The organism is Flavobacterium cutihirudinis (assembly GCF_003385895.1).
Taxonomy (GTDB): Bacteria; Bacteroidota; Bacteroidia; order Flavobacteriales; family Flavobacteriaceae; genus Flavobacterium; species Flavobacterium cutihirudinis.
Window position 1 is genome coordinate 922,744 of sequence record NZ_QRDQ01000007.1, and the last position, 115,343, is coordinate 1,038,086.

The following is a 115,343-nucleotide window of genomic DNA, read 5'->3' on the forward strand; positions in this document are numbered from 1 at the left end:
GACTTTTGAGGGCGTTTTCAGATATTTCGGTGACATTTTTGCCCGTTTTAGAACTATAAACAGCAATAAAATGACGAGTAAGTAAACCAATATCTTCTTTTCGTTCTCGTAATGGTGGCAACTGAATAGGGAAAACATTCAGTCTGTAATATAAATCAAGTCTAAAACGGCCGTCGGCAACTTCTTTTTCCAAATTGCAGTTTGTTGCGGCAATAATTCGGACATTTACTTTTATAGGAAGATTTCCTCCAACGCGTTCAATCTCTTTTTCCTGAATTGCCCGAAGCAGTTTTGCTTGCATTTCAAGTGGCATGTCGCCAATTTCATCCAAAAATAAAGTGCCATTATGCGCTTGCTCAAATTTGCCAATTCTTCTTTCAGCGGCACCTGTAAAAGCACCTTTTTCATGTCCAAATAATTCCGATTCGATAAGACTTGGTGGAAGGGCAGAACAGTTGATTTTTACAAAAGGCTCTTCTTTTCTGTTAGAAAGTTGCTGAATACTGTGGGCAATACTTTCTTTTCCTGTACCGCTTTCTCCTGTAATTAAAACTGTCGTATCAGCAGGAGCAACTTGTAGAATATGATCAAATAATTTTAGCAGAATCGGACTTTTTCCAACAATCGATTCAAAGCCTGATATTTTTGTATTTTTAGAAGAATTCTGATTTGCCGATGAATTATTTTTTTTATCAACTTTTTGATCATGGCGAATTAAATTTTCAATCGCATAAATTAAAGGTTCCTGAAGTCTATCACATAACGTTAAGTGATTTTTATTGTAATTATTGGCTTGTCTGCTAAAAAAAGACAAATACAATCCACCGTTTTCATGAAGTGATAAAGGAACCGGAAGCATAAGATTCGACTTCATATTCATTGAATTCGCAATCATTTTTTTGATTGGAGTTTTATCGCATATTTTTATAAAATCCTGATCATTATAAAAAGTTGCTTCAGTCTCCACTTTGCTTTTGTTTCGTAAATCATTTATTTCAGATTCTTTTAAAGCGGTAATATTTTGCAATTCTTCAATTCCTATTTTTTGATATTCATGCAAACCTGTTCTTGCATATCCTAAAACCCTGTTAGATAATTTACTATCCATATAAAATATAGCCATTACAAGATCAAAAGAAATAAGAGATTGCAAGGCTGTAACAATAGTAAGAACTCTGTCGTCCCACGTTCCGTTTTTTGTTACTATTGTTTTTAATTGCTTCTGAAATAAAAGTTCTTTTCGGATGGAAGATTCAATGCCATGTTCCTGATGATATTCGGCAATTTCAATGGTAATCAATAAATCTTTTTCTCTGAAAGGTTTTACCAAAAAACCATATGGATGTGTCAATTTTGCTTTGCTGAGTACATCTTGGTTTGAATTGGCAGAAAGATAAATAAACGGAATATTGTCGTCTTTCAAAACTTCTGCAAGATCAATACCGGTTTCTTTTCCCGAAAGGAAAATATCCAAAAGAACCAGTTCAGGTCGCTGTTGCGCAATATAATATTTGGCATCAGCAACAGAGCGCGCCATCCCAATTATGGAATGTCCCGCTTTTTTGAGCATTAATCGTAAGTGATTTGCTTCAACAAACTGATCTTCAACTATTAGTATTTTTAGTGGTTTTGCCATTTTGCCAATAAATTAATGAGAATTATTTTCGTTGAAAATAAATTCCAAAGTTATTTTTGTGCCATTTGCATTCGTAATAAGAAACTTTCCATCAATATCTGCAGAAAGTCCGTGCATTAATTTTATTCCTAATGAAGGATTATTATAAGGATCAAAATCGGGTGGAAGCCCAATGCCGTTGTCGCGAATAATCAATATATACTTATTGTTTTCTTCGGCTTTAAGCGAAATAGTAATAATTCCGTTTTTTTGATCTGGGAAAGCATATTTTATTGCATTTGTAACAGCTTCGTTAAAAATAAGTCCAATTGGAATCGAATGTGACAAAGGCAAATTAAAACTGTCGATATCTAAAATAAACCGGATGGTGTTTCTAATTTCAAATGAATCTTTCAAATATTCCGTTAATTCGAATATATAAGAAGGCATATCAATGATCGATAAATTCTCTGATTGATACAATTTCTGATGAATCAACGACATCGCCTGAATCCTGTTCTGACTGTTATTAATGGCCTGAACGGCTTCTTCATTTTTTAAAAATTCAACCTGGCTTGCCAATAAACCAACAACCATATGCAGATTGTTTTTTACTCTGTGATGAATTTCGCGCAACAGCCATTCTTTCTCGACTACTAGATTTTCAAGTGTAGTGTTTTTTTTATTGATTTCATCTTGCTGTGTTTCGAGTACCTTATTTGTTTTTTTCTTGAACCTGTAACTTTTGTAAAGCAGCCCAAGAATTATAAGTAAAAGCAAAACAAAAGTGATCATTGAATTACGCAAAAACACCTCATTTTCAAGTTTACTTTGCTGTAAAAGGGTTTTGTTTTTTAGTTTAATAATATCCCTATTTCTTTTTTCGGCTTCATAAATAATATTCAGTCGAGAAGAAATAGGATAAATATCGCTTTCTTTAAGATGTGCTGCTTTATAAAAAAATATTGCTTTTTTTAAAAAGTGTAAAGAGTGATTAAAATCGGAGATTGAAAAATACAATTCACTAATTTCTCTGTAGCAGTCACCACTTCTTTTATTATTTCCTGCTTTTTCGAATAGTTCAGCAGCTTTAAAAATTGGAGGAAATCGCTCTGCCATTGGTGCAAGGGTACGCATTTTTGCTGACCAAATCATTACCCAGGACTCTGCCAGATCATTAGTTTGATTTGTTTTTGCTAATGCTTCAATTGCTTTTTTCGCATTGAATTCTAGCATTAAATTGTTATTTCTCAACTCTTGCACCATGGAAAGTTGTAGATAACATTTGCCCACATAAATATTAGAATTCAGGGACTGGCTTATTCTGAGCGCATATTCCGCATATTGAAATGCCTTTTCTAATGTGTTAGGACTGTTGTATGAAGCTTCGTACCAATCGCTTACTTTTAGTAGAACTTTTATTTTGTCTATGTTTTCGGGTAATCTGCTGAGTAATTTCTCTGCAATTTTAACCTGTAGTTCACTATAAGCAGCTTCCTGATCTAGATTATTCCCTAGAACCGACACGTTTTTTTCTGCCAATTCTGTTTGGTTTTCATTTTTTAAAAATGTCAACGCATTTGCATCTCCAATTGTAAACCATAATACAAGGAGAAACAGAACTATTCTGTACTGATTAGAGCGCATTTTCTTTAGGATTAAACTGGCTCTACGAAGGTATTGATTATTATGTATTTAAATTTAAAATATTATAAAATTGAAGGCCAACGATATATCGTTGTGTCGTGGATGTTTTTATTGATTCACCATCAATTTACATTGAAGCAAATAGTTTTTAAATATTTGATAATAAATAATTTATTTTCTGAAAGGAACCAAATTGAATTAGCGACTACTTTCTGATAATTTGCATCTACCAATTCGATTTGTTGATGAAAACTAATTGCGTATATTTGATACATGCACAAACAGACATCTTTTTCGGTATGTGGAGAATCATTGTCGGCTCCAATGCACATTTGCGGTTTTTTCGATTCGAGAGAACAGCAATACGAGGTAATTATTCCTTATATTTTGGAAGGTTTGGAAGTCAATGACAAAGTCATAAACATTCTTGAAGGCAATCGCCATAGTGAACATTGCCGCTGTTTGGCTGATAATGGAATCTCTATTGCTGAAAAACTGTCAAGCGGACAATTGGAAGTGTTAGCTTCTGAAAACACTTATATCAATGGCGGCAAATTTGCTGCAGACAAAATGTATGCAACGCTCGAACAAACTTTATTGTCGGCATCAAGATCGGGTTATGATAGTGTAAGGGCTTGCGGAGATATGGTATGGGCACTCAAAAACTTACCTGGAACTGACGAACTTTTAGAGTATGAGGCGAGACTGAATCTGCTAACTCCACAACACTCCGTTTCACTAATTTGTATGTACGACATTAGTAGTTTCAGCCAAAATACACTTACAGATATATTGCTTACGCATCCTTACGTGATAAAGGATGGGAAAATCAGCAAAAATCCACATTACGTAGAACCTTTAGAGTTGCTTTCTAGCATTTCTTCCCGATCTGGTAACCTTAAATCTTAAGTTTGCGTCTATTTTTGCATTTTAAATGGGCGTAACCGTGCTAAGAATTACCGTTTAAAAATAAGTCGATTCTAGATAAGGGTCGTATATATCTGCATCCCACAGATTGTCATTGTATTCGTCTGCAGCATCTTCTTCAGATTCTAGATCAATTCTATTTTCGCTGTAATCATGATTAATGCCTTGTAAAAATTCGCAGTCAAAATCTGGCTCATCTTCAGGCTTGTGATATAAATTGATTAATTGAGTTGCAGATTGTTTTTCAGAATGAAATTCTGCGTCTGAAAAATTTATATCAGTGAAAATAGCTAAAGATTTAAAGGAATTAAAATTCTGGTAAGGAGATGTTGATAGTTTCATAATTTAATTAGTTACTGGATTTGTGTTTATAATCTTAATCCAAAAGTATAATGCTTAACAAGCTTTTTAATTATAGAATTCGGTCAGAGGTTTACATAATTTAAGAGTAATATTTTATTGAAATGTTTTGATCAAGATGATAACATGTTCAATTTTACATTAAAAAAAAAAGAAAAGAACTTTTTGTTAGAAATGAGATTTAAAACTTGTAGCGTTTTAATTCACAATTGCAATCATTTTACCAGAGATTGTCAGTTTAAGTATAAATAAACTAAAAATCCTACTAAAACATACTTAAATGTAATATAAAGAAGAATTTTTTTCTTATAAAATAAACAAGCTGATTATCAATAAATAGTATTTTAATTGTTAAAGAAAAAGGGGAGTTTAGGGATAATAAAATAAAGTTAAAAGCATTCTTTATTTTAAAGTGGCACAATTCATGCCTGCAAAAAATCATAATAATCAGAGTACTTAATCGGTGTTCTAAAAAATTAAAATAAATGAAAAGATTGAAATGTATGTATGTTTTTGTAGTAGTGTTATTGTCAACATTCTCATACGGTCAGGAAAGTTTAAAAATGTTTGTAAAAGAAAGTAAAGTGCCATGTACGGGTGTTGGCCCTATGGAATGTCTGCAGGTAAAATATGATAATGACAAAGAATGGCAGTTATTTTATGATCATATTGAAGGTTTTAATTTTGAAAAAGGAAATCGATATGAGTTACTGGTAACAAGAACAAAAAGACCAGAACCTATTCCTGCTGATGCTTCTTCGTATCAGTATAAACTAAAAAGTATTGTTTCGAAAACGCCGGTAAGCAAGGAAAAAGGAATCTATAATACAAAAATGGTTTTAACCCAGTTAAACGGGAAAAAGATAAACAGCGGAAAAGCATTTATTACAATTAATGATGAAACTGGCACAATAAGCGGTAAAAACGGCTGTAATAATTTCAACGTAAAATACATGAAGCTTTCTTCAAAAAATCAAATTAAGACCAATTCTCCTATGGGAACTTTAATGGCTTGTGACGATGAAAGCATGAAATTAGAACAAGAATTTAGCGCTGCAATAACCAATAAAAAATTCAAAATTGTAAAGAAAAACAATAAAGTGCAGTTTAAAAATACTAAGAATAAAGTGGTTATGGAATTTTCTATACCAACTCAAAATGAACTGTGGAGTTTTATTGGAAAAAACAATTGGAAACTAATTGCACTTGAAAATGTTGGGCAAGATTACGGAAAGGCTTCTATTAAATTTAATCCGGCAGAAAAGAAAGTGAGTGGAAATTCAGGTTGCAACAACTTCGCAGGAACTTATGAAACGAATGGCGATCATATATCTTTTAAAAATGTAGCGTCAACAAGAATGGCATGTATGGGTGAAGAAGCTAATAAAACAGAGCAAAAAGTATTGTCTTATTTAAACAATAAAGATCTTCATTTTGATGTAGCAGATCAAACGCTTAATTTTTATCTTAATGATAAATTGGTAATGATGTTTGGTATTACAAAATAAATTCGGTTCTAGAAGTTATCTTAATGATTTATAAAATAATTGCAAAACCAGTGAAGTTAGTTCACTGGTTTTTTTATTGGTAAATCATAAGTTTTAGATTATATATTTGTAAATTGACGCAAGTTCAGTCCCGAAAGTTTTCCAGATTGCAGCGCTTATGAATTACACTTTGAGGAGTAGGAGATAAAGAAAATCTTTTTGCATTTAATCTGTTTTTACAGAAAATTATTATGTTTGAAAGAAAATTAATAACTTTTATAGAAAACTACTCAATGGGAAAAATTACTTTAAAACTAAATCAGAAATATAGATCTTTTCCTGAAAATTTCGAAACTGAATTGGAAGGAAATTTAATTATTTTATCTGGAGTTAATGGCTCAGGAAAATCACAATTAATTAAAATTTTAAGTGGTAAAATAGAAATTAGTAATCAAAATTCACAAAAAATTGAATTATCAAGAGATTTAGAAATCGATGGGGTTAGTATTAATAACAATGAGATAGAGATCAGATCTTTCAAGGATAATATTTCAATTCCTGAAATTGTCAAGGCTACATCGGCAATTGTTAATAGTTCAGGTGATCAAGTTTATCAACTATACATAACGAATCAATTATCTGTCGGCTATCAGAATGGTTATTTTAGTAATTGTATAGAGAGGGCGCAAAAAATTTTAAAACCTCTTATAGATACTCTTGGAGATAGAATTCCAGAAAAACAATTAAGAGATAAACTTAGAGAAGAAAAATTTTTATGGAAACAAAATGATTTATTTACTGATTTAATAGGCCAAATGTTTTATTATCATGCTTCTGAAATAGCAAATGGACAACAAAAAGCTGGTAAAGTAGATGGACCTGCATTTGAACCGTCTACCTTGGGGTTGGCTCCATGGACAGAATTGAATCAATTATTTAAGTTATTAAAACTAGACTATCGTTTCAAAGATAATTATGAGATTGAGCGTGCCGAACTTACTGAAGCTCCAAAACTTTTTCTTATTGATTTAAAAGGTGATATTATTGAAGATGAATTTCGAGAGCTTGTAGATTTATCAGATGGAGAGAAAACAATAATTTCATTATGTTTTAATTCTTTGTATAAAGATGGTAATTTTGAACAAAAATTATTATTGTTAGATGAGTTTGACGCTGTATTAAACCCCTCTTTAATTGAATCATTTTTCTTAGTTCTTGAAGAGTATTACATTTCTAGAGGAATACAAGTAGTAATAACTACTCACTCTCCAGCAACAATTTCTTTGGCTCCAAATTATACTACATATTACGAAGTGTTTAAGGATAATATTTCTTCAAAGCGTATTATAAAAATTGATCGAGACGACTATTTAGAGTTGCAAAAAGTAAACAAGAAGTTTTACGATAAAATTTCTGATCAACAAATGCGAATTAAAGTTTTAGAAGAAACTATAAAAACGGATAAACCTATTATTATAATTACCGAAGGAAAAACAGATTGGAAACATATTTTAAAAGCTTTGGAATACTTTCATAATAATGAAGAATTTACAGAAATAAATGAAGATTATTTCTATCGATACGGAAGTAAGGATGATGTTGAAAATAATGTATGCGGAACTAATATAGTTGCTGATTTAGGAGATGTTGAACTTAACAACTATTTGACTGCGGAAATAAGAAATAGAAATGGTAAACCAGACTTACGAAAAAATATTATGATAGGTATTTTTGATTCTGATAATGAGAAGCTAATGCCGAAAAATAAGAACGAATTTGGAATATATTCATTTAAAATTTCTCCTGATGGAATATCTACAGAGTTTCTATTTGACGAAGAAAAATATAAAACGAAAATAAAAGGTCTTAGATTATTTAATGGACTGGAATTTGAAGAAAGATCAGCTTTAAATATAGCAGAATCAGTTTATCTTGGGAAATTAATCAGTAAAAAATCAGGTATAAATGTAATTATCGATACGGATGTTTATGATTTTGCAGGAGAAAATAAAGCACTTTCAAAAGAAAAATTTGCACAGGCAATATTTAATGGAGAAATAGAGATTACTCCAGAAAACTGGGAAAAATTTAGACATATTTTTGAGAATATTGCTAATATTATAAAAACAGAAAATTCCAAATATGAATCCCATCCATAATACGGGTTTAATTGGTATTAAATATTTTGGTTTCGAAATGAATTATGAGAAGTATTGCGTGTATTTTTTTATTGTCTTTAATTAAGAAATCTAAACAATAATGCCTAAGTACACTCTATTCAAACCTTTTCATTGTGAAGTTTTACAGGGAGCTCTATAAATGTATCTCGACTCTGCACTCAAAATATTTCAAAACAAAAAAGAGAGACTTTTAAAGTCTCTCTTTTTTGAAAAAAATGTATCTCAGATTAATTATTTCCCAATCAATTTCTCAAACCTAATCACTATTTCGTCTCTCTCTTTCAACATGCGCTTGTATAATGCAGTTTTTTCTTGATGAAGTTTAATTAATTTTTCAATTGGATGAATGTTAATTGTTCTGTGATTAAAGGAATTACTAAAAAGGTGTTCTCCAAAAGGATTTGAAATAGAATTTATAGCTTGTTCTTTATCAAATTCTGAAAAGCTTCAGCAGGAATTTTTAGTACCGCTAATATTTGTTTCAGCCGATTTTCTTCAATTACATCTTTTGCTCAAGCATAGGAACAGAATTATTATGAACTAGATTGGAAAGCATTTTCTTAAGGTAAACAGATTCTAAGAGGGTATTAATAATAGTTTATTTTCACTTTCTACTATTGAAGCGTTCAAATAAACACTCAAAAATAAAACTAACCTATCAAATAAAATATTATCTTTAACTATCTAGTATATTGAGTAATATGTTTTCTTTCAGTAATGCTTTTAAACATTAGATCAATTAAAATTTCAATTTTTACGAACGTTACATTTTCATTTTTAAAAGAGTTTCAAATTATTTGAAACAATAAGTTTTTATCCCTTTCTATTATATCCTGTTGTTTTTAATCGAACAACAAAAGAAGTCGCTAGTTAAAAGTAATTTCAATAAACAAGAGTATTTATAGATGCACATAAAACTAAAATTATTACAGCCCTTTATACTGTTTTGTTTATTCCTGAATTCTTCTGGAATCAAAGCACAAACAACTTCTCTTGGAGAGTGTTTTTCTATAGCACAGCAAAATAATATTACTATTAAACAGGCAAAATCTGCATTGAAGACAGGCGAATATAATCTTCAGGCCGAAAAGAAAGGTTATCTTCCTAAAGTAGACCTTTTATCGAGTTATTCTTATTTAAGCAGTCCGCTTACTATAAACTTGCAGACGGTTAAAGACGGAGTCGTTGAAGGTTCATCACAGCAAAGTGTGAATACGGCAAACGAAATTTACCACGAAATTACGGGAAACAATTTATCACAGGCAGCACAGGATCGTATTTATAATGCCTCAAAAACGGTAATTGGCGGTATTTATCCCGATTATAATCCTAGTTTAAGTAAACAGTCTTATTTTGTTGCAGGAGTGGGAGTTCGTCAGCCTATTTTTCTTGGAAACAAAATAAACTCGAGTATAGATTTGGCACAATCCGTTGCAAATTCGGCAGGAATTGGTGTTGAAATTGCAGGCAAAGAAGTTGATTTTTTAATTGCGGTGCAATACCTCAGAATATTATACCTCAACTCTTTAATTAAAAAACAAGAACAAATTGTAAATGCTTTAGATAAAAATAAAAATTACGCCCAAGAACTTGTCAAAAACAAAATATTGCCTCCGTATCAACAAAACTGGACAAATGTGGTTTTAATTCAGGCGCAAAGTCAATACAACAATATTAAGATGGAAAAACAAAACGCCCATCTTGAACTGAATAAACTGATGGGAGTTGACCTTGATACCACAATTGTGATTTCGGATACTTTAAGATATGCCGAAATCAATCTGGAGAAACCTATGAAAGATTATTGGCTCACAAATCCGGTTTATCGAATTGCAAACAATAAAATCAGCTATGCAGAAACTGCTGAAAAAATCAGTAAATCAATGGCTTTGCCCAACGTTTTTGCCATTGGAAATTACAATTTATATCAGAAAGATTTGCCGGTTTCGATTCCCGATTGGTTTGTAGGACTGGAACTGCAATGGACTTTGTATAACGGACAGACCAATAAAAAGACTTTAGCGGCAAAACAGCTTATTGAAGAAGCCAGGTTGGGAGAGGAAAATTCCAGTTTAATGCTTCAGGTACAATCGAGAGTGGCAAAAAATAAAATGAGCTCGCTCCAAAACGATGTTATGGCTATGGACGCAGCGAGAAAAGAAGCCAATACAACTAGCAGTTTAATTACTAAAAGGATGAACAATCAATTGTCATCACCAAAAGATGTTAACGATGCTTTGTTGGTAGAAACAGAAATAGAAAAAGGGTATTATACCGCTGTTTTAGGATACTATTTAGCATTAGCTGAATATTTTAATAGTTTAGGAAATCCAAGTCAAATAACGCAATTTATTAAATAGATGAAAGATATATTTAAAAATTACTGGGCGCTGATCATTCCAATCTTTGTAGTACTAACCGGACTGATTTTTTTCTTAAAGGACAATAATAAAGAAGACGACAATTTTATAGGAATGGTCGATGCAACAAGCGTAGATGTAGCAGCAGAATTCCCAGGCAGATTGGATTCCTTACTCGTAAAACTGGGCGATACCGTAAAAACAGGACAATTATTAGCCGTTCTTCGATCTAATGAAATAAACGCCATAAAAGCACAGGCATTATCGGCTATTGATGCGGCAAAAGGACAGCAAGAACTTCTTACACAAGGAGCAAGACCAGAATTGATAGAAGCGACTTCTAAACTGTATCAAATCAGTCAGGAACAATATAAATTGTTTAGCAATACTTACGATCGTATGGAGCGATTGTATAATGAAGATGTAATATCGGGACAAGAAAAAGATGTTTTCTATTTTAAGTTTCAAGCGGCTAAAAAGGAAATGGAAACCGCACAGTTAAATCTTCAGATGCTCAAAAACGGTACACGACCTGAATTGCTTAAAACTGCAAATGCCATCGTAAAACAAGCCGAACAAGCCTATGAACTGACCAAAGCACTTGGAGATAATACGAGAGTTTATGCTCCTGCAGATGGCGTAATTTCTAACTTGGTTACACATCAGGGCGAAATCATTTCTATTGGATATCCAATTATGACCATCGAGAAGAAAAATTCGACTATAATTAAGTTTAATATCCGACAGGATAAATCAAATCTGCTTAAAGTAGGGAGCAAAACAACAGTCAAAGTTCCGGGTTGCGAACCTGAAACATTTGATGTCGTTGTGCATTCGATTGCGCCTACATTAGAATTTGCCAATTGGGTTCCGTCAAAAGATAAAGGAGAATTTGAACTTAGAACTTTTACAATAGAAGTGAAACCTGAGAATCTTGCAGAGATTAAAGGACTTCGTTCTGGTATGACCGCTTCTTTAATTCTTCCTCAATGATTTTTATGCTGAACATTGTTATTAGGGAATGGAAGCGCATTCTGAGTTTAAAGGTTTTTTACTTGGTAATGTTTGGTGTTCCTGTCGCTTTGTTTTTCTTTTATGCTTTTATTTACCAAAAACAAGATGCCAAGAATTTAGCATTTGCGATTTGGGATGAAGATCAAAGCGCGATAAGCCGAGAGCTGATTTTTTTATTGGAACAAAAAGAAACGTTGCAAATTACGAGGAGAGTAAGCAGCGAAGCCGAAGTTAAAAAACTGATTCAAGAGGGAAAAATAATGGGCGCGGTACATTTTCCTGCCAATCTGCAGAAGAATATCTACAGCCGTCATCCGAGTAATGTGACGTTGTACACCAATGCGGCCTCGCTTGTTCCTTCTAAGTTAGTTTATAAGGCTGTCGCCGAAGTTATAATTACAGGAAGTACGGGTGTAACTTTACAGAAATTGGTAAAAACCGGAATGAAATCGGATCAGGCAATGGCGATCGCAAATCCGATTAGTCTGAGAACCTATCAGCTTTATAATCCGACTTACAATTATCAGGAATACTTAGTTCCAGGATTGATTACGGTGGGAATGCAGATGATTCTGATTATCAGTTCTATGCTGGCTTTAAATTATGAATGGATTACAGGAACGATGCACGAGCTTTACGATTCATCAAAAGGTTCTGTTGTCGCCGTAATTATTGGGAAAACATTGGCGCATCTCGCTATCAGCTGGATTAATTTTATCATTATTACAGGAATTATTTTTACTTTTTTCGATATTGGAGTTCCTGCAGCCACCGGAAAGTTTTTTGTGCTATATACTATGCTTTCTTTGGCATGTATTGGCATCGGAATGTTTATATCGGCTTTGTTTAAAGATGTGATGCTTTCAGGAGATGTTGCCCTTTTCTATACTTCACCCGCTTTTGTATTCAGCGGATTTACTTTTCCGAGATGGGCAATGCCTTGGTACGATCAGTATTATGCGCTTATCATGCCTTACACTTCGTTTTTAGACGGATTTTTTAAGGTGTATTATATGAATTTGCCTTTAAAATATGCACATGGAGAAGTAACAAAACTCTTGTTGTTTTGTGTTGTAATGTATCCGACAGCAATGTTGTTGTTCAAACGTCAATTTAGTTCGATTAAAGATGAAAAAGAAACCGCAACAATCGCTGATTAGTCTCTTTTTGAGGGAAGCTTCGCAAGTAGTAAAGGATCATAGTTTGCTGCTTACGCTTCTTATTGCTCCTTTGCTTTACGCTTTTTTTTACGGAAGTATTTACATCAACAAAGAAGAATTTGATGTAAAATTGGCAGTTGTTGATGATGATGGCTCCAGATTATCACGTTTATTACAGCAAAATATTGACGATTCTCCGATAGTAGAATTAATTCATTTTTCGAATCTCGAACAGGCAAAAGAGCAGATGTATCAAGGCAATTGCCAAGGATATTTTTATATTCCAGAAGGAACAGAAGCCAATTTACTGAGTTTAAAACAAAGCAATGTAGTATTAGCAATAAACGCCGCAAGGTTTCTGCCGTCGAGTGATTTGTTGTTAAATGTACAGCAAATATGTTTGACAATTGGAGCAGGAGTTAGACTTCAGTATTATCAGAAAAAAGAAGGAATGAGTACAACAATTGCTATGGAAAATGTAATGCCGGTAAATTTAGATTATCGTCCTTTATTTAATGAAAGATCAAGTTATGGCGCATTTTTATTGCCAGGATTGTTAGCCCTGATTTTACAGCAAACATTATTAATTGGTTTGTGCGAAAGTGTCGCCGGCGAGCGTCAGCGTTCTCGTTTGGGCGAATGGCTAGGCTCTGGGATTTCTAACGGAATTTGGGGTAAAGGATTATTCTATTTGATACTTTTTTCTTCGTACGCCTTTTTCTTTTTAAATGTAAATTACAAACTGCTTAATTTACCCATGAGAGGCAGCGGATTCGAATTGAGCATATTGCTGCTTTTGTTTATCGTTACTTTAATTCCGATGGCGCAGTTTATAGGTTCTTTGTTTAAATCGCAATTGCTTTGTTTGCAGATGATGGCATTCTCCACTTATCCAATTTTCTTAATTACAGGATACAGCTGGCCTTTTGAATCGCTTCCGCTAATATTGCAGTGGTTGTCAAATCTTTTGCCTACAACGCCATTTATTGTTTTGTATACTGGCATTGTGCAGTCAGGTGCAAGTTTATGGGATAATCCGTCAGCTTTATTGCATCTTATATTGCTTTTTGCTTTGTACAGTATAATCTGTTTTGTTCGTTTAAAGGTTTTATGGAGTAAAGTGCCCGGCTCAATCTCTGCGGAAACAGAATAAAGTATTGTTGGGAATCATAATGATAACAGTTTATTTTTAATTTGAAAATCTACTGGTTGATTTTGTTGGATCGTAGAGGTGAGATGTTAAAATTCGTAAATAAGACAAAATTATAATCGCCATTAGAATGCTTTATGAATTATTTATAGCAGTAAATTTTTGTTCATAAAAAAATTAAATTATTGGCAGTAAACTAAATAAGATTAATAAACTTTCGTTATCATTTCATCTATAGGCAAACGAACTTTTTTCGTAGCTGCCATATAGTCTTTTTCAGAATCGCGATATCCTAAAGCGAGGATAACTGTAGAATGCAACCCTTTTTCTTTCAAGCCCAAAACGGCATCAATAGTGGCGGCATTAAATCCTTCGATAGGAGTGGCGTCCACTTTCAATTCTGCCGCAGCAATAAGTGCAGTTCCTAGTGCAATATAAGCTTGTTTGGCCGCCCAAAGGGCTTTTTGTTCTTCGTTAATAGCGCTAAAATAAGAATGCAATCCATTTCTAAATCCTGATAAGGCGCCAGCATCAAGACCTCTTTGTTTTTCTGTCATTGCCATGTAATCGTCAATGTAAGTCGAAGTCATGTCATTGAATGCAGCAAAAACCAACAAATGAGAGCAAGAGCTAATCTGTCCATTATATGAATCAGCACCTAATTTTTTTTGGATTTCTGGATTGCTAACAACAAAAACGCGGTAAGATTGCAGACCACAAGAAGATGCTGAAAGATTTATAGCCTCTAAGATCTGATCGATCTTCTCTTCTGTTACTTTAATGTTATTGTAAGCTTTTGTGGCGTAACGCCATTTCAAATTTTCTATCAAATTCATTGCTATGTCTATCTTAAATTTAGGCAAATATAAATGATATTGTTTTCTTTTTCGAGGCTTCAATGGCTATGGCGAACTTCAAATCGGTCATTTCCTAGTTCTCTAAAGAATAATTATCTGTTTTTCCTTACTATTATGTTTGTAAAAAGATTTTTAATCTTTAAAATAATATCAAAAAAGAATAATTATCTGAATTTATGACTTTTTAAAAATATTAAATCTTTTATTGTCAATTTTGCAGGGTAAAAAAACTAAAAGTTGTCATCAAATGAAAGCGAACATACAAGGAGATTTAAGAATAAATGAAAAACAGGATATTGAAAACATCGAGAATATTATCAAGAATGATTTTGTGTTCACGCTAAAAAGCACTTGTTTAGATGAAAATTACCACCCCTCAAGTCAAACGCGTTTGACAACCAATTTTGCCAACTTGGCCAGAGGAGCTAATCGCGAGCAAAACTTACGCAATGCTTTAAATATGATTAACAATCGATTCAATGCATTGGCTCATTTGGATAATCCAAAAGCGGATCGTTACCATGTGGAACTTGAAATCCTTACAGTAACAATGAGTATTGATGATAAGAATGGTAGTAACGATCTACCGATGATTGAAGTTTTAAAAACGAATATTATTGATCGTAAGACTGGCCAGCAAATCGAAGGAGTTGCCGGGAATAATTATTCCTCTTATGTTCGGGATTATGATTTCAGTATTTTATTGATTGAGTACAATAAAAACAAATCTAATTTTTCTATTCCTGAAAATTTTGGTGATTTACACGGAAAACTTTATAAGTGTTTTGTGAGTTCAGCCACTTATAAAGAGCACTTTAAGATGTCGCCGATCATTTGTCTAAGTGTTTCGAGCAACAAAATATATACTCGCACTGAGTATCAGCATCCGGTTCTGGGTTTTGAATATTTGCAGGATCAGTATTCTATCACTGATGAATATTTCTCTAAAATGGGCTTAAAAGTTTGTTTTTTCATGCCTCCGAATAGTGTGGCACCGATGGCTTTTTATCATTCCGGAGATCTACTTGCTGATTATACTGATCTTGGATTAATCAGCTCAATTAGTACAATGGAGACTTTCCAGAAGATTTATCGCCCTGAAATTTACAATGCAAATTCAGTGGCCGGGAAAATCTATCAACCTAGTCTTAAACACGAAGATTATTCACTGACTCGCGTGGATTATGATCGCGAAGAGCGTAGCCGATTGGCTGTTGAACAGGGTAAATATGCAGAAGAGCATTTCATTAAGCCATACAAAAGCATCCTGGAACAATGGTCTGCTAATTTTATTCTTTAATTGATTACAACGCATAAAAATTATACTATTATGAAGAAATTATTATTGCCTACCTCTATTGTTGGAAGTTTACCCAAACCTGCCTGGCTTGCACCACCCGAAAAACTTTGGTCACCATGGAAATTAGAAGGCGATCAGCTATTGGAAGGGAAGCAAGATGCTTTGCGTATTTCTCTGCAGGAACAACAATTGGCAGATCTGGATATCATTTGCGACGGCGAGCAGACACGTCAGCATTTTGTAACGACTTTTATCGAGCATTTAAGCGGTGTAGATTTTGAAAATCGTAAAACAGTAAAAATTCGTAACCGTTATGACGCGAGTGTTCCAGTAGTAGTAGGTGAAGTTACACGTCAAAAAGCAGTTTTTGTTGAAGATGCTAAATTTTTACGTAAACAGACTAATAAGCCTATAAAATGGGCATTGCCTGGTCCGTTAACTATGGTAGACACCTTGTGCGACGACCATTATAAAAGCCGAGAAAAATTGGCGTGGGAATTTGCAAAAGCACTCAATGAAGAAGCAAGAGAACTTCAAGACGCAGGGGTAGATATTATCCAGTTTGATGAACCTGCATTTAATGTGTTCTTTGATGAAGTAAACGATTGGGGAATGGCAGCATTAGAAAGAGCCATTGAAGGTTTACATTGTCAGACTGCGGTTCATATTTGTTATGGTTATGGAATACAGGCAAATACTGATTGGAAAAAGACATTAGGTTCAGAGTGGCGACAATACGAAGAAATTTTCCCGAAAATTCAAAAATCTAAAATTGATGTCGTCTCTTTAGAATGTCACAATTCCAATGTCCCTTTAGATTTAATGGAACTTGTTCGCGGTAAAAAAGTAATGGTCGGTGCCATTGATGTGGCAACCAACACTATCGAAACACCAGAAGAAGTAGCTAATACCCTGCGTAAAGCTCTAGAGTTTGTAGATGCCGAAAATCTTTATCCTTCTACAAACTGCGGTATGGCTCCGCTATCTCGAAACATAGCCAGAGGCAAGTTAAATGCTTTAAGCGCAGGAGCAGAAATTATACGCAAAGAACTTGGGATTTAGTCTCGATATATTAATAATGGAGTCCGTGCCTCCACGGAGGAATAATATTTAAAACACATTGAAGAAATTATTAGAAGTATTAAAAAAAGCAGGTTTCGACGGTTTCCTGTTAATGATAGCCACCATGATTCTGATGGCTTATTTTTTGCCAAAGCCGGGCATGGTCAAAGAACCTGTTTCGTTGGAGGAGATTGCCAATGCTGGCGTTTCCTTGATTTTCTTGTTTTATGGTATGCGATTAAGTGTTGAGAAATTAAAAGCCGGACTATCCAACTGGAAAATGCACATTGTCGTCCAGTTGACCACCTTTTTATTTTTTCCGCTCATTGTTTTGGCATTTCGTCCGTTGTTTGTCAGTAACGGCTTCGAGCTGCTTTGGCTGGGTGTATTTTTTCTGGCAGCTTTACCGTCTACAGTATCCTCTTCCGTGGTCATGGTTTCCATCGCCAAGGGAAACATTCCCGCAGCCATTTTCAATGCGAGTATTTCCAGTTTGATCGGAGTAGTGGTCACGCCGCTCTGGGTTGGGCTGTTTATAGCTTCTGCAACAGGCGATTTTGATGTCACTCAAATCGTCATAAAGTTGATTCTGCAAGTCTTGATGCCTGTCATCATTGGCATAACCCTTAATTCCCGTTTCGGTTCCATTGCCGAAAAATACAAGAAACAACTCAAATATTTCGATCAGGCAGTTATTCTGACGATTATTTACACGTCGTTTTGCAAGTCATTTTCTGAACATCTTTTTGAAGGCTTCACCGCCGTTGAACTTGCCGGACTAGCTGCAGGCATGATGGCGTTATTTTTTGCCGTATTCTTTTGTGTCGGGCTATTCAGTCGCCTGCTTGGTTTTTCAGATGAAGATCGTATTACTGTTCTATTCTGTGGATCTAAAAAGTCATTAGTACACGGCACCGTTATGTCAAAAGTACTTTTTCAGCACAGTACTATTACAGGTATTGTATTGCTACCGCTCATGCTTTACCATGCTTTGCAATTGATTGCTGCCAGCATCATTGCTCAGGGTATGGCTCGACGAAAAGAAGTATAAAATATTGCCTAGTAGATTTTTATACTGTGAAGATGAATGCTGCAGTATGTTATGTTTTAATGTGTGTAAAACAAGATTTTTGTATTGCTTTTCGTTATATTTGAAGAATTTTATTCTGTCTTAAAAATAAATCAAACCAAAATAATCTATGGAACAGATAGACGATATTGATCTTCAGTTATTAAATATACTTCACGATAATTCTAAATACACTGTAAAAGAGCTTGCCAAAATGGTAAATCTTTCAGCATCGCCAGTTTTTGAGCGTATTAAAAGATTGGAAAACAATGGTTATATTAAGAAGTATATAGCACTCCTTGATGCAGAAAAATTAAATAGAGGCTTCATCGTTTTTTGTAATATCAAACTTAAACAGCACGATCGTAATATTGGGAATCAGTTTGTTAGTGATATTATGAAAATAGAAGAAGTTGTGGAGTGCTATAATATTTCAGGTGATTACGATTTTCTAATGAAAGTTTCAGCCAAAGACATGAAGCATTATCAGGATTTTGTGTTTAATAAATTGGGATCAGTTGAAAGTATAGGGAGTACCCAAAGCACCTTTGTTATGTCGGAGATAAAAAATCTTTATGGATAGTGTCGCGATAGCTTATTTATTTGAAATTCGCCATAGCTTTTGTAACAGAAAATGTATTAAGTCCATTAAAGGTTCTTGAAACATTTATTTTTTGTTCCGATGCTTTCCACAAGAAATACTCGAACTGACGTTTGTAATAATTACACCAAACGGGTTCACTTAAACTTTTTCAATTAGTTTGTGATTAATTTGAATTTTACAGGTTGAAAAAATATATTTGAATTTTTCTCAAAGTAAATTCCATTTTCTTTTTTATCTAATTTTACTTGGTAATTATGAATTATGGTGGTTTGTGCAATCACATTTAGCTGGTAAGTATCTCCAGTTTTATTTGCTTTGGATATATCCTGAACAATACCATTAATCACAACCGATTTAGGAACAACAACAGTGTCATTTAATTTAAAACTAACTATATATCCTTTTTCACTATTACTGTTGTAACTTTTATACGTTTGATTTTTAATATCTATAAGTTGTCTGGAACAGGAAAAAAGAAAAAAAAGCCCGAAAGAAAATAATAAAAAGACGGCTTTTGGAGTACTATTTTTCATACTTTTATCGTTATATATCCACAAATTTAACTTAAATCAAACGATTCAAAAAATAATGAAATTAAAATATATTGTTAAGATATTAATTATAGGATTGGTTTTTACAGCTTGCAGCAAGGATTCTGATTCTGACAGTAAAGAACCATCAACTACTAAGCCAGACGAGATTAATAATTTTGTTTGGAAAGCTATGAATTCTTGGTACTACTGGCAGCCCAACGTTGCCAATTTGTCCGACAGTAAAATCACTTCTACCGAAGGATATAACAATTTAATAAACGGAAAAACTCCCGACGCGCTTTTTTATTCACTCTTATACCAAAGAGGAACTGTCGATAGATTTTCCTGGATTGAAAACAGTAATGAGATAGTGCGTGTTTCAAAAATTGCAGAAGTCGAAAAAACAGGCGGTTTTAATTACGCAATCTACCCTAAAGATGCATCCAATTTTAATATGGTAGCCTTAATTAACTACATTGTGCCAGGTTCACCAGCAGCTTTGGCAGGATTGAAAAGAGGCGACGTTATTACAAAAATAAATGGAAGCCAACTTACTACACGTAATTATGACCAACTAGAAAACACACAATTCACAATTACTTTGGCAGCAAGCGTGCAGTTTACAAGCAGTAGTTTAGTAACCACAGATAAACCAGAAACTGTGACTGTATCAAAAGCCGAAATTGATGAAAACCCAGTTGCTTATTACGAAAAGAAAGTATATGGAGCAAAGAATATAGGTTATCTGGTTTTTAATGGTTTCAAATCCGATTACAATGATGAACTCAATTTGGCTTTCGCTAAAATGAAATCGGATGGAATTAACGAATTGGTTTTAGACTTAAGATACAATGGAGGCGGTTCAGTAGAAACTGCAGTTGCTTTAGCACAAATGATTAATGGCAGTTTTACCAATAAACCATATATTTATTTAGACTTTAATGATAAACACAATAGTGAAGACGGTTATGAAAATCTTTCTGAAAAAGTAAACATTTTTAACTTGGTTGATAACGAACCAACTTTTCAGAGAGAAGAAAGTATAAACAGCCTTGCTTTGACAAAAATATATGTGCTGATAAGTTTTCAAACCGCTTCTGCCAGCGAGCTCACGATACAATGTCTAAAAAAATACATTAACGTTACCACGATAGGAGAAGAAACTGTTGGCAAATTTGTTGGCTCAATCACTTTATACGATTCTCCTGCAAATGATTATACGTCCTATGCCAATCGAAGCACTAAACACAAATGGCAATTGCAACCTATTACTTTTTCATATTACAATAAAGACAAAGAGACAAATCCAGCGAGAATTGTACCTGATTACGAAATCAATCCTTATAGTACTTTCTCAAATTTGGTTGAATTTGGAAACGTAAAAGATCCTTATTTGAATAAAGCTCTCGAATTAATTACTGGCCAAACTATACGAACTACAGCAAAAACCGCCAATCCTTCTTCTTTATTAAAAATTGATAATCTTGCTGCGTTCAACCCTACTAATACAGCCAAAGGTTTATATATAGAGGATTTTAAAAGGTTGAAAAAATAATAAATTGTAACGAAATTAAATTTTGAAATAAAAAACATCAATCTTAATTAAGGCTATTTCAATAATAATCCTCAAAAAAAAAGGTTAGATTTTTGAATGCTTTCCGAGTAAAAAGCTTTAGAGAAATCTGGAGCTTTTTTTATTTTTATTCATTAGATTTATAAAATAAAATGCAGGTGCAAATAGCTTTTGTGACAGAAAATATATGAAGTCCACTTTTCTTTCCATAGAAATGCCCCCAAACTATGTCTAAAATTTGGAGGCAGTTTTTTATGTTTTAAATCATGAAGAAGTGCTAAATTTTAAATTTAATTCCGCCATTCACAACAAATCCATCTAACGGAGCATAAATATCTTTGAAAACAGGATTTGAAATTGGTCCTGTATATATGCTTCCAAATTTAGTCTGTCTGGTATCCGTAAAATTTTCAAAATTGGCATAAACTGAAAAATTCTCCCAAAGTTTTTCGACCATAAAACCAAAAATCCAGTAATCTCTTCCTGTTGTGCCGTCACTTAGTTTTTGGGGACTGTAATAATAAGCTTCTAAGCCCGCTTTCCATTTGTCTTCAACTTCATACATCAAAACATTGTTCAATCTGTGTTTTGCGGTTAAAGGGTTTTGAGATTTTATTCCATTGGTATCTATTGAGGCATCTGTATAAGTGTAACCCAGAAATAGCTTAAAGTCTTTATAGCCTAATTTTATATTTGTTTCGGTTCCTTTAGTGTCTAAATATCCGTTTACATTAATAAACTGGTAAACATCATTTGGAAGAGAATTCAAAATTAAAGGATTGTCTACATTGGTGTAGAAAAATAACTGATTCCAAGATAAGGAAAGATCTTCTGTGATTTTAGTTTTATAATTTACATCGAAGTTAAAGCCGTAGCTTCTTTCTAGTTTATTGAAATCGCTGTTAATCGGCAGAACATTTCGATACTGGATACGCTCGCTTTCTTCAGTAAAAATAGTTGGTGTTTTGTAACCTAAACCGCCGCCAATTCTAGATGTAAATTTAGAATTAATTTTAAACAAAGCAGAAACTCTTGGAAGAAACGAAAAACCATAATCAATAACATAATCACCTCTCAGACCGGTTTCTATTTCCAGCCATTCTTTTGCTTTTACTGTATTTTGAAGAAAAGCACCATAAGTTATCTGGTTATAGTTTCTTAAAGGAAAAGCGGTTTGGCTGTTTTCGGTAAAATTGTCGGTATATAAGTTTGCACCAGCAACCCATTCTGCTTTTTTACCGTTTTTAGAATAACTGATTTCAGAAAAGGTACTATTCTGTAAACCATCAAATACATAATCAGGAATCGTGATGACACGACTGAAATTATTAAAACTGTTTTTAATTGTAACCGATTCCTGCTCATTAAATTTATGTGTCAGGGAAAATTGCGTGCTTATTCTCTGTGTTTTATTTTTTTCGAAATAACTATCAGGATATTTACTTTGATCTTTGATGTAATCAATATTTCCACCTAAACGGTTTTCAAAAACAGTATTGACACCAAAATTAAGTTTGGTGTTCTCATTAAAATTGACAAAAAGTTTAGGGTTAAAATTAAAACGCTCAAACTTTGGTATAGCTGTAAGTTGTATATCTGCGGGATCGTAAGGAGCGTTGCGATCGTGAGAAGCAAAAACGGTTACACCAATTTTGTTAAACTGCTGAGAGTAAAATCCATTTATATCCAGTCCAAGAGCAGAAGTTCCATTGATTAAAAATCGCAATTCTCTTTCTTCGGTAGGGGTTTTAGAAACAAGATTTACTAATCCGGCGATTGCTCCTCCGCCGTAAAGGGTAGAGGCAGAACCTTTAATTATTTCAACCTGCTTTAAATCTAATGGAGGAGTCTGCAATAATCCCAGTCCGCTTGACGCACCGGAGTATAGAGGAAAACCGTCTTTTAGAATTTGCGTATATCGACCGTCTAATCCCTGAATCCTAATAGAAGAATTTCCTGAAGTTGCAGAAGTCTGTTGAGTCTGAATTCCGGTACTTTCGTTAAGCATCATACGAATATCACCTGGTTTCATATTGGCTTTTTCTTCCAGTTCTTCTCCAGCGATAAATTCTACTCTGGTCGGAATATTACTGATCGTTCTGGTTCCTCTAGTTGACGTAACGATTATTTCTTCCATTTCTTCAGCCTCTTCGTCCTCGTTCTGCAATTCAATATCAATAAAATCGACAGTTGAAGGTACTTTAAAAAGCGTTTTGTTTGGCGCATAACCTTCTATAGTGATAGACAATGTATAATCTCCATCTTTAAGATTTTCAATAATAATGTTGCCATCAATATCAGATGTAAAAATGGAATTTGTTTCTTCAATTTTTGCAGAGGCTCCTTTTACAGGTTCATTAGTTTCAGCATTCTTGAGGTGAAATTTGATAGTATTCTGTGCTTGTGTAGTGCCAATAAATGCTATTGCCACAATCAATAAAATATATTTAAACATTTATGATTTCTTAATATTAATAATAAATAGACCCGCATAATGATATTAATGCAGGGGAATAAACTTTTATATTAAGAAATTTTAGGAGGTTGCCAGATTTTGCAGATAAAGGATGAATCTACAATTTTGTTGTAAGATGGTGTCTGAGAAACCTCATCTAAAGTAAATTCTAATTTTTCATTGATAATTACTGAATTAAAATTTAGTGTAAATCCTATACAGGTTCCGCAGGAATAAAATGGCGAACATTTTCCGTTACATTCGTTACCACAGTCATGTGAATCATTCTCACAATTTTTCTTTACATCACATTCTGAGTGATTTGCAAATGCAGAGCATGGAACTGTAGAAAGAAACAGCACGATGAATGATAATATTGTTACGAAAGATTTCACACTTCAAATTTATAAATAATTAGTATTCCTGCCAATTTGTTTACTTTATGATTCACATGTTTTTCACAGCTGGCACAAGTCATTCCGCTAATTGTAAATTCTACATTTTGACTACTGGATTTGTTTTAAACGAAGATTTTCTTTTCTGTATTTTGATAGAAAATATTTGAACAGTAAGGGAACGAAAGCATAAGCATAAGGGTGCAAATCTAAGGGAGTACATTAAATTGGAGTTTTATTGTTTATACTACACAGATCACGAGATCCTACATGTTAAAGGTTGTCTTTTTTATTTTTTAAAGAATTGTTCTGCATTTTTGTAGAATATTTTTTCTTTTTGTTCTGAAGATAAAAAGTCAAGTTTATTTACCGATTCAATTGCTTGCTTAATGTCACCATTATCAGATCCAAACATTAACCTATTTTCTAAACCGGCATCGATTAATCTTTTCATAGTAGCGTAAAAATCTTTATGAGGAACAATATATGGGTTTGAAACAGCAGAAATATCGGTGTATACATTTCGATAAACGCTCATAATACCTATTGTTTCTTCTAAAAAAGGGCTGCCTGCATGCATGATCCAAATTTTCAATTTCGGAAATTTAAGTATTAAATCTTCTATCAGGATTGGACTTCCTAAGCTAACTTTAAAATTTGGACAGCCGTGATTTGGGCCAGCTAATCCCGTATGAATACCAACTGGAAGGTTATATTTCTCAGCTAACTCGTAATACGGATATAATAATTTATCTGATGGCGAAATCCCATAATATTGACTTAGTATTTCTCCAATGAAATCAATTCTTCCATTATTAATTTGCTGCTCTACCCATTTAATATCTGGCAATTCTTTTCCATCTGAGAAACAAAGCCGGTTACCATAAGGTACTTTTCCATTTGGGCATGGGAGCATTAATCCGTAAAGTAATTCAATTTTATATTTATCTCGATAAGTATTTTGCAAATCCCAAGAAGTGCTGATGGCTGCTTTATAGACACCAGAATTTTCTAACTGCTTCATTTGCATGTTTGGGTCTGCTTCACCATGAATATGGGTATCTAATACTTTCTGAGAATAAGAATTAAAAAAGCCAAAAAGTAATGAGATTAGGATTATTTTTTTCATTTTTCGACATTTTAAATTTTATATTGAAATATTGAATCCTCCTAATTTTTGGTGGGATTACTGTTAATATCACTCTGTAAATAAAAAACAAAAGAAAAACTATAGTTTAGTTTCTAATAAAAGTATAAAAATACTGATTTTGAAATTAATATTCTTATTATTAATAAGTTACAATAAATAAAAAGAGGAAAAAATCCTATATCCTTAACGGGATTTCGAATCATCGTTCAACTTAGATTAAATAACTAATAAAGCCGCTTTTAAGATTGCTTATTTCAAACAGACTAAAAAAATCTTTTGGAAAAATCGAACCACAGATATTAGGCTGTGAAGGTTTGAAAAATCTAGAAATTTGTGTATAAAAAAAGAGACAACTATATAATAGTTGTCTCTTGAAGTGAGGTTACTGAACAATTTACAAATCATTTTATGAATGATTTAAAGAAACTGGCTTATTTTTCGATTGATTTGTAAGATAATTGGTTTATTTTTTTGTTTTGAAGCGGTTTGTATGTTTCGTAGGGGTTTAATGTTAAAAAACGTTAAAAAATGTGATTTCGTTAATTCAATAAATGGAGCTATTAATATACTTGTAAAATGAAACTACATAACTTAGCATTTAAATGGATAACTTAAATAAGTTTTTAGCAAAATTAAATAATAGTTTTGAGATTATTTAGGTCAAAATTTGATGATTATTTCTGCCGATTTTGATGAAAATAATAAATATTTTTCCACTTATTTATTGTTCTTCCGCGGAAGCTAAAAATTGATTTATTTCCTTTTGGCCCCAGTAAAAAAAGGTTTTTAATTTGTTTAGAATTAATATTGTTATTAATGTTTTTAATGCCAAATTAGAAATGCTCTGTTTGGTTTTTCAAATTATTGATATTTGGTATTTTAGTGCAGTTATTTGGTTTGCCATCTTGACGGTGAAAATCCAATTGTTATACCACCCCAAGTATGAAAAGATTTTCCTCCGCTGTACTCTTGACTCCTGCCATAGAAGCTATATTTGGCATAGAAGAAATCTCCTAAAAGTAAATTGGCACCGGCATTAATTTCAAACAAAAATCTGTTGACCTGAGAATGCTCAATTTTGTATATGCTTTGGTCATTAAACATTAATCCTTCCAATGTTGCATTATATGCTGCAAGTCTTACGCTGGGTTCAGCAAAAAGGTTAAAACGAATAGCCCTTTTTTTAGGTGCTTCTTCAACAAAAGTTGGAAGGCCTGGTATGTAATCCTGCAGTAAACCGGAATTAAAGTTTAAAAAATTTAATTTAATGCCTCCTTGCAGATTCATCATATAATTTCCTATATCCGCTTTTGCTACCCAGTAAGGAGTCATCCACTGGAAATTCGATTTTGATTTTCCAAGGAGAATTAGTTTTTCCAGCCGGATATTATAGTTAATAACCAACGATCCATTAAATCCGATTTGATTGTCCCATCCTTGAGGCTCAGGTCGGTCTGAACCAAACCAGTGATTTTTGTGAATATAGCTTTGAACATTCCCAGGACCTGGGGAGCCTACCGAACCAATTATTAAGTCAGATTGAAGAATAAGATTTTTAGTAGTATTGTAACACACATTGCCAAAACTAAAGAAAGTTAAAGAGGCATAAGGACGATCTCCAATCACGACCTCGGAGGATGCAATGTCTTGTGGAGTATAAGCAGTCCCTCCAAATCCAAAACGTTGAACATTGAGTACAGTTGGATCTTGTCTAAATTTGAAAAAAGGGAGCCATTTCCATTTTATTTCGGGGGTCAGCAATTCTACCTTGGCAGCTCCTGTATAGTTTTCATCCTTATTGTCGATACCTAAAAAATCATTTTCAGTGGTAAATAATATTTGGAAACCCGATCTTCCCTGTGATAAGGCATTGCAGGAATAAAGAAAAGTCAGAATTATTAAAAACTTTTTCATAAGATATTATTTTTAATTATTAGGATGTTTTCAAAAAGTTTATTTTCTTTTTTTATTATAGATTGTAAACAAAGGAATATCGAATAGGATTGAAAAGCTTACGCGAGAAACATTCTGCCCGGTCTCAACAATATCTGAGACCCCGTCATTATATGTTATTGTCCTTAGATTGCTGATGTAGTTATAACGTCCGCCAATGGTAAGAGGGGTATTTTTAAAGTTGTAAAAAATACCTGCTCCAGGTGAAAGAAATTGTTCAAAACGAAGATCATCGTAGGTGGTTTCGTCATTTTTAAAACGAACATTAACTAGTGAGCCCAGATCAAGAACTTCAAGAAAAATGGACCACGAACCTACGGATGATGGAAGGAACGAGACAGATATTCCTATAGGGGCTGTCACACCACCATACCAGGAATCTTTGGCATTTGGGTCTTCAATAGTTTCATAGCCTAAATTAATTCCGGCGTAACTGTTCAAACTGATATTACAGGGAGAGATCCGTTTTAATGCAGAAGTTCCTATTGGATCCACAGAATCTTTTAGAATAGCTTTGATTTTCGAACCATCTGTGTCTGCCGCAATTTCAGCTGCAACGATGATGAGTTCGTTATTTGATTGTTCAGCATGCAGATAGCTCTTAAATTCGGAAACGATAAGCAGCATTGCATTTGGGTACTCTTTTTTCAAGAGAGATTTAAATATTTTCAAATAATTTTCAGGGATTTTAATGATTTTTTCATTCAGTCCTAACTCTGGAATTTTTGATAAAACAGACATGACCTGGTAGATGCTTTTATTGATTTTTTCTGCATATGACAATTGATCCTCAAGAGTGAGAAGCTTAAAATCTTTGCTTTTAAGAAAAGTGTAAGCGTCTTCAAGTTTATTTACAAAAATGAGAAGATTTTGGATCTTAAGGGCTTGTTCCAGATTGGTCGAGCCTGAATCCATATATGTCTTGATGAAAGAAAAGCGGCTTAACTGACAGTACAGCAGTCTGTAGATTTGTCTGATTTTTGCACCTTCAGCATTTTGCAAGTCTATTTTATAAGGAGATAGTAAAAGAACAGGATCTATCCATAAACCTTCACCTTCTCCGCTTTCTGCTCTCAAACTATTGGAGATGACAGCGATGGCACCGGTTAGCTGCCTCACTTCATTGGTAATATAAGGTTTTAGCGAAATCCTGTTGATAATATCAGGAAGATCTGTGCCTATTGAGCTAGACTGAATTACTTCACTGCTTATAGAAAGGAAATCTCTTGCGAGAGGATAGTTGTTTATTTTTGGCAGCAGGATTTCCGGCTTTTCAGCAAATAAGTTTGGAACTTCGTTAATGTCATTTTTTATATGCATTTGCAGAGTAGCAATATTCAATCCAGTATATGGATTTCCTGAATAATAAATTTCTTTGATGAAAGCTGTTGTTTCCGGGAACAAGGCATAAAATGTGGTGGCGTAGTTTATTTTGTCCTGATCTGCAGGAGGTTCCACGATGTTTTTAAACAATCTATTAAGGGCCAGGTTAAAGGCTTCTTTCTCAAATTGTTCAGCAACTATTACTGATATTGTATTGATTATATCTGATTGCCAGTTGAATGCGTTTGGAAGATGTTCCTGTTCTGCAACTAATTTCAGGCCAGATGAATTTTCAGATTCTGAAATTTTATTTTCTACCAAATTTAAAAAGGGGCCACAGTCTGGAAATGCTTGCGAATCTTCTGGAATGCTATCATTAAGCTGCAAGACCCCAAGGAACAGATTTAATCTTTCTGTTTTAAATTCTTCAATATCTTTTGGTTTGGTAGCCGGTTTCTGATACTGCAAATAAAATTGTCTCATTGCTTCTATCTGATCTGCTGAAAAGAAATCGCGGTTCTCATTATATCCCATGAAATTGGTTGCCATTACGATTCTGCTTTCATTGCTGCATTTGACATCAGCATCTGTTGATTTATAAGCTCTATTGATTTTTTTTTGGGCCGGGGTGTCCTTGATGCCGTCATTATCATTGCACTCTCCTTCGAAGATGTGCAGCAGTCCCAGCCAGTGTCCAACCTCATGGGTTAAGGTATGTTCTTTTTTTACATTTCCTATCATGTCATAATCGATCACCACGCCATGATTAGCTGTTTCAGTGGGTGTATACGCATTTGTGCCTTTATTTACGTTACAGATATAAATATTGAGATAGTGGTAGGGATCAATCAACGGGCTTTCCGCAAAGGCTTTCCTTTTTCTGTAACTGAATACCCGTGTACTTGTTTTTCTTTTTATGATTCCTGTAGTCAATGTTCCATCAGGCAATATTTTTGCTTTTTCAAATACAATTTTTGAATTTTTGCGTTTGTATCCAGCTGGTCGATCGCCAGCTTTATCTGCAGGGACAGCGGCATTTTTTCCTTTGAAATCAGAAGCTAATGAATCAATCATTGCATCAATTTGATCATCAGATAAGATTTTGTCACCATTTTTGTGCAAAACATGTACAATGACCGGAATTTTTATCGTATTTCCTGGATCAGCAATATGCTGGCTTGGCGGCATTTGTACTTCTTTATAGCCAGAACAACTTTGTATTGTTAAAACAATAACAAACAAGATTAGTAATTTTATCTTCATATATGAGTGTTTTAATTACCGGTATGTGGAAAACTGAGTTTTTAGAAGCTTTACTAACATTCAATAAAGTTTCACATTAATAGTTAATTTATTTTAAATGTAATTTATTGATAAATAGTGTAGTGTGTGTTTTTTAATGCCAATTTATTGTTTCTGAAATTGGCATACAAGAGTAAAAATACTTGATTGTAAAGTTGCGTTGTGCAGGTCGTATTAAAACAAATTGTAAAATAGAGATAGCATGGTTTATTCTTTAGCTTTTTTTATCACCTGATGGACCAAAGAGGGATGATGGAGCATGCGCTGAAGCTCGGAGTCAACCACTTCTGCAATATCCTGTTTTATCTGCAGGTAATTCCGTTTAACCATTATATTTGTAATAGTCCGTACAGGCTCAATGTCCTGATAGGATTCCTGTTCTTTTTTAAGCGATTCATGATTGTTTATTATATCGCAATGAAAAGCCTTTAGCTGGATTCTGCAGTCAGGATCATCTGCTATCGTGCCAACAAATTCCCCTGAACTTAAGGCGGATATTTTAGAGGCGGGAACTGCAGATTCAAGCTATCTGGACCTGCTTATGGAGGTATCCGAGCTGTTAATGGACAGGCTTTCGCGATTCTGCATTATTTTGCCGAATCGTTCAGAGAGCTGCTTGGCTGTATCTCCCGTTACCTACCCAGAGATAAGGTTTCCGGTGATGTTCATTATAACATCTGCCTGCTCACGTCCGTAGTCCTTGCGCAACTGGCTGAAATCCTGAATCCCCAAGCAGGTACTTACCTTATTGCTCCTCGCCGTTGCAATAAGGCTGTCTATGCCACTGAGATAAATAGTGGGAAACTCGTCGAATATGAGGCTGCTTTTAAGCTTTCCTTTTTGGTTGACCTGCTTGATCAGGCGGGTTACATATAAAGAGATTACAGCTCCATAGGTATGGATCTTCTGGGGATTGTTGCCTATGCTGATTATTTTGGGTTCTTGGGGATTATTAATATCAAGTGTAAAATCGCTACCAGTAAGCACAAAATAGAGTTGGGGGGAGGAGAGCTTTGACATGGCTATTTTAGCGGATGCAACCTGGCCTTCAAGCTGTTCCATTGCATCGTTTAGATAAGCTGTGTGGTTTAACAACATGAAAAAGAAGTAGTTTTTAGTGGTCAATTTGAACCGAAACTATGTGGTCAGTTTAAATTGAAAAGTGGTGGTCAGTTTAATCCGAAAGCGGTGGTCACTTTATGCTGAAAAAGCGTGGTCAATTTGACCGTTTTTTCCAGCCTTACTAGTTAAAGGGATTGACAATTTAATTAAAATTAATGAAGCATACTTAGACATGGATTTGTCAGAAGCTCGAAGCTTAATTGGTTTGGTTTATCCTGAAAATTTCACGATTAGAGAAAATAAAGTACAAACCGCTAGGGTGAACAAAATTGTAGAGTGTATATATTTAATTAACAGGGAGTTAGTGAATAAAAAAAACGGAACAAAAGATGATTTTTATCTTTTGTCCCGTAGAGTGACCTCGACTGGGTCGTAACTTTACCTCTTATTTCCTTTATTTATAGGGCTTCAACGTGGACTATAATCTACAGGGGTAGCGGGAGGGATAATTATTTGTAATTAATTAAACAAATCAGCAATCATATCATGGTAACTTGTAACATTCAAATTTATTCCTTCTACGCATCTTTGGAAATTTCCTTTGTTTCTACTTTTAGAGTCAATTTCGATAACAATTCTAAAGGCTAAATCATCATTTATTTCCTTATTAGACATTTTTACTACGTGGCGCATTACATACCATCTATTATGTGATTTTGCTAGTTCAGCAGAAGTAACTGCTGCTTTTGCTTTAACTTCCAAATCAGATGTTTTATTGTATATATCAAGTATGTATCCAATTATTACATCACAGTAATCAAATTGATAGTTTGTTTGGCAAACCCATTCAAAGTACATTAAACAAAATTCATCAAATAGCTCTTTGTCTATTTTAAAAAGATTATCTATAACTTCTAAGTTTATTTCGTAAAAAAAAGAATAATGTAAAGCATTATTCCTCTTTAAGAAAAATACAAAACTTTCAAATTTATCTACATCCCAAAATTGGGTATTTTTAAAATCTTCAAACCATTGATTATCTACAGTAGATTTTAAAATGGGCTGTTTAGATAATACATATAGAAGTTTATTTCTTAATGTAGCAATATTAATGAAACGGTCTTCTTTTTTATGTTTAGTACATTTTTCGATTATTACACCAATTTCACCATTAGCGGTAAGTTGTGAATATGGAACACGATTCCCATCGGTAAAAATATCATGTAAAATTGCTCCAAAAGAATAGATATCCGCTAAGGGAGTTACTCTTCTAAATTCTGTTGTTTGTTCGGGGGCACAGTAATGAACAGTTCCATAAGCATTATTACTAGTGGTAATAGTTTGGGATAAAATTTCCTTGTCTTGGGAAATTAATCCAAAATCAGCTAATTTCCAAATTCCTTCGTGCTTTAAAATATTTTGGGGTTTTAAATCTCGATGTACAAGACCTTTACTGTGGATAAATTCTAGAGAGTTTAAAATATCTCCCAATCCTTCAGGATTTCTATTTTCAGCTTTGGAATTAATTATCTCATTACTGTAAACATCTTCGGCTATAGGCATTAAAAACCAAGGATTATCGCTCTCTAAATCTTCGTAAATAATTGGTATAAAATACTCTTTAGGTAAAAGTTTTTGTGTTTTTACTTCCCTTATAAATCTTGCTTTTAGTTTATCGCAAAGTTGTTTATCGCTTAAAAATTGTGAGGAAGGACAAAAAGTTTTGCGTGCATATTCATTTCCATCATCACAAATTACTTTTTCAATAATTCCAAAACCTCCTTGATTAATTACTTCTATTACTTTTAAAATTCTCATCTAATAAAGTTATATTTATAATTTTCTAATTCAAGTATACAGATACTCCCGTACTCTTCTCTTTTTAAAAAGCTTCCATTATCAATGCATATAATTTTATTTTTATTTTCTATACTAGAAACTATAACGTTTTGTGCAGTAGGACTATGCCCGTGTATTAGTATTCTGTTTTTTATCCAGTTCTCATTATAATATTTAAATGGTTCTCTTTCCCATAAAATAGTTTCAATATCTGTGAATGGATTTTCTATTGTCATGTTTAAAGATGCATGTACAAAAACAAAATTTTCATTTTCGTAGTAATAAGCAAAAGATTTAATTAAATCAATGTACTTAGACGGTATTTTGTTTATAGAGCTTGTTAAAAAACTTAGTAAAGTTTTTTCGCCCCCATTCTTAATCCAACTATTCAAATTGTTAACATTATCGAAAGCGTCTAAAAGCATTTGTTCATGATTACCTTTCAAGCAAACCAGATCAAAATTATGCTCTTTTAACAATAAAATTGTATCTAAGACACCCTTGCTATCTTCCCCACGGTCAATAAAGTCTCCTAAAATAATTAGGCGGTCAGTTTTTTTTAATTTAACATGTTTTAGTGCTTTTCTAAAAGCAACGTTGTTTCCATGTATATCTGATATAACAAAAGTTCTCATAAGTGTTAGTAAAAATAAATAAAGTTCTTATTTTTTTCTAGAAAAACATCATTTTAAAGCATTAAAAAAAATATAGATTAATTATTTATCTCGAAAGTATCGAAGTAGTTTTACATTGCTTAAATAACTTGTGTAAAAGCTGGATTTCTAATATCCAAAACAAAACTCCCTTTTGCATTTCCTTTTGTATCATCTATTCGTTGTTGATAAAGATGCTCTGGAGCAACCTTTAACAATTCAATTAAATCAATAAATTTTATAGTCCAAACTCCATCTAAAAATTCTACCTCTTTGGTTGTATTGCCCATTACAAATTTTACAGAATGCCATTCTACCCAAAAATATATTATTATTTCTTTGTAGTGTTTCCAATACCTTTCGGCATCTTTACGGTTAAATACAACTGCATAGGTCGGGTCTATTCCATATAAATCCCCAGCTTTAAAGAAAGGAGTGTTTTGGGTTTTTAGGTCTGCAATTAAGCTGTTATCTTTTAATAAGTCAGGAGCATAAGCGTTTACCGTTTTTTCGGGATTAATTATTAATCCTAGTTCAGTTCCAAATTTATTTACAAAAGCTTGTTCTATTTGTTCACCATCCTTACACCAAAGAGTTTTATTTTGCAAATCTTGCGGAGTAATTTCGATGCCGTCTTTATTATATTGTTGATAAGCCATATTCAAAATTTAATAGGTTCATCATTTACATAAATACATTTAGGATTTTTTTCAATTGTAGATTTTACAAAACTTCTAAAATCTTCTTCCGAAATATTTTTTGCACCAGTTAATTCGATTAGCTCCTCCCAAGAAAATTTATTATTTTGTGTAGATTTTCGTCTAGACCACTTTTTTATTTCAGTACCATTTCTTACCCTGCTTGATGAGCTATTTTCAGAATTATCACTATTTTTAATTTGTAATAGTTCTCCTTTAGAATTACAGAAATCAACTGCATCTATGGAACTTCCCCAGCAACAAACCCAACCATAATCGCTTAGTTTTATAGACAAATATTCTTCGAGTAAATCCCCAATAATATTTTCTATAGACATTTGTAAGCTATGTCCATCAACAATTTTTTTTAACTCAGCTTCAGAGGTATTCGCTACTCTTAAAGAAAAAATTAAGCCAACAATAGGGTCAGAATGTGTTTTGGAAGAGTTTCCGATTCGTAGAGAAGGTCTATTACTATAACCTTTATTATACGCATCAATAAATTTATGTAAATATTCTTTTAAAGGAACTGGTTGCTCAACTTTATCAATTTTTTTGGGATATCTAAGTTTCGGAAGATTTCTAATATCATTAAAGGCACACTTCAAGACAATTTCTAAATCCCCCGAATAACTTTCTTTACAATACTCTTTTGCATATTTAATTGCAATATCGGAATCAATTGGTTCATCAAATTTTGTATCTATTTTCATCAGTAAAATTTTTTACCAATGATATGAATTATTTTACAAAATCAATCAAACAAGGAGTAGCTATTTTCCAATAAAAATAATTTTTCTATTTTATGCATAAATTCGTCATAGCTAGTGCTAAGGTATCTCGAATGCTTAAATTTTACATAATCTTCTGTACTTAAATTATATAAGTGGCTTTTTATTTCTCGACCAATAGCTCGACCCAAACCAACTGGTACGGCGTTTCCAATTTGTTTATATTTATCAGTAGTATTTCCTGCTAATTTCCAATCCAAAGGAAATTCTTGGATTACTTTGTATTCTTCAACACTTATAGGTCGGATTTCACTAGGATGACATAAATCAGTTGCCGGCATAGCTGGATTAGTAACTACGGTAGGGGAAGGTCTTTCCCAATTTAGTCTTCTCATAAAGCCAGTTTTACCTCCTCCTAGAAAGAAAGCTTTTCCCAAAGCTTCCATTTGTAAGTCGACAGGTAAATCTCTCCAATTTTGCCCGCTTTTTAAGTTTTTGTATAAATTTGCTCTTTTTTCAGAATAGAAAATAGATTCGTGTTTTTCTACATCTTTTAAAACTTTAAAAGCTTCTTTTAAAGTTTTCCATTTCGGCAAGTCATATTGTCCATTTTCTGAATGGGTAGGAGTAAGTCTGTTTACTTTAACAGAATCCTTAGTTCCGATTATTACAACTCTTTCACGAATTTGTGGTGTTCCAAAATTAGCAGAATTATACAAGTCAAAATTAATGTTGTATCCAGCACTTTCTAATCTCTTTATAACATAATATAAAGAAGAGCCTTTTTCCTTTAAAATAGATAATGGAATTTGGTCGATAATATCATCTTTCTCGTCTATTTGTAATATAGAAGACATAAGTCCTCTAACATTTTCTATTACAAAATATTTAGGAGATATTTCTTCAATTATTTCTAGATACTTTAGGAAAACGTTTCCTCTCGAGTCAGCAAATCCTAATCTTTTTCCAGCAGTACTAAAAGCTTGACAAGGTGGTCCTCCAACAATAACATCTACTTGGTTCTTATTTTTTAACCCAGAAAATTTTAATATATCTTCAACAGAATAGTTTCTAACATCCCCAATCAATCCAATATTTGGTTTATTTAAAGTAATTGTATTTCTACAGGCTTTATCAAACTCACAAGCCAGTACAACGTTAAATCCTTCTTTTTCTAATCCTATATCTAATCCAAGTGCACCCGAGAAAAAAGAAAGGGTTGTAAGTTCTTTTTCTTTAATTTTTACTTTGGATATTTTGTCTTCAATTACTTCTTTATTCATTTCGTAAAGGTATAAAAAATTAGTTTTTTTTAATTTTAAAATAACAGTTTCATTTAGGCAAGTTAAAAGCTTAAAACAATTTAATCCAGTATACTTTGTCTTAAAAAGAAAATCAATGTCTAAAATCACTTAAAAATGCTTATTAGCAAATATAATAGAACAAAGAAGCGGATTAAATAATCTCAACTTGTATTACTTATCTCTGCTTTATTTTATTTATTAAAGTTACTTGGCTTTAAAGTTTGTTCTACTTATACTAGCTTATAAGGTAATTATTAGTTTATAAGTTATTATATATTACTCTTGTTATATAATCTATCTAGTTTCTTCGCTAATGCAGTAGATAACTTACGTTTTAAATCTAATTCATTGGTAACATTACTTCTGTAGATATTAATAAAATCCTCTAGTTTTTTCTTTTTATTACTTGTGTTTACGAATTTATTAAACAAATTTATACTTTCTATTACACCATATTTCTTTATTCCCATGTATGCAATATGATTTATAAAGTCCGGATAGTCTTTGATATCAGTTTCTTTTTCTTTGGAAATTACATCAACAAAAACAATATCATCTATATATTTCTCTAGCATGGGAGGTAATTGATTCCAGTTGTTTCTTAGTTTTTCGAGAGTATTAAATTTACTTTTTAATATTGTTCCTGATACCTTTTTAGCATTTACCTCAAATCGGAAAAGATAGAACTTATTAAACACATTCCTTTTTTTTTGGGGGCGAATATCGTTATTATTTATTTCCAAATATTTGTCGTAGAAAATTAGATTATAGTTTTTAAAATGGAAATACAAAGAAGTTTTTTTAACTATTTTTCTTTCAGCATTTCGATACTTAACAAAGCAATCAATTAAATTTCTCATTTCGGATTTTAGTAAAAGAGTTACACCAACTTCCAGTTGTGTTATTTTGCCCTTTAAAAGTGTTTTTAACTCGGTGTTTAATTCCTCAGCAATAAACTTTAAACACTTATCAAATTCATTGGAATTTAAGTCCTTTCTAGAATTTTCTTGATAGTACCATTTTCGGATACTTCCACGAATGTTTAACGAGAAGATATTATTTTTTTCATTAGCTGTTAATAATAATTTCAAAGGGAATTTTTTTGTAGCAAACTTGCTATTGTAAAGTTTAGCTTTATAAAAATATTTTTCGGGTGGACAGTTTTTTACTTCTTTACTCTTCCAATTTATATTATCGTTAGGTGAATAATCATTTAGACTAATTTTAATTTTATCGATCATGTCTATCTTTTTTTAAAAAATCCTCTAAATTTTTTCTAACAATCCATACAGGAGATTTTGGGGAAGTCTGGGAATACTTTAAGCCTTTTGCTCTCATTCGATCGATTGTTTTTCTGCTAAAGTTGTAATCTTTAATTACATCATCAATTCTTAATATATCCGTATCTAGTTTTGGTATATAGGTTGTTTTTATATTTTCCAAATTTTTTAGTTTTTCTATTTCCAATTCTCTTTTTAAACTGGCTACTTTAAGGATTGTTCTCTTAATTAATTTTTGGTTTAACGCCCCTTTGTTTACTGTATTTTCCATATTAATCGAATTTTACATTTCTCATTGCGTTAGATAAAATTTCTTCGTCAGAATTAACATATCGTTCAGTCATTCTAATATCCTTATGTCCCATTAGTTTCATTATGTAAAAGGGTTGGGTATTGGATTTAGCCAACATAGAGCCAAAAGAATGTCGTCCAACGTGAAAAGTAAGGTCTTTTTTAATTTTGGCTATTTTGGCTATTATTTTTAAATCTCTGTTTACAGATACATTACTTCTCTTTCGAAAAACAAAATCTTTTTCAGATTTGCTTTTTACACGATGTTTTTTTAATATTTCCATTGCCAAATCGTGTAATGGAATTTCTACATTATCTTTAGTTTTTACCATTTCGAGAACTATCTTTTTAGAATCGATTATATTTTCATTTTTTAAGTTTGCTACGTCCGAATATCTCAGTCCGCAGTAGCAACTAAATAAGAAGAGATTACGAGTTAAATTAAGCCCATCTGTAAGATTTCCCATTTTTAAATCTGCATTAATTATATTTCCAATTTCTTTAGAGGTTAAGAAAACAGTCTTAACTTTTTCCTTTTGTACTTTCACATATTTACAAGGATTTTCTTTTATTATTTTGTCTACAACGAATTTATTTAATACAGCGGAAAAGGTTTTTCTTCGGGTTGCAATTCCACTTATCCCAACCTTTTTTTCGACGGACAAATAATATAGAAAGTTTTCAATAAATTTTACATCAATTTCTTCAAGCTCAATAGTTGATTTATACTCCTTTAATTGCTTTTTAAATAAAATATAATGTGATTGTGTTCCTGTTGTAATAAGTCTAAATTTCTTTTTACAATATTCATCAAAGTAGTGATAGAAGTCTTTTTTTGCGATATTACCACTACATTTTTCTTTTATTAAATCTTTTGTTAGAGGTTTTCCAGATAATTCTAGTTCAATAAGATTATTGTAAATAAATTTTTCTTCTTGTTGGAGTTTCTTTTTTAATATCGAATTGCCAACTCCTTTTGGGCAATTTTTATCGAAATCCCATTCATTAAGAGTAAGGTAATGCTTGGCAGACAATTTTAGATTATTAGAATTAAAAATTATCAAATAATTTAAAGGATAGGTGTCATCACTTCTTTTTTTATCCTTTCTTAGAATCGTTTTTACGGAATAGTTATTTTTCATTTTTATTAATTTTATCTTGTTTGTATTTTCCATAACTCCCTGAGAAATTTAAAAAAGCCCATTTTTTACACTTTAACAAAAAATTAACCATTATTCTTAATAAAGTGTTAATTTTTTTAATAAGGATATGAAAAAAGCGACCTTGTTATAAGTCGCTTTTTTATGGGGGTTGTATGTTATATTCTTAATTCAAGTGCTTTTATTTTTACAAGTCTTTCGAAGCGTATTTTGTCGCCTGTATCGTTTAGTAAATGTGTATCATTTGGGTCGGAAGTGTAGTAATAGATAGTTTTGTTCTCTCGTGCGATTAATTTTTGTAATTCTACATCAGAAATTTCGGCACACCAAAAAATAGAAAATGGAGTAAATAATTTGTAGCTTTTTTTTGCTTTAATAGTAAATGTACTAACAGTGGCGATACAACCATTTTCGGGCGATTGTATGATTGTAAACTCGTCAGCACCATCTTTGTCTAGGTCGCCTTCGTTTATTAGTTTAAACCAACAGCAATTAACTTTTATAGGTTTTAAAGTTTTGTCACTAAATTCAATTTCGTAATTATCTGGGATTCCATCTTCTACAGGATTTCCACGTCCTTTTGTAGTTTGTACTCTAAAAGCGTATTCTAGTTTTCCATCTCCATTAAAATCTCCTTGGATTTGATCTCCAACTTTATTTTTATTTGTTTGTGCAAAAGAGTTGTTTACAAAACAGATAATTGCAAGGAAGATAAGTAGTAGTTTGTTTTTCATATTTTTCTGTAGTAGTCGTTTAGTGATTTGCCTGGATTAGCTTGTAACCAATTTTTTATTTCATTTGTGGAGTTTGTAGCTACAGGTTCTCTGTATTGATTTCGTAGTTTTTCTTCTTCAATAATACGCTCTCTTCTTTTCTCGTCGGTTTCTCCCAAAACAGCTAAGAGTAACATTGCTAGAAATGGAGAAAAAAACAAACAAAAGATAAACCAACCAAAACCACTTCGCCCTCTTTTATTTGCCATTTTTACAGGAATACTAATTAATAATATTACTAGAGTAAGAATCGTTAACGCTAAAATTGTAAAAAGTAACATTTTCCATTCGATTGTAATTTGCGGTTCATTCATTTCGGTAGTATAAGATTTTACAAGATTTAATTTTTAGCTAAAATAGTAAAATGTATAATATATGCGGTAAATTTTATGCGGTATTATTTACAATTTTCCTGCTATGGAAGATTCAGAAAAAAATATCGAATTAAAAATCAATCAAATTTCCCAAAAGTTAAAAGAAATCAGATTGTCAAAGGGTTACACTAGCTACGAAACATTTGCTTTCGAAAACGAATTAAATAGAGTGCAATATTGGCGAATAGAATCCGGTAAAAACATTACTTTAAAGACTTTGCTAAAAGTTTTAGAAATACATCAAATATCACTGGAAGATTTCTTTAGAAATTTGTAAAAAAGCGCACTTTATAAGAGATCTTAAATTGTATTTTAGACTTTATGCTATGTTTGCTTTGCGTATTTTAGAAAGTTATTAGCAAAAAAGAAAGATTTGTTTATTTAATTACCAAAATATTCATGACCACAAAAGAAGAATTTACTAAGTATTTAACATCAACAGAGAAATATGCTCCTTCAACTATCTACACTTATGGGCAATCGATAGAGTTAATTTCGCAAGATATTAGCAATAATCTTGAGATCGGATTTAAATCCTTATTTAATATTACGGATGTAAATATTTTACAAGATTATTTCCATAGACTTTATTTGATTCCAGCAGTAATGGAAATGGAGGAGACCCAAAGAAAAAGAAAAAATAATGCATTTAAGCGTTACATAGAATTTTGCGGAACTATCGATACAAATAATTTTAATGTAAATCAGCCAGATTTAAAAGATATTTTCGAGTCAAGAACAGAAGGGGGACAGAAAATAGTAATTTCTTTGGTAGCAGAAAGAGATTCTTCACTACGTGCTTCAGCAATTAAAATACATGGGACAACTTGTTTTGGATGTAATTTTAATTTTAAAAGTAAATATGGCGAAATTGGAGAAGGATTTATCGAGATTCATCATGTTAAGCCGTTAAGTAGTTTTCTTAATTCAAAAGTGGTAGATCCTTATACTGACTTAATTCCACTTTGTTCAAATTGTCATAGAATTGTTCATAGGAAAAAAGATTATGTTCTCTCGTTAATAGAATTAAAGGAAATTATAAATAACCCTAACTAAAAATAAGTTGTTTTGGTTTTTTAGTTTTCTATAATTAAAAACAGGGGTAATCGAGGGGGGAATAAAAGTGACCAAAGATGTCCAATAAAGACGAATATTGTCCAATAAAAAACCCGCTAATAGCGGGTTTCAGTGTTTTTAGAATCTTGTTATTCTATAGAGTAGTGACGTTTAGTTCACAATTTACAAATCATTTTATGAACGATTTAAAGAAATTAGCTTATTTTCAAGTGAATTTGTAAGATAATTATATGAAATATTACTTTTGAGGCGGATTGTATGTATCGTAAGGGTTAAATGTTAAAAAATGTTAATTCATTCCCGTGATTTATAGTAAGAAACAAATTTTGAATCACCTGTTATTTTAAATCTAAAGATTAAAGACTGTCTCACAACATGTGAGGCAGAGCCTCTTTTTCTTTTATTATTTTCGGATTGCTTTATTGGGCAACGATATCAAAAGAACAATTTTGAAAGGCTTGCTATTTTTTTTAAATTACCATTATCATAACTGTAAAATTTTTAATGCTCCTCTTGCGACTATGAAAAATACACAAACTCCAATAATAAGATCGGGTACCATTGAATTAGTAAAGTATACTAATATGCCAGCAATTATGACTCCCATATTAATTACAACATCATTTGAGGTAAAAATCATACTTGCTTCCATATGTGCCTCTTTGCTTTTAGATTTTTGAAGCAGGTAAAGGCATAACGAATTGCCTACAAGGGCAAATAATGAAACTACTATCATAGTTCCGTATGCAGGAATATGGTCAAACTCTACAAATCTTCTTATAACTTCAATAAGTCCTAAAATTGCAAGACCAATCTGAAAATAACCACTTATCTTTGCTACACTTCCTTTTCTTGTTGTTGTACTACCGACAGCGAACAGAGCTAAGCCATATACAATACTATCGGCGAACATATCCAAACTGTCTGCAACCAATCCCATCGAATTGGATATAAAACCTGTAATAACTTCAATTATAAAGAATGAAAAGTTTACAATGAGAACCTGCCATAATAACTTACTTTGCTGAGAGTCATTATTTTGCTCTACATAATCAGATGTATGTTCTGTTGCCATCAGAGTGCTATCCAGATTAAGAGTATTAATTGCATTTGTAATAAGAGTGTTGTCGTCCGTATGATAGACGTTTAGTTTTCTGCCTGCAATGTCAAAATCAAGCTGTTTAATTTGTTCTAAACCTGTGAGTTTCATTCTTATTAATTGTTCCTCACTAGGACAATCCATCTTTTTTATATTATAAATACTTTTTTTCATATCACTGTATTTTAATCTTAAAACCCGCATTTACAACAAATCCATCTAATGGAGCATATATATCTTTGAAAACGGGATTTGAAATAGTTCCTGTGTATATGCTTCCAAATTTTGTCTGTCTGGTATCTGTAAAATTTTCAAAATTAGCGTAAACCGAAAAGTTCTCCCAAAGCCTCTCTACCATAAAACCAAAAATCCAGTAGTCTTTTCCAGTTGTACCATCACTTAATTTTTGCGGACTGTAATAATATGCTTCTAAACCTGCTTTCCATTTTTCTTCAACTTCATACATCAAAACATTGTTTAATCGGTGTTTTGCCGTTAAAGGATTTTCAGATTTTATTCCGTTAGTATCTATGGAAGCATCCGTATAGGTATAACCCAGAAATAACTTAAAATCTTTGTATCCTAATTTCACATTTGTTTCAGTTCCTTTTGTGTCCAAATATCCGTTGACGTTTACAAACTGATAAATATTATCTGGAAGGGAATTTAATATCAGCGGATTATCAATATTGGTATAGAAAAATAACTGATTCCACGATAAAGAAAGATCTTCTGTAATTTTAGTTTTATAATTTAAATCAAAGTTAAAACCGTAACTTTTTTCAAGTTTATTGAAATCGCTGCTAATTGGCAGTACATTTCGATACTGGATACGCTCGCTTTCTTCAGTAAAAATAGTCGGCGTTTTATAGCCAAGACCTCCACCGATTCGGGATGTTAGTTTAGGATTAATTTTAAATAGAGCGGAAACTCTTGGTAGCAGAGAAAAACCATAGTCAACAACATAATCGCCTCTCAGACCAGTTTCTATCTGTAGCCATTCTTTGGCTTTAACTGTGTTTTGAAGAAAAGCTCCATAAGTAATCTGATTATAGTTTCTTAATGGGAAAGATGTATGGCTGTTTTCAGTAAAATTGTCGGTATATAAGTTTGCACCGGCAACCCATTCTGCAATTTCGCCGTTTTTAGAATAGCTTATTTCAGAAAAAGTACTGTTCTGCAAACCGTCAAAAATATAATCAGGAATTGTGATAACACGACTGAAATTATTAAAACTGTTTTTAACCGTTATCGATTCCTGCTCATTAAATTTATGCGTGAGAGCGAATTGAGTATTTATTCTCTGAGTTTTATTTTTTTCGAAATAACTATCAGGATATTTACTTTGATCTTTGATATAATCAATATTTCCACCTAAGCGGTTTTCAAAAACGGTATTGACGCCAAAATTAAGTTTGGTGTTTTCATTAAAATTGACAAAAAGTTTAGGATTAAAATTAAAACGCTCAAATTTTGGTATAGCTGTAAGCTTTATATCTGCTGGATCATAAGGAGCGTTACGATCGTGAGAAGCAAAAACAGTTACACCAATTTTGTTAAACTGTTGGGAATAAAATCCATTTATATCCAATCCAAGAGCCGAAGTTCCATTAATTAAAAATCGCAACTCCTTTTCTTTGGTTGGGATTTTAGAAACAAGATTTACTAATCCGGCTATTGCTCCTCCGCCGTAAAGGGTAGAGGCAGAACCTTTGATTATTTCAACCTGCTTTAAATCTAATGGAGGGGTCTGCAGTAATCCAAGCCCGCTTGACGCGCCAGAATATAAAGGAAAACCGTCTTTTAGAATCTGGGTATATCTTCCGTCCAACCCTTGAATCCTAATAGAAGAATTTCCTGAAGTTGCAGAAGTCTGCTGGGTCTGGATTCCTGTACTTTCGTTAAGCATCATGCGAATGTCACCCGGTTTCATATTAGCTTTTTCTTCAAGTTCTTCTCCGGCAATAAATTCTACCCTGGTTGGAATATTGCTGATCGTTCTGGTGCCTCTGGTGGAAGTAACAATTATTTCTTCCATTTCTTCAGCTTCGTGATCTTCGCTCTGCAATGCAATTTCTATAAAATTTAAGCTGGAAGGCACTTTAAAAACTGTTTTATTTGGAGTGTAGCCTTCATCAGAAATTGATAAGGTATAATTTCCATCTTTTAGATTTTCTACACTGATATTTCCATCATTATCTGATTTGAAAACCGAATTTGTTTCTTCAATTTTTGCAGAAACTCCTTTTACAGGTTCGTTAGTTTCAGCATTCTTGAGACGAAATTTGATAGTATTCTGTGCTTGTGCAGTGCCAATAAATGCCATTGTCACAATCAATAAAATATATTTAAACATTTATGATTTCTTAATATTAATAATAAATAATAGACCCGCATAATGAGATGAATGCAGGGATAAACTTTTTATATTAAGAAATTTTAGGAGGCTGCCAGATTTTGCAGATGAATGAAGAGTTGACAAATTTGTTGTATGATGGTGTTTGTGAGACTTCATCAAGGTTAAATTCTAATTTTTCATTTAGAATTATTGAATCAAAGTTTATCGTAAAGCCTATACAGATTCCACAGGAGTAGAATGGAGAACATTTTCCGTTACATTCATTACCGCAGTCATGTGAATCATTTTCACAATTTTTCTCTACACCGCATTCTGAGTGTTTAGCAAATGCGGAGCATGGAACTGTAGAAAGAAACAGTACGATGAATGAAAGTATAGTTACGAAAGTTTTCACATCGCAAATTTATCCTTTATTTATTAATAAGCCTTATAGGGGTACAAGTTTTATTTTGTAATACTGGTATATGCAGGGTTATTATAGCTGTCAAAATATTTAAAAGTAAGTTGAAATTCCTAAGTTAAACCCGTCAGTAATAGTAGGTGGGTTGGAAAAAATATCCCGTTGTTTCAAATATCGATAATTAAGGCGGATCACTGTTTGGGAGGTCGGCCTAAAACTAACAGCAGGCATTATGCTCCATAAATCTTCCCCAATATTACCACCGGTTTCTTTAAAGCTTCCAACATTCCAATCTACATATTCCAATCTACATGCAACATTTATCGCAGCTTTCTGCCAGCCTAAAATTGTTTTTGTCAATATAGGTTGCACAATATCTATAAATCCCCCTTTCTGTTTTTTGCCAAATTGTTGCGAATAAGTATCAGGTACATCAACATAAACCCATGCAAATTCAGAAGTGATAAAAGTTTTTATTCTTGGAAGCGTTGTATTAAAATCTAAAGCAAAAACAGATACACGTCTCTTCTTATCTATTGTAATGCCATCATCCTCAAATTTATTATAGATACCGCCCATATAAGAAATTCCAAGTTCTCCGACTTTAGTATTCCGCAGAGCAATTTTTCCCGTAAACAAGGGTTCTCCACTATTAATTTCTTCAAATCTTTCAGGGTTTTCTTTTGCCGCGGGTAAGAAAGTTTTGTTTTCTGTATTTTCAATTATTGAGTTATCAAAATTTCCGGAGAGATAGGCCTCATAACCAAACATCCATTTCTCAGAGTATTTTTTTCCAAAAATGCCAACCCCGGCGTTACTGAAAGTTGCTGGCAACATTTGAGTGGAAGAAATAGGTCTATCTGTAAAATCCCATTTTGGGCCATCATGATTTTGATTGAAAGACCCAATAGGATTTAAAATGATACCTGCGCGAAGATTTATCAACGGGTCAAACTCTACATCGACGGAAGCGAATTCAATAGAGATTTCTTTGCCACCGTCTTCAAACTCAATCTCGCTCAAAAATTTAATTTTTCTGCTAATGGAAGATGATATAAAAATAGATAGTCTTCTAGCTTGAAATTGATTGCCTTCGGAAATTCCGTCAGTTGTCATTTTTTGCCAGTTCATTTCAAGATAACCTCCTATTGATATGGGAGTCTTATTTATCTTCAAAGCCGGTCTGTTGTAAAGAGCATCCATGTTTAAGATATTTTTTACAGTATCTTTAGGTACTCTTTTTAATAAACTAGGATCGATCTGTGAATAGCAATATGTAGAAAAGAGTAAAATTAACAATGCGGGTATTACTTTTATTTTCAATCTCATTTTAAAGATATTTTTAAAATATTGTTTTCTATTGTGACCGGGAATTTTCTTAAGTCTGTATCTGCGGGACCGGTCTCGATGTTCCCGCGATTGCTGAATTCGCTTCCATGAGCCGGGCATTGAAGTTTATCTCCAAAAACTTGTAATTCAGCACCCTGATGCGTACATAACATAAACATGGCACAATAATCACTCTCACTAAATCTAAATACACATATTGGGGCTTTTAATATGTCATTTTGAATTACTATATACTTTTTAAATGCAGATTTTGTCCCTTTTTGAATTATAAAATCAGAAATTGGGACTAAGAGATCAGATTCCTTTATTTCTCTTGAAATTTGGGAAGAAGAGCAGCCTTGCAGTATTGTCGTTCCTGATATTGCAGCAAGACAGCCGAAACCGCATGCTTTTAGAAATTGTTTTCTGTCCATACTATAATGATTTTATAAATTTCAGCAAAGCCTGTTTATCTTCTTTAGAAAGCTTTTCAAATGCATATTTACTTTTCTGTCCCTCGCCGCCATGCATTAGTATCGCCTGCTCTATGCTTTTTGCACGGCCATCATGCATTAAAAACAAATTACCTCCCTGCGAGTTCTCGGAAAGGCCAATGCCCCAGAGGGGAGGGGTTCTCCACTCAGAAGTTTTTGCGCTGCCTTCTGTATAGCCATCATCCAATCCTGGACCCATATCGTGTAGGAGCAGATCAGTATAAGGTGCAAAAGTTTTATTTGAAAGCGAGTTAATTGGAGAATAACTTGTTTTTAATTCTGATCTGTGGCAGCCTGTACAACTTATTTGATTAAAAATAACTTTGCCTCGGATAACGGCAGGATCGTTTTGGCTTCTTTGGATGGGAGCCTTTAATGTTTTCAGATAAAACACAACATCATTTACTTTTGAAGTAGCGATTTCAGGGTCAATTTCTAAAGCAGAGTAGTGGTCAATAGGATTAAATATAGAAGTAATGCCCATATCTTGGTTGTATGCATTAACTGTTTGATGAAGTAGATCGAATGCTGAAGCTTTCTTGCCATATCTTCCAATATATTTGCCATTTTTTGATATGGCATTAGAACTTACAATAGCATAATCAGGTATGTTAATCCAGTTTACATTCCCTGAAATTCCGTCATCATCAACATCTTCAGGGTCAGTCATTGCAATTAGATCGGCATCTGAGACATACTGTAATAATCCTAATCCTGTGATAGATGGAGGCATAAAGGTGGAGAATGATGTGCCTGAAGGGATTTCTTCTGGAATAAAACCAGGTAGTGCACGGTTTTGAAGCTGCGGTCCTCCTAGTTTAATGAAATGATTGCCTGTTTCGTCAATTTGTCCAAAGCGAACTAAGCTGGTAAAAGGATGCCCTTTTCCGTCTCCTGCATGGCAGCTGATACAACTGGTACTTACAAAGGTTGGACCAAGGCCGGATGCCCTGTTAAAAACTTCATTAACTGCCTGGTCGCCTTTTAAAAATTGAGTTGATTCAGAAGCCGATAACCCTTCGATTGAGCCGTCTAAAAGTTTATCATCTTGCGGTAAATCTACAAAGCTGGTTTCACAGGAAACAAGCCCTATGTTTAAGACTACTAGTATGAAAGATGTCTTTAAAAATATATTTATATTTGCCATTATTTATTTTTTAGACAAAGCTAAAAATATTTTTAAAACAATTATGATTTATATTTGAATATTTTTTTTAATATTTCGATACTCTATGGCAGATGCTACTGCGTAAATAATAATTAATTTGAGTAAATTAGGTTTACCAATAGAAATTCAGAATCAATACAAAATTGTAAGTTTCCTTTGCATTAGCAGACGATATATAAAAACATACAATTATTTAAAACAATATTTTTTAATAAATGATTAAGTTTAAAATACCAGTGATCAATCAAATCAGGGTTTAGTTTTAACCGTTTAAAAATAATTTATAAATTTATATAAATGTAAAATATTGTTTTTTAGGTGTTTAGGTTGATTAAAGTAAATTTGCAATCCAATTGCAGAAACTATTTTGTAAATTTGTCTTAATATGAGATGGAAAACAACAATATTATTAGTATACATTCTTGGACTGCTTGCAGTTCCATGCAGTGACGTCTATAATACATGTCTTGAAGCGAAGTCTCAGAAGAAAGAACTGGCTCATAATCACAATCAGGATCACGATGACCATTGTACACCTTTCTGTCAATGTTCATGCTGCAGTGTTTCGGCTGTAAAATTTAATTTTAAGATGCCGGAATTTAATTTTCCCCAAAATATAATCAATGTTAAACATGCGGTTATAAAAGACTGTCAGGTAATTTCCAGCTATTTTGGAAGCATATGGCAGCCTCCCAAATTTTTCGTTTAAGTTTTTTGAATTGTGCAATTGATGCATAGTAATTATTGGTATTCAATAATGGCTTGCGAGACGCTACGTTTTCGATTCCTGAATGTTTTCAGTGATTGATCTTGCACATTCTAATTTTTCTCCAGTATTTGCTGGCGATCACATTATTTTCTAAACGTTAAAATTAATTACATTGTGTTAGATAGTATAATTAAATTCAGTATTAAAAACAAAATCATTATTGGTTTAATGACTTTGGTCCTAATAATATGGGGCGCCTGGAGCGCAACTAAACTGCCCATAGATGCCGTACCTGACATCACCAACAATCAGGTTCAGATTATAACAGCATGTCCAACTCTTGCCGGTCAGGAAGTGGAGCAGTTGGTTACCTTTCCAATTGAACAGAGCATTGCCACTGTTCCGAAAATCGAGGAAATCAGAAGTATTTCCCGCTTTGGGCTTTCGGTTATTACTGTGGTTTTTGACGATGAGACCGATATTTACTTTGCCAGACAGCTTATAAGCGAGAGGCTGAAAGAAGCGGTAGACAGAATACCGCAGGGAATCGGAACACCGGAAATGGCTCCTGTGAGCACGGGTCTAGGGGAGGTTTACCAATATATCATCCATCCTAAAAAAGGAAGCAAAAATAAATATAATGCCAAAGATCTGCGTACCATGCAAGATTGGATTGTGGCTAGACAATTATACGGAACCCCTGGAATTGCGGAGGTAAACAGCTTTGGAGGGGAGCTGAAGCAGTATGAGGTCGCGGTAAATCCCGATAGGCTCCGCGCAATGGGAGTAAGCATACCGGATATTTTTACGGCGCTGGAGAAAAACAACCAAAATACCGGCGGCGCATATATCGATAAAAAGCCAAATGCATATTTTATAAGGGGCATTGGTCTGGTAACTTCTCTTGACGATGTCAAAAAGATCGTGGTTAAAAATACTGGCGCAGCTCCTGTTTATGTAAGCGATGTAGCCGAAGTGAGATTTGGCAATGCAGTGAGATACGGTGCCTTGACATTCAATGGAGAAGTTGATGCAGTGGGCGGTGTCGTGATGATGCTTAAAGGAGAGAACAGCAACGAGGTTGTCAAACGCATTAAGGAAAAACTGCCAACTATCCAGAAATCGCTGCCTGACGATATTGTTATTGAGCCATACCTTGACCGTACAGACCTTGTGGGCCGTGCTATCAGCACCGTTGAAAAGAACCTTGTTGAAGGTGCATTGATCGTAATATTTGTACTGGTATTATTCTTAGGGAATTTCCGTGCAGGACTTATAGTTGCCTCTGCTATTCCTTTGGCTATGCTTTTTGCCCTTGGACTTATGAACGTTTTTGGGGTAAGTGCCAATCTAATGTCACTTGGAGCCATTGATTTCGGTTTAATTGTTGATGGAGCGGTAATTGTGGTTGAGGCTACGCTTCATCATCTGGCTATGCGCAAGTCGCTCAAAAATCTTACCCAGGATGAAATGGATGATGAAGTTTTCGAGTCTGCTTCTAAGATCCGTACCAGTGCTGCCTTTGGAGAAATTATCATTTTAATTGTATATATCCCGATCCTGACCCTTGTCGGCGTTGAAGGAAAAATGTTTCGCCCGATGGCGCAGACAGTGGGGTTTGCAATATTTGGAGCATTAATATTATCTCTTACCTATATCCCGATGATGTGTGCTTTGTTTTTATCTAAAAAGCCGCAGCACAAAGAAACATTCAGCGATAAGATGATGAATAGAATCCAGAGCGTATATCAGCCTCTTCTCCAGAAGGTGATTGACTTTAAATATGCTGTGGTGGGTGCTACCGTTTTAATTTTCTTTGCGGCTGTCTTTTTCTTCACAAGAATGGGAGGGGAATTTATTCCGCAGCTGCAGGAAGGGGATTTTGCGTTCCACTGCATCCTTCCGCAGGGAAGTTCGCTGAACCAGAGCATTGAGACTTCGATGCAGGCATCCAGAATAATCAAAAAGTTTGATGAGGTCAAGATGGTCGTTGGTAAAACAGGTGCGGCAGAAGTTCCAACTGATCCGATGCTTCCTGAGGCCAGTGATTTGATGGTGGTGCTGAAACCGCAGAAAGAATGGAAATCAGGAAGAACCTATGATGAACTTGCTGAAGCTATCAGTGAGGAGCTCGAAGTGATACCCGGCGTTTTTTTTGAAAAGAACCAGCCGATCCAGATGCGTTTCAATGAGCTTATGACCGGTATCAGACAGGACGTTGCCGTTAAGATATTTGGCGAGAACCTGGATACTCTTTCACAGTACGCCAAAGAAGTGGGTGCAGTGATCCAGAGCATTCCGGGGGCTACTTCGCCGCAGATTGAAAGAGTGAGCGGCCTTCCACAGATCAATATTGAATATGACAGGACCAGAATTGCCAACTACGGACTTACGATCGAAGATGTGAATGGCGTTGTCAGCACTGCATTTGCGGGAAAAAGCACAGGACAGGTATATGAAAACGAACGACGTTTTGACCTTGTTGTGCGTCTTGACAGCGTCCACAGAACCAGCATAGACGATGTGAGCAACCTGATGATCCCTACCAATACAGGAATACAGGTGCCTTTATCTCAGGTAGCTAAAATCGACTATAAATTAGGTCCGGCACAGATCAGCAGGGAAGCGGGCAAAAGAAGAATTGTAATTGGATTTAATGTGGCTGGCCGTGATGTACAGAGTGTGGTGCAGGACATCCAGAAAAAGCTGGCTGAAAAAGTGAAGCTTCCTCCAGGATATTATTTCACTTATGGTGGACAGTTCGAAAACCTGCAGGCGGCAAGTGCAAGACTTATGATTGCAGTGCCGGTTTCGCTTCTTTTGATCTTCGGGCTGCTTTATTTCACATTCCGTTCTTTCAAACAGGCTATGCTTATCTTTACCGCTATACCAATGAGCGCCATTGGGGGAATTTTTGCCCTTATGCTTAGAGGGATGCCTTTCAGCATCAGTGCCGGAATTGGATTCATTGCATTATTTGGAGTAGCGGTGCTGAATGGTATCGTGCTTATCGGAACTTTCAACCAGCTTGAAAAGGAAGATATGGATAACATTTTTGAGAGAGTCAAAGAGGGGACAATCACAAGGCTTCGCCCCGTTCTTATGACGGCAATGGTGGCATCACTGGGATTCCTGCCGATGGCGATGAGCAGCAGCGCAGGTGCGGAGGTTCAGAAACCGCTTGCAACAGTTGTAATCGGAGGTCTTGTTACAGCGACATTCCTTACATTGTTTGTGCTCCCATTACTCTATATAATCTTTAACACTAAATTTGATTTTAAAGAACGATTTAAAATGAGAAATGCAACAGCCGTACTTATACTGCTGCTTGCAGGTCTAGGATCTGCAAATGCGCAGCAGAGGATTCCAATTGACAAAGCTGTTGAAACCGCCTTACAAAGCAATCAGCAGCTGGATATTAATAAAACTGAAATCCAAGCAGCTGGACTGAATGTAAAAACTGCCGTTGACATGCCTAAAACAGGTATCTTTGCAGAGAATGAAGATTTAAGACCTTCAGATAAGACAGGGATTTTAAAAATAGGAATTTCTCAAAGTTTTGCATGGCCGGGTCTTTATGCCGCTAGAAAAAGCTATTTCAAGGATCAGTTGAAGTACACCCAGCTTAATACAGCTCTACTTAACGCAACGATCAAAAGAGATGTACGTACGGCATATTATAAACTTTGGTACCTTCAGGATAAACAGCTTTTATATCAGCGTCTGGACAGTATTTACACGCTCCTTTCAAAGACTGCAGAAGTGCGTTTAAAAGCCGGGGATGTCGCACAGCTGGATAAAATTGCGGCAGATGCAAAACTTCAGGAATTAAAAGCCTTTTCGGAACAGAACAAGAAAGACATGACCGTTCAGCAGCAACAGCTTATGATGCTTCTGAACCTGAATGAATGGCTGCTTCCTTTGGAAGCACCTCTTGGTAAAGCAGAGGTAAATTTTTCTGAAAGCAACGGTATGCATCCGTTGCTAACACTGCAGGAACAGAATGTAAAGATAGCATCTTCAAATGTTTCGATTATGAAAAACAGCAATATGCCGGAGCTTTCAGGAAGGGTTTTCAGCCAGAGGCTCTATGGGCTGGATGATCCTTATACAGGTTTTTCAGCAACTGCATCATTTCCTCTTTTCGGTGCCGTATCAGCGCATAACAAGGTAAAAGCGGCAAAAGCGGAGAAAGAAGTGCAGGAGAAAAATCTTGTATATCAGACTCAGCTTCTCCAGACCCAGAAGGCTTCTTCTGCAGCGGAAATTGAAAAGAACCTTTCGCTTCTGAATTTTTATGAGACCTCTGGACTTAAGCAGTCGGAAGATATTATAAAAGCTTCAACTCTAAGCTACCGCTCGGGTGAAATCAGTTTTGCGGAACTTGGACAATTTTTAAGCCAGGCTGTTGGGATCCGCCAGAACTATCTTGATGTTTTAAATCAATTTAACCTTTCAGCGGTGCAGTTTGATTATTTCAATAATAAATAAATAATGTAAAACCTGTGGGAGATACATAATCTCACAGGGTAATTTTAAAATAGAGTATAAATGAAAGTCAAAATTCAATTATTAATCGCGGTTGCGGCGATATTCTCACTTGTAAGCTGTGGGCAAAAAAGCAATGCAAGCGAAAACGGAGCCAAAACTGAACAGGCAGAAGGAGCAAAAGAAGAAGGACATGGTGAGGAAGAAGCTGCGGTAATTGCCGTATTAACCCAGGATCAGATTAAAGCTGTTGGGATAACACTGGGAACTATTGAGAGCAAAAATCTAACTGCTGCAATAAAAGCCAACGGGGCTTTGAGAGTTCCTAATAATAATAAAGCAAATGCTACATCATTATATGGTGGAGTAATTAAAACCCTAAAGGTACAGCTGGGAGACCATGTACGCAAAGGGCAGGTTATAGCAACTATTGAGAATCCGCAGTTTATCCAGCAGCAGGAAGAATACATTACAATCAACAGCAGAATTATCAACGCAGAGCAGGAACTGCAGCGCCAGCGAGATCTTCAGGCAGGAAATGCAGGAGCACTAAAAAACCTGCAAAATGCAACTGCAGAAGTAAATGCGCTTCGTGCACGCAAAGCGTCACTGCAGAAACAGATCCAGCTTATGGGAATCAATCCGGCGACTGTATCTGCGTCGAATTTAAGGTCGGCATTAACAGTTACAAGTCCGGTTACTGGTACAGTAAGTGCCGAATTTGCTAAAATTGGAAGCTACGTGGATGTTTCTTCTCCTGTTGTGGAGATTGTTGACAATCAGCTGATCCACTTAGACCTTCAGGTGTTTGAGAAAGATCTGCCTATGATAAAGGTAGGGCAGATCGTAAACTTTACACTGACTAACAATCCTACTGCTTCTTATACGGCAAAGGTTTTTAATATTGGTTCTTCTTTTGAAAATGAAAGCAAGACTGTGGCAGTTCACTGTACTGTTACAGGGAACAAAACAGGACTTATTGATGGAATGAATATTACAGCAATGGTTAGTGTTGGTACAGCTCTTACAACTGCAGTTCCAAATGATGCCATTGCAGAGGCAGACGGTAAATTCTACATCTTTGTTAAAACAGATAAAAAACCTGAAGAGCACGAAGAAGCAGAAGGCGGGGAAGGAGCCGAAGCTGGCGAAAAGCATAGCCCGGAAGAGGAAAAGAAAATTGCTGCAACAAGCATGAACTTCGAAAAAGTCGAGGTTAATAAGGGTGTTTCAGAGGTTGGATACACTGCGGTGACCCCTGTTAAGGAAATACCTGCAGGAACGCCAATTGTGACCAAGGGCACTTTTTTCGTCAATGCCAAACTAAGTAATTCGGGAGAGCACGAACACTAGAAATATCAAGAATTTATTGCAGGCTCCTGTTTGACATTGATTAACTATGAATGTAAAGAATTACCCCCTTACTTCTTTAATTCCTAGTTCTCGATTCAGGGCCTGCATCAATTTAAAGTACTTTTTATAATAGCAATACGTACGTATTTAATTGTTAAAAATTAAACCAATTAGCTGAGGTTAAAAATAAGCTTCGTAAATTTACTAGAGTAGGTGCCGAATGCAAATATTTCCGGTTTTCTTTTTAAAGTGAAAATTTATATGAAAAAAGTAACAGAAGCCGTCTTTGAAAGTAAAAAGATACGTCTCACAACGATGCGTATCCTAATCTATGAATATCTGGAAACCGTTACGGCTGCGCTATCTCTGGCAGAAATTGAGAAATTTTTTCATAAGGCAGATAAAGTAACAATTTACAGGACTCTTCAGACATTTCAGGAGAAAGGCTTGGTTCATAAAATCCTTGACGAAAATGTCGTTAAGTACAAACTTTGCGCGGACTCTTGCGGTGAAGATTACCACAATGACAGACACCTTCACTTTTACTGTAAAAAGTGCAATGAGACAACCTGCAGAGATGAAATTATTCTGCCCAAAAGCTTGGAAGAAAGTTTTCAAATTGATGAGGTGCAGATATTAGTAAAAGGAATATGTGAGAAATGCCTAAAATCAGTTTAGATAAAAGAATAATTAGGAGTAGAGAATTTAAAGAGAAATTGTTGAATTTTTATTACCAAATTAAATGTTGTTAGATAAAAAAATATCAGTTATATATTTTCTTAAACAGATTAAGTCTCAGATAATTCTCATTGTGGTATTTGCAGTGGCAATAGGCCTTCTGGATATGATGCCTGTATTCAAGGAGATAGCCCTCCCCCTTAGTATTCCTGCTTTGGTGGGAACTGTAGTTTCACTGCTGCTTGCCTTTAGGACAGCCCAATCCTATGAGAGATGGTGGGAAGCAAGAACGGTGTGGGGAGCGATAGTGAATGATTCCCGCACTTTGATCAGACAGGTAACGCAGTTCACTTCAAAAGATAATAAACAAATTGCAGATCAATTTACGGAAAGACAGATTATCTGGGTTTATGCCCTTGGTGAAGCGCTTCGCAGAAAGCCTTTTTCCCCAAAGGTTTTGACCTATCTTAATTTTCATAAGATAAATGGAGGCAATATTCCAAATGCACTTCTTGACAAACATTCCGATGATATTGCCCTTCTGGAACAGAAGGGAATCATTTCAGATTTTAAACAGGTGCAGTTAAATGAGACGCTTGCCAGATTATGTGACAGCATGGGTAAATGTGAGCGAATTAAAAACACCGTTTTTCCTAAATCTTACAGTCTTCTGGTACATACCCTGATATATGTTTTTGCTGCCATACTTCCTTTCGGGCTTGAAGATTCCCAACTGGCAGTAGAAGTCCTTATCACAATCCTGATTCCCCTGTTGTTCATTTCAATTGAGAAAACTGCAATTATCATGCAGGATCCATTTGAAAATACACCAGTCGACACGCCGATGACTTCACTTGCCCAGACCATTGAGATCAATCTTCTTGAAATGACAGGTGCGCAGGAAATTCCTGTAAAACCTAAGAATAATGAGTATTTCGAGATGTAAATTATTATTAATCTAAAATTAGCCTGCTATGGATATCGAGTTTGAACTGCTGCTTTCTGCCAAATTACTGCTTGCTGTTATTCTTGGGGGAATTATTGGTCTTGAAAGGGAACGCGAGCAACAGAATTCGGGAGTAAGAACCTTTGCCTGCATATGTGTCGCGTCGTGCCTTTTCGTCTCGATTTCGGCGCATTTGACCGCCGATAAATCGGCAATTGCCAGAATGCTGGCTGCAATTGCGACAGGACTTGGATTCATAGGTGCAGGACTAATTTTCAGGGATGATAAAAATCTGCCTAAAGGACTCACTACCGCATCTGGTCTGTGGACCACATCGGCAGTGGGAATGGCTATTGCACTTAACATGTTTGTCATTGCTGTGGCGGCGACCCTTATAATACTGCTTATTTTCACCATAAATCAGTTTCCATGGTACAGAAGATTAGTAGACAGATTGATTAAGAGTAAAAAGAGGACTAACTGAACCAATGTATTTCCTTTTATAGGTATCACAATCTTATGGACAACGATACCGTATTTTTTAACCTTATAAATTAAAATAACATGGAACACAAACATAAATATGATAAAGACGGAAAGCAAATCTGCTGTACTCAGACAGAGAAAGTGTATGTTAAGGCAGGTGCAAAGGAATTGCTGAAGGGCCATAGTGAAAATGACGGCCATAATCACGCGCACACTAAAGACGACGGACACAACCATGCCCATAGTGATGATGACGGACACGACCACAGCAATGTAGAAGGAGGTCCTTTCAAAATGTTCCTTCCTTCCATCATTTCGCTGGTTATGCTGCTTCTGGCGATTGCTTTTGACAACTGGATAAAACTGCCTTGGTTTTCGGGTGCGGTCAGGTTTGTATGGTATCTTGTTGCCTACCTTATTGTCGGTTTTCCGGTAATCAAGGATGCTTTTAAAAGTATCACAAAAGGCGAAGTATTCTCAGAATTCCTGCTTATGAGTATAGCTACAGTAGGAGCATTCATTATTAAAGAATACCCCGAAGGTGTCGCCGTTATGCTTTTTTATGCAGTAGGAGAGGTATTCCAGACACTTGCCGTTTCCAGAGCGCAGAGAAATATCAAAAGCCTTTTGGACCAGAGGCCTGATGAAGTGACTATACTTGTTGACGGAAAGCCTAAAACGGTAAAAGCGGAAGAAGCTGGCATTGGTGATATTATCCAATTAAAACCAGGTGAAAAATTAGGGCTTGACGGAGAACTGTTAACAGACGGTGCATCTTTTAATACTGCTGCACTTACCGGAGAGAGCAAGCCTGATACCAAATCAAAAGGAGAGACGGTTCTGGCAGGAATGATCAATTTAAATGTTGCGGCACAGGTAAAAGTCACTGCAGCTTATACAGAAAGCAAACTGAGCCGAATACTGGAGCTTGTTCAGAATGCGACAGCCCAAAAAGCGCCTACAGAGCTTTTTATAAGACGATTTGCAAAAGTTTATACGCCGATTGTTGTTTTTCTGGCTATAGGCATCTGTCTGCTGCCTTACTTCTTTGTAGACAATTATGACTTTAACAGCTGGCTTTACAGAGCCCTTGTATTTCTTGTTATTTCCTGTCCTTGTGCACTGGTGATTTCAATACCCCTTGGTTATTTTGGTGGAATCGGTGCAGCAAGCCGAAACGGCATATTATTCAAGGGAAGTAATTTCCTGGATGTAATGGCTTCGATCCAGAACGTGGTCATGGATAAAACAGGTACTATGACCGAGGGGGTCTTTAAGGTTCAGGAAACGGTTTTCAAACCGGAGTTTGATAAGGACGAAATTTTAAGAATGGTCAATGCTGTGGAGAGCCAGAGCTCTCATCCTGTTGCCACTGCAATCCATGAATTTGTTGGTGAAGTTGACAGTTCCATTAAGCTGGAAAGCACCGAAGAGATTGCAGGCCACGGACTGAAAGCTGTAATCAACGGCAAAGAACTGCTTGCAGGTAATTTCAAGCTTATGGATAAGTTCTCCATCAGTTATGATGTTGATCCCGCTTCTATAGTTTATACTACAATTGCAGTAAGCTACGACAAAAAATATGTCGGTTATATAACAATAGCCGATAGTATTAAGGAAGACTCACAGCTGACAATCGATCTTCTTCATAAGCTGAACATTAAAGCAACAATGCTGAGCGGTGATAAGGGCAGTGTCGTAAAATTTGTTGCTGATAAATTGGGAATCGACAATGCTTACGGAGACCTATTGCCTGAAGATAAGGTAAACAAAGTCAAGGAAATCAAGGCGCAGTATGGAACTGTAGCCTTTGTCGGCGACGGAGTGAATGATGCCCCTGTTGTTGCTTTGAGTGATGCCGGAATCGCGATGGGGGGACTTGGAAGTGATGCGACTATTGAAACGGCAGATGTTGTTATTCAGGATGATAAACCGTCCAAAATACCAATGGCAATAAATATTGGCAAGCAGACAAAGAAAATCGTCTGGCAGAATATTACACTTGCATTTGTTGTCAAAGGTATAGTCCTCATTCTGGGAGCCGGCGGACTTGCCACGATGTGGGAAGCGGTATTTGCCGATGTTGGTGTATCGCTTATTGCGATCTTAAACGCGGTACGCATTCAGAAAATGAAATTCTAAGAAAAGAAAGGCAAGAGTTTCTAAATTCTACATTTTAAAAATCCTAATTTTTTTGCTGCCGGCCAAATGAAATCCTTAACCGGATATTCAGTTGGTCAGGACAGCAAGGTCTAGGCTTGCCTAATTTCAATGGGTCTAATCTTTTAAAAAGCAACCTGCAGACGTAAAATGCTACATATTAAACAGACAGTTTTACCGGTAGCTGCCATTGCACGATAGCTAATGCTACAGGTTTAAAACTCTCATTTTGAATTTTACTGGAAATGAAAAAAAGGAATAAAAAATATTATCCAAATGTGCAGAAAACAGGAAGAATGCAGAAGGGAAAGCCTGTAAAAAAGAAAAATAAATTTTCCGTTGTAAATATTGGAAAGACTATTATTCTTGTAATTCTGGGACTTGCTATGGTTGTTGGAATTATCATCAGAGCCCGGCATTTTATTTTGTATCACCTGATGAGTAAGCCAGAGGAGAAAACTATCAAAACGATACCCGCCAAAGAGGGCAAACCCAATACTTTGAAAAAAAATGGAAGCGACTAAAATTAAAGCAGAAAAGGTTAAATAGTTAATTCCCGGCCGCAGTTTCTACAGGACTGTGACAATTTTTATTTTAGAATATCATTTACAAAACTGTCTGTTTTATTGACCTAAGACAAATTGAATATGAAAAGAAATGTAAATATTTCGGGTCTGGTTCTTCAAATTCTTCAGGATAACAGAGGAAGATTATTTAAGCTTGATGAGCTGGTCCAGATTATTTATCCCTCAGACGGAAAAGGGCAGGAGAAGGAAAATCAAGCAATTATCCTAGATATCCTTATATTTTTGGACGATCAGAAAATGCTTGTATTGGATTTTGAAACCGATGAAAGTTCAATACCTTTATAATTGTCCATTACACAAATACGGGAGGCAGGAATTGTATTTTCAATTCTGGCTGTTTGAGAAAAATATTTCCTAGATAACCTTCCCCGTAGGGAAGGAAAATCTGAAAAATCCAAACTAAATCTTTATACGAGCACATTGAGCGCTCCTGGAATTACTGAAATTTTGCAGAAATTGGTTTTAAGGTTATAGTGTTCCCCGTCTATCTGTGCATCGGTATAGATTTTCAGGGGCATTTCTATCCTTAGGTTCTGCACCTGATGGTGCTGGGCTTTTGCAAATCTACCGACAGTTCCCTGCAGGACATGAAATCCTAAAGCGATTTTCTCTGTAAAGGATAATTCCGGAATTAAAATCAGATCCAGTAATCCGTCCGTCAGCATTGCATTAGGTGTAAGACTCATACCGTATCCCATTTCATTTGAGTTGGAAATAAATATCATGAACGTTTTTAGGTTGATGATTTTATCATCAAATGAAATTACAGCCGGCTGCGTCCTGTACTCAAAACTGGAAAGAATCGCGGCCTTAATGTAAGAATAGAGTTTTCGGCCCGAAGAATGTTCATATTTCTTTATAATCATTGCATCAATGCCGATTCCGGTATTGCTGAAAAAGTAATTCTGATTGATCTTTCCTGCGTCAATGAGTATTTTGTTTCCGTTTTTAATAATTTCCAGAGATTTCTTAAGATCCCGAGGTATGTTCAGGTGCGAGGCCAGGCCATTTCCTGAGCCCACCGGTATGATTCCAAGTTTTATATTGGTTCCCAAAAGGCAGGAGGCTACTTCATTGATCGTACCGTCCCCTCCGCAGGCCACAATAATGTCCGGGTGCTTCGATGCTGCTTTTTTGGCAAGTTCAATAGCATGTTTCTTGTTTAAGGTATAGTCTGCCTTTATTTTATATTTTTCAGGCTCGAAGAACTGCTTGATGAAAAACTCGGAAAGATGATGTTTTCCTCCGCCTGAAACGGGATTGATTATGAAATGTATATAGATCATTATTACTTCAAAAGTTTGTTTGTAAATAGATAATCTGCCGACTGATACCATGCAATGGTCTCCTGTAGAAAAGATTTATCCATAGGAATTTTGACAAGGCTGTTGTCAGTTTTGTTCCAGTCATAGAAGGCCTGTTTTTTCTGATCGGAAAGAATCATTACTTTTTCTTTTTTCATCAGCGCCAGCTTGCGGTATGTTCCCAAAAACGCGCGCTGTTCAAAGTCTGAAGCAAGGACGTCCTTTCCAAAGAAATCAGATTCGTAATGCCAGTTGAATAATGAAAACACCGTCGGCCAGAGGTCGATCTGAGAACATTGTTTCTGAATTTTTTGATTGTGCTTTTCAGGCATATTGACAATAAATGCGGGAATATGATAGTTGGCGACATCTATTTCGTCTTTACCGGCACTGCTTGCGCAATGATCTGCGATGATTATAAAAACGGTGTTTTTGTACCAAGGCTTGGTACGTGCCTTGTCAAAAAGCTGCTTCAATGCGTAATCGGTATATTTTACGGCCCCTTCGCGGCTTGTGCCTGAGGGAATGTCGATTTTTCCTGACGGATAGGTAAAAGGCCTGTGATTGGAGGTGGTCATGACAAAATTGAAGAAAGGTTTCCCATCCTTATACTGCTTGTCGGCAACGGTGATCATTTTATTGAAAATATCTTCATCGCAGATTCCCCATGCATTTTCAAACGTTACTTCCTTATCGGGAATATTGTTACGGACTGTTTTGATCTTATCGCTGAGAACGCTTCCGCGCCCCCTGTCATATATCGTGAATCCATTGCCCCCGAAATATGAATTCATATTATCAAAATACCCGTCCCCGCCATAAAAAAAGTTGCAGTCATAAGACTTTGATTTAAAAACATTACTGACTGTATACAGGTTCTGGTTATCTGGTCTTTTTACTATTGACTGTCCCGGTGTTGGGGGAATGCACAGCGTAACAGCTTCCATTCCTCTTACGGTTCTGGTTCCTGTGGCATATAAATCATTAAAGAAGATGCTTTTCTGAGCCAGACTGTCCAAAAAGGGAGTTATGTTTTCTTTATTTCCAAACTCCTTGAGGAAGCTTCCGCTGAAACTCTCCATCAGGACAAAGACAACATTTTTACGCTGCAGTGCAGACTGGCTGTCCCTGATGCTTCTGTGAATAGAGTAGCCCGTAGTAGTGAAAGTTGTAGTCGAATCTTTTAATTTATTTTTGACTATCCCAAAGGCATTGTCATTGTCAATCGAGGTATAGAAATCAGGGTATTTCATCTGATTATTTCTAAATGCCGCAAAAAAGGAGTAGATGCCTGATTTGGATATTTCCGAATTATATCTGTTGGAAGACCATTCCGCATGGTTGTTTGAAATAAAAGAAGTAAAAAACAAGGCAGCCGCCAGGGATATTCCCAGTACTGCCAGCCTAAGCCTTATATCAGAAGTAGATGAGAAAGTCTGCTTGAAGGCACCGCTTCTAAAAAATAAGTACAATACCATCAGCGAGAAAAAAAGTACCCCTGTAATAAGTGCGGGAAGAGGGTAGGACTGCTGGATATTGGCAACTACCTCATGGGTGTATATGAGATAATCGACAGCAATAAAATTAAAACGTGTCTTGAACTCATCCCAGAATGTCAGCTCGGCAAAAAAGGTAAATACCAAGATGAATATATTTAAGGATGTAAAAAAAGTAATTACTATTCGATCAGCAATAGAACCGGCCCATTTATCAGGCATAAATGTATAAAAAAGTATTCCAGGCAGTGATATGAAAATAATGGTGCCGGTATCAAAAAATAGACCTGTTAAAAGTGTTCTCAGCACATCTGTAATATTCCATGAAACTTGATCATACTGCCAGATAAAAAAAACAATTCTCAAGATTTGTGAAACGATTAAAAACCAGATCATAAAATGAACCAGCAGTGCGTACCTGCCGGTTCTCAAAGACAATTTACTCATAAACTTATTAATAACGCAACAAAGTTTACAACCCAATTTTGTAGTAATCCTGAATTTTGGTTTTTATTAAGAAATTCTGTAATTATTTGTAATAAAATTCATCTTTTTTGATGTAGTCCGGATATATGTTTTATCCTGTCTATGGATATGAAACTGATTTTCAGAAATGAATGCTGAATGAATGAAAATTATTGTAAAAGGAATAATTGACTTTCCAGCCGTTAAGTTCAGTAATCTTTTTTATGATCGAAAGTCCAAGTCCGTTTCCATTCGAAGAGGATCCGCTGTTAAAAAAACGATTAAAAAGTTTGTCGATAGGAAGTGGCTTATCGTCTCCTGTATTCAATACCTGCAGTTCGTTTTCCATTATCCTTATGATGATGTTGCCTTCACTGCGATTATGTCTTATGGCATTAAGCAGAAGGTTGTTAATTAAAATTTCAGTAAGGATAAGATTTCCGCTAATCTGCAGCTTTTCAGGAGCCTGAACATTTATTGCTATATTTTTAAGTTCAGCCTGTTCGGTAAAAAAATTAAGGTGTTTTTCAATATGATTGTTAATCGATATTGTATTTTTTTCCAGATAAATTTCGTGTTCAATTTTGGAGAGAAGCAGTAGGTTTTTGTTCAATCGGTTTAACTTGACCACATCCCTGCTTAATGATCCCAAAACCTGTGTTTGTTCCTTGTTGAGTTTCATCTGAAACAAAACATCGATTTTGTTCTGAAACAAAGCAAGTGGTGTCTGGAGTTCATGCGCAGCATTCTCAACAAATTCACGCTGGCTCTTATAAATAGCCGTATTCTTCTCAATGAGTGCCTCCAAGCTTTTATTTAGGCGGTCAAACTCATCGATGTCAGTTTCCACAAAATGCGGAGGTTTGTTTTTATCGATTTCAAATTCATGAATCTGATCCAGTGTGTTATAGAAGGGCCTCCAGCGTTTGGATGCCGTCTTCTTTGAAAGCCATACAATGCCAATAAAAAGTATTATAATTATGAAAGTAAACATGCCGGCAATACTGTACACAAGACGTTCCATTTCCAGAAGATGTATTTTTTCTGTGTATGTGTATTTCCTGCCTGCAATTTCTACAGGCGCGTAAATAATTCGGAACGGTTCTTTTTCTTCTGCAATCGGGTCCTCGATTGTTGTCCCTACAATAGAGTCCTTAGTAAGTCCCATGTCCGGCAGAATGGTAAAGTGCAGATTGAATCTGTTCCAGGTTTTGATATCGTCGGATGTGAAGTTCTTACTGCTCTGGTTAACAAAGGCATTTTTGTGCTGCTGGAGCACTTCTTCTGTTTCATAAATATACAGCCACTGGCTTACATAATAGAAAATGGGCGCACATATGAAAAGGATAACGGCTGCCAAGGCAAGGAAATCGCGTGTTGTTTTATGCAGTAATTTATTTTTGTTCATTTTTCCCATTTATATCCTTCACCGTAGATTGTTTTAATGTAGTCTCCAGATCCGGCTTTAGCCAATTTCTTTTTTAGATTCTTGATATGCGCGTATATAAAATCGTGGCTGTCCAGCATATCGGCCATATCTCCTGAAAGATGTTCTGCGATCGCCGCCTTGGAGAGTACTTTATCGGTATTACCTATTAGAAACAAAAGCAAGTTGAGTTCTTTTCTGGTGAGATCGAGTTTTTTACCTTTTACCACTACAGTTTTGGTAAAAACCTCAATTACAATCTCATTGAAAACAATAGAGTTGCTTCCTTTAAAATTTCTTCGTCTTACAAGTGCCTGCATTCGGACAAGCAGTTCAGCTAGATGGAAAGGTTTGGTAAGGTAATCGTCAGCACCAAGGCTGAAGCCTTCGATACGTGTTTCCAGATTTTCTTTCGCTGAGATTATAATAACACCATCAGTTTTATCTTTTTTTCGAAGTTCTTTTAGAATATCAAAACCATTGCCGTCAGGAAGTGTCAAGTCCAGAAGAATACAATCATAATCATAATTGTCAATTTTGTAAGCGGCCTCGATGTAATTATGTACAGTTTCACACTGGACTCCATTTTCCTTGAAATAACTTTTTATGCTTTCAGCAATCTGTTGCTCATCCTCGATAATTAAAATTTTCATGCTGGAAATTAAATTAACTTAATGACTTATGCGTCTATAAATTTAAGAAATTAAGCCCAGAGATTCTGTGTAAAAACTAAATTTAAAAAATTGGCACGTCATTTTTTATTAACTTGTAAAATTACAATTCGATTTTGAATTAATTCTGAATTTTCAAAATGTATTATTTCTGTGGACTATAGTATCGAATCAGTTTATATAAATTATGCTTTACCACTGGAAAATTTAAAATTGTTAAGTCCCCAGAATGATAGAATTGAAGAAAAATAAAAGATTAACCTATACTAAAGTCATGCGAAGGATTGTTTTTTGAGTTGTCTCTGTTTTGATCAAAAGGAAATTGGCTTTTAGAAAGATTTAGTTAAAAAGATTACTGTTTAACCAGATTCACTTTAGCAGCATTTTTTGTTCTGTTGGATTGGTGGACACGGCACACTTCCAAAACTACAATAAACACAGCAGTCTCCTTGATTTGGCTTAAGAGTTTGTTTGCAGTTTTCACATTCGTAGAAAAATTGGCATGCATCTGTCGGCATTGTTTCTTCTTTGCTGTGGGAGCAAAGAGGGCAGGTTATTATAGATTGTAGAACGATTTTCATTTTATTTTTTGTTAGTTACTGTATAGCCTGTTGAATTAATTGCTTTTTCAATTTCGGCAATTGTGATTTTGGAATTATCAAATTCTACAACAGCATTACCATTGGTATAATTTGCATCTGAATTTATTATTCCTTCTAATTTGTTTACTTCATGATTCACATGTTTTTCACAGCTGGCACAAGTCATTCCGCTGATTCTAAACTCAGCTTTTTGAGTGCTGGTTTCTTTCGCGACCAAGATTTTCTTTTCTGTATTTGGATAAAAAATGTTTGAGTAGTATGGAAACGAAAGCATAAGGAATGTAAATACTGTAATAATTCCTAGAAACATTTTTGAATTAACGAATTTCGGCTTTTCTTCTAAATCGCAGTTACAGTCTATCGGCTTTTTAGTTTTCAGCTTTTGATACCAAGCAAAACCAATAATTAAAACCGTCAGGCCGATGAAATAAGGCCTCATTGGTTCAAGCCATGAAAAAGCAGAAGCAATCCCGCTTGTTCCGGCAACTAATGCTAATATGGGCGTAATGCAGCACAATGAAGCAGCTACTGCTGTGAAAAATCCAGCTCCGATCATTTTATTCTCTGTTTTCATATTTTCTCTAAAATTTCGAAGAAAGGTCTTAGCATTTTTTCATACTCCTTTGTTAATGAATAGAAAATGGTCTGCGCTTCCCGTTTAGTTTCAATAAGTTTTCTGTCTTTTAGTTTCCGTAAGTGCTGTGAAATTGCAGAAATACTCATGTCAAGAATATCACTTATGTCACAAACACAGAGCTGTTTTTCTTCATAAAGCAAAAAAAGAATTCTTAATCTCACATTGTTGCCAGCCAATTCAAGCCCACTTGATAAATAGTCAAATGAGGCATTGAGTTCTGATACTCTGTCTTTACAGCGGATTATTTGTTTTATATCTGCCTGTTGCCGTATACAAGTTATATCTTCCATAATGCAAATTTATACTTTTTGCTTATTTAAGCAAATGCTAAAATACAAAACATTTGAATTAAATTTATGAATATTCCTGCGCATAAAAAAAGGCAACTTTTTGAGTTGTCTTTTAAGCATTAGGGTGAAAAAAAACTTTTTGCAATCCTTCAGAGCACAAGTTCCAGAATCGTCATGACAGCAATGCGTTGAACATTTCTCATATTTCTACTAAGCAGCTTTTGCAGATACCTGCTTTGTAAAATGCTTCTTTCTGAACCAGAATGCAAGATTTACCAGTGCAATAAGAGCAGGCACTTCTACCAGAGGACCTATAACACCTGCGAAAGCCTGGCCGCTGTTTATTCCAAACACTCCGATTGCCACAGCAATGGCAAGTTCAAAATTATTCCCAGTTGCTGTAAATGCTATAGATGTTGCTTTTGAATAGTCTGCCCCAAAATATTTACCAGTGAAAAAGCTGATGACAAACATCAAAGTAAAATAAATCACAAGCGGTATTGCAATACGCACAACATCCATAGGGATCTGAACAATAAGTTCCCCTTTCAGGCTGAACATTACAATGATCGTAAAGAGAAGTGAAATAAGAGTAATCGGCGAGATAAAAGGCACATACTTAGTTTCGAACCATTCAGAACCTTTTAAAGCTATCAAAGTGTAACGGCTTATGATTCCCAATGCAAAAGGAATACCTAGATAGATACCGACACTCTCAGCAATCTGTGCTATGCTGATGTTCACCTCAAAACCATCATATCCAAAATAGGGAGGGAGAATGGTTATAAAAATATAAGCGTACACACTGTAAAGCAGCACCTGAAAAATACTGTTAAGGGCAATAAGTCCTGCTGCATATTCACGGTTTCCGTCTGCCAGATCGTTCCATACCACAACCATTGCGATACAGCGTGCCAGACCGATCAGGATCACCCCGATCATGTATTCAGGATATCCGCTTAAAAACAGGAGCGCCAATAAAAACATCAAAACAGGGCCTACAATCCAGTTCAGAAATAAAGAGGCACCTAAGACTTTTGTGTTTTTGAAAACCTGTCCCATCTGCTCGTATTTTACTTTTGCCAGAGGCGGGTACATCATCAGGATAAGTCCTATTGCCAATGGAATGTTTGTTGTTCCGCTGGAGAAAGAATTGATGAAATCTCCGCTGGAAGGAATAAAGTATCCTATTGCCACACCTATAGCCATAGAAAGGAAAATCCAAAGGGTCAAGAAGCGGTCAAGGAAGCCTAGTTTTTTGCGTCCGACGGCTGGTGCACAGTTATTTGCTGACATTTTATTTTTTTATTTGTGAGAATACGTAAAACATTTCAGTTCCTATCTGCAGGCTTCGCTCCAGATAAGTTTCCTTCTGCTGGGGCGTTCCGTCGGAAATTTTTGGATCTACAAAAGTAATTGGGATCCTTTTCTCTGCGCCAGCTATAAACGGGCATCCGCCGTCAGCCTGCGAGCAGGTCATTATTGCGGCGAATCCGCTTTCAGGATTGAAATCATCATCATAGGTTTTAGAAAAACCTATAACGGGAAGTTCATCAGCTGAATATTTTATTGAATAAACAGGGTTTGATCCCTTTGAAAGCGTTTTGATATTGAATCCTGAATCCTTCAAAGTCTCCGCTGCCATCGGGAAAAGGGCAGTAGCCTCGGTTCCTCCTGAATAGCATGAAACGTTTCTGATGCCGTAATAGGCAGCGGCAGTCTGCGCCCAAACCTGCGATAAGTGGCTTCTTCTGGAATTGTGCGTGCAGATTAGGTTCAGTCTGGTTTCCAGCTTACTGTCCACTTTGGTCTGAATGAAGTCGATTAATGGCTGCAGGACTGCTTTGCGCTCTTCTGAAATCTGCTTAAAATCAAATGATTTAACTGTATTCTCAATTTGTGGATATAACATAGTTTTTGGCTAATAGTTTATGGTTAATGATTAGCAGCATCCTCCGCCTGGAGTGCATGAAGAACCGCTATCAGAATTTAACTGAGATAATTTTACTTTAGGCTTGTCTGAAGGAATACCGCACTGCTCCTGAGCAAGGCAGGCTGTCTGCTTGTTAAGCAGAGTGAAATTTTTACCGTTAAAATCCAAATCGTATTTGCCGATAGTGGTGTTCTGGTATTCCACTTCAATTTCATTGTCTTCAATTCCCAATACTTTTTCTGAAAGCTCAATGATGTGGATCAGCTTCTGAGGCTTAAGCCTGTGCTCGTAGTCGTTGGCATCCCAAAGCTGGAAGTTTACAACAGTCTCTTTTCTTACTGTTCCTCCGCAGTCGATGAAGTTTTTGGTAACAAGACCCACTTCTGTTACGTGGAAATATTCCGGTACAAATGTTCCGTCCGGCAGTTCAAAATTTACAGCTTCTACTGTTTTAAGCACTTCTTTAATTTCTGAAAGTTTCATAATTTCTTATATTTAGTTATACTATATTTTTATTAAATAATAAGGGAGCTTCTTCTTTCAAGAAGCGCAGTATCTCTCCAGGTACCATTTTGTTTTCCGATTTTCTCCCTTGTTCCAAGTATCCTGAAACCTGCTTTTTCATGAATGCGGAGACTTGCCGTGTTCTCAGGAAAGATCCCTGCCTGAAGCGTCCAGATTCCTTCTGCTTCGCTTTGTCTGACAAGTTCATTTAAAAGGGTTAGCCCGATTCCTTTTCCTGAATGTGCGGGATCCACATATACGCTTACTTCTGCTACCCCTGCATAAACGCAGCGGGAAGAAACAGGGGTAAGGGCAGCCCAGCCAATCACCTTGCCATCTTCCTGCATTGTAATTCTGCAGGATGCCAGATGTGAATTGTCCCAGTCTTCCCATGAAGGGGCGCTGGTCTGGAAAGTGGCATTGCCGGTATCTATCCCTTTTTGGTAAATTATTTTTACCTGATCCCAATCTTTGGCCGAAAGTTTTCTGATTTCCATATCCTTTTAAATTAACAGCATTCGCTTTTCTTTTTGGCAAGATGATCTGATATGTGCTGAAAGAAACCTTTTATTTTTTCAAGTCCAGGTTCATTGATGCAGTAGCAGATAGAATTTCCTTCGATGCTCCCTTTAATCAAGCCTGCATTTTTCAATTCTTTCAAATGCTGTGAAACCGTCGGCTGTGAAAGGGGAAGTTCATTTACAATATCCCCGCAGATGCAGGCATCTACTTTTAATAAATATTCCATAATTGCAATACGCGCAGGATGGCCTAGTGCTTTGGCTAAAACAGCCAGCTCGTTCTGGCTTTCTGTAAAGTGATCTGTTTTTGTTGCTCCCATCGTTTTATATTTATATTGCAATATTACGATATAAAATTTAATTATCATGCAGTTGAATAAGAAAATTTTCTAAAAGTGCGTTTGTGTGTTTTGCAACATATTGTATATCATATATATATGAAATAAAAAAGACCTTGGAATACCACTCCAAGGTCTCTGAAAATATGGCAATCTTTAGGCGTAATTCCGTAGTCCGAAAAATTGACTGCCACTGTATTTCGCTTTAAATTTTTATCTTTATTCCTGCATTCACAACAAATCCGTCCAGAGGAGCATAGATATCTTTGAAAACAGGATTTGAAATAGGACCTGTATATATGCTTCCAAATTTAGTTTGCCGGGTATCAGTAAAATTTTCAAAATTGGCATAAAGGGAAAAATTTTCCCAAAGCCTTTCTGCCATAAAGCCAAAAATCCAGTAAGCTGTTCCGGTCGTGCCATCACTTAATTTTTGATTGCTGTAATAGTAAGCTTCTAAACCAACTTTCCATTTATCTTCAACTTCATACATTAAAACATTATTTAATCTGTGTTTTGCGGTAAGAGGATTTTCGGATTTTACTCCATTTGCATTTATAGAAGCATCAGTGAAGGTATACCCCAGAAATAATTTAAAATCTTTATATCCTAATTTCACATTTGTTTCAGTTCCTTTAGTATCCAAATATCCATTAACATTTGCAAACTGATAAAGGTCATCAGGAAGAGAATTTAATATAAGAGGATTATCAACATTCGTGTAGAAAAATAACTGATTCCATGATAAGGAAAGGTCATTGGTAATTTTAGTTTTATAGTTTATATCAAAGTTAACACCGTAGCTTTTTTCAAGTTTATTGAAATCGCTGTTAATAGGCAATACATTTCGATATTGGATGCGTTCGCTTTCTTCTGTAAAAATCGTTGGTGTTTTGTAGCCTAGGCCTCCTCCAATTCTGGATGTAAGCTTAGAATTGAATTTAAATAATGCCGAAATTCTCGGAAGGAGAGAATATCCGTAATCAATTACATAATCACTTCTGAGGCCTGTTTCAATTTCCAGCCATTCTTTTGCTTTTATGGTGTTCTGAAGGAAAGCCCCATATGTTATCTGATTATAATTTCTTAACGGAAAAGCGGTTGGACTGTTTTCAGTAAAGCTGTCCGTATATAAATTTACACCAGCAGCCCATTGAGCAATTTTGCCGTTTTTAGAATAACTGATTTCAGAAAAGGTACTATTCTGCAGACCATCAAATACATAATCAGGAATGGTGATGACACGGCTGAAATTATTAAAACTGTTTTTAATTGTAACCGATTCCTGCTCATTAAATTTATGTGTCAGGGAAAATTGCGTGCTTATTCTCTGTGTTTTATTCTTTTCGAAATAACTGTCAGGATATTTACTTTGATCTTTGATGTACTCAATATTTCCGCCTAAACGGTTTTCAAAAACGGTATTGATGCCGAAATTAAGTTTGGTATTTTCATTAAAATTGACAAAAAGTTTAGGGTTAAAATTAAAACGCTCAAATTTAGGAATAGCTGTAAGCTGTATATGAGCGGGATCATAAGGAGCGTTGCGATCGTGGGAAGCAAAGACAGTTAATCCAATTTTATCAAACTGCTGAGAATAAAATCCATTTATATCCAGTCCAAGAGCTGAAGTTCCATTAATTAAAAATCGCAGCTCCCTTTCTTCGGTCGGGGTTTTAGAAACAAGATTTACTAAACCAGCGATTGCTCCTCCACCGTAAAGAGTAGAGGCGGAACCTTTGATTATTTCAACCTGCTTTAAATCTAATGGAGGAGTCTGCAGTAACCCAAGTCCGCTTGACGCGCCAGAGTATAAAGGAAAACCGTCTTTTAGAATCTGGGTATATCTTCCGTCTAAGCCTTGAATCCTGATGGAAGAATTTCCTGAAGTTGCAGAAGTCTGCTGGGTCTGAATTCCGGTACTTTCATTAAGCATCATACGAATGTCTCCGGGTTTCATATTGGCTTTTTCTTCCAGCTCTTCTCCGGCAATGAATTCAACTCTGGTTGGAATATTGCTGATGGTTCTGGTACCTCTTGTTGAAGTAACAATAATTTCTTCCATTTCTTCAGCCTCTTCTTCCTCGCTCTGCAATTTTATTTCTATAAGACTGACAGTTGAAGGTACTTTAAAAAGCGTTTTATTTGGGGCAAATCCTTCTATTGAAATGGATAATGTGTAATCTCCATCTTTTAAATTTTCAATAATGATGTTGCCATCATTACCAGATGAGATAACGGAATTGGTTTCTTCAATTTTTGCTGAAGCACCTTTTACAGCTTCATTATTATCAGCATTCTTTATATGAAAAGTAATTTTATTCTGTGCCTGCGCAGTGCCAATAGATGTTATTGCCACAATCAGTAAAATATATTTGAGCATTTAGATTTTTCTTAATGGTTAATAGACATAATAGCCTTACATGATTAAAGAATCATGCAAAATAACACTGTTTTTAGACTAAGAAATTTTGGGAGGCTGCCAGATTTTGCAGATGAATGAAGAATCAACAAATTTATTGTAAGTTGGTGTTGGCGAAACATCGTGCAGAATAAATTCTAATTTTTCAGTAATAACTGCAGAGTTAAAATTTATTGTAAACCCCACACAAGTCCCGCAGGAATAAAAGGGGGAGCATTTTCCATTGCAGTCATTACCGCAGTCATGTGAATCATTACCGCAGTTTTTCTCTACTGCGCATTTTGAGTGTTTCACTAATGCAGAGCATGGTACTGTTGAAAGGAACAGTACTATAAACGATATTATTGTTGCCAATGCTTTCACACTGCGAATTTAAATATAAATTATGATTAAAAATGTATTTTTATTATAGTCATTCTCCAAGCAAATGCATTAAAAAATACTTTAATTTAAGTGCTTTTTTTTAAGTGTCTTTAAATTTAGGGCATTAAAATTATACGAGACCATAAGATAGCTCCAAAGAGCCAGCTTATTTTCATCTTGTATTTTTGGCAGGTACTGCATAGCCCCTGATGACTTATAAAATGAAAAGGCATAATTTATTTCTATTTCTCTGACAGGCATGTATTTTATTGAAAAATCATTTTCAAACCCAAGAAACTTTGACATTTCCTGACCTGAATTATTTAAAAGGGGATATTGGGTGTAAAATAAGTGAAAATCGGAGCGAAGTGTTAATTTATTGTTTAGCGGAATTGTTGTAAACAAATAAGGATTTACCAACCCTTTTCCATTAACATCATTTGGAAAACGTGTAAATACATTCATGTTTCCATTGAATTTCCATGTAACCCCATACAATACATCAAAATCCCCAGACCTGCTGCTAGACAATTTAGATTTGCTTCCGCTAATTATTTCAGCACCTAAACGCCAGGTAGATTTTAACAGCGACAATTTAATCTCAGGCTGAAAATAGTACGCCAATAATTTTTGACCTTTAACATTACGGCCAAACTGCAGATAGGAATTTAGGGTATAATACCATTGCTTATTTCTAAAATCTATCCGGCCACCCATCGTTGCACGAGTATATAGTTGCTGCGAATTTGCGTTCTCTAAAAAATCAACTGCATTTAATGAGTTAAATGAAAATCCTTTACTAGTATTGTAAATAAGGCTATTTGCCAGCAGATATTTATATTTATTGGAAGCTACAGGTGAATAGGCCGGCTCAAATCCAGTATTGTAATCTCTGGTAAATAAAAAGAAAAAGTCATTAGAGAGATGTTTTGAATATTTCATTATTCGGATTCCTTCATGAGCTCTTCCTTGCTGTGCCCAGGGCGCATCAGAGAACAGTCTGCCATTATCTAATAAAATGCTTTGCCTTCCTAATCGTACATTTAACGATTTAAATTTAGTTTCAAAATACAACTGAGAAAAATTGATGCTTTCTACTTTGGAGGCCCTGTTGTTTTGGTCCCAAAGATGAATTTCCTGCAAATCAGATTTTATTAGCCATTTTTCTCTTGCATACTGCATAGAAAACCTATTTCTCTGCGTGATGTAAAAATAAGGATCGGCAGAGTCGTTTGGAGGCAGTACATAATTTGAAGTGTACTCGGCTCGTGGCCTTATTTCTATGTTCATTAAAAACTGCTGAGATATGGTGTCTTTTTCCTGAGCACTTAATTGAATGATAAATAAAAAGAGAAAAAACAGTAGGTGTTTTTTTTGCTGCCGTTTTAATTATCATACTTCTTATATCCTATAGAATTAGTATGTAAAAGTAATAATTGTAATTTTATTTCCAATATTCTTTCTCAATGTCTTATTGTTAATTTACTAAGTATTTTGTTAAAATAATTTTTAAAGATTGTTTTAATTCTTGAAGCGGCATATTTAAAGCATACTATCACAAATCCTCATCTTACTATAAAAAGAAGGATCTGTTTTATAGTCTAATAAAAGAATGCCAATCTTTAATTTAAGATTGGCATTCTTTAATTGATAAATAAAGTTGTGATATCAGCGGCACCTTCTAATGATCGAGTGTCGGTTTAATCCATTGTAATGTATATTTTTATATTCTAATCAGACAACATTAATAATTTAAAATAAAACCGGCGCCAAAGCCCATATCGCTGTCATAGTGGGAAGAAAGAGAACCCCATCTGGTGATTATATACCGTAGTCCTGCCATATATTCCTTGTCGGTGTTCCACATCAAATTCATTCTTAGCCTTTTGGAAACTGGAATGTCCTTACGTTCAAACTGTAATCTGACTTTACCGTCCGTAAAAACTTCAGCCTGTGCAACTATTAGCATGGGAAGGGTGTAATTGACCCCTAAACTTGCTACGGCACGTTTATCTTTAGTATTGTTTTGTCCAAAAAGGTTTCTTTCTTGTACATCTTCTCCCATTTTTCGATATCTCCAGTCAAATCCGACAAATGGCATTAACCATTGCATTTTTCCAATATATCGTCCAATATGCGTCTCGGTTTCATAACCATGCATCTCATTATATCCTAATCTCCATTCGGTTCCAATACTCCAGCGCGTACTTTGATACATTGCTTCACCATCATTTCCATTGGTTGCAAAGTCGTTCTCTGCCATAAAATGGAATTTTCTGTCATCGGCAAATAATTTTCGTTGTGCTAATTTAGGATCTGGTATTTCAGGATTGGCAGGTTGATTTTCATAGGTAAAAACCCTTCCCATTCCGCTCATCATATGGTACAAAATATGACAGTGAAAAAACCAGTCTCCCTCTACATTGGCATTAAACTCCAAAGTATCGGTTTCCATCGGCATTATATCAATCACATTTTTTAATGGTGCATATTCTCCCTGTCCGTTAAGGACCCTGAAATCATGCCCATGCAGGTGCATTGGATGGCGCATCATAGAATTATTATGCAAAATGATTCGTACATTTTCACCTTTTTTGATTAATATTTTATCTGATTCAGAAACTACTTTATTGTCCAGACTCCATACATATCGATTCATATTACCGGTCAGCTCAAATTTTAATTCTTTTACCGGGGCATTTTCAGGAAGTGTTGTTTTGGTTGGGGATTTTAGCATTGCATAGTTCAGGGTGGTAATATCTGAAAGCGCATTGGCGTCGTATTGTTCGGCACCCATTTTCATACCGTCCATCTCCATATTTTTTTTTGGTTTTAGCGCACCAGTAATTTCAGGATACATTACTACATTCATATCCATTTTATTGAGGCTCATGCTCATTCCCATATCATCCAGATCACCATTCATTTTCATCATGCCATTCATCATTTTCATTCCTTCAAAGTATTTGAGTTTAGGCAGTGGTGCTGCGAGTTGTTTAATTCCGCCGCCAATGTACAGGGAGGTAGATTTTGTTCGGTCCTCTGATGTTGCCAAAAATTCATAAGCGGTTTTATCTGCAGGTATGGTTACAATTATATCATAGGTTTCAGAAACTGCAATAATTAAACGATCTACATCAACCGGCTCTACGTCATTGCCGTCATTGGCAACAACTGTAATTTTTCCACCAGCGTAGGTCAGCCAGAAATAGGTTGATGCACCGCCATTGGCAACTCGCAGCCGGACTTTATCACCTGCTTTAAATTGGGAAAGCTGACTTTCACTTTTTCCATTAATCAAAAATTTGTCGTAATATACATCACTGACATCCATGGCATTCATACGTTTCCATTCATTTTTAATTTTGTCCTTAAAATATCCTTGTCTTACCGCTTCTGCATAGCTTTGCGTTGTTCCTTTCTTAATAGCAAACCAGTCTGATGCATTATGCAGCAGACGGTGTACATTTTCAGGTTTCATATCTGTCCATTCGCTCAGTACTATCGGAACAGTCGGCAGATCATCTATTCCTTTTCGGAAAGTTGGAGCATCGGTTTTTTTATTCATAATAAAAGAACCGTACATGCCAATTTGTTCTTGAAGTTCAGTGTGGCTGTGGTACCAGTGTGTGCCATGCTGAATAATAGGAAAAGTATACAGATGTGTCGTGTGCGGCTTAATTGGCATTTGTGTCAAGTTTGGCACACCATCATACTTATTGGGTAAGAATAAACCGTGCCAGTGCAGAGAAGTGTCTTCATTGAGTTCATTATGGACATAGATTTCAGCAATATCCCCTTCTGTGAAGGTCAGGGTAGGCATGGGTATTTGCCCATTAACAGCTATAGCTCTTTTGGGTTTTCCTGTAAAATTTACAATGGTATCTCTTACATAAAGATCATACCGGACTACACGAGGCTGTGGGTTATTTTCTCCAGCTGCTTTTTGAGTGTTTATATCATTGCTGCTGCCCTTTACTGGCGCTTCCTGTTGGCTGGCTTGCTTTTTGGAAACCTGTTTTTCATTGTCCTTATGGGATGATGCTTCTTTTTGTTTTTTTGTTTTTTCCGGTACTAGTTTCATGCCGCATTTTGGACAGTTTCCCGGTTTGGATTCGTGAATTTCAGGATGCATGGGACAGGTGTAAGTAGAAGACTTTGACTCTTCTGTGGGCTGTTTTTTATCCATCTCCATTCCTTTCATATCCTGGGCTTGGATTATGGCAGGGAAAATTATAACGATGAGCATTGTCAGTATATTTTTCATCTTTCTTTTTTTACAGATTGTCATTCTATTATTTTTTTTCCATTTCATTCAATTTGGCTTTCATTTGTGCAATTTCTGCTTGTTGCGCTTTTATAATGTTTTTTGCCAGCTGGCTTGTTTCCGGATCCTGAAGAACAGTTTTTTGGGCCATCAGTATTGCCGCTGCATGGTGTGGTATCATTGATTTTAAGAATTGTTTGTCATCAACTGCTGCTTGCTGTCTGATGCAGGAAAAAAAAATTACTAGAGCAAGACTCCCAGCGGCAAGTATTACTTTGTTCCACATTTTATTCATATACATAGTGCGCATTACTATAATCTCTATAATGAGCATTGGCATAGTCATAAGTGCTGCCATGTAAAACTGATTTAGATTGGGAATTGCATTAGCAAATACATCAACCATCGAATACATCAGCACATACATGGAAATAAATGATAGTACTGCCATAAGGGCTAATTTTTTGTACATTTCTAAGTTTAACTCTTCTGAATGCTTAGTTGTGTGTTCGGTTTTCATGATTTTTTATTTAAAGGTTATTTAAATTCATCGATTTACCCTGAACAAAGAAAGCTTAGAGATAGTAGCTTAAGAAGGTACAGGGGACATTATTTATGCTCTTAATATATCAATAAGGCTTACTTAATTATTTTTAGCTAACAACTCCAATTCTGCGACCTGGTTTTTCAATTTCTCCACACTTTTCATTTTTTTCTGTTCTGCAATAGCTAATGCTTTCTTGGCAGCTTCTACGGCACCAGAATAGTCTTTTAGTTCTACAGATAGTTTTTGCCTTAAAGTTGGATAATAAAAATTCTCAGGATCAAGTTTTTCTGCCTCCATCAGCCAGGATATTGCCTGGGTATTGGCTCTCCCGGTTATGGAATAATAATTTGCTGCCTGAAACAGCAAAGCGGCATTTTGACTTTTCTCCCTAACGAGATGTTTATCTATCAAGGCTAGTATTTCTTGGTCAGCTTTGCTTTTGATTGGAATTTTAACCAGGGTATTTTCCCATGCTATCTTCAGGGAACCTTCGCCTTTGCTGTTAATGTCATTTAATTCTATAGTAAATGTCTCATAGAAGTTATCCGTTTTTTCTGCTGGAACTACAAAACGCATGATGTCCTTTTTTTCATCATAGCCTGTATCCCCGTGCAAGGCAGTATCAGTATTTATAATGATGGTCCACTGATTTTCTGATGGAATTGAGAATATAGAATAGGTGCCTGCTTTTAAAATAGTATCTCCAAAAGTGATATCTTCATTGGTGCTTATTGTTGTACAATCGCTGGCACCTGTGCGCCAGAGTTTGCCAAAGGGCACCAGTTCACCAAATATTTTCCGCCCTCTGACTAAAGGCCTGCTGTAAGCCATTTTGATTGTTGAACTTCCGATCTCTTGTTGAAAAGAGGCTGACGGACTTGCGGGAGGGAGTTTAATTTGAACTTTTTCCTGTGCAGAAAGAGATAATGATTGCAGGAGAATAAAGCTTATTAGAATTATTTTTTTCATAGAATTTTTAATTTTAAATTGATTTGGCTATTTTTTCCATTATCGAATGGTCGCTGCCAAATTTGCATATAGCATCACAATTGGCTCTTAATTCGGAAAAAAGAATATACTTTATATTCATTTTTGAGTTTTTTATGGCGGGTCTATTTAGTTGGAGTATCACATCTTTTTCGCGGTTATTGGGTATAATTATGTAAAAAACTTCCTGTCCGCTGGAAATACTGAAATAAAGATCAGACAGGCGCAGTATGCCGGAATAGATACTGGTGCTTTTTTCTACTTCAAAGGCGCCTATGATTTTGTTTGTACCTTTCTCGAACCAGAGTACATCAATAAGCCTGATAGTGTTTTGAGTGTCTTTATCGGTGGGCAGCTCAGGGAATTTCGCTAGTGATATAAAAGAAAAATTTTGGCCATTAAATGATTTACTTTTATCATTACTTGCCGGTGTAACATCAAAACCAAGAGAAATGCCAATTTTTAATAGATGATATTGCATTTCGCTGTGAAGATTTTCTTCGAGCCTTTCTTCGAGTATTTCTTTTTGCCGCTTGTGAATGTTTTTCTCGAACCTTGAACGTTCCGCCTCGCTCAGATATTCATCGCTGCCGATCAGCATTTTCTGGGTCCCAATTTCAAAACACAGTCCAGCAATGGCGCCAAGGTCATTTGAAAGCTGTGATTTATACAGGAGATTAGTCTGGATAACAGTTTCTCTTATTTTTAAATATTCTGTCCAGCTGCCTAATTTTTTTTTGTCTTTAAAAAGAAAATTAAACCCGTTGACAATGGCAGTGTTAAAAGGAGGGAACCAGGTTGGGTGCATGAAATACAAAATACTGGCTACTGCCGGCCCTAGGCCCTTAATTTTTAATTGATCAAGTTTTACAATTTCCTTCAGAACCTGTTCTTCAGATTTTGCATTGATGCAGTTTTCAAGGAACTGACCAAAAGCTGATTTATTGTTTTGATTTTCATAGATGTCAGGTATGCGCAATTTGGGTTTCCAATAAAACGGATGGGAAACGCCTACAAAAATTTGTTTCTGTTCTGCAATGCAGCTCAGAACAAATTCCAAACTGCTTCCTTTGAAATCGTTGGGAAAGGTTTGGTTTTTAATATCTTCAATAACTTGCAAGACACCGCGTCTGATAGTACGAAAAGCCTTTAATCTTTGGTCGTTATCTATAAACCAGGTATTATAGACACTTTCGCTGTCATTTTTATACTGCTCAATAATTTGTGCCAGATTGGTCATTTGTATGCTAAATTATATGTTATTTAGAGTTTTAAACTTCTTAAACGCAAGGCATTGACAATTACTGAAACAGAACTGAAACTCATGGCCAGGGCGGCAATCATGGGCGAAAGCAATATTCCGAAAAACGGATATAAAACTCCAGCTGCAACGGGAACCCCTAATACGTTGTATATAAAAGCAAAGAATAGATTTTGTCTGATGTTGCTCATTACGGCGTGGCTCAGGTTTTTTGCTTTGACAATTCCTTGCAAATCCCCTTTTACCAAAGTAATCTTGGCACTTTCTATGGCTACATCTGTTCCTGTTCCCATCGCAATACCTATATCCGATTGTGCCAAAGCAGGCGCATCATTTATACCGTCACCTGCCATAGCAACAGTTTTTCCTTCGGCTTGTAATTTCTGGATTACTTTTAATTTATCCTCCGGTAAGCAGCCTGCTTGAAAAGAAGTCAAATGAAGCTCTTCGGCAACAGCCTGGGCGGTATTTATATTATCTCCCGTAAGCATGATTACTTCAACTCCCTGGCGCATTAATTCTTTTACGGCAGCAGCACTAGTTTCTTTTATGGCATCGGTTATCGTTACAAATCCCACTACGTTTTTATCCACAGCGATGTAAGAAACTGTCTTTCCTAATTTTTGTTCGGCAATAATTTTCTCTTCTATGTCAGCAGAAACAGTGACGCCTGCGTGCTCCATTAATTTTTTATTCCCTAATGCCGTCTTTTTACCGCTAGCAGTCCCAATAACTCCTTTTCCTGCGATGTTTTCAAAATCATCGACTTTTGTCAAAGAAACATTTTTTGCTTTTGCAAATTCCACTACGGCTTCTGCCAGAGGATGTTCGCTGTACTGATTTAAAGACGCTGTGTATTGCAGCAGTTCATCTTCTGAATATTGCAGTGCTACAATTTTTTCTACCGAAGGTTTGCCTTGGGTAATTGTTCCTGTTTTATCAGTAATCAGAACATTTACTTTGTTCATTTTTTCCAAAGCTTCGGCATTTTTTATAAGAATTCCTGATTGTGCTCCTTTACCAACCCCCACCATTACTGACATGGGTGTTGCTAAACCTAATGCACAAGGGCAGGCAATTATCAATACTGCAATAGCGTTGATAAAGCCGTAAACCATTGCCGGTTCCGGACCAAATTTTGCCCAGATGAAAAAAGTAAGAAGAGAAATTATAACAACAATCGGTACAAAATATTTAGCGATGCTGTCTGCCAGTTTCTGAATTGGTGCTTTGGAACGGCTTGCATTATTTACCATTTGTATAATTTGCGAAAGCAGGGTTTCTGAACCTACTTTTTCTGCAATCATAACAAATGATTTGTTCCCATTGATAGTTCCTGATGACACCATGTCTCCCATTTTTTTATCCACAGGAATTGGTTCACCGGTAATCATCGATTCGTCTATTGTACTTTCACCATCAGTTATTTTCCCATCCACAGGAATTTTGTCTCCGGGTTTTACGCGTAATAAATCACCTTTTTTGATATCGTGGATTGAGATTACCTGATCGCGGCCATCAATTACCAAGGTAGCTTGGGTAGGAGCCAGTTTTAATAATTCTTTTATAGCACCACTGGTTTGGCTGTGCGCCCTGGCTTCAAGTAACTGTCCTAACAAAACCAAAGTTAGAATAACTGTTGTAGCCTCGAAGTATAGAAGCACCGTTCCGTGTTCGGTCTTGAATTCGCTTGGAAAAATATCTGGAAAAAAAATACCGGCCAAACTAAATATAAATGCCACTCCTGTACCAATACCGATAAGGGTAAACATATTGAGATTCCAAGTAATTATTGATTTCCATGCTCGCACAAAAAATATCCTGCAGGCATAAAAAACCACAGGAAGAGACAAAACAAGTTGTACCCAGTTCCATTTAGAGGCATCCATTAGTTGAAGTAAAGGATTGTTGTGCACCATTTCTATCATTGCGATGGCAAAAATGGGAACAGTAAATACTACCGCTATTTTCATTTTCTTAACCAAATCCTTGTAAATTCTCTGGTCTTGGCTTTCACTTGGCTGCAGCGGCACCAGATCCATCCCGCAAATAGGGCATGAACCCGGCGAATCGGCTATAACTTCCGGATGCATTGGACATGTATACTGCTGAACCTGGGCAGCAGCTGGTTCTTGCACCAAATGCATTCCACATACAGGACAATCTCCTGCTTTATCATACATTTTATCTCCTTCACAATGCATCGGGCAATAGTATTTACCACCCGCATGATTATGTGCAACGGCTGTCGTTTTATGATCATCTTTGCGGGCATCATCCTTAGCAGTGCTACAGCATGACTTTTCCGCTTTTTTTTCATCCGAATGGGGCACATGAGCCATTTCAATGGTGTACTTTCCAACCGCAGTCAATGCTTCCTGGAGCTCTTGGACAGCAATATGTTTTTCCATTGTTATGGTTGCTAATGGAGGATCTAAAGTGACTTTTGCCTTTATTCCCTCTACGGCATTTAGCGTTTTTTCTACTTTTGTACGACATCCATCGCAAGTCATCCCCGAAATTGTATAGGTGTGTGTCATAAGGTTATTTTTTACAGTTTTGATGCGTTATTTTTTTGAACCTATTTTGAACCAATTGTTTAACACTAAAAAATAATCTTAGATTCTGATTATTTAATTATTTCTTTAACCTCGCCGCACTTGAGCATTTTTTCTCCAAAGTAGGGATTTCGTACTTCCTTGGTAGAACTGATCCATACTGCTCCTTTGTTGCCGAAAGCCATTGGACAGTATTCCACGTATAGCTCAGCGTCAGCCATTCCTGTTTTTTTCAGCAGGCTGACCAGTTCATTACTTAGATCAGAATAAGCAGCTCGCTGCTTATCGATATCTGGAGCTGAAACGATTGCTGCTGCATCTGCTGCAAGATTGCTGCTGCTGCGGATTTCCAGTGCTCCCGCCTCAATTGCATTGGCCGCCAGTTTTGCTTCCGCGACATTATCTTTGGCAAGGGCTGCTGTTAAATGGACATAATGGCTGTATATGGCGTTTAAAATATCGTCATTTATCTTCACTATGGATTCCTTTGGAATTACTACAGAAGTTTTGTTTTCAGGCGGAACCTCTTTCTTTTTGTTTTCACTGTTGCCGCAGGCAGTAAGTAAGAAGATTATTGATATTGGAATTCCGATTTTTATTAATTTTTTCATTGTCTGTGTGATTGATTATTACATTTTCATTCCTGACATGGGGTTCTTGCCTTTTTTTAATATAAATTCACTGTAAAGGAGATAGGCACCGGATGCAACGACGATATCTCCTTTTTTTAAGCCGCTGGTAATTTCGACTTCACTGAAGGTTTCTGAACCAATGGTAACCATTCTAGGCTGATATTTGCCTTTTTCGATTTCAATCCAGACATGTGTGCCGCTGCCGTCTCTGATTACCGCATCAACAGGCAGGGTCAGCTTCATTTTTTGCTCTGAGGAAGGAAGCAAAACAATCGCCTGCTGACCTGCCTGCCATTGGTTATTTGAATTGGCGATGGTACCGCGCAGCTGTATTGTCTGTTTGCTTGCCTGCAGGGCAGGATTTATAAAGTCGACCGTCATCGTTTGGGGCTGATCTTCATAACCTGGAACTATGACTTTCACTTTTCGGCCTGCTTTAATTTTACCAGCATCTGCGGGATAGACATCAGCTTCGACCCATAGGCGATTGTAATCTTCCAGTTTCATAATGGAAGCTCCTTCCGTAACATATTGGCCTTCTGTTATGGATATTTCTGCCACTATTCCTGAATCTGGAGCGTAGTAAACAACATAGGGTGATGCTTTTTGTTTTTTGAACAATTCATTAAGCTGCGCTTCAGACTGCCCATACAAGAGCAGTTTTTGTTTTGCAGCATTTTTTATCTGGGCAAAACGTCTGTCCTCAGAAAAGCTTGCAGCCTGTGCTGTGGCAAGGAGGTACTCCTGCTGAAGGGCTGAAAGCTGCTCTGAATATATTCTGTATAAGGGCTGGCCTTTTCGAATCGGAACCCCGGTTTCTTTTATATACAACTCTTCAATCCTTCCTTCGACACGACTTGAGATGTAAATGGTCTGCTCGGGGTCAGTAACCAGACGTCCGTTGAGACGGGAAGAATTTGAAAATTCATTTTCCCCGGCAGTTATTGTAGTGAGATTGGCTAATGCCTGCTGGCTGGGACCCAAGGTTAGAAAGTCCTGTGCGTTGTTTTTTTCGAAGGGCACTAAATCCATGCCACAGATCGGGCATGAGCCGGGGCCATCTTTTACAATTTGCGGATGCATGGGACAGGTATAAGTTTGAGCTTTTTGCTGACTGACCTTTTTTTCTTCTTTTTGGGCACACGCTGCAAATAGAAGCGGAAAAACCATTGCAATGAGCAAAATAGTACGAATTAATATTTTATTGTTCATAGCCTATTTTTTTATTTATGTTCTGAAACTGTCTTGATAAAACTCTCACTGTCTATCATGTAGGCAGCATTACTGGCAATATCCCAATCACTTATGTCTTGATCGATTAGCACCATTCCATCAGCATTGTTTTTCGTTTTAACTTCTCGGGGAACAAACACGTCCTGCTCTTTTTTGAAAACAATGGACTTATTTCCCAAATTAAGAACGGCACTTTGCGGAAGCCACCAGCCTTTACTGACAATTGGAATGGCAGCAGTAACTAATTTGCCGGTCTGAAATTTGTTATCCTGCAAATAAATACGTGCTATGGTAAAGTTGCCTCCCTCTTTAAAGACGGGCTGAATAAGTCCGATGGTGCCGCTATACACGGTTTGCTTATCTGACGGTTCATAAAACACCAATTTTTGTCCTTTTTTAACCCGGGATGCCACCGATGGATCAAAAGCAAATTCGGCGATAAGGTTTTTGTTGGTATAAATTGTAAAAAGGGATTGTCCCGCACCAATATATTGCCCTTCTCTCAGGATAACAGCTGGTGCTGCAGGGGAAGATGCACTGCTGGCTGACGCTGCATTGCCACTTGAACCCATTGCGCCCATACCATCATCTGACGCGGCGCTTTGAGAAGAAGCCGCCGGAGCTGCTGCAGACGCGTTTGCCGCTGCACTGTTGTCCAAGATGTATCCGGAGGCGTTACTGTAAACCGGGATGCGATAGGAAATTTTAGCTGTTTTTAATACCTGTTGGATCTGTTTTTGCTGCATGCCTAACAAAGACAGCCTTTCTTTTGCTTTTTGAAGCATTGGATTGTGGGGGTCAGATTGATAAATAAACAACAATTCTCTTTGCGCGGCAGCCAGATCAGGTGAATAGATTTCCATGATCAACTGTCCTTTTTTTACGGGCTGATAATTGTACTTAATCAGCAGGCGTTCGATCCTCCCGCTTACCCTGCTGGAAATACTGGTCTGGCCGCGGCTGTCGTAGGTAATAATTCCTTGTACCTGCATGGAGATTATTTTAGTCCCTTTCTCAGGTTTTATGACAGATATATTAGAAACGACCTGTTCATTGACTGGTTTTATAAGGTGTTTCAGGCTGCTGTCTATAGCTGTTTCCGTACCAGGGGTATGTCTTGGAACCAATTCCATACCGCATATCGGGCAGCTGCCTGGCTTATCCAGAATAACCTCGGGATGCATTGGACAAGTATATTTCTGATTTGCACTATGCTGATGCACTGGCTTACTGTTATGCTCGGTTTTATTGTTACAGGCTGTCAATACTAATATAGAAACCAATGACAATGCTGCCAACTTAGCGATATAGTTCTTTTTCATAATCGACAATCATTTGATATAGTTTTAATTTTTCATCCAATAAGTTATTCTGCAGCATATTTAAAGCTTCCCAGGAATCAATTACTACAGGAATCTGCAGTTTGTTTTCCTGATAGTTCAGAAAGTTTACATCCAAGGATTTTTGCATAGAAGGGATTATTTTTGTTTCGAGGCCCTGAATCTTTTTTTGCATGGTCAGTATTTCATATTGCATGCCATACAGCATCCCCTGGGTTTCCTGCAGCATGGCAGATTTCTCTTTCTGCATTGCCTGTACATTATACTGCATTGCCTTGACATCTGATTTATACATTTTTGATGACCACGGAGCAATTGGAATGGACACCATCGCCATTGCAGAATAGGCTTTAGGCATCATTTTATCAAATGAATTCATATGGTCAAACTGAAATTTGAAAGAAGGATTTTTTTCAGCTTTCATTGCCTCTATGCTCAATTGCATTGATTCAATTCCGGCATTCATTTTTTTGATGTCTCCGCGTGCGGCAGCTATGCTTGTGGTATCGTGAAGAGCGGGATTAAAGACCGGAACAGCGGTTGTGTCTATCGAAAAATCGGCATTCCCGGGCTGGTTCATCAAACTGTTAAGCCAGGCCCTTGCTTTGGCTATTTCACCTTCCTGCATGCGGATCATATTTTTATTTTCTTCGAGCCGGGCATCAATCTTATACACATTGCCCAATTGAGACTGATTGTAGGGATACCTTACTTCCTCAATTTTCTTCATGGTAATCATAATTTTTTCGTTCCGATCCAAGACTTTGATGCGCTGTTCGGCCACCATCCAGCTGTAGTAGAGCTGTTTGGCTTTCGCCTTATAATCGTTAAGGGTAACAGCACGGGTAGCATTCTCAATATTTCCCTGGGACTGGATGAATTTTTTCTTTTTGTTTAATTTTCCGAAATTTGGGATATCCTGTTCAACTCTGAACATTAAAGATCCTTTGTCGCGGTCATCCATAACTTCCTGAAAAGGATAGGGCGTCATAAATGTCCCGACACCCACCATTGGCGCCATCCATGCCGTAGCGGCATCGGCGCTGTATTTGAACCCTTCTGCCTTTAAGTTATAACTCTGCAGCAGCACGTTTTTTTTATCAATCCTCTGAAGGATCGTATCAAGAGACAAGACCTGTTTGGTCTGGCTCAATAGCTGTAATGGCAGCAAAAGCAATAGTACTGCCAGTATTTTAATGTTTGACATCATGTACTTCAAGTTTTCCATATTTTCGTAATTCATATTCTTTAGACATTAGGAAAATAAGCGGGGTTACTAATAAGATATGTACGGCAGAGGTAAATACCCCGCCAATCATAGGCAATACAATTGGCTTCATTACATCCATTCCAACGCCATTAGACCATAGGACGGGAACCAGTCCAAATAATGAAACGCAGACTGTCATTAGTTTTGGACGAAGCCGTTTTGCGGCGCCATGCACCACATATTCCCTGAGATCCTCTTTTGTGATTGTTTCACTTGAATTTCCTTTGGCCCTGATGAGCTGCTCCATTGCATCATTGAGATAAATGACCATCACTATTCCGGTTTCGACAGCAATTCCGAACAGGGCAATAAATCCAACTGCTACAGCCACTGATAGATTGACATCCCAGAAAAAGATTATATAGGCACCTCCAATTAAAGCAAAAGGCACTGTTATAAGGCTCAGGAAGGCTTCTCTGAGAGAGTTAAAAGCAAAATAGAGAGAGAAGAAAATAACAAGCAATACGATTGGGGCAATGATTTTAAGGGTCTTTTCTCCGCTGATCAGGTTTTCATATTGTCCGCTCCATTCTATAAAGTACCCTTGTGGGAGTATTTCTTTGGCATTTTCTAATTTTTTCATGGCTTCCTGAACAGTTCCTCCCATATCACGGTCGCGGATATTGAACATAACGGCCCCGCGCAGGAGCGCATTTTCTGAACTGATCATAGGAGGGCCGTCTACAAACTTAATATCAGCAACAGCAGAAAGGGGAACCTCTCCAAAGGTTGGGGACTGCAAGGGGATACGTTTGATGCGTTCCACACTGTTTCTATAGTCCTGAGCCATACGCACACTGATTGAGAAACGTCTTCGCCCTTCAACTGTATTGCCAATAGATGCACCGCCTAAAGCAAATTCCACGGTTTGGTTTACATCATCCACGGTTAATCCATACCGGGCCAGTTCCGGGCGATTGACATTTACATCTAGATATTTGCCGCCGGTTATAGGATCCACAAATAAGTCGGAAACCCCTGGCGTTCCCTCTAATGCCATTTTTACTTTCTCAGATACACGTGCAATGGTGTCGAGGTTTTGTCCATAGACCTTAATTCCCACGTCGGTACGAATACCTGTTGCAAGCATGTTGATACGGTTGATAATTGGCTGTGTCCAGCCGTTTACTACGCCCGGAATCTGAAGTTTGGTATCAAGCTCCTTAATAATATCTTTTTTATCAATTCCTTCACGCCACTGTGATTTTGGTTTGAGCAATATTATGGTCTCAATCATGCTCATTGGGGAATTATCCGTAGCTGTGTTTGCCCTTCCGGCTTTTCCCAGTACGCTTTCTACTTCAGGAACCGATTTTATTATTTTATCCTGTACCTGCAAGATGCGCTTAATTTCTCCATTCGAGATATCAGGCAGCGTGACAGGCATAAACAAGATGCTCTGCTCATCAAGGGGCGGGACGAACTCTGTTCCAAGGCGCATCAACAATGGAATGGAAATCAACAAAGCCAAGATGTTAACCGTCAGGGTTGTTTTTCTCCATTTGAGAACCCATCTTATAATGGGCTCATATCCTTTTTCAAGAAAACGATTAACGGGATGGGAATCGGTAGGCCTGAATTTTCCTTTCATAAAAAAAGAAATCAGTACCGGTGCCAGCGTAAGTACAAGCAGTGCATCCACAACCAATATGAAGGTTTTTGTGTAGGCCAGGGGATGGAATAATTTCCCTTCCTGACCGCTAAGCATAAATACAGGCAGGAAAGAAGTGATTATAATAACAGTGGCAAAGAATACGCCGCGAGAAACCTGCTTGCTGCTTTTCTCAATTATTTGTATTCTTTCCTCTTCGGATATCCACTGTGGCTTTTTGCGAAATATATTTTTAATTCTTTTCATCTCGGTTTGTTTCATTTTTTTGTTCGGACTGCCATTGGGCGTAACGCTGTGATAGATGCTGATAAGCATTCTCGCTCATTATAATTCCATTATCGACAATAACACCAATAGCCAAAGCAATACCCGTTAATGACATTATATTGGATGAGATACCAAAAGCATTAAGCAGTATGAAACTTGCTGCAATTGTAATTGGGATCTGGATGATAATACTTAACGCACTGCGCCAGTGAAAAAGAAAAATAATAACGATAAGGGATACTACGAGCATCTCTTCAATCAAAGTTCGTTTAACCGAATCAATAGATTCTTTTATCAGATGCCCCCGATCGTATACAATGTTGAATTTTACTCCTTTGGGTAGCCCTTTGGCAACTTCCTTCATCTTTTCTTTGACATTATCAATAACGGCATCTGCGTTTTCACCGTAACGCATAACCACTATACCTCCAACGGCTTCACCTGTGCCATTATGGTCAAAGATGCCTAATCGGGTTTCCCCGCTCATCTGGACAGTTCCTATATCGCTTACTTTTACAGGAATGCCATTCTGGTTTTTCAGCGGGATATCCTCGATCTCCTTAATGGATTTAAGATAACCGGATGTCTTAATGATGTAGCCGATATCACTCATGTCGAATTTTCTTCCGCCGCTTTCATTGTTATTGGCACGCACGGCGCCTATGACCTCCGGGACAGACAGCTTGTAATACAGCAGTTTGTTTGGATCAAGTGTAACCTGATATTCTTTCTGGAATCCTCCAAAAGAGGCAATTTCACTTACTCCCGGAACATTCTGCAGAGCAAACTTCACGTACCAGTCCTGCAGGGCCCTTTGTTCTCCCAGATCAATACCTGGAGCATCAAGGGTATACCATAGTATATGACCAACCCCGGTTCCGTCAGGCCCCAACTGTGGGGCAACTCCTTTGGGCAGGGTGCTGCTAATAGTACTGAGCCTTTCCAGCACTCTTGATCTTGCCCAGTATACATCGACATCATCCTCAAAAATGACATAGATAAAACTCATGCCAAACATGGAAGCTGCCCTTACATATTTAATTTGAGGCAATCCCTGAAGGTTTGTTACCAAGGGGTAGGTGATCTGGTCTTCAACGAGCTGTGGAGCACGTCCCATCCATTCTGTAAAAACGATTACCTGATTTTCAGATAAGTCGGGTATAGCATCGATGGGATTTTTTTGAATAGAGATAATACCCCAAACAAATATTCCTGCGGATAATAGTAATATGATGAACCGGTTACGCAGGGACCATTCTATTAATTTGTGTACCATAGGTTTAATTTATTTTAGAAAGACTATCATTTACTTTTTCAATCCAGCTTATAAGCTGCTCTTTTTGAACAGCTGTCAATACTGCATTTTTATGGATTAATGTGTAAGAAGGCAATGGCATCTCGTTTGCTTTTATCTGCTTTGAAATCCGGTCTAATTTATTCTGCTGCTTTCTTTTGGAATAGTTTCCCCATTGGCTGAAATTCAAATTTTCTTTTCCTTCTTTTATGTGTCCTTCCATAAGGGTACGCGCTGGCTGGATGTAGGAGTACCATGGATATTGTGTGTTGTCGCTGTGGCAATCATAACAGGAGGTTTCAAGAATCGCTTGTACATTTTTGGGAATGGGATATACTTTTGAAATGTGAATTGGTAAAACCTGCCCGTAATCGGAATTTCGGGCAGGCTGATACAATTGCATCAGTAGAAAAATAATTAACCCAGTAAAAAGAATCTTTCTGGTGAACCGCTTCATTTTACAATTGCTTTTTCATTGAACCGCAGGTAAGCATCTTAGAACCATAATATGGGTTTTTTATCTCTTTTGTCTCACTGACCCAGATGGCCCCTTTCCCGCCGTCATACATTGGGCAATAGTCCTGATATAATGTTTTTGAAGTTCCGAAAACCATGATCACATCATTCATGTCTTTACTCAACAGGGCGAAATGCTCTCTTTGGTGTTCGATATTACCGCCATTGGCCCCGATATGTTCGGCATGTTCTTTGGCGTCATCTGCAATATCGAGATAATCTGCTTTTATTTTAGCATCTATTAAATCTGGATTTACCTTGTTAAAGGCTGCATGCAGTGCTTTTCCGGCATCTGCTGCTCCTTTTGTGTCATCTTTTGTTAATGCATTTTTAAGCGCCAGGTAATTGTTTACAATTTCATCTGCAGAAAATGGTGCACTGGCTTGGCTAGTTTTTATTTCTGCACCTTTTTGAGTAGTTTGTTTTACAGGCTCTGTTAATTCCATTCCGCATTTGGAACATTTGTCTCCTTTTTTTCCCGTAATTTCAGGATGCATAGAACAGGCGTACAATTCCGTGTCATTCTGGGTTACAGCAGCAGCATCGGGAGCTGTGACTTCTTTGTTTTTTGAATTGCATGCTGTAAGTACAGCTGCCATTACAATTGTCGAGATAATTAATTTTTTCATTTTTTTAGTTTTATTATTTACAAAATATCATTCTGTCCAACACTTTTTGTTAGATAGCCTTATTTGATTGTTTCTATTGTCGAACCGCAGCTAAGCATCTGCGAACCGTAATACGGATTTCTGATCCCGCTTTCTTTGCTCAGCCAATTTGCATCAACCATTGGGCAGTGGTTGTAATAAACCGGCTGTGGCTGATCGGTAGTTTTTATAAGATCGTAAGTGTTTTTGGATAGGCTTTTAAAGGATTCTCTTTGTTTTTTGATATCCTGGCTTTCGGAAATGTTTTTTGCATCTGCAGCCAGACTTTTCATTACATTCATCCATGCAGTGTGTTCTTTTGGCTTTAGGTTATCCATTTTAACAGCATTGACCGCAGCAAGAAGCTCTTTGGATTTCACGCTGGCAGTTTTAGCATCCGTTTTCACTAAAGCATCTTTTAGATCAAAATAGCTGTCGAAAATTGCTTTAAAAGGACTGTTCTCTTGTGCATCAGAAGGAATTGCGGCTGCATGCTGCGAATGATCCATTTTGTCCATATCCAATTTCTTTATTGGGGCCGTCATATTTGTTCTTTCATACTGGCAGCATTGCGGAAGTTTTGCATAGGCGTCGGCAGGAGCTAAGAACTGGTCGCTGTCATATCCGGCTAAGGCAATTCGTTTTAGGACCTCGTCCTGATTTGTTTTCTTCTCATCGTAGGTAATGGCCGCTATTTTGGTGTTTTGGTCCCAGTTTACCGAAACGATATTTTTGATGTTTCCTGCTTTTTCAATAGCAGTCTTGCACATTAGACAATTACCGTAAATTTTAGCATTTACAGTTTTTGCATTTTTTACAGGTGCGCCAAACACTATGACTGACAGCAATAGAGCAATTGCCATCAATCCTTTTTGAATTGATTTCATTTTAAAATGTATTTGATAGTGAAAATGATGCTTTTGAGAAATAATTGTGCATACAAGGCGTATAGAACAATATTCTACAAAAGCGAAAAATTAAAAAAATGAGGCAGATAGGCTTCCTTTTTTGACACACTTATGGCTGTCAAAAAAGGTATTTAGCTTATTTTAGGGATAAGCCAGATAGAGTAGAAACCCGATAAAATCGATGTTTCTGAATTATAGAATGTCTGTTTTTCAGAAAAAAGGCAGATAGAAGTATTTTTGAATTCCGGGTAGGTTAAAAAAACAATTCCCCCGCTGCAAACTGAAACGCAGCCGCAAGTGCGATGCCCGCATTTTCCGCCACAGCCTTCATGATTTCCCTTTTTTGAATGACAGCTGTTTTCTGAACAGTCATCATGATGGGCTGCATTAGCTTCCTTTTTGCAGGAAACTTCCTTAGAAAGATTTCCACATGCAAAACTTGCCATCGGCATCAAAAAGAGGCCTAAGGTAACAATTAATATGATGTGAAGTCTTTTCATGAAAAGTAAAAATATGAAACAAATATAATTATATAAATTTACTAATAATTAAAATTAATGTTAAAAGTGTTAAATTTGAAACCCATTTTCTTACTAACTTTTACATGAAGCAGCAAAAGATCCTTTGGATTTCCGTCGTGGATGTCTGCGGGAAGACCGCTTTCAAAAGCTAACAGATAAAATGGAAAAAGTTTCCGGCTGTAAAAAACGTGGGAAAAAATCAAGGATACGGTGCAGCCATTACCGAATGCTCTAATTCGGCACCGGGACATATTGCAAAAGTTTCAAAGAAACTTCAATGCGGTGTAGAACGATAAATTCTGGGCTCATATGAAGACCTGATTCTTTTTTCTGGAATGCTGAGCAATGCGATAAAAAGACGCTGATCGAAGAATATCCCAAACGTGTCACCAGCAAAAGATTTATTTTGGAAACTCTTTTTCTGTGCCGTGTAGAAAAGTGTGTTTTGTAAACCAGCCGAGCGCCTTTACATCGTTTCTTATCATTTCTTCATGCTGAGGGCTGTATTTTTCAATTTTGTCAATATGCGCGAACAGGAACCTGTGGCTGCGGTTTGTCGAAATCAGAATCATTGACTTGCTTTTATAGCCTGTAAAGAGGTTGCAGCTTTCTATTGCCAGATTATTTAAAGTATTGATCATTTCAAAGTCCATCTGGTCTGTATAAAATGTCAATAGCAGGCCTACGCCGTCAAAATCGCCGAACCGTCTTCCGAAATTCAGTCCTGAAACATCCTTGTAGCGGTCATGAAATTCAAAATAACTGTTGGCGATGGATCGTCTGGTAAGCCGGTCAAAGGAAAGCAGTGCTTTTGCAAGGCCGAGCCTCATTGGGGTCAAATTTTTCAGAAGATCGTTCTTTAATATTTCATTCTGCACAAAACCGTCTATGAAATAGCTCGCTTTATCAGCTTTAGCTTTATTTTTCACCTTTTCTTCTGCCGCAAAAGAATCCCAGTCTCCGTCTATTATAAGATAGATCCCGTTTGAATCCTCACTTAAGGCTTTGGGAAAGTTTCTGGTATTTTTAAAAAAGTGTGAGAGCAGATCCTTTTCAGTGCCTGAGATCAAGATGTAATTATTTGTGATCTGATCCCTGAGCTCAAAGAACTCTTTCTGTGTTTCGACAGGAAAATCAAATTCATCGCCGGGCATAATGATAGTGGTCCTGCCTTTAAAAAGCTTCTCTCTTTTTTCCAGATAATCGATAAAGTCAGGAATAGTGTCGAGCTGATCTATAATGGTCTGAAAGGAATCCTTGTCAAAAAGCGTTACGTAGTCATCATTTTTTGTGGTTTGGTTAAAGGGATAGAACTTTACGCCCTCTCCCAGATTTATTACAATCCTGAAAACTTTTTTTATCTGTTCCCTGGGAAAGATCTCAATTTCTTTGTCCGGATGTTTAATCTGCACTTCTTTGGCACTAAACAAGGTACGGCATGCGCCGTGGATCTGCTTGACTGCCTTTTCAATTGTATTGTTGAAGTACCTGAAATGGTTTCCCTTAAACTCGTAGTTTTTAACCGAGATGATAATGAGAACTGAATTGAAGATGATCATCAGGTCGCAGATTTCCTTTTTATCCCCATTTTCATGTTTCGGTCCAGGATAGCACCAGTACTTAAGGAATGATCTGTATGCCAGATCATTTACAAAATCTTCACCTATTTGTCCTTTGTCATCCATATTGCCGGGTTTACCTGATTGGATAGAAAATTACTAAAAATTTTGGGGTGCACAGCAATTTTATGATTATATTTTTAAGCAGGTAAAGGTTTGAATTTCAAAAACAATGTCTGTATTTAAGACAGCATCCAAAACCTTGAAGTGTCTGCGCCGCCACAAAAAAGCCGGCATAGATACCGGCTTTGTTATACTTTAGACTTTCTTCTGCTTTTGTTTCATCCTGGCTTTAATCTGATACAGATTTTTAGACATCAGGCTCAGAATACGTTTGTGGTGCTTGGAAGCATTGTTTTTCATGCCCCTGCATTGCAGGATCTCCATACGGCTTAGTGATACTTCAATGGTTTCAACTGATTTTTCAGCCATCTTAGCCGACAGTATCAGGGAATCTTTTCTGTCATAGTATTCATTGGTAAAAACACAATGCCCTAAATCGTCGCCCTCCTGCATGAAATCCTTAACGTTTTCAATTACAGAGATACTAAGTTCCTTTTCCTTGAAAAACAGTCCAAAAAAACGTTTTTTATCACTTGCGTACCTTTTCTGCGCTTTTTCGATTTCAAGGCGCAGATCCTGCAGTTTTTTCTTTCTGAGCAGTTCCCTTTTTTTCTGCACCAAATGGTCGTGCGCCATGCTGAGATTTTCGGGACAGACATAAGCAGGACAGGACAGGTCTTTTTTGAAATATCGGAGCAGTTCGAGATAATCTTCCCAAATCTGCACATCAGTGATTTTATAATTTTTTCTGATTACAGTTTTGACTGCCTGCCAGTTGTATTTAACACGCTGACGTGAAGCACCAAGATAATACTGCAAGAGGTTCTGCTGTTTTGCCTTTAGCAGGGTTTCTGCTGTGGGATCGGTCAGCAGGGATGAAAAGAGCAGGTGCGGGGCAATATTGTATACCGAGTTTTTGAAACCGTTCCTTTTCAAAAGCGGAAGCACTTTTACCTTTGGATAAACTTTGAAGGGATTGATGTAATATTTGGCATTTCGAAAGAAATCCTTTGGTTTGATTTCAAGGGGGGAATAGAATTTCCAAGCATCTATCGTATTTGAAAATACATTAGTGCCTATTGAAAAACTGCGGACTTCCCCTTTTTGGCTTATCCAATGCTGCATCACTTCTTTACAGAAGTAAGTCGGCATAAAATTTTTCTTCATGTGTTTGTATGCGATTATTATCCTAACAACCTGATATCCAGCACAGGTTTCCAATATGGCAAAATATTCTATTTCTTTGAAATGTACTTGATTACACGCCTGCATTTTAAGTTTTGCTTTACAGTGGGCGCAATTGATGAATTTACAGCAGGATTCGCTGTCTGAGGGTTTCCAAGAGTGCGCACACTGCAGGCAGTAGAATTTTCCTCTTGACAGAACAGCCCAATCCAGAAAAATATTTTTTTCAGCCCAAGCTTCAACTTCGCGCGTTATCGGAGCAAGTGAAGCGCTTAGTGCTGTAAGCTGTTTTTCGATGCTGGTTTTGGGTATCATAGGTCAAAAAGTGTTAAGGCGGTCTGCACGAGTTTAACTTCCTGTTTTACTTGAGGTATGGTTTCGCTACTACTTGACAACGTGTGTATTTCAGGCTGAGAGAACAGGTCTGTTTTTGCAGGTGTCTGCACTACAGCCCTGCACGATACAGGGGCAGGAATACCGATGGAATCATCGGTGTAGTACTTAACTGCCATGTCAAAGATTTCCTGATTGTCAAAGGCGCACAATCCTGTTTTTTTGACCTCGCCAAAAATGTAAATGCAACAGCTCTCGATGTTTTTGGTTTCTTTGGCAAGGCTGTGCGCCAAGACTGAATCGCCCTGCGCAGTAGTATTGAGATAATTCTCTATAGCGGTCTTAAAGTTCTCTGATGGTTTCATGATGGAAAAAGTTTGATTAACAGTTATTGTTCAAAGACATTGCTGTAAATGCCGTAGCAGTACTCCTCAAAGCAGAGCCAGCATAAAAAAGTGTAGTGGGGCAGTTTGTAGCGGTTGGCTACAGGCTCTCCAAATGCTTCTTCCAAATCCTCCTTGATGCCTTCCAAATCTTCAAGGTGTTTGATGTAAAAAGCTTTGCAGTCGTTGTGATAGATAAATTCCCCTATCATACCACTGATACAGCCCCCTCTCTGCAGGTCTTCTAGGAAAGACTTCAACTGCTGCTTTTTCTTTCCGTTATAGCCGTCCAAATGGCTTATAATGATTTCGTTGAATACTTGGCTTACATCATACTCCGAATACTCGTTTTTGTCCAAGGCTTTCATAATGTGATTTTTTGGCGTTTATAAATACAATCAGAGCCTGTCTTAAAAAGGCAGGTCATCGGGTTCTTCTGAGGAATTTTGTTTTTTAGGCGTGATAACAGCGCCCGCAGATCCATCTTCTTTTTTGGCAAAAGCCAAAATCTTAAGGCTGTTGATGTGAAAAGTCAAAGACCCCATAGCCGAGCCATCGTGACCGATATAGGTGCTAATCCCGACACGCCCGAAGAGCTGAACAAGCGCCCCTTTTTTGAGCCACTCAGCCAATTTTGCGTTCAGCCAATACGAGCACTCTACAAAAGTTGTAATGTGTTTGTACTCGGTGCTTCCTTTGGGCTTGTAGCTGTCATTGATGGCAATGGAGAAGTTAACGACCTGTTTTTCATTTCCCACTTTACGGGCTAGTGCATCTTTTGTAATACGTCCTGTGATTTCCATGATTTTAAATTTTAGCGTTACTGTTGTTTAAAATTTCTTTCTCCCTGCACTCCCAAAAATTGTTTTCAAAAGAAAAAACGGGAAAAAAGAAAGCAAGAATCAAGTGACCGGTTATGAGGATGCGGAGTGCTATAAGTCCCGAAGGGTGGCAAGCGAAAGCGGCGCCATTATGCGTATGCAGCATACGGCGGGCACTATCTTGGCTGCCTTTTTATGCCGTTTCGAATTGAAAATATTAGGTTTATCTTTATTTAAAAAACAGGTGTTTATACTGTGCTTTGATTTGCACTAAAGAATTAATTTGCCATTTGTAAACTGCATTTGTGGAAAACCGTAAAAAGAAATAAATGGCATTTTGTACGTTTGATTATAATTGATTTTCATGTTAAGGCCTTGATATTTATTGACCGCTGCTGTTGAAGAAACAGTTGAGATAAGATGTATATATAAATCAAGAGGAAGATGATCAAATTATTATAATTCAAAATAATACCAAGTAATTAACAACATTAGTATTGATAATTAATCTATTTAGATATGACAGATGGCATTTTTACAAAGTTTGAAAGAGACGAATTAAACAAAATAACTGCGAAGTCAATTTTAGAAAAACTAATGAGCGTTAGGCAGGAAATTCAATTAGAATTTACGGCCAGAAGATTAATTTGGGAGCTCATGCAAAATGCAAAAGACAATGCTAGTTTGTGTAATGAAGAAGGAGAAAAGGTCGATATCAAAATTGAAATAAATGAAAATCAGTTCATCTTTTCCCATAATAAAGGTTATTTTACCAATGAACATATCAGAGGCCTTATTCGAAAGTATTCGTCCAGTGATAAAGAAAGGGACCCAGATGCAGTAGGTAAACAATATAAGACCACCGGACGTTTCGGAACAGGTTTTATGACTACGCATCTTCTTTCTGAAAAAGTTTTAGTTAAAAGCTTTTATAAGAATGAGGAAGAAAACTTTAATGAGTTTAGTTTTTGGCTGAACAGGAGCGGAAGAGGAGAAAAAGAAATAATTGAAGGTATCAATCAATCCTTTGACGATGCTGAGGAAAGCATAAAAATGTCGGAGACTGTTGAATTAACTAAGAATGATTTTCAAACTTCCTTTGTTTATCCATTAACACCTGAAAAAAGGGAACTTGCACAGATTGCTTTTGATGAGGCTGAAAAGGGAATTGCCTATACATTGATAAATGTTCCTGAAATAAATTCGCTTACAATGGATTTGGAATTAATTGGTGAAACGGTATTTAAAATAGTTTGTACAAATACGGTTTCGTACCAAAATCACAATGTAACCACTTACAATTTATTGATAAACGGGATAAATTCTGATAAGAACTTTATAGTTGTAGACCAAGATGAACTTCAAATTATTATTCCAATTTCTATAAAAGAAGGAATGACGAAAGTTTTAGAGTTAGATTATGAAATTCCAAGAATTCATTTAGATTTTCCATTGATAGGAACGGAGGATCTGCATTTACCATTTATAATTAACAGCTGTTTGTTTGAACCGACAGAACCTCGTAATGGAATAAGTTTAAAAGGTGATGGAAATGAAATTTCAAAGATCAACAGTGAAATAATGCTTCGCGCAGTTGAACTTTATAAGCTATTTTTATCCTATGTAGATCAGGCAGGAGAATGGAAAGATCTTTTTAATCTGGCTCGTGTAAGATCACCAAAAACTAATTCTTGGATTGACATGGATTGGTATAAACCAAATATTGTTAATCCTATTCGAAATGAATTGTTATATGCAAGAATCGTTGACGTTGTAAGTGGAGAAAGAATTGCAATTTGGGATTCCTATGGTCAAAAACAGGCTTTTTTCCCTTCGGCTGATAAAGAGGCTGTCAGAGAGCAAATTTGGAAGTTATCGTCAGAGCTTTTTCCTGCATTTGTCCCCATAAAAGATAATGTACATCAATGGAGTACAGTCCTATGGGCAGACTGCCAAAAATACACATTGGCATCACTGTCACAAGAAATATCAAATAATAGCAATATTGAAAATCTGGCTTCTTCGCTTAATGTTTCGGAGCATAATGCCATTGTTTTCCTGAATGAATACTATCAGTTACTGAATACTGAAAATATACACATCAAGGACATTCTTACTGATGCTTTCGCTGTAATTCCGAACCAGTTTGGTGAATTTAAAGTGAAATCACTACTAAATGTCGATAAGGAGATAGATGATGAACTTAAAAATGCCTGTGCAATAATAAGTACAGATCCAAGAGAATATTTAGTTCACAAACAAGCTCAAACCGGTGCTGGAATTTTATATCCTCCTAAGAAACAAGATGATATAATTGCTGAAATAAATGCTTTAATGATAGGGAATACTAAAGACAATATTGTAGTAGCATGTGATTATTTAGCTTCCCTATTTTCAGAAGAAAACAAGGTTGAAAAAAGAGAATTAATTTTCAAATTTTCTCAAAGAATATACCCTGATGATTTTACTGAAAAAAGAATTTTAAAAAAATATGACGAAAAAATTTGGCAGGAATCAGATAAAAAATCTTTATCTTATCTAGCTGTTGCAATAGCAGAGCACAAGACAATTGAAGGTGCTGTTGAAAATTTAAACTTCAGAAATGAAGGGGAATTTATAATATGGCTTGATGCGCTTGTATCTTTTCTTGTAAAAGAAGGATTTGAAAATAATATAAACAGGGAAAAACATCCAATACTTCCAAACCAAAATGGAGTATTCTGCACAAAGGACAGTTTATTTTTGGATGAGGGAAATATCGGAGACGAATTAAAAGATATTGTTGCCGAGCTGGGGCATGATTTTAGAAATGAATTATTAGATACTGCAATATTTTTGGAGCTTCCTGAAAGCCGTCAATATAATATTGGTCATGTTGCTGAGAAGATAGCGTTTTTTATAAAGCCAATAATTAGAGATATTGACAAAAGAAAAGAGTTTAAAACTACACTAAAAAAATTCTATTTATGGATGGATGACAACAGGACAGAAGCGGAAGAGTATTTTGCTGATCTATTTGAAAAAAGATTTTTATTCTTGGAGGATGATGATATTTCATCCAATATGAAAGATGCTGCGCAATTAAATCAATTACTTATAGAAAATGGGCTGGAGAGTATTGAAGATCTTCGAGCTAAATTAGCAACAATTCAAGATAACAATTTTACAGCACCGACAAATGATTTCGCTGAAAAAACTATTATAACCAAGGAAACATTAGTCAGTTTAGGAATTTCCACTTATGAAGAACTCGAGATTGCGTTAAAGGACCCTCTTATTACTGCTAAATTTCATCATGTTTCCAAGCATACCAAAGAAATGCTTGATTACGCACAAAACTTAATTGCCAGAGCAAAACAAAATATAATAAGTTATTTGCAGAGCCATCCAGATTATGATTGTACAGATTTGGAAGAAACTGCTCCAACAACTCTTGCCGGAATAACGAAAAATGGAGTTGCTATTCAAATTGTAACCAGACCTTCGGACAATGGTGAAGTTATTATTTACTATCCTTCTGAAAAAGATACTTTAGATAGTGACACTTCGGAATTATGGGTTGACAATGACAAGCATGATCCGCATATTCTGACTTTAGGCAGGGTTTTAAAAAGTACAGGTATTAATAGAATACCGATAAATATGAATTAATTATGACATTACAAGAAGAAGTTTCGAAATCTATCTTAAAGCATGAAAGTGATGTTTTAGAATATAAAGCAGTTCTGCCGCCATCAAAATCCATTGCACAAATAATATCTTCATTTGCTAATACCAGTGGAGGATTATTAATTTTAGGTGTTACTGAAATTGGCGGATTAAAGGTTTCAGGTCTAAGTGAAGATTTTCGAGCAACTTCTATTACACATAAAGCTTTGGATTTATTGTCTCCAAAGCCCATTGTTGATTACGGATATGTTCAGTATGAGGGTAAAAAGCTTTTTGCCATAACGGTAAAAAAATCACAGGTTATTATTTCTGTAGAAGGAAGGATATATAAAAGAGAAGCAGCCAAAACAGTTTTAACCAATCCAGTTTCGAATATATTATCACCTGGAGGATATCCAAGGATAGCTAGCATAAATGATTCAATGGAGCTCTTAAAAGAAGGTACTACAGATTCAAAATTTAAAATTTTAGAACACTATCAGAGTATGATAAAAATTGTAGATACTTTAAAACAGCTTTTATATCCTCAAGGACCGTCATCTTATACCAATGATAAAGAAGGTAAGGTTTTGACAAGAATAATTTATTCATCGGTTGTTGACAGTTTTGAAACCTATCTCTCGGATGTACTTTTCGAGATTTATCTGGCTAAACCTCAAACATTAAAATCTGAACAGCTGGTAAAAGTAGAAGACGTTTTGAACTGTTCAGATATACAGGAATTTATTACTTTTTGGGCTAAGCAAAAAGTAAGCAAACTCCAAAAAGGAAGTGTAAAAGGATTTATTTCTGATAATAAGCAAATTAAGGACTTAAATGCAATGGATGCAATAACCCAGAATGAAATTGAAAAAATTCTGCAGATACGACATTTGTATGCCCATCGTAATGGTATTGTTGATGATAAGTTTATTAAATATTTCCCGGTCGGACATATTTCTGGATCAGAACATCAACTATGTATTGATGAAGTTCTGAATAAAATAGAGTATTTATCAAGTATAGCTGATAAAATTGATAAGGCAGCTATAAAAAAATATAGTTTATCCACAATTTAGATTTTTAAATACAATAAAAGTTTTACCATATTTTCTTATGGTCCATGACTGATTAAAATAAAATGTAATTAAGATTTATTTCATTTTCTGTCTAGGCAGATTAATCTCATGTTCCTGCGGATAAGGTTTACGATGCGTCATACTTACATCTTCTCGAATCTGTTCGTGCACTTTATATTGTCTATCACTGGTATTTGAATATCTGGGGTCAGCAATAAAAGGCATTTTTGCCATTTTGATTACAGTAATAGTAGGGAAGTGATAATCGACCTCAACATTCCCTAGTAATAAATAACAGCCTCCTCCCTGAAATGGATATTTCGCAAGACTGTCTGTAAAATGTGCAGTATCAAAAAAATCCCCATGAGCATCAATCCAGGTTCCGAAATACATAGCCCCCATCTTTGTAGGGACGTGTTTGCGTGAGATGAGATACGCCAGCATGCGGACAGTTTTCTTATGATACATCAATAAATCCTTTGCCATTACATCACCTCTGAATTTTGTCTGCAATAAATCAAAAGGGGAGCAGGATACAGGAAAACTTAAGAGCTCTATTTCATCAAAGGCATCTTCAAATTCAGAACGTTCCAGTTTTGGAAGCTCATATTCCTTGACAGGTTCCTGAATAAGCATCAGGTTTCGGTTTTCGGGTTTAAAGTTGACTAAAATAAGCCGCGCAATTACAAGCAGCTGATTTTTTGATTTTCCTGTGAAACGGAATGCGCCGATGAAGATAAGGATTTGTATACCTTCGATCCCGATAGGAATGCGGTTGATAAAATCTTCAAGTGATTTGTATGATCCGTTTTTTTCACGTTCCTGCTGTATGAGAATAGCAATTTTGGATTCAAGGCTCTGAAGGTGCATTAATCCCAGATAGATATCTGTACCGTATAGTGTGGTTTCAAATTCACTTTTGTTTACACACGGATTGTGAATTGAAGCTCCTGACATTTTTGCTTCATGGACATATACTTCTGTGCGATAAAATCCTCCCTGATTGTTGATTACAGCCACCATAAACTCCACAGGATAATAAACCTTGAGATAAAGGCTCTGATAACTCTCCACCGCATAAGATGCCGAGTGCGCCTTGCAGAAAGAATAACCAGCAAAAGACTCGATCTGGCGATATATCTCCTCACTGAGCTTTAGCGGATGCCCCTGCTGGGCACAAGAAAGAAAGAAATTATCTTTTACTTTCTGCAGTGCTGCCTTAGACCGTCCTTTCCCTGACATAGCGCGGCGCAGAATATCCCCGTCGGCTGCTGGCAATCCTCCATAATGCAGTGCAATTTTGATAACGTCTTCCTGATACACCATAATTCCGTAAGTCTCGCCCAACTGTTCCTGAAAGACAGGATGGAAATATTCGAACTTGTCTGGATGGTTGTGGCGGAAGATATACTCTTTCATCATGCCTGACTGCGCCACACCGGGGCGGATAATAGAGGAAGCGGCAACAAGTGTTTTGTAATTATCACAATTCAGACGTCGCAATAGTCCCCGCATGGCGGGGCTCTCAATATAAAAACAGCCTATGGTCTTTCCGATTCCGAGAAATTCATTGCACCTGGCTTCATTCTTTGAAATGGAAGTATCACGGATGTTAAGGCGTATTCCTCGGTTTTTTTCAATAAGCTTTACACTGTCATCAATATGGCCAATCCCACGCTGGCTAAGGATATCAAATTTTTCAAGCCCAATATCTTCAGCTATATGCATATCAAAAAGAACAATTGGAAAGCCTTTTGGAGGCATTTCCAGCGGTGTATAATTGGTGATAGGCTCTTCGGAAATGAGTATACCGCAAGAGTGCATACTGCGCTGATTAGGATATTTCTCTAAAAGCATTCCATACTGCTGTACTTGTCGAACCACTTTATTGGCTGCATGCAGTTCCATTGGATTTTTGGCAAGCATATCAAGTTCTTCTTTCGGAAGCCCGAAAACTTTGCCAACCTCACGAAAAATAGAACGGTATTTAAATTCAACATTTGTACCGCAGAATGCTACATGGTCATAGCCGTAACGAGAAAATATATATTCAAGAATCGTATCACGTTCCTTCCAGCTCCAATCGATGTCAAAATCGGGCGGACTTTTACGATTCAGGTTTAAAAACCGTTCAAAGTACAGATCAAGTTCCAATGGACAGATATCGGTTATGCCCAGACAATAAGCAATGATACTGTTGGCCCCACTTCCGCGACCGATATGAAGAAATCCCTGAGAATTGCTGAATCTTATGATATCCCATGTAATCAAGAAATAACCGCTGAACTCCAGCTGGTCAATTACTTTTAGTTCTTTGAACATCCGCGATTTAGCCTCTGCATTATTTTTGCCATAGCGCCACTCCAATCCCTGCTGAGCCAGAGTTGTCAGCAGCAGAATATCATCTTTTTTACTGTTGGTGTAAAATTTCTTGTTTTTAGGAGTTTTAAAATCAAATTCAAAATTACATTCAGCAATAATTTTTTCGGTATTTGAAATAATCTGAGGATACTCGGCATAAAAGGAAATCATATATTCCACAGGCCTCATTACCTCTGTTTCCTGGCAGTAATCCTCAGGACTCAGCCGGGAGAGTATCAAGTTCATGTCAATGGCACGCAGTATTCTATGGAGGTTGTATTCGGTTCTGGTACGAAAGGTAACAGGCTGCAGAATTACCATTTTTTCCTGCCTGTTTTTCCAATCTGACAGCACCAATTTCTGCAGCTGTTCAGGGCGAATCCCAATATATTCATTTTCTTTTAAAAGCAGTGGAGCATTCTCCAAAGGATAAATAACAAATGCATCCTCAAATTCCGGTGCAGATTCAGGTAGGGCAGTATTGTCAAAATTATGTTTAGTCAAGAAGCGGTTCATTTCTGCAAGGCCTGAGGCATTTTTAGCCAGTCCTATAAAACGCAGTTTATGTTCCGAGCGGAATTCCATTCCTACAATAGGCTTAATTCCAATAGCTTCACATCCTTTTATAAAATCATAAATCCCTGTTGCTGTATTGATATCAGTTAGTGCCATTGCGCTGACATCGCAGGCAGCAGCCTGCGAGATCAGTTCTTCAAGAGGAATAGTTCCGTAGCGAAGGGAATGAAAGGAATGGCAGTTGAGATACATTTAATCTGATTTACGTTTTAAAATTTCATTTTTATTATTGGGCTTAATTGATGCTCCTGCGCAGCGCATTACAGCATCAAAACCATACCGGGTCTTCATTCTGTCCATCGCCTGATACAGTGCAAGCATCTCTTCGGTATCATTGAAAAGATCGATCTGGTAGGTGCCTCTGACCAGTCCGCTGAAACGGATTCCGATCAGACGAAGCCTCATACGGCGCTGGTATAATTTGTCAAACAATTCCGTTACGGTCTTGGTCAGAATATGATCAGCAGAGGTGTACTGGACTCTGCATTGCTTGGTTTCAGTATCAAAATTTGCATATCTGATCTTTACAGTGACTGTTGAAGCGAGCCATTCTTCAGCGCGGAGCTGGTAGGCCAGTTTTTCTACCATACCCAGCATGACCCTGTTTAGTTTGTGTACATCAATTGTATCCTGGGAAAAGGTATGTTCGGTAGAAATAGATTTTCTTTCCGTATATGGCTCAACAGGGTTATTGTCAATGCCGTTAGCTTTTTTCCATAGTTCGATTCCATTTTTGCCTATCATCTGCTGCAGGGCTTCGGCCGGCATTTCGGAAAGGGTCTGGATGGTACGGATTCCGATACGCGATAGCAGCTCAAAGGTTTTTTGGCCTACCATTGGGATTTTCTGTATCGAGAGCGGATTTAAGAAAGACTGCACCAGATGCTCAGGTATTTCCAGATTTTGCTTTTGCTTTCCCTCACCAGTACCGATTTTCGAAACTGTTTTGTTAATGGAAAGTGCAAAGGTTAGGGGAAGACCTGTTTCATTTGTAATACGCTGTGCGAGCTCATCGGTCCATTTGTAACTGCCATAGAATTTATCCATCCCGGTAATATCCAGATAAAATTCATCAATAGATGCTTTTTCTACAACAGGCGCTTTTTCCTGAATTATTTCTGTAATATCATGAGATAGCCTAGAATATAATTCCATGTCACCCTTCATGATTTTTGCCTGAGGACAAAGTTTCATTGCCATATGAATTGGCATAGCAGACCGTACTCCAAACCGTCGGGCTTCATACGAACAGGAAGCGACAACACCTCTTTCTCCACCACCTATGATTAAGGGAATTCCGTTGAGTTCAGAATTTGTAAGTCTTTCGCAGGAAACGAAAAACGTATTCATGTCAATATGTACAATGGCCCGGCTCATAATCTATATCATTTTATACAGGTCAAAATTAGCACAGATAATAACATTATTTAAATATTAATATGTTACAAATAGCAACAAAATTTAAAAACCCTTATTTTACAACACTTTATGAAAGGCAAAAAAAATCCAGAATTTGGGTTTGTTCAGAATTTACGTCGTAATCAATAAAAAGATTTTATTTGTGAATACACCTGATGAAATATTTTGCCGGCATAAATTTTAACATCAATTAATTTAGTGTAGAGTAACATAACTATGCTTATTCTTTTTCCAAAAAAGCACAGTCAACTATTCTATATTTAGAATTTTAATACCCATTTTTTCTTTATCTAAACGATCAAGATTGTGAAAACCTTTTTAATTTTTCTTTTTTTTCACTATCAGATGCTTGCGGTTCACGTCACCTGCAATAATATCAATTTCAGATTCAGAAAGATCCTGAATATCTTTTTTAATCTGCGCGTAATTTCTATTTACAATGCCATTTTCCAAACTGCGGACTGTAGGGAAATCTATATAATTTTCAGTTTCTTTCTGAAGTGCTTTATGATCGTTTAAAATTTCTGAGTGGAAACTTTTAAGATCAATCCTGCAGTCAGGATTATCTGCCGTCATACCAACAAATTCCCCGGAACTCAGCGATGCAATTTTAGAGGCAGGAACGGCAGATTCAAGCTGGCGGGACCTGCTTATGGACGTATCTGAACTGTTAATGGAAAGGCTTTCACGTTCCTGCATGATCTTTCCAAAACGCTCAGAAAGCTGTTTGGCAGTATCCCCTGTAACTTGTCCTGAGATGATATTTCCCGTAATGTTCATAATAACATCGGCCTGCTCACGGCCATAATCTTTTTTGAGCTGGCTAAAGTCCTGTATCCCCAAACAGGTACTGACTTTATTGCTTCTTGCTGTTGCAATCAAACTATCTATATTGTTTAGATATACGGTTGGAAATTCGTCAAATATCAGACTGCTTTTAAATTTATCCTTCTGGTTTACCTGTTTGACAAGGCGGTTGATATACAAAGAAAGTACGGCTCCATAAGTCTGTATTTTTTGCGGATTATTTCCCATGCAGACGATTTTAGGATCCCGTGGATTATTAATATCAAGGGTAAAATCATTGCCGCAAAGCACATAATAAAGCTGAGGAGAGGAGAGTCTTGCCATTGCAATTTTAGCTGAAGCAATTTGTCCCTCAAGCTGCTCTGATGCCTCATTTAGATATGCGCTGACAAAGGGATTAATAAGCACTTCAATTTCTTTTTCAGATCTCAGCAGCGTAAATAAATTGTTATATTCCAGCTGCATGAGCTCAATCACATGCGGAAGGGTGCAGAATTCGCCATTGTTGTATTTTTTCAAATACCATATGACAGCGGTTAAAAAATTGATAGGGGATTCAACAAAAAAATCGCCTTGTTTTTTTATCCATTCGCGGTTGAGCCCCAAAAGGATGGTACGCGCAGATTCTGCTGCGTCGGTTATGTCTGTCATGGAAGAAGGCTCAAGGGGATTGCATCTGTGGGAGCGGGTGAGATCGTCAAAATTAATGACAAAAAACTTAGGCTCGATCAAATACAAATGCCTGTATTTCAAATAAGCATTGTAAGTGATTTTGGTAAGGTCATCAAACTTAAAATCATATACAAACATTGTGAATCCTTTAGCGATATGCTGGGTGATGATATGTCGGATCACAAAATAGGATTTACCTGATCCTGGAGAGCCGCATACCAGTAGACCTCGAAAAGGATTGATGATATTGATCCAGCTTTTTCTCACTTTATCCTTAAGATAATACTTTGCAGGGAGATTAATGGAAAATTCATTTTCCAGAAGCCTTTCTTCCTGCGGAAATGTTTCATTTTCCCTATTGAAGATGTCACGTCCGTTTAAAGTCCTGCTGATCATTCTGCTGAGCAGTGTTCCTCCGGTAATCACCAGAAGAAAACCAAGAGAGGTCAAGCAGATATATACACCAAAAGCAGATAAATTTCCAAAGCTAAGCATCAAAATAAGCTGACTTCCAAAATATAAAAAAAGCCCTGAAGCGATAAAATATACAGACGTTTTAAGTCTTAATTTTTCATTCTTACGGCCCTTAGCGCCCATTAGGGAAATAAATACCAACAGCAGAGCCATAAACTTGGATTTAAGGAAGCTGCTGAAGATCCCAGTCCTGTAAATATTATCCAAAATCCGGTTGCTGAATTTCGATGTCAATCCTAAGTCTGCAAAAAAGCTGTAACCGTAATAATAAAAATGAATGCCCAAAATAATAATGCTAATCAGCCGGGTCATATCCAAAATTTTTCTTAGTGCCTGTTCATTTTCTCCTGTCTGCATAACTGTAATTTTTAGAATTTATTAATTATTTGAAAGACCCTTTCTTTTTCTTCTTTTCTTTTTTTTCCTCAGTGCCGCAGGAAGATAACTGCCGGGATATTCCTTTTCAAAGAGACTGCTGATAAATTCCTGCAATGGCTGTGGGGATAGGTTCTTTGACGTCAGAATGTCCTGTATTTCCAAAAGGATTTTGATTGCAGGATCTTTTAGAAATTCAGATGTAAAAGCAATATTTGCAACATCTGCTTTCGTGTTTCTGCACCCCTGCAGTACAGCTGCAGCAGAGAATTCTTTTCCCAGCTCGCTTCCGTTGCAAACCTGTTTTGAAACATGGTCTATATAAGTAAGGCCATACAATGAACCATTTTGGGCAAGCCTTTGAACCAATGTTATTCCGTGGGATTCCAGAACAAGAGCCAGTTCCTGCAGAGATGGTGTTTCTGATTGGAAAACAGAACGTACCTCATTTTTTATTCTAAGACCGGGTCTTGAATTCTTAATCCTGTTTTCTTCAAATTTTCCCTCAAGGTACCTAAGGGTTGGCTTGTTATAAAAATCGCTGGCTTTAATAGGAACACCGATCTGTTTGCCATCTTTGTCCACTATGCGGTAAACCAATCCTCCGCCTTTAAAAACACGTGAACTTTCAGAGCCCCGGTCGGCCATTACATTGTAAAGGTTCAGGACTGCATTAAGCTGCGGAAGGCTTTTATACTGATAGGTATTCAGTACAAAATCCAGTACTTTGGCAACTGCTTTTTTGGACTGGATTTTTCCATAACTTACTATGGAGGGGTTTATAGGTTCTAGGCTGTAATTGACCTGCTTTTCCCGGCCTTGTGCTTTTATGAGATTAAAATCCTTTTCAATTTTTATACGGGCATTCTCAGACTGGTTTCGGCCAATATTCTGCATATCAATTCTTCTGCCGTCTGGTTTGACTTTTACTGAAATTATATGAATGTGCGGATGTGCTGCATCAAAGTGCTGATAGACCAGAAATGGCTGTTCGCTGAATCCGATTTCAGCCATATAGGTATTGGCGATATCCATCAGTCTTTCCGGGTTCAGATCTTTCTCCAAGGGATGAAAATTAAGGGATATATGAACACTACCGCGCTTGACATTTTCATTAAGTTCCAATTGATTAAGCAGCAGATTTATTTTTAGTGAACTGCTCAGATGGTTGTGATCTGCAGGATAATTTCTCTCACCAATACACAGTGCATCACCAAGAGAAACTTTGTTTTCGTTGTAATGAAATATCCTTCTTACCGACTGTCCAGTCTTGATTACTGCAACCATTTTTCAGCGAGTTTTAATACACAGTTTTTTATTTTTTCAATGGAATCAAAAAGTATTTCTTTCTGCTCCAGTGATGCATAAATCCAATCCCTGAATTCAGGAATCTGCTGCAGGGTATGAAGCTTTTTCACCATCTGGTTATAATTGTTTCCAACCGCATTCAGGTCTGCTCGGAGCCTGCTGATCTCTAAAATAAAATCATCAACAGACTGGTTTCTGTATTTTAGAATTACTGGTTTTCCAAGCATATTTTTTCTGGCAAAATCGCTGAGTTTGGGACATAGTGATTTTTCAAATCTTCTTTGAAGAAGGTTCATTTCTTCTGTCGTAAGCCGAAGGTGGACCCACTTGATACGGTTTGTGTTTTTCTCTTTCATCTCGTTTCATTTTCATTTCTAAAACCATATTTTTCTTAAAATTTCTCTGCCGGCGAGTTTCGAGCCATTGGGCAGCCAGAGAGCGGTTGTGATACAACCGGACATCTGGCCGACTGCAGGAACGATGCAGTCTTTGAGCTTCTTTAAAGAATTGCATAGAGAATTATGAGTTATAGGACTCCTTATAAATTCTATAGAGTGGCTCTTCCTTTATAAATCAAAGTACGAATGTAGGAAAGCCAGAAATGCCGGGCAATCATCACCAGATTTTGACGTGAATAAACTCAAGGGAGCTTCTTATTTTTACATCAAATAGTATTAATCTAAAAACGTTGAAATTATGATTACAAAAAATGAAGTTTCCAAGGTATATGATACTGTGCTGAGTACACCTGGAATGAGCGAGCTGGTGAAGATTGATTTGAAAATTTCACGAAAAAATGTATTGCTGCTGAGCCATGTCATCAGTAAAGGGCTGGATCCAAAAACCGAAGATTCAGGACTGCTGGCCGGAATCTCGGAACAAGGAATCTCGGACCTCAAAAATCTTTCCGAAGAGTGCCTGCAGAAAGCAGGACTTGTGGAACTAAATCAAAAGCTGATAACACTCAGCGGAAGTCTCTAAGAAAGAAAGGAGCATTCTAAAAACGATGAGCGCTTAATAGATAAAAATTATTTGTTAAGCGCTTTTCTCATGTCAGTACTTCTGTACGAAATTGGCACGTTTTTTAAAACTTTTGGCACGTTTTTGATAACCTCGGTTCAAAATAACACCTCTACATTTGCTAATGATCTTTTTTGCTTTTGCCGGCATTCTCGAAATAGGAATATTATAAACTTTTTGATTATGAAACTACGATTCAATTTTAAAAGTGTTTTTATAGAAGCAGTCAGCCTTTTGTTTGTTTTATTATTCGTCTATGCTGCGATCGCAAAATTTCTTGACTTTGAGAATTTTCAGATTCAATTGGGACAGTCTCCGCTATTAAGTGTATTTGCATCCTGGATAGCGTGGCTTGTTCCCATAATTGAATTGCTGATAGCTATACTGCTGGTGATTCCAAAATTTCGAAATATTGGTTTGTGGGCTTCATTCAGCCTGATGATTATGTTTACCGTTTATATTTTTATTGTACTGCATTATAGTTCCTTTGTTCCCTGTTCCTGCGGTGGTATATTAGAAAAAATGAGCTGGAACGTACACCTGATTTTTAATATAATTTTTGTTATTCTTGCAGTAGCGGCAATATTGTTCAATATGAAGATAAAACAGACAAATACCGCTCGTGCAAAATATCTAAAAACCTTTAAAGGACTGGCAGGCATAACGGCTTTCAGTACATTGGCAGTAGTCATTTTGTTTTTGTCTTCTGAGAATATTATGCACAATGAAAACCCTTTTATAAGACGTTTTCCTCCACATCCTGCAGAGTTCTCGAATGCTATTGACCTAAAATTCAATTCGTTTTATTTTGCAGGTTTCAGCAATAAAAGATTATATCTTGGAAATTTTACCACGCCCTCCAAAATCATTTCTCTGAATGAAAATTTAGGTGACTGGCAGGTTAAAAATATACAATTTGATCCCAAAGATATACCCTTTAAAATCGTAACTACTGCCGTAAGAGATTCATTTTTTTATCTTGTCGACGGAAGCGTACCTAAAATTTTCAGGGGTAGTTTAACGGACTGGAGAATTAACAAAGAACTCAAGGGCACTCCATATTTTAATAGAGCTGTACCAATTGATAGTAATAATATTGTTTTCAGATCAAATAACGGTAGAAAATTGACTAGTGTACTTGGGGTTTATACCGCAGCTGAAACCCCTGCCATACATTACAACAAAAAACTTCTGCAGCAGCAGATTGACGGCATTTTTGATACTGACGGAACATTGCTATACAGTGAAAAAATGCACAAAATTATTTATGTCTATTATTACCGCAATGAATTTGTAGTTGCAGATAAATCAGGTTTTCTAAGTTTCAGAGGCAACACAATAGATACTACAAAGTATGCGAAGATAAAGGTCGCAACACTTAAGAATGGAACCCAATATGCGATGTCATCTCCTTCCTATGCCATTAATGCACATGCTGCCGTCTGGCAGAATCTTCTGTATGTTCATTCCACAGCAAAAGGCAGGTTTGAGAGTAAGTCGGTCAGGGAGAAATCATTTGTAATAGATGTATATGACCTAAATAAAAACAATTATTTATTCAGTTTTCCAATCTATCATACCAGCAGCGATAAACTGGTTTCCCTTCTAGTAACGGACGCACATCTTTATGCAATAATAGGAAATGAATTGGTTGTCTATGAATTGAGAGACGCACTGAGAAAAGAAATAAAATCTATTTGAATTTCATTTATAATAGAAAAATAAACTGGCCAGTTTCAGGAGAAAAAGATCGAACTCCTGTAAAAAAAAGCAGATCCTATATTAATTTAAAAAATACAATTATGAAAACGTTAAATTTAAAAAACATGCTTCCAGCTGCAGTAATTGCAATGGCTGTCGGAGGTGCATTTATGACCACATCTATGCAGAGCTCTTCCAAACTTGCTCAAAAAGATGGATACACAAGAAATAGTCAAAATGAATGTAGCACAATTCAGGTTAACTGTAGTGATAACCCTCTTAACAGTTTTTGCCGCGTATCAGGTGCACAGGCGTATGAAAAGCCGGAGGACAGCAACATCTGTACTACGCCATTATACAAACCTGATTAAGTATGTTATCGCGTATTTGATTCTGTTATTTGAAAATGCAGTTCCACAAAATGGAACTGCATTTGTTTTGTGGTTGAGTGAATCACATCATGCCATCAGTGATCCATTGGCATGTTTTTTCATTTTTTAGGAAATAGTCAAACCATTGCAAAATCCGGACTGTAATATCTTTTTGTGCAGATGGATCAGAGATTACATGACCCTCATTAGGATATAGCAGCATAACGCTTTTTTTTCCAAGTCTTCGCAGTGCCAGATAGTATTCCTTGCTTTGATGAGTATCTACCTGCTTGTCGTCTTTGCCTGTCCATAAAAGCAAAGGGATTGTGACTTTTTCTGCATGCACCAAAGGGGAATTGCGAGCATAAGACTGCGGTGCTTCAAATGGTGTTTTTCTCATATTCCATTCCTCATCTTCAAAGCGCCAAAACTCAGGTTTGCCTGAAGCTTGGCTGACAGTAAAATAAAAGCTGTTAAGATCGGTTATTGCGCCACTGGGAACTGCTGCCGAAAACAGATTAGTCTGCGATACTATAAATGAGGTTTCATAGCCTCCCCATGAATGACCCATAAGCCCAATCTGCCCAGGATTTATCTTCCCTGAATCAAGCATTTTCTGTGTGGCTGATATAACACAGTCAGTGGCAGATATTCCCGGATTTTCCTGCTCGTTTACAATATCAGGAAGCAATACAAAATAGCCCTCTGAGGTAAAGAGTGTAGGATTGAAACCACTTTCATTCTTCCAAGTCGGATTGGAATATAGATGAAGTTCCTGAGATTGAAGTTCATAAATATTAACAATCATAGGATACTTTTTAGCTGGGTCATAGTCGGCAGGGTATAATAGTACACCCTTAAGATTTTGCTTTTTGGAATTTCGATAATCAAACAATTCAGAATGGCCCCAGAAATATTTTTTATGCTGCGGATTGCTTTTATAAAAAGGGATTATTTTTCCCTTGCCTGCCGCGAACATTAATTGGGGCGGCACATCATATTTCTGCTGTCTGAAAAATAGTTTTCCTTTTTTTTCGGCATAGGTGAGCTCATCAACATAGAAGTCTCCATATACGATTGGTTCTGCACCAGAGGCAGTTTTCCATTTGTAAAACCCTGTCTTACCATCTGCACCTTTCGCGCGAAGCATCAAACTGTCGTTTAAATCGTAAACTTCCGCTTTTATGCCATCGTAGATTTTGTTAAGTCCAAGTCTGCCCGGAAATTCTGCTATACGAAAAATAATTTTTGATTCACGTCCGCGGGTAAGCCTGCGAAAATTGTTTCCATCAGGAGCAACCGCCCAGATATCAAATTCGTCATATATTAATATTTCTTTGTCATTGATGCTCCAGCCCGGACTTCCGCAGGTCGATTCGGGTACCAGGGTCTGGTTTTTTGACATGAATTTAACACCAATTTTAGCCGTTAAATTCGTATGTGTCTGTAATAGGACATCATAGACCCACCAGTTTTCTTCCTTAAAATAGGTTATAAATTTTCCTGTTGGAGACGGCAGGGGAGACCGGCTGTGACGAAATTGTTTTTTCAAAAAAACTTTTTTTTCAAATGACATGAGATTCATGATATAAAAATCACTGGGACCACTTTCACTAAACTGCGGTTCATAGTCCTTTGGATTAAAAAGGACAGCATTTTGGAGATTTCCTGTCAGCATGATCTTGGGAATTTCTGCAGTGGAAACAGGGGTAAAAAGATCGGTCTGCGGGAGCCAGACGGCAATTTTCAAAGAATTTGCAAAATTCCCCATTCTTACATTATATGGATAAATCCACTGATCATTAGTATTCCAGATTTCAACAATTGATTTTTCTGATGCACTTGATGTGGCGGCTTGTCTTTTGATTGCAAAAAAAACATTCTTAAGGTCATCTGAAATTCTTATTTTGTAATAGGGATCATAAACGATAGCGGTCTGATCGGGAAAATCAGAACGGGTCTCTGTATTAAATTCATATAGTTTTTTCTCCTTCAGGGCGTAATAAAAAAGTGAGGTTATTTTACCTTGGTCTGGCTGGCTTAGAAATGCGAGTGCCTCACCCTTGCTCTGCCAAGTAAGACTGATATAATGATTTTTATTATTGGAAACTATCGTTTTTGGTTGATTAGACTTTTTCAGATCAATAAGATTGACGGTGAGTTGATCTTTTGACGAAACTGCATAAACCAGCTGACGTCCGGAGGGGCTAAGCGAAAAATCATTTACATTTTGAATTTCCTTGACTGCTCCTGTTGCGAGCGACCAGATTTTGAGATTGTTTTTTTTATCAGCAGTTTGGATAAGTACAATCAGGTTACCTGTCTCATCACAATATTCGAATCGTTTTACACTGCGGATTGTCTTCTGCGAAGCTGTCTTAAGATTTAATACACTTATTTCTGCTGCCATCTGACAGATAAAAAAACTGTTTTTTGTGAAAACGGAATTCTCACCGCGGGGAAAAGAATGGATTTTGTTATTCGTCATATTTTGGACAAATAACGTATCATTGCCATTTTCGTAGGTCATTTTAAAACTAGCCCAATTCTCATCAGGTGAAATTCTATCCAGATGTGTTTGGCCCCACAAGGGATAATCTGAAGGATCCAAATGCTTTTTTTGCCCTGCCTGCCCCCATAAGGGACAGGCTACTAATGGCAAAATAAAAAATAAAAATAAAATTCCTGTATCCAAAAACAGACAGGACTGCTGAGTAAAACTATTTCTGTATTCAAAGTTTGCTGACATAACAAGTTTTATTTAATAGCCCGGATTTTGCGGACGCAGGTTAGGATTGGTGCTTAGTTCGCTTTGTGGAATGGGCAACAAGCGGTCATCACTGTTCCATCCCGGTTTTAAACCCGTCAATACATTGTCGAGTTCACCGTTTCTCTTAAGATCAAAAAAACGATGACCGCGCTCGGTGAAGAGTTCCCACTTTCTTTCGTTTAAAATGGCGTCCAGGATCTCATCCTTGCTTGCTGCTGTTGTATTGCTAAGGCCTGCACGGTTTCTGATTTTGGACAAATCCTCTTTAGCGCCGATGAGTTCTCCTTGCTGGGCTCGTGCTTCTGCGCGGATAAGATACTGTTCGGCAAGCCGGAAAACTATGGAATATTCTTTTGAAGCTGATGTGGCAATATTTTCCTTATACTTATAGGCGTGATACCATGTTGAGGTTTTATTTGAAATGGCCTTTATCCAGCTTGATCTGCGAAGATCACCGGCACCAAATGAGTTTACCAGATTATTGTTTAGAGAGACCAGAGGAGGAGGCCCTGCTGTAAAGGTGAAAAATGAGGCTTCAAGCGTATTGGCACC

General features: G+C 36.3%; 98 protein-coding genes (2 of these 98 only partly in view). 28 read left to right on the forward strand and 70 right to left on the reverse strand.

Annotated features, from left to right (window positions below; translation table 11 throughout):
• Together BD847_RS04020 and BD847_RS04025 are read right to left on the reverse strand one after the other, a co-directional pair.
• Positions 1–1,636: the 5' portion of a sigma 54-interacting response regulator gene (locus tag BD847_RS04020; protein ID WP_115886976.1), read on the reverse strand. The gene continues 314 nt to the left of window position 1, outside the view; the window shows 1,636 of its 1,950 coding nt (coding positions 1–1,636); the start codon lies at positions 1,634–1,636; its stop codon lies off the left edge, out of view.
• A 12-nt stretch (positions 1,637–1,648) separates the two neighbouring features.
• Positions 1,649–3,262, reverse strand: a complete 1,614-nt coding sequence (locus BD847_RS04025) for a sensor histidine kinase (protein WP_115886977.1) — start codon at positions 3,260–3,262, stop codon at positions 1,649–1,651.
• A gap of 273 nt (positions 3,263–3,535) precedes the next feature.
• Here BD847_RS04025 and BD847_RS04030 point away from each other — a divergent pair, with 273 nt between their 5' ends.
• Complete coding sequence (locus BD847_RS04030) at positions 3,536–4,171, forward strand: MEDS domain-containing protein (RefSeq protein WP_115886978.1); 636 nt, start codon at positions 3,536–3,538, stop codon at positions 4,169–4,171.
• Positions 4,172–4,225: 54 nt separating this feature from the next.
• Here BD847_RS04030 and BD847_RS04035 read toward each other — a convergent pair whose 3' ends face one another.
• Positions 4,226–4,531 carry a hypothetical protein gene (locus BD847_RS04035; RefSeq protein WP_115886979.1) on the reverse strand — a complete coding sequence of 102 codons (306 nt, stop codon included), beginning with the start codon at positions 4,529–4,531 and terminating at the stop codon, positions 4,226–4,228.
• A gap of 503 nt (positions 4,532–5,034) precedes the next feature.
• Here BD847_RS04035 and BD847_RS04040 point away from each other — a divergent pair.
• From BD847_RS04040 to BD847_RS04065, 6 genes are all read left to right on the forward strand, one after another.
• Entirely contained in the window at positions 5,035–6,057 is a 1,023-nt protein-coding gene (locus BD847_RS04040) for an META domain-containing protein (protein ID WP_115886980.1), read from the forward strand.
• 230 nt (positions 6,058–6,287) lie between these two features.
• Positions 6,288–8,195 carry an AAA family ATPase gene (locus BD847_RS04045; RefSeq protein ID WP_115886981.1) on the forward strand — a complete coding sequence of 636 codons (1,908 nt, stop codon included), beginning with the start codon at positions 6,288–6,290 and terminating at the stop codon, positions 8,193–8,195.
• A gap of 926 nt (positions 8,196–9,121) precedes the next feature.
• Entirely contained in the window at positions 9,122–10,576 is a 1,455-nt protein-coding gene (locus BD847_RS04050; RefSeq protein WP_115886982.1) for a TolC family protein, read from the forward strand.
• A complete protein-coding gene (locus tag BD847_RS04055) occupies positions 10,577–11,569 on the forward strand; it encodes an HlyD family secretion protein (protein WP_115886983.1) in 993 nt (330 codons plus the stop codon).
• 5 nt (positions 11,570–11,574) lie between these two features.
• Positions 11,575–12,750, forward strand: coding sequence for an ABC transporter permease (locus tag BD847_RS04060; protein WP_244201555.1), 1,176 nt, complete (start codon positions 11,575–11,577; stop codon positions 12,748–12,750).
• The gene (locus tag BD847_RS04065; protein WP_115886985.1) at positions 12,719–13,903 is read left to right on the forward strand and encodes an ABC transporter permease; all 1,185 of its coding nucleotides are present in this window, start codon (positions 12,719–12,721) and stop codon (positions 13,901–13,903) included. The genes BD847_RS04060 and BD847_RS04065 overlap by 32 nt, the downstream gene beginning before the upstream one ends.
• 203 nt (positions 13,904–14,106) lie before the next feature.
• Here the strand turns inward: BD847_RS04065 and BD847_RS04070 are convergent, their stop codons facing one another.
• Entirely contained in the window at positions 14,107–14,736 is a 630-nt protein-coding gene (locus BD847_RS04070; protein ID WP_115886986.1) for a nitroreductase family protein, read from the reverse strand.
• 268 nt (positions 14,737–15,004) lie between these two features.
• Here BD847_RS04070 and BD847_RS04075 point away from each other — a divergent pair, with 268 nt between their 5' ends.
• The 4 genes from BD847_RS04075 to BD847_RS04090 all read left to right on the forward strand — a co-directional run bounded on the left by BD847_RS04075 (position 15,005) and on the right by BD847_RS04090 (position 18,771).
• Positions 15,005–16,057, forward strand: a complete 1,053-nt coding sequence (locus BD847_RS04075; protein WP_115886987.1) for a DUF1852 domain-containing protein — start codon at positions 15,005–15,007, stop codon at positions 16,055–16,057.
• Positions 16,058–16,087: 30 nt separating this feature from the next.
• Positions 16,088–17,119: a methionine synthase gene (locus tag BD847_RS04080; RefSeq protein ID WP_115887341.1), complete on the forward strand. Its 1,032-nt coding sequence runs from the start codon at positions 16,088–16,090 to the stop codon at positions 17,117–17,119.
• Positions 17,120–17,177: 58 nt separating this feature from the next.
• Positions 17,178–18,170: a bile acid:sodium symporter family protein gene (locus tag BD847_RS04085; RefSeq protein WP_115886988.1), complete on the forward strand. Its 993-nt coding sequence runs from the start codon at positions 17,178–17,180 to the stop codon at positions 18,168–18,170.
• Between the two features lie 148 nt (positions 18,171–18,318).
• The gene (locus BD847_RS04090) at positions 18,319–18,771 is read left to right on the forward strand and encodes an Lrp/AsnC family transcriptional regulator (protein ID WP_035644147.1); all 453 of its coding nucleotides are present in this window, start codon (positions 18,319–18,321) and stop codon (positions 18,769–18,771) included.
• Positions 18,772–18,944: 173 nt separating this feature from the next.
• On the opposite strand, the gene BD847_RS04095 is transcribed toward BD847_RS04090, so the two are convergent.
• Positions 18,945–19,325: a hypothetical protein gene (locus tag BD847_RS04095; protein WP_115886989.1), complete on the reverse strand. Its 381-nt coding sequence runs from the start codon at positions 19,323–19,325 to the stop codon at positions 18,945–18,947.
• 55 nt (positions 19,326–19,380) lie between these two features.
• On the opposite strand from BD847_RS04095, the gene BD847_RS04100 reads away from it, so the two are divergent.
• On the forward strand, positions 19,381–20,880 hold the full coding sequence (locus BD847_RS04100) for a S41 family peptidase (protein ID WP_115886990.1): 1,500 nt from the start codon (positions 19,381–19,383) through the stop codon (positions 20,878–20,880).
• Positions 20,881–21,175: 295 nt separating this feature from the next.
• Here BD847_RS04100 and BD847_RS04105 read toward each other — a convergent pair whose 3' ends face one another.
• The 17 genes from BD847_RS04105 to BD847_RS04185 form a co-directional block, all read right to left on the reverse strand.
• On the reverse strand, positions 21,176–23,353 hold the full coding sequence (locus BD847_RS04105) for a TonB-dependent receptor (RefSeq protein WP_115886991.1): 2,178 nt from the start codon (positions 23,351–23,353) through the stop codon (positions 21,176–21,178).
• A 71-nt stretch (positions 23,354–23,424) separates the two neighbouring features.
• Positions 23,425–23,748: a DUF6660 family protein gene (locus tag BD847_RS04110; RefSeq protein WP_115886992.1), complete on the reverse strand. Its 324-nt coding sequence runs from the start codon at positions 23,746–23,748 to the stop codon at positions 23,425–23,427.
• The gene (locus BD847_RS21110; protein ID WP_449404005.1) at positions 23,745–23,840 is read right to left on the reverse strand and encodes a cation transporter; all 96 of its coding nucleotides are present in this window, start codon (positions 23,838–23,840) and stop codon (positions 23,745–23,747) included. Before BD847_RS21110 ends, BD847_RS04110 begins: the two co-directional genes overlap by 4 nt.
• Before the next feature lie 197 nt (positions 23,841–24,037).
• Complete coding sequence (locus BD847_RS04120; RefSeq protein WP_115886993.1) at positions 24,038–24,877, reverse strand: amidohydrolase family protein; 840 nt, start codon at positions 24,875–24,877, stop codon at positions 24,038–24,040.
• Positions 24,878–25,786: 909 nt separating this feature from the next.
• Complete coding sequence (locus BD847_RS04125) at positions 25,787–26,812, reverse strand: lipid A-modifier LpxR family protein (protein WP_115886994.1); 1,026 nt, start codon at positions 26,810–26,812, stop codon at positions 25,787–25,789.
• Between the two features lie 39 nt (positions 26,813–26,851).
• Positions 26,852–29,437, reverse strand: a complete 2,586-nt coding sequence (locus BD847_RS04130) for a M43 family zinc metalloprotease (RefSeq protein ID WP_115886995.1) — start codon at positions 29,435–29,437, stop codon at positions 26,852–26,854.
• Positions 29,438–30,112: 675 nt separating this feature from the next.
• Complete coding sequence (locus BD847_RS21060; protein ID WP_394336440.1) at positions 30,113–30,538, reverse strand: TraM recognition domain-containing protein; 426 nt, start codon at positions 30,536–30,538, stop codon at positions 30,113–30,115.
• A 519-nt stretch (positions 30,539–31,057) separates the two neighbouring features.
• Positions 31,058–32,356, reverse strand: a complete 1,299-nt coding sequence (locus BD847_RS04140) for a protein kinase domain-containing protein (protein ID WP_115886996.1) — start codon at positions 32,354–32,356, stop codon at positions 31,058–31,060.
• Positions 32,353–33,012: a metallophosphoesterase family protein gene (locus BD847_RS04145; protein WP_115886997.1), complete on the reverse strand. Its 660-nt coding sequence runs from the start codon at positions 33,010–33,012 to the stop codon at positions 32,353–32,355. Before BD847_RS04145 ends, BD847_RS04140 begins: the two co-directional genes overlap by 4 nt.
• A 119-nt stretch (positions 33,013–33,131) precedes the next feature.
• Entirely contained in the window at positions 33,132–33,689 is a 558-nt protein-coding gene (locus tag BD847_RS04150; RefSeq protein WP_115886998.1) for a hypothetical protein, read from the reverse strand.
• Between the two features lie 2 nt (positions 33,690–33,691).
• Positions 33,692–34,441 (reverse strand): SinI family restriction endonuclease, encoded by a 750-nt coding sequence (locus tag BD847_RS04155; protein ID WP_115886999.1) that lies wholly within the window; start codon positions 34,439–34,441, stop codon positions 33,692–33,694.
• Between the two features lie 41 nt (positions 34,442–34,482).
• Positions 34,483–35,742 (reverse strand): DNA cytosine methyltransferase, encoded by a 1,260-nt coding sequence (locus tag BD847_RS04160; protein ID WP_115887342.1) that lies wholly within the window; start codon positions 35,740–35,742, stop codon positions 34,483–34,485.
• Between the two features lie 290 nt (positions 35,743–36,032).
• A complete protein-coding gene (locus BD847_RS04165; RefSeq protein ID WP_115887000.1) occupies positions 36,033–37,004 on the reverse strand; it encodes a hypothetical protein in 972 nt (323 codons plus the stop codon).
• A complete protein-coding gene (locus tag BD847_RS04170; RefSeq protein ID WP_115887001.1) occupies positions 36,994–37,314 on the reverse strand; it encodes a DUF3734 domain-containing protein in 321 nt (106 codons plus the stop codon). Before BD847_RS04170 ends, BD847_RS04165 begins: the two co-directional genes overlap by 11 nt.
• A 1-nt stretch (position 37,315) precedes the next feature.
• The gene (locus BD847_RS04175) at positions 37,316–38,509 is read right to left on the reverse strand and encodes a site-specific integrase (protein WP_115887002.1); all 1,194 of its coding nucleotides are present in this window, start codon (positions 38,507–38,509) and stop codon (positions 37,316–37,318) included.
• 143 nt (positions 38,510–38,652) lie between these two features.
• Entirely contained in the window at positions 38,653–39,228 is a 576-nt protein-coding gene (locus BD847_RS04180; RefSeq protein WP_115887003.1) for a hypothetical protein, read from the reverse strand.
• Positions 39,225–39,581 carry a hypothetical protein gene (locus BD847_RS04185; RefSeq protein ID WP_115887004.1) on the reverse strand — a complete coding sequence of 119 codons (357 nt, stop codon included), beginning with the start codon at positions 39,579–39,581 and terminating at the stop codon, positions 39,225–39,227. Before BD847_RS04185 ends, BD847_RS04180 begins: the two co-directional genes overlap by 4 nt.
• 103 nt (positions 39,582–39,684) lie before the next feature.
• Here BD847_RS04185 and BD847_RS04190 point away from each other — a divergent pair, with 103 nt between their 5' ends.
• Complete coding sequence (locus BD847_RS04190; protein ID WP_115887005.1) at positions 39,685–39,918, forward strand: helix-turn-helix domain-containing protein; 234 nt, start codon at positions 39,685–39,687, stop codon at positions 39,916–39,918.
• A gap of 122 nt (positions 39,919–40,040) precedes the next feature.
• Positions 40,041–40,697 carry an HNH endonuclease gene (locus BD847_RS04195; RefSeq protein ID WP_115887006.1) on the forward strand — a complete coding sequence of 219 codons (657 nt, stop codon included), beginning with the start codon at positions 40,041–40,043 and terminating at the stop codon, positions 40,695–40,697.
• 505 nt (positions 40,698–41,202) lie between these two features.
• Here BD847_RS04195 and BD847_RS04200 read toward each other — a convergent pair.
• The 6 genes from BD847_RS04200 to BD847_RS04225 form a co-directional block, all read right to left on the reverse strand.
• Positions 41,203–41,991: a cation transporter gene (locus BD847_RS04200; protein ID WP_167443817.1), complete on the reverse strand. Its 789-nt coding sequence runs from the start codon at positions 41,989–41,991 to the stop codon at positions 41,203–41,205.
• A gap of 1 nt (position 41,992) precedes the next feature.
• Positions 41,993–44,173: a TonB-dependent receptor gene (locus BD847_RS04205; protein ID WP_115887008.1), complete on the reverse strand. Its 2,181-nt coding sequence runs from the start codon at positions 44,171–44,173 to the stop codon at positions 41,993–41,995.
• A gap of 73 nt (positions 44,174–44,246) precedes the next feature.
• Positions 44,247–44,570, reverse strand: coding sequence for a DUF6660 family protein (locus BD847_RS21065; RefSeq protein WP_115887009.1), 324 nt, complete (start codon positions 44,568–44,570; stop codon positions 44,247–44,249).
• Between the two features lie 99 nt (positions 44,571–44,669).
• Complete coding sequence (locus tag BD847_RS04215) at positions 44,670–45,905, reverse strand: hypothetical protein (RefSeq protein WP_115887010.1); 1,236 nt, start codon at positions 45,903–45,905, stop codon at positions 44,670–44,672.
• On the reverse strand, positions 45,902–46,339 hold the full coding sequence (locus tag BD847_RS04220; protein ID WP_115887011.1) for a Rieske (2Fe-2S) protein: 438 nt from the start codon (positions 46,337–46,339) through the stop codon (positions 45,902–45,904). Before BD847_RS04220 ends, BD847_RS04215 begins: the two co-directional genes overlap by 4 nt.
• Before the next feature lies 1 nt (position 46,340).
• A complete protein-coding gene (locus tag BD847_RS04225; protein ID WP_115887012.1) occupies positions 46,341–47,546 on the reverse strand; it encodes a di-heme oxidoredictase family protein in 1,206 nt (401 codons plus the stop codon).
• A 406-nt stretch (positions 47,547–47,952) separates the two neighbouring features.
• Between BD847_RS04225 and BD847_RS21085 the strand changes: the two genes are divergently transcribed.
• The 9 genes from BD847_RS21085 to BD847_RS04270 all read left to right on the forward strand — a co-directional run bounded on the left by BD847_RS21085 (position 47,953) and on the right by BD847_RS04270 (position 59,259).
• On the forward strand, positions 47,953–48,276 hold the full coding sequence (locus tag BD847_RS21085; protein WP_115887013.1) for a DUF6660 family protein: 324 nt from the start codon (positions 47,953–47,955) through the stop codon (positions 48,274–48,276).
• Positions 48,277–48,450: 174 nt separating this feature from the next.
• A complete protein-coding gene (locus BD847_RS04235; protein WP_115887014.1) occupies positions 48,451–52,767 on the forward strand; it encodes a CusA/CzcA family heavy metal efflux RND transporter in 4,317 nt (1,438 codons plus the stop codon).
• Between the two features lie 60 nt (positions 52,768–52,827).
• Positions 52,828–54,117, forward strand: coding sequence for an efflux RND transporter periplasmic adaptor subunit (locus BD847_RS04240; protein WP_115887015.1), 1,290 nt, complete (start codon positions 52,828–52,830; stop codon positions 54,115–54,117).
• A gap of 261 nt (positions 54,118–54,378) precedes the next feature.
• A complete protein-coding gene (locus tag BD847_RS04245; protein WP_115887016.1) occupies positions 54,379–54,795 on the forward strand; it encodes a Fur family transcriptional regulator in 417 nt (138 codons plus the stop codon).
• Between the two features lie 64 nt (positions 54,796–54,859).
• A complete protein-coding gene (locus BD847_RS04250) occupies positions 54,860–55,741 on the forward strand; it encodes a bestrophin family protein (protein ID WP_115887017.1) in 882 nt (293 codons plus the stop codon).
• 28 nt (positions 55,742–55,769) lie between these two features.
• Positions 55,770–56,225: an MgtC/SapB family protein gene (locus BD847_RS04255; RefSeq protein WP_115887018.1), complete on the forward strand. Its 456-nt coding sequence runs from the start codon at positions 55,770–55,772 to the stop codon at positions 56,223–56,225.
• A gap of 80 nt (positions 56,226–56,305) precedes the next feature.
• Complete coding sequence (locus BD847_RS04260) at positions 56,306–58,369, forward strand: heavy metal translocating P-type ATPase (RefSeq protein ID WP_115887019.1); 2,064 nt, start codon at positions 56,306–56,308, stop codon at positions 58,367–58,369.
• 263 nt (positions 58,370–58,632) lie between these two features.
• A complete protein-coding gene (locus tag BD847_RS04265) occupies positions 58,633–58,911 on the forward strand; it encodes a hypothetical protein (protein ID WP_115887020.1) in 279 nt (92 codons plus the stop codon).
• 123 nt (positions 58,912–59,034) lie between these two features.
• The gene (locus tag BD847_RS04270; RefSeq protein WP_115887021.1) at positions 59,035–59,259 is read left to right on the forward strand and encodes a hypothetical protein; all 225 of its coding nucleotides are present in this window, start codon (positions 59,035–59,037) and stop codon (positions 59,257–59,259) included.
• A 122-nt stretch (positions 59,260–59,381) separates the two neighbouring features.
• Here the strand turns inward: BD847_RS04270 and BD847_RS04275 are convergent, their stop codons facing one another.
• The 35 genes from BD847_RS04275 to BD847_RS04445 all read right to left on the reverse strand — a co-directional run bounded on the left by BD847_RS04275 (position 59,382) and on the right by BD847_RS04445 (position 96,192).
• Positions 59,382–60,311, reverse strand: coding sequence for a diacylglycerol/lipid kinase family protein (locus BD847_RS04275; protein ID WP_115887022.1), 930 nt, complete (start codon positions 60,309–60,311; stop codon positions 59,382–59,384).
• Positions 60,263–62,221 (reverse strand): LTA synthase family protein, encoded by a 1,959-nt coding sequence (locus tag BD847_RS04280; protein WP_115887023.1) that lies wholly within the window; start codon positions 62,219–62,221, stop codon positions 60,263–60,265. Before BD847_RS04280 ends, BD847_RS04275 begins: the two co-directional genes overlap by 49 nt.
• 160 nt (positions 62,222–62,381) lie before the next feature.
• Positions 62,382–63,647 carry a sensor histidine kinase gene (locus BD847_RS04285; RefSeq protein ID WP_223678184.1) on the reverse strand — a complete coding sequence of 422 codons (1,266 nt, stop codon included), beginning with the start codon at positions 63,645–63,647 and terminating at the stop codon, positions 62,382–62,384.
• A complete protein-coding gene (locus BD847_RS04290; protein ID WP_115887025.1) occupies positions 63,644–64,318 on the reverse strand; it encodes a response regulator transcription factor in 675 nt (224 codons plus the stop codon). Before BD847_RS04290 ends, BD847_RS04285 begins: the two co-directional genes overlap by 4 nt.
• 392 nt (positions 64,319–64,710) lie before the next feature.
• Entirely contained in the window at positions 64,711–64,917 is a 207-nt protein-coding gene (locus tag BD847_RS20935; RefSeq protein WP_115887026.1) for a GDCCVxC domain-containing (seleno)protein, read from the reverse strand.
• 1 nt (position 64,918) lies between these two features.
• Positions 64,919–65,512: a mercuric transport protein MerTP gene (gene merTP, locus BD847_RS04300; protein WP_115887027.1), complete on the reverse strand. Its 594-nt coding sequence runs from the start codon at positions 65,510–65,512 to the stop codon at positions 64,919–64,921.
• On the reverse strand, positions 65,509–65,865 hold the full coding sequence (locus BD847_RS04305) for an ArsR/SmtB family transcription factor (RefSeq protein WP_115887028.1): 357 nt from the start codon (positions 65,863–65,865) through the stop codon (positions 65,509–65,511). The genes merTP and BD847_RS04305 overlap by 4 nt, the downstream gene beginning before the upstream one ends.
• Before the next feature lie 210 nt (positions 65,866–66,075).
• On the reverse strand, positions 66,076–67,161 hold the full coding sequence (gene arsB / locus BD847_RS04310; RefSeq protein WP_115887029.1) for an ACR3 family arsenite efflux transporter: 1,086 nt from the start codon (positions 67,159–67,161) through the stop codon (positions 66,076–66,078).
• 1 nt (position 67,162) lies between these two features.
• Entirely contained in the window at positions 67,163–67,777 is a 615-nt protein-coding gene (locus BD847_RS04315; RefSeq protein ID WP_115887030.1) for an arsenate-mycothiol transferase ArsC, read from the reverse strand.
• Positions 67,778–67,807: 30 nt separating this feature from the next.
• Positions 67,808–68,281 carry a DUF6428 family protein gene (locus BD847_RS04320; protein WP_115887031.1) on the reverse strand — a complete coding sequence of 158 codons (474 nt, stop codon included), beginning with the start codon at positions 68,279–68,281 and terminating at the stop codon, positions 67,808–67,810.
• Between the two features lie 32 nt (positions 68,282–68,313).
• Positions 68,314–68,799, reverse strand: a complete 486-nt coding sequence (locus BD847_RS04325; RefSeq protein ID WP_115887032.1) for a GNAT family N-acetyltransferase — start codon at positions 68,797–68,799, stop codon at positions 68,314–68,316.
• Between the two features lie 11 nt (positions 68,800–68,810).
• Entirely contained in the window at positions 68,811–69,143 is a 333-nt protein-coding gene (locus BD847_RS04330; RefSeq protein WP_115887033.1) for an ArsR/SmtB family transcription factor, read from the reverse strand.
• A 223-nt stretch (positions 69,144–69,366) separates the two neighbouring features.
• Positions 69,367–71,544 carry a TonB-dependent receptor gene (locus BD847_RS04335; protein WP_115887034.1) on the reverse strand — a complete coding sequence of 726 codons (2,178 nt, stop codon included), beginning with the start codon at positions 71,542–71,544 and terminating at the stop codon, positions 69,367–69,369.
• A gap of 78 nt (positions 71,545–71,622) precedes the next feature.
• The gene (locus BD847_RS21070) at positions 71,623–71,946 is read right to left on the reverse strand and encodes a DUF6660 family protein (protein WP_115887035.1); all 324 of its coding nucleotides are present in this window, start codon (positions 71,944–71,946) and stop codon (positions 71,623–71,625) included.
• A gap of 81 nt (positions 71,947–72,027) precedes the next feature.
• Positions 72,028–73,236, reverse strand: coding sequence for a hypothetical protein (locus BD847_RS04345; RefSeq protein ID WP_144213033.1), 1,209 nt, complete (start codon positions 73,234–73,236; stop codon positions 72,028–72,030).
• Between the two features lie 454 nt (positions 73,237–73,690).
• Complete coding sequence (locus tag BD847_RS04350; RefSeq protein ID WP_115887343.1) at positions 73,691–76,213, reverse strand: multicopper oxidase domain-containing protein; 2,523 nt, start codon at positions 76,211–76,213, stop codon at positions 73,691–73,693.
• Between the two features lie 28 nt (positions 76,214–76,241).
• Positions 76,242–76,733, reverse strand: coding sequence for a DUF305 domain-containing protein (locus BD847_RS04355; RefSeq protein ID WP_115887037.1), 492 nt, complete (start codon positions 76,731–76,733; stop codon positions 76,242–76,244).
• Between the two features lie 123 nt (positions 76,734–76,856).
• The gene (locus BD847_RS04360) at positions 76,857–77,729 is read right to left on the reverse strand and encodes a DUF2911 domain-containing protein (RefSeq protein ID WP_115887038.1); all 873 of its coding nucleotides are present in this window, start codon (positions 77,727–77,729) and stop codon (positions 76,857–76,859) included.
• Between the two features lie 13 nt (positions 77,730–77,742).
• Entirely contained in the window at positions 77,743–78,987 is a 1,245-nt protein-coding gene (locus BD847_RS04365; RefSeq protein ID WP_115887039.1) for a hypothetical protein, read from the reverse strand.
• A gap of 23 nt (positions 78,988–79,010) precedes the next feature.
• Positions 79,011–81,548, reverse strand: coding sequence for a heavy metal translocating P-type ATPase (locus BD847_RS04370; RefSeq protein WP_115887040.1), 2,538 nt, complete (start codon positions 81,546–81,548; stop codon positions 79,011–79,013).
• A gap of 89 nt (positions 81,549–81,637) precedes the next feature.
• Positions 81,638–82,177: a DUF3347 domain-containing protein gene (locus BD847_RS04375; RefSeq protein WP_115887041.1), complete on the reverse strand. Its 540-nt coding sequence runs from the start codon at positions 82,175–82,177 to the stop codon at positions 81,638–81,640.
• Positions 82,178–82,195: 18 nt separating this feature from the next.
• On the reverse strand, positions 82,196–83,410 hold the full coding sequence (locus BD847_RS04380; RefSeq protein WP_115887042.1) for an efflux RND transporter periplasmic adaptor subunit: 1,215 nt from the start codon (positions 83,408–83,410) through the stop codon (positions 82,196–82,198).
• Positions 83,411–83,421: 11 nt separating this feature from the next.
• Positions 83,422–84,753, reverse strand: a complete 1,332-nt coding sequence (locus tag BD847_RS04385) for an efflux RND transporter periplasmic adaptor subunit (protein WP_115887043.1) — start codon at positions 84,751–84,753, stop codon at positions 83,422–83,424.
• Entirely contained in the window at positions 84,731–85,981 is a 1,251-nt protein-coding gene (locus BD847_RS04390; RefSeq protein WP_223678188.1) for a TolC family protein, read from the reverse strand. The genes BD847_RS04385 and BD847_RS04390 overlap by 23 nt, the downstream gene beginning before the upstream one ends.
• Positions 85,965–87,914: an efflux RND transporter permease subunit gene (locus tag BD847_RS04395; RefSeq protein ID WP_244201556.1), complete on the reverse strand. Its 1,950-nt coding sequence runs from the start codon at positions 87,912–87,914 to the stop codon at positions 85,965–85,967. Before BD847_RS04395 ends, BD847_RS04390 begins: the two co-directional genes overlap by 17 nt.
• Entirely contained in the window at positions 87,886–89,196 is a 1,311-nt protein-coding gene (locus BD847_RS04400; protein ID WP_115887044.1) for an efflux RND transporter permease subunit, read from the reverse strand. Before BD847_RS04400 ends, BD847_RS04395 begins: the two co-directional genes overlap by 29 nt.
• A gap of 4 nt (positions 89,197–89,200) precedes the next feature.
• Positions 89,201–89,671 carry a heme-binding domain-containing protein gene (locus tag BD847_RS04405; protein ID WP_115887045.1) on the reverse strand — a complete coding sequence of 157 codons (471 nt, stop codon included), beginning with the start codon at positions 89,669–89,671 and terminating at the stop codon, positions 89,201–89,203.
• A gap of 1 nt (position 89,672) precedes the next feature.
• Entirely contained in the window at positions 89,673–90,329 is a 657-nt protein-coding gene (locus BD847_RS04410; RefSeq protein WP_449404003.1) for a DUF3347 domain-containing protein, read from the reverse strand.
• Positions 90,330–90,418: 89 nt separating this feature from the next.
• A complete protein-coding gene (locus BD847_RS04415) occupies positions 90,419–91,264 on the reverse strand; it encodes a DUF3347 domain-containing protein (protein ID WP_115887047.1) in 846 nt (281 codons plus the stop codon).
• Positions 91,265–91,416: 152 nt separating this feature from the next.
• Positions 91,417–91,785: a hypothetical protein gene (locus tag BD847_RS04420; protein WP_115887048.1), complete on the reverse strand. Its 369-nt coding sequence runs from the start codon at positions 91,783–91,785 to the stop codon at positions 91,417–91,419.
• A 422-nt stretch (positions 91,786–92,207) separates the two neighbouring features.
• Positions 92,208–93,491 carry a hypothetical protein gene (locus tag BD847_RS04425; protein ID WP_115887049.1) on the reverse strand — a complete coding sequence of 428 codons (1,284 nt, stop codon included), beginning with the start codon at positions 93,489–93,491 and terminating at the stop codon, positions 92,208–92,210.
• Between the two features lie 192 nt (positions 93,492–93,683).
• On the reverse strand, positions 93,684–94,988 hold the full coding sequence (locus BD847_RS04430) for a PcfJ domain-containing protein (RefSeq protein WP_115887050.1): 1,305 nt from the start codon (positions 94,986–94,988) through the stop codon (positions 93,684–93,686).
• Entirely contained in the window at positions 94,985–95,371 is a 387-nt protein-coding gene (locus tag BD847_RS04435; RefSeq protein WP_115887051.1) for a Cas9 inhibitor AcrIIA9 family protein, read from the reverse strand. Before BD847_RS04435 ends, BD847_RS04430 begins: the two co-directional genes overlap by 4 nt.
• Before the next feature lie 23 nt (positions 95,372–95,394).
• A complete protein-coding gene (locus tag BD847_RS04440; protein WP_115887052.1) occupies positions 95,395–95,757 on the reverse strand; it encodes a DUF7222 domain-containing protein in 363 nt (120 codons plus the stop codon).
• Positions 95,758–95,799: 42 nt separating this feature from the next.
• Positions 95,800–96,192, reverse strand: coding sequence for a single-stranded DNA-binding protein (locus BD847_RS04445; protein WP_115887053.1), 393 nt, complete (start codon positions 96,190–96,192; stop codon positions 95,800–95,802).
• A 537-nt stretch (positions 96,193–96,729) separates the two neighbouring features.
• On the opposite strand from BD847_RS04445, the gene BD847_RS04450 reads away from it, so the two are divergent.
• Both BD847_RS04450 and BD847_RS04455 read left to right on the forward strand, forming a co-directional pair.
• Positions 96,730–99,861 (forward strand): sacsin N-terminal ATP-binding-like domain-containing protein, encoded by a 3,132-nt coding sequence (locus BD847_RS04450; RefSeq protein ID WP_115887054.1) that lies wholly within the window; start codon positions 96,730–96,732, stop codon positions 99,859–99,861.
• Between the two features lie 2 nt (positions 99,862–99,863).
• Positions 99,864–100,937, forward strand: coding sequence for an AlbA family DNA-binding domain-containing protein (locus BD847_RS04455; protein WP_115887055.1), 1,074 nt, complete (start codon positions 99,864–99,866; stop codon positions 100,935–100,937).
• Between the two features lie 75 nt (positions 100,938–101,012).
• On the opposite strand, the gene BD847_RS04460 is transcribed toward BD847_RS04455, so the two are convergent.
• The 5 genes from BD847_RS04460 to BD847_RS04480 form a co-directional block, all read right to left on the reverse strand.
• On the reverse strand, positions 101,013–104,066 hold the full coding sequence (locus BD847_RS04460) for a DNA polymerase III subunit alpha (protein ID WP_115887056.1): 3,054 nt from the start codon (positions 104,064–104,066) through the stop codon (positions 101,013–101,015).
• A complete protein-coding gene (gene dinB, locus BD847_RS04465; protein ID WP_115887057.1) occupies positions 104,067–105,251 on the reverse strand; it encodes a DNA polymerase IV in 1,185 nt (394 codons plus the stop codon).
• Positions 105,252–105,611: 360 nt separating this feature from the next.
• Entirely contained in the window at positions 105,612–107,603 is a 1,992-nt protein-coding gene (mobC, locus tag BD847_RS04470; protein WP_115887058.1) for a conjugal transfer protein MobC, read from the reverse strand.
• A 21-nt stretch (positions 107,604–107,624) separates the two neighbouring features.
• Positions 107,625–108,908 (reverse strand): relaxase/mobilization nuclease domain-containing protein, encoded by a 1,284-nt coding sequence (locus BD847_RS04475; protein ID WP_115887059.1) that lies wholly within the window; start codon positions 108,906–108,908, stop codon positions 107,625–107,627.
• Entirely contained in the window at positions 108,896–109,285 is a 390-nt protein-coding gene (locus tag BD847_RS04480) for a plasmid mobilization protein (protein WP_115887060.1), read from the reverse strand. Before BD847_RS04480 ends, BD847_RS04475 begins: the two co-directional genes overlap by 13 nt.
• A gap of 340 nt (positions 109,286–109,625) precedes the next feature.
• Between BD847_RS04480 and BD847_RS04485 the strand changes: the two genes are divergently transcribed.
• The 3 genes from BD847_RS04485 to BD847_RS04495 all read left to right on the forward strand — a co-directional run bounded on the left by BD847_RS04485 (position 109,626) and on the right by BD847_RS04495 (position 112,021).
• Positions 109,626–109,910 carry a hypothetical protein gene (locus BD847_RS04485; RefSeq protein ID WP_115887061.1) on the forward strand — a complete coding sequence of 95 codons (285 nt, stop codon included), beginning with the start codon at positions 109,626–109,628 and terminating at the stop codon, positions 109,908–109,910.
• Between the two features lie 222 nt (positions 109,911–110,132).
• Entirely contained in the window at positions 110,133–111,650 is a 1,518-nt protein-coding gene (locus tag BD847_RS04490; protein WP_167443818.1) for a MauE/DoxX family redox-associated membrane protein, read from the forward strand.
• On the forward strand, positions 111,647–112,021 hold the full coding sequence (locus BD847_RS04495; protein WP_115887063.1) for a DUF6520 family protein: 375 nt from the start codon (positions 111,647–111,649) through the stop codon (positions 112,019–112,021). The genes BD847_RS04490 and BD847_RS04495 overlap by 4 nt, the downstream gene beginning before the upstream one ends.
• A gap of 82 nt (positions 112,022–112,103) precedes the next feature.
• Here BD847_RS04495 and BD847_RS04500 read toward each other — a convergent pair whose 3' ends face one another.
• Both BD847_RS04500 and BD847_RS04505 read right to left on the reverse strand, forming a co-directional pair.
• Positions 112,104–114,770: an alpha/beta hydrolase family protein gene (locus BD847_RS04500; protein WP_115887064.1), complete on the reverse strand. Its 2,667-nt coding sequence runs from the start codon at positions 114,768–114,770 to the stop codon at positions 112,104–112,106.
• 12 nt (positions 114,771–114,782) lie between these two features.
• Positions 114,783–115,343: the end of a RagB/SusD family nutrient uptake outer membrane protein gene (locus BD847_RS04505; protein ID WP_223678190.1), read on the reverse strand. 828 nt of this gene lie beyond the right edge of the window; 561 of the gene's 1,389 nt are visible here — the last part of the coding sequence; its start codon lies beyond the right edge, outside the window — the gene reads right to left on this strand; the stop codon is at positions 114,783–114,785.

What these genes read in the sequence shown, in the direction of transcription:
- BD847_RS04025 (WP_115886977.1), bottom strand. Translation starts at nt 3,262, where the DNA reads ATGCGCTCTAATCAGTACAGAATAGTTCTGTTTCTCCTTGTATTATGG.
- BD847_RS04030 (WP_115886978.1), top strand. Translation starts at nt 3,536, where the DNA reads ATGCACAAACAGACATCTTTTTCGGTATGTGGAGAATCATTGTCGGCT.
- BD847_RS04035 (WP_115886979.1), bottom strand. Translation starts at nt 4,531, where the DNA reads ATGAAACTATCAACATCTCCTTACCAGAATTTTAATTCCTTTAAATCT.
- BD847_RS04040 (WP_115886980.1), top strand. Translation starts at nt 5,035, where the DNA reads ATGAAAAGATTGAAATGTATGTATGTTTTTGTAGTAGTGTTATTGTCA.
- BD847_RS04045 (WP_115886981.1), top strand. Translation starts at nt 6,288, where the DNA reads ATGTTTGAAAGAAAATTAATAACTTTTATAGAAAACTACTCAATGGGA.
- BD847_RS04050 (WP_115886982.1), top strand. Translation starts at nt 9,122, where the DNA reads ATGCACATAAAACTAAAATTATTACAGCCCTTTATACTGTTTTGTTTA.
- BD847_RS04055 (WP_115886983.1), top strand. Translation starts at nt 10,577, where the DNA reads ATGAAAGATATATTTAAAAATTACTGGGCGCTGATCATTCCAATCTTT.
- BD847_RS04060 (WP_244201555.1), top strand. Translation starts at nt 11,575, where the DNA reads ATGCTGAACATTGTTATTAGGGAATGGAAGCGCATTCTGAGTTTAAAG.
- BD847_RS04065 (WP_115886985.1), top strand. Translation starts at nt 12,719, where the DNA reads ATGAAAAAGAAACCGCAACAATCGCTGATTAGTCTCTTTTTGAGGGAA.
- BD847_RS04070 (WP_115886986.1), bottom strand. Translation starts at nt 14,736, where the DNA reads ATGAATTTGATAGAAAATTTGAAATGGCGTTACGCCACAAAAGCTTAC.
- BD847_RS04075 (WP_115886987.1), top strand. Translation starts at nt 15,005, where the DNA reads ATGAAAGCGAACATACAAGGAGATTTAAGAATAAATGAAAAACAGGAT.
- BD847_RS04080 (WP_115887341.1), top strand. Translation starts at nt 16,088, where the DNA reads ATGAAGAAATTATTATTGCCTACCTCTATTGTTGGAAGTTTACCCAAA.
- BD847_RS04090 (WP_035644147.1), top strand. Translation starts at nt 18,319, where the DNA reads ATGGAACAGATAGACGATATTGATCTTCAGTTATTAAATATACTTCAC.
- BD847_RS04095 (WP_115886989.1), bottom strand. Translation starts at nt 19,325, where the DNA reads ATGAAAAATAGTACTCCAAAAGCCGTCTTTTTATTATTTTCTTTCGGG.
- BD847_RS04100 (WP_115886990.1), top strand. Translation starts at nt 19,381, where the DNA reads ATGAAATTAAAATATATTGTTAAGATATTAATTATAGGATTGGTTTTT.
- BD847_RS04105 (WP_115886991.1), bottom strand. Translation starts at nt 23,353, where the DNA reads ATGTTTAAATATATTTTATTGATTGTGGCAATAGCATTTATTGGCACT.
- BD847_RS04120 (WP_115886993.1), bottom strand. Translation starts at nt 24,877, where the DNA reads ATGAAAAAAATAATCCTAATCTCATTACTTTTTGGCTTTTTTAATTCT.
- BD847_RS04125 (WP_115886994.1), bottom strand. Translation starts at nt 26,812, where the DNA reads ATGAAAAAGTTTTTAATAATTCTGACTTTTCTTTATTCCTGCAATGCC.
- BD847_RS04130 (WP_115886995.1), bottom strand. Translation starts at nt 29,437, where the DNA reads ATGAAGATAAAATTACTAATCTTGTTTGTTATTGTTTTAACAATACAA.
- BD847_RS21060 (WP_394336440.1), bottom strand. Translation starts at nt 30,538, where the DNA reads ATGGAACAGCTTGAAGGCCAGGTTGCATCCGCTAAAATAGCCATGTCA.
- BD847_RS04140 (WP_115886996.1), bottom strand. Translation starts at nt 32,356, where the DNA reads ATGAGAATTTTAAAAGTAATAGAAGTAATTAATCAAGGAGGTTTTGGA.
- BD847_RS04145 (WP_115886997.1), bottom strand. Translation starts at nt 33,012, where the DNA reads ATGAGAACTTTTGTTATATCAGATATACATGGAAACAACGTTGCTTTT.
- BD847_RS04150 (WP_115886998.1), bottom strand. Translation starts at nt 33,689, where the DNA reads ATGGCTTATCAACAATATAATAAAGACGGCATCGAAATTACTCCGCAA.
- BD847_RS04155 (WP_115886999.1), bottom strand. Translation starts at nt 34,441, where the DNA reads ATGAAAATAGATACAAAATTTGATGAACCAATTGATTCCGATATTGCA.
- BD847_RS04160 (WP_115887342.1), bottom strand. Translation starts at nt 35,742, where the DNA reads ATGAATAAAGAAGTAATTGAAGACAAAATATCCAAAGTAAAAATTAAA.
- BD847_RS04165 (WP_115887000.1), bottom strand. Translation starts at nt 37,004, where the DNA reads ATGATCGATAAAATTAAAATTAGTCTAAATGATTATTCACCTAACGAT.
- BD847_RS04170 (WP_115887001.1), bottom strand. Translation starts at nt 37,314, where the DNA reads ATGGAAAATACAGTAAACAAAGGGGCGTTAAACCAAAAATTAATTAAG.
- BD847_RS04175 (WP_115887002.1), bottom strand. Translation starts at nt 38,509, where the DNA reads ATGGAAAATACAAACAAGATAAAATTAATAAAAATGAAAAATAACTAT.
- BD847_RS04180 (WP_115887003.1), bottom strand. Translation starts at nt 39,228, where the DNA reads ATGAAAAACAAACTACTACTTATCTTCCTTGCAATTATCTGTTTTGTA.
- BD847_RS04185 (WP_115887004.1), bottom strand. Translation starts at nt 39,581, where the DNA reads ATGAATGAACCGCAAATTACAATCGAATGGAAAATGTTACTTTTTACA.
- BD847_RS04190 (WP_115887005.1), top strand. Translation starts at nt 39,685, where the DNA reads ATGGAAGATTCAGAAAAAAATATCGAATTAAAAATCAATCAAATTTCC.
- BD847_RS04195 (WP_115887006.1), top strand. Translation starts at nt 40,041, where the DNA reads ATGACCACAAAAGAAGAATTTACTAAGTATTTAACATCAACAGAGAAA.
- BD847_RS04200 (WP_167443817.1), bottom strand. Translation starts at nt 41,991, where the DNA reads ATGAAAAAAAGTATTTATAATATAAAAAAGATGGATTGTCCTAGTGAG.
- BD847_RS04205 (WP_115887008.1), bottom strand. Translation starts at nt 44,173, where the DNA reads ATGTTTAAATATATTTTATTGATTGTGACAATGGCATTTATTGGCACT.
- BD847_RS04215 (WP_115887010.1), bottom strand. Translation starts at nt 45,905, where the DNA reads ATGAGATTGAAAATAAAAGTAATACCCGCATTGTTAATTTTACTCTTT.
- BD847_RS04220 (WP_115887011.1), bottom strand. Translation starts at nt 46,339, where the DNA reads ATGGACAGAAAACAATTTCTAAAAGCATGCGGTTTCGGCTGTCTTGCT.
- BD847_RS04225 (WP_115887012.1), bottom strand. Translation starts at nt 47,546, where the DNA reads ATGGCAAATATAAATATATTTTTAAAGACATCTTTCATACTAGTAGTC.
- BD847_RS21085 (WP_115887013.1), top strand. Translation starts at nt 47,953, where the DNA reads ATGAGATGGAAAACAACAATATTATTAGTATACATTCTTGGACTGCTT.
- BD847_RS04240 (WP_115887015.1), top strand. Translation starts at nt 52,828, where the DNA reads ATGAAAGTCAAAATTCAATTATTAATCGCGGTTGCGGCGATATTCTCA.
- BD847_RS04245 (WP_115887016.1), top strand. Translation starts at nt 54,379, where the DNA reads ATGAAAAAAGTAACAGAAGCCGTCTTTGAAAGTAAAAAGATACGTCTC.
- BD847_RS04250 (WP_115887017.1), top strand. Translation starts at nt 54,860, where the DNA reads ATGTTGTTAGATAAAAAAATATCAGTTATATATTTTCTTAAACAGATT.
- BD847_RS04255 (WP_115887018.1), top strand. Translation starts at nt 55,770, where the DNA reads ATGGATATCGAGTTTGAACTGCTGCTTTCTGCCAAATTACTGCTTGCT.
- BD847_RS04260 (WP_115887019.1), top strand. Translation starts at nt 56,306, where the DNA reads ATGGAACACAAACATAAATATGATAAAGACGGAAAGCAAATCTGCTGT.
- BD847_RS04265 (WP_115887020.1), top strand. Translation starts at nt 58,633, where the DNA reads ATGAAAAAAAGGAATAAAAAATATTATCCAAATGTGCAGAAAACAGGA.
- BD847_RS04270 (WP_115887021.1), top strand. Translation starts at nt 59,035, where the DNA reads ATGAAAAGAAATGTAAATATTTCGGGTCTGGTTCTTCAAATTCTTCAG.
- BD847_RS04275 (WP_115887022.1), bottom strand. Translation starts at nt 60,311, where the DNA reads ATGGTATCAGTCGGCAGATTATCTATTTACAAACAAACTTTTGAAGTA.
- BD847_RS04280 (WP_115887023.1), bottom strand. Translation starts at nt 62,221, where the DNA reads ATGAGTAAATTGTCTTTGAGAACCGGCAGGTACGCACTGCTGGTTCAT.
- BD847_RS04285 (WP_223678184.1), bottom strand. Translation starts at nt 63,647, where the DNA reads ATGAACAAAAATAAATTACTGCATAAAACAACACGCGATTTCCTTGCC.
- BD847_RS04290 (WP_115887025.1), bottom strand. Translation starts at nt 64,318, where the DNA reads ATGAAAATTTTAATTATCGAGGATGAGCAACAGATTGCTGAAAGCATA.
- BD847_RS20935 (WP_115887026.1), bottom strand. Translation starts at nt 64,917, where the DNA reads ATGAAAATCGTTCTACAATCTATAATAACCTGCCCTCTTTGCTCCCAC.
- merTP (WP_115887027.1), bottom strand. Translation starts at nt 65,512, where the DNA reads ATGAAAACAGAGAATAAAATGATCGGAGCTGGATTTTTCACAGCAGTA.
- BD847_RS04305 (WP_115887028.1), bottom strand. Translation starts at nt 65,865, where the DNA reads ATGGAAGATATAACTTGTATACGGCAACAGGCAGATATAAAACAAATA.
- arsB (WP_115887029.1), bottom strand. Translation starts at nt 67,161, where the DNA reads ATGTCAGCAAATAACTGTGCACCAGCCGTCGGACGCAAAAAACTAGGC.
- BD847_RS04315 (WP_115887030.1), bottom strand. Translation starts at nt 67,777, where the DNA reads ATGTTATATCCACAAATTGAGAATACAGTTAAATCATTTGATTTTAAG.
- BD847_RS04320 (WP_115887031.1), bottom strand. Translation starts at nt 68,281, where the DNA reads ATGAAACTTTCAGAAATTAAAGAAGTGCTTAAAACAGTAGAAGCTGTA.
- BD847_RS04325 (WP_115887032.1), bottom strand. Translation starts at nt 68,799, where the DNA reads ATGGAAATCAGAAAACTTTCGGCCAAAGATTGGGATCAGGTAAAAATA.
- BD847_RS04330 (WP_115887033.1), bottom strand. Translation starts at nt 69,143, where the DNA reads ATGGGAGCAACAAAAACAGATCACTTTACAGAAAGCCAGAACGAGCTG.
- BD847_RS04335 (WP_115887034.1), bottom strand. Translation starts at nt 71,544, where the DNA reads ATGCTCAAATATATTTTACTGATTGTGGCAATAACATCTATTGGCACT.
- BD847_RS04345 (WP_144213033.1), bottom strand. Translation starts at nt 73,236, where the DNA reads ATGAACATAGAAATAAGGCCACGAGCCGAGTACACTTCAAATTATGTA.
- BD847_RS04350 (WP_115887343.1), bottom strand. Translation starts at nt 76,213, where the DNA reads ATGAAAAATATACTGACAATGCTCATCGTTATAATTTTCCCTGCCATA.
- BD847_RS04355 (WP_115887037.1), bottom strand. Translation starts at nt 76,733, where the DNA reads ATGAAAACCGAACACACAACTAAGCATTCAGAAGAGTTAAACTTAGAA.
- BD847_RS04360 (WP_115887038.1), bottom strand. Translation starts at nt 77,729, where the DNA reads ATGAAAAAAATAATTCTAATAAGCTTTATTCTCCTGCAATCATTATCT.
- BD847_RS04365 (WP_115887039.1), bottom strand. Translation starts at nt 78,987, where the DNA reads ATGACCAATCTGGCACAAATTATTGAGCAGTATAAAAATGACAGCGAA.
- BD847_RS04370 (WP_115887040.1), bottom strand. Translation starts at nt 81,548, where the DNA reads ATGACACACACCTATACAATTTCGGGGATGACTTGCGATGGATGTCGT.
- BD847_RS04375 (WP_115887041.1), bottom strand. Translation starts at nt 82,177, where the DNA reads ATGAAAAAATTAATAAAAATCGGAATTCCAATATCAATAATCTTCTTA.
- BD847_RS04380 (WP_115887042.1), bottom strand. Translation starts at nt 83,410, where the DNA reads ATGAACAATAAAATATTAATTCGTACTATTTTGCTCATTGCAATGGTT.
- BD847_RS04385 (WP_115887043.1), bottom strand. Translation starts at nt 84,753, where the DNA reads ATGAAAAAGAACTATATCGCTAAGTTGGCAGCATTGTCATTGGTTTCT.
- BD847_RS04390 (WP_223678188.1), bottom strand. Translation starts at nt 85,981, where the DNA reads ATGATGTCAAACATTAAAATACTGGCAGTACTATTGCTTTTGCTGCCA.
- BD847_RS04395 (WP_244201556.1), bottom strand. Translation starts at nt 87,914, where the DNA reads ATGAAACAAACCGAGATGAAAAGAATTAAAAATATATTTCGCAAAAAG.
- BD847_RS04400 (WP_115887044.1), bottom strand. Translation starts at nt 89,196, where the DNA reads ATGGTACACAAATTAATAGAATGGTCCCTGCGTAACCGGTTCATCATA.
- BD847_RS04405 (WP_115887045.1), bottom strand. Translation starts at nt 89,671, where the DNA reads ATGAAGCGGTTCACCAGAAAGATTCTTTTTACTGGGTTAATTATTTTT.
- BD847_RS04410 (WP_449404003.1), bottom strand. Translation starts at nt 90,329, where the DNA reads ATGGCAGCTGTACTTACAGCATGCAATTCAAAAAACAAAGAAGTCACA.
- BD847_RS04415 (WP_115887047.1), bottom strand. Translation starts at nt 91,264, where the DNA reads ATGAAATCAATTCAAAAAGGATTGATGGCAATTGCTCTATTGCTGTCA.
- BD847_RS04420 (WP_115887048.1), bottom strand. Translation starts at nt 91,785, where the DNA reads ATGAAAAGACTTCACATCATATTAATTGTTACCTTAGGCCTCTTTTTG.
- BD847_RS04425 (WP_115887049.1), bottom strand. Translation starts at nt 93,491, where the DNA reads ATGGATGACAAAGGACAAATAGGTGAAGATTTTGTAAATGATCTGGCA.
- BD847_RS04430 (WP_115887050.1), bottom strand. Translation starts at nt 94,988, where the DNA reads ATGATACCCAAAACCAGCATCGAAAAACAGCTTACAGCACTAAGCGCT.
- BD847_RS04435 (WP_115887051.1), bottom strand. Translation starts at nt 95,371, where the DNA reads ATGAAACCATCAGAGAACTTTAAGACCGCTATAGAGAATTATCTCAAT.
- BD847_RS04440 (WP_115887052.1), bottom strand. Translation starts at nt 95,757, where the DNA reads ATGAAAGCCTTGGACAAAAACGAGTATTCGGAGTATGATGTAAGCCAA.
- BD847_RS04445 (WP_115887053.1), bottom strand. Translation starts at nt 96,192, where the DNA reads ATGGAAATCACAGGACGTATTACAAAAGATGCACTAGCCCGTAAAGTG.
- BD847_RS04450 (WP_115887054.1), top strand. Translation starts at nt 96,730, where the DNA reads ATGACAGATGGCATTTTTACAAAGTTTGAAAGAGACGAATTAAACAAA.
- BD847_RS04455 (WP_115887055.1), top strand. Translation starts at nt 99,864, where the DNA reads ATGACATTACAAGAAGAAGTTTCGAAATCTATCTTAAAGCATGAAAGT.
- BD847_RS04460 (WP_115887056.1), bottom strand. Translation starts at nt 104,066, where the DNA reads ATGTATCTCAACTGCCATTCCTTTCATTCCCTTCGCTACGGAACTATT.
- dinB (WP_115887057.1), bottom strand. Translation starts at nt 105,251, where the DNA reads ATGAGCCGGGCCATTGTACATATTGACATGAATACGTTTTTCGTTTCC.
- mobC (WP_115887058.1), bottom strand. Translation starts at nt 107,603, where the DNA reads ATGCAGACAGGAGAAAATGAACAGGCACTAAGAAAAATTTTGGATATG.
- BD847_RS04475 (WP_115887059.1), bottom strand. Translation starts at nt 108,908, where the DNA reads ATGGTTGCAGTAATCAAGACTGGACAGTCGGTAAGAAGGATATTTCAT.
- BD847_RS04480 (WP_115887060.1), bottom strand. Translation starts at nt 109,285, where the DNA reads ATGAAAGAGAAAAACACAAACCGTATCAAGTGGGTCCACCTTCGGCTT.
- BD847_RS04485 (WP_115887061.1), top strand. Translation starts at nt 109,626, where the DNA reads ATGATTACAAAAAATGAAGTTTCCAAGGTATATGATACTGTGCTGAGT.
- BD847_RS04490 (WP_167443818.1), top strand. Translation starts at nt 110,133, where the DNA reads ATGAAACTACGATTCAATTTTAAAAGTGTTTTTATAGAAGCAGTCAGC.
- BD847_RS04500 (WP_115887064.1), bottom strand. Translation starts at nt 114,770, where the DNA reads ATGTCAGCAAACTTTGAATACAGAAATAGTTTTACTCAGCAGTCCTGT.